Here is a 111,261-nt window from a genome sequence, read left to right as displayed (position 1 = left end):
GGCCACGAGGCAGTGAACTGAAACCTCACGCAGGACCGCAGAGCGATCCATTCCCATCGTGGGAATGAGCAGAAGGCAGGCCGCCGGCGAGCCCATCAACCTGAGCACGAAATCGTGAAAGGGCGCTTAACCATCGCATTCCCACGGTGGGGATAAGCGGTGCGCCGAGTCCGTCTAGCCCATGAGCCGCGCACCAGATCGACGAGACGACCACCTGGGCGGTCCATCCCCATCGAGGTACCGGCAGCCGTCCCACAACCGGTCAGGCCACGAGGCAGTGAACTGAAACCTCACGCAGGACCGCAGAGCGATCCATTCCCATCGTGGGAATGAGCAGAAGGCAGGCCGCCGGCGAGCCCATCAACCTGAGCACGAAATCGTGAAAGGGCGCTAAACCATCCCGTTCCCACGGTGGGAATAAGCGGTGCGCCGAGTCCGTCCAATCCATGAGCCGCGCACCAGATCGACGAGTCGAGCGCTTGGGCGGTCCATTCCCATCGAGGGGCCAGCCAGGCCACGAGGCAGCGAACTGAAACCACACGCAGGACGTCGGGCCGTATCGTCCCCGTCGTTGTAGTGAGCGAATACCGGGTCGGCCTGACTCCTACCCTGCAACAGAAAAATGAAGGCGCGCTCAGCCATTGCATTCCCACGGTGGGAATTAAACGATGTGCAGACACCGGCTGATTCAGGAACCCGCACACAACATTCACGAACACTACACCTTGGCGATTCATTCCCACCATGAATAAGGCGGCCGCTACGAAACTGCCCAGCTAACGGTGCACGGATTAGGAACCAAACGTAGGATGCCGAGCCGTTTCATTCCCACCGTGGGAATCATCCGGAAGGGGGTGCGCCCTCTGCGCAAGAAGATATACAGCCGCGGCCTTCAGCTGCGCTATGCCATTCCCACCGTGGGAATGGCCGACGAAGGCACGCCAGCCCACGACCGGAACTCGTACTTAGTTTAGGCAAAAGCCGCGGGGGAGGAGGGTAGGAGAATCTCAGGCCGATTGGAAAAAGTGGTCTAAGATCAGTTAACCGCAGAGCACCTGTAAAAACGATACCTCATAAAAAAAACCGCTTTAACAAGAAAGTAGGCGTCGTAATGTTGCATAATGCCGATCACGATGTATGAACAGGTAGTAAACCTGAGATCTTTCATTAGGAGTAAAAAATGGCAGAGCGTGTCGTTAATACAAAGATCATTGCCATTGCTAACCACAAAGGCGGCGTAACCAAGACAACCACTTCGATTAACCTTGCTGACCACCTCGCCCAGCTCAATGATTCATATAACGTCGTTCTCATCGATATGGATCCGCAAGCCAACGCGTCGAAGCACATTGGTCCAGAGCACCCGGCAAAGGTCACACACAACCTCGCTGAACTGCTGTTAAATCCTTCTGCCAGTCTTAACGCGTTTATTTTTGAAAACACCCAAATTGATGGCGTGAGTCTAATTTATGGCTCTCTGAGCCTCGAAACTGTTCCTGACTTTATTAAACAGGAAGACCCAAGACCAAACGAAGTTCTGAAAGCTCGAATTGCCCCATTAATGGGTGTGGTCGATTACATTATTTTGGATTGCCCACCTAATCTTGGGCTTCTAACAATGAATGCACTCGCTGCCGCAACACACTACATAATTCCTGTTGAATCGGGCGCTGCTTATGGTCTGTATGGACTCGCAGACCTACAGGAAAGAATCAATAGAATTAAGAAAATCAATCCTGAACTAAGCTTTCTCGGTGCACTGCTGGTTAAGCATGATTCACGACTGACTTTATGCCAGGAAAATGAACGGGATGCGATTGAGATGTTCGGAACCGTTGTTCCAGTAAAGATCTCTCAAACAAGCAAAGTGAATCAGTCGATTGCGATAAACAGAAGTTTGCGCATGCTAGATCGCAATAACAAAGTTACGAAGCAATATGGGGAACTTGCTACCTACGTTGCAGAAACAACAGGGGGCTCTAGATAATGAGCGCAGCAACCGAAACCACAAAAAAACCCAACCAGAAGACTGGAAAGGCGGTTGACGACAAAGCCGTCAAACCGCGACGCCAAGGGATTTCCGCGCTACTTGCAGGCTCCCTGACTGAAAGCTTCGTAAACCACAAACAGATTATTGAAGATACGGGTATTTCTGAAACAGAACACTGGTCTGCGCGCTCAATTGATATCTCAATTATTGACCCAAACCCTTACCAGCCACGTAAAGACTTTGAGGGAATGGACGAGCTGGTCAGGCTGATCGATGAGCAAGGCCTATTGGTTCCAATTGAAGTTAGAGCGAAGGGAAACCGATATGAGCTCGTCTCAGGTGAACGCAGGGTAAGAGCTCACAAGGTTTTGGGAAAGACCAGGATCTTGGCGCACGTGGTCAATATCACGGACCAAGAAAGTTCGACTAGGGGTCTCGTAGAAAACTTAGGTCGCAAGGATTTGAGTGATTATGAAAAATCACGTGCGATTATCCGGCATAAGAATGAATTTGGAAGCATCAGTACCACTCACCAAGAATTTGGGCTGACACAATCGACGTACTATCGGATGATGGCATTCGAAAGTCTTCCAGTTGCGGTGAATACACTTCTGGATAAGAAGCCCGCACTGATCACAGCAGCAAGTGCCGAGAAAACTGTAAAGTTGATTAAGGAGAAAGTGGAGTCAGGAACTTCACAGGAGGCTTTGGAAAAGGCCCTAATCTCCATTATCCAGACAGCACTTAGCAGCGGTACGCCTATAAAAAATCTGGCACGCTCCTTGGAGAAAAAATTTCCGCAAGCCGCGCAAACCACGGCGGGGTTCGAGATCAAGAGCGGTGAGGTTAAGCTCGGCCATGCGAAAAAAAGCAAAAATTACTATGAGTTGAAACTGGTTCGCTCGCAATTCTCAGACGAGCAGCTTGAAAAACTTGAAGAATTTCTGAAAAGCCTTAAATCGGCATAGGGGTCCGAGTGTGAACGACACCAAATCGGAACGGCCCAGAAATGGTGATCTCTTCGCCTCCCAGGGCGGCGCAGAGGGGGAGGGGAGTGCACCTCCATCTAAGCCAGGTCATGGCATCAAAGCGGCAAGACAGCGGGCCGAAGCAGCACAGAGCGCTGCACTCCTCAGGGAGGATCAGCTCAGTTCACAAGAACAGGCAACGGGGGATACGACTAGCGAAGCGGGTAACACCGAACCGACGCCGGCCGAAACCAAAAAGTCAGAAGCTGCCCCTACCAAGCGTCGAGGCGATGGCCTAAAGGCCGCGCAACAACGGGCCAAGGAAGTTCAGGAGAACGCGGAAAAACGACTGGGCAAATGGGCTGACGAACTTCGAGAAGCTCCGAATGAAGCGCTTCGATGTGCATTGTTCACCGCTCGGAATCGCAACGTTCAACGTGATCAATTGAAGTCAGTTGAAGTCTCCAGTTACGGCAACTCCCGTGTGATCTATACGGGGGAGGAGTTACGCCAAGACGACTTGGACGTTTGGCTGCAAGTACTTCATCTTGCCCGGCTCCAGGAACTAGGGTCCCCGATTCGCTTCAGCCCAGCGCAGATGAAAAAGGACCTCCAGTGGCCATATGGTGTAAAGCACACAGTCCGGCTCATGACGATCCTGACCCGCTTGAAAACCACTGGTGTTCAGTTTCACTCGGAACGGCTCGGCCGCGGCGTGGTTCTCTCGCTTGTCAGAAAGTTTGAATACAGCGATGACTTTGACGTCGCCGGCAAACGCGTCGATGACGAATGGATCGTAGAGCTAGAGCCTGAAATTGCGACCTTGTTTGGGGGAGGCTTTTACAGCACCAGAATCGAATGGGAGCAGCGAATGGCATTGCCCGGAAACCTAGCCAAATGGCTTCATGGTTTCTACGCCTCGCACAGTGAGCCCTACGCACTGAACGTTGAGACCCTGATAAAGCACGCCGGCTCGCGCGTATCGACACCAGGCAAAGCAAGACAAATGATCAAAGAAGCCTTGAACGAACTCGTTACCGTGGGCTTCTTCAAAGAGGCTAGTTGTGACAGGGCAGGAAAGGTGACTGTCGTGAGAAACAAGGCAAATACCAAAACCCCCGCTTAGGGGGTTTTTTGTACCTGCAGATCGAGCAGCAGACCTCCTCCGGGCGCAGAGGTGAGAGGGGAGGGAAACGTATGAATTCCGCCACAGGCCCGGTGCTAACCATAACCAACAGGGCTGCCCAACGACATGCCAGCCAAGCAAGCAGGGTCGACAACGAGTGCCCTCGACACGCTTGAAACTGGATCACTCCGCCTGCCCAGGCAGATCTCCCCTGAAGAAATCAACGAAAACCTTAAATCCCGCCGTGCCAGCTAAAACTGATTTAGGGGTAAAGCGAGGGCCAGGAGCACCTGATTAAGAGGTAGAAAAAGTAAAAGAGCGCGGAACGCTAACTCACCAAGGAGTAAAAAAAGCAAAAACCGGCCAAAAACTCGCCCAGAACGTCTTTACGAAAAAAACGCGAAATACTCCGCAAGCCCTTGAAATAGGCGCTGGTAGCGCTTTGGAAACCCTTGAAACGGGGCGGATTGACCACTTTGGACAGGAAGGAAGGATTAGCATGGTGACCTTTTTTACCCCTAAATCAGGTCCTGACATGGCCCCGCTTGTAGCCGCAAGCAATGAGCCACTAAAAATGGAAATATCGTTATATTTCAATGACTTAGCGAATACACGATGGCCACAGGAAAAAGATACCCCATAGTCAGGTGGAATTACCCCAAAGTCAGATAAAGGTTAAAAATACATAAATCCTTATGTATCAATAGCTTGGGCCGCACATTTAAAGCTAAATAAAGGGTAAAAAGCCGACTTACCTCATAGTGAGGTATGTTTACCTCATGGTGAGGTATCGTTACCTCATAGTCAGGTAAAAAAACCTCATGGTGAGGTATTTGAAATTAGGTGAAAACCCTTATAGAACAAGGCCTTCAGGCACGTTTCTCAGTCCCTTAACCGCTTTTAACAGGTTTCTAACCGCTCTTAACCAGGATCAAGAATTTTTGCTTTGTGATGATAGAAGCGAGCAGCAGTAGCGCGAAGCATTGAGAGACAGGTACCAGGGTCAAGACCGACCTGAGAGGAGAGTACCTGCATTGCCAAACAGCCCAACTCGAAGACTTTGTCAGGAGTGATTGGCACCAGTACAGATCGACGGGGCGCCTGCATCTTCAAAAGGAGCACCCCTTTGTCCACCTGGTTCTGCAAAGTCAGAGACTTGGATCTGCTTTTACCATGATTAGACGCTTCGAACGTAGGTACCAGACCCATTACCGCGCAGAGGAACAAGGTTGTTTCTCTGGGTGTAACCTGAAAAATCAACTTGTTGCCCCAATCAAATTCGGCACCGGCTTTGTTGGCCCCGTCGATACACAGGACGGTCTCACCCCCCGCATTTGTGGCCATCTCAAATTTGAGCGCACAGGAAGTCGCGTAGACGTTGAAGCCTTGGTAGGTAACCTCATTCATGGGAACCACCAGGGCCTACTGAGGAGAGCAGGCCACCAACGCGATCATTGAGTTGAGCCAGCTGCCCCTTATACGCATTGGCCTCAGCTTCACTTTGGCTAACCCTGGTAGCCGCGGTACCGACCTCAAGCCTTAACCTGGTTATCAGCTCTACATCCACATCACGATCGCGTTGAAGTTGCAGCATCTGTCCATTAACCATGGCTTCGCGCTCCCTCGACGCCTGCGCATCTCGACGCGCATCGAGCAACGCAGTGTCTTGTTGCTTGGATGTCTCCACTAACCCAGCTACACGCTCCTCCAACCTCAGAACTTCATTCTCAGTACGACCCAACGCCGTTTTCTCGTCTTCAAGCAAGCCGCGAAGAGAGGAGACCTGCTCTTGGGCCTCAAGCAGCTGACTGTTCAACTCAGAAAGCGCAGAAGAATCTTTCCGAGCTTGATCCTCCAAGCTCTCCAGGGCAGATCGCACCTGGGCAGAGTTGTCCTGTTCTAAAACAAGCTGAGTTTCCAGATCCTGGTTCGTCTGCTCGAGACGATCAATCAACAAATCTGCATCAAGCAACGCATTGCGCTGTTGTTCTACCGACGCTTTCAGCGACTCGATTTCCTCAAGGGCATCGGACCGCGCCGCTTCGCTCAGGACTACTGCCAATTCCTGCAGCAGAAGATTGACTGAGGCTTCTTGGCGTTTCACGTAGGTGGAAATCAAGGTTTGTGCGCGGGCAGGAATACTCATGGAGCCGGCAACGGCGGTGCCGTTCAGCTCTGCGTGTTCAGTCCAAATTCGGATCAGCCTATCGGCCCGGCCACTACCAATTGCGTTGCGCAGCGAATATCCATTCACCGCGCGACCAGACGCGAGAATGGAATTGCCAGCGTCGACGATGTCTTGAGTTGTGATCGGGGATTCACGCACAGCGAGACTCCTTGCAAAGAATGTTCAGTTGATTGTAACTATTAACAAACAAACAAACAAACAAACAAACAAACAAACAAACAAACAAACAAACAAACAAACAAACAAACAAACAAACAAACAAACATTGCGGCCTCACCATTTCGCACGGCACACCCGTCGTTTCTGATTTGGTCGATCGAAGAAGCGCCGCAGCACCACTTTTCGCCAGCGCCCAAGTCAGAGCACTGAACGCTTGAACTTCGACGGTGGCCACCATTCACCAGGACCGATCAGCGCCATTCAGCGCCATCAACGAACAGTGGCCGTGAATTCGGACCAACCAGGTTGTCGCCTCAGCCGATCGATCTCGATTGACTGGTTGGGAAGAGGTAGGGGAAGGAACGGGGATAGCCGAAGGGATGCCACTGGACCCGCCTCAATCCGGCGGTGGCAACGGCCGGCGGCGATGTCACCAGGAATACTGGGGTACACAGCCCGCGGCCCGGCCAAGAGTGGCTGCCAAAACCGGAATCGGCGTGACAGGGCACGAAAACAATGGGTCGACAATCAGGCGACAATCAAACGACTTTATACCACCCCTGCACATGATTACCGGCCCGGGCCGCATTCCTCCTGACCCTCCACCTAACTTCGAAGCCCGCTGTGCACCTTCCAGGAGCCCCGCTGAGCCTTGAAACCCTAAATGCAGGGCCGAGGCGCGCCCCCTATCCTGATCGACCCGCGCGTAGCGCGATGGAAGGTAAGAGTAAGGAAAAGGGAAGGGAGATGAAGGTGAGGGTAAATGGGCGGTGGGGTGGGGGAGGTAGAGTGCGGTCGAGGGGAGGGCTTGCAAATAGAGGAAACCGTGCAGGGGTGGTATAATCAGGTTTCCAATATAGGGGGTCCTATGTACGAACGAATCCAGTCCGCCTACCAAACGCTGACCGCTGCCATCGCTGCATTCAACATGACGTGGCCACCACTGGTGGTTGACGGTATGGTGTATGTCCTGCCGTTGCTCAACGAGCAAAAAACTCCCGACATCTTGCTGGTGGAAAAGGTGACTGGCGCAGACGCCGTCAAGTTGGCCATCGAGGCGATCGGGACTTTCGAACGTGACATAGGTCAGGCCCCGGGCACAGTCATGCGCCTGCCAGGTTATTTCACGGTGGCCACCTCAGTCCTCGAGCAGGTACTGGCGATCAACGCTTGCAAACAGAAACTGGTCGACGCCATCGAGCTCGCACGCGTCGAACAGAACCTCACGCCGGAGATGCGGCCGAAGATAATGCGACGGGCCCTGGGCGCGAGCTTCAATACCAACCAGCTGAAGCGATCCATCCACGCGTTCGACGGAGCTCCACGGCAAATCACGTTCACATGGGCAGGGCACTCACCGGGCAACGAACGGGTGGCCGTGAGCAAGATTCGCACACAACTTGAGGCCAAGGCAGAAATCCGCGCCGGCGCCGAAGACATTCCCGTGGAGCAAACGCCGGAGTACTTCGACCTCAATTCGATTGTCCATCTCTCGGATGCCGACATCCTTATCAAGCACAAGATGGTCGCCCCCCACCCGCGCTGCATGCTGTGGTTTTCCGAAAGCAGTCGCTGGGACGCGATGATCAAAGCCAACCTTCCGGTGTTTGTGCTGGCCAGCGAGCGGGCGCCAACGATAAAGCCGTTGAAGTCCTTCGATCGCAACGCAAGGCGTGCCAAGCGACTAGACGAGAAATCGCGTCAGGAGGTGCTGCAGGGGCGCGACATGTACTTGCCGACAGCGAAGAGCAAGCCTGTCCAGGAGAAGCTGGATGATCAGCAGAGTCCGGAGGAGGAGGTCGCTTCCACGTATCGGCTTGCCGGCCAGACATACACAAGCCAGTGAGAGGGATTGCATATTCAGCAGGTGCGGTAGGATGTAGTCAGTCGAAAGGAGAATTCGCAATGAAGATGATCATTGAATCAGAAGTCAAGCGGGCTGAAGCACTGGTGGAGCGCTACATGGGCTTGCCTCCCGAAACGATCGACCTGTTCAGCTTCAACGCCGATGCATTGCGCAAGGCTCCCGCGGACTTTGGACGCGCAATCACCGCATTGCGCCATGTCGCCGGCAAAAACAATCCTTCGCAAGCCGATGCAGCCTATGCCGTGAACGTGGTTGACCTGATTGCTGAACTGGCGCAGCGGCCGCAACTGCCTGCTCCCATCCAGAAACTGTGGGCCGTGGAGGAGGGCATTCGTAATGCTGGCGGACTGTGGACGCTGAAGCACCTGGTGACGATCGCACTGGCCTTCGCTGGCGTGCTTGTAGGGAGCACCAAAACCTTGACCCTTGGCTACGAGATGTTTGCTTATCTCGCCTTGGCCTCGATTGTTGCCTCGGGCGCATTGCACCTGACACACAGCAAGAATGCTGGCACAAAGGTTCCTGTCTACACGATTGGTGCGCTGGTCGCCTTTTGTGTGCTCAACACCCTGTTCGCACCGAATATCGGGTTCCTTGTTCTTCTTGTGTGTGCCTTTGGCTTCATGGTCGGGTCGTTTCTAAGTCTGTTCGACGGCAAAAACGGCAACAACGATGCCGAGTTGTACTCCGAGGAATACCACCCTGTCGAAGCCTTACGCACCGAAGAATTTAACTACTACAAGGTGACAACTGGCAACGATATGAGCGAACCAATCGACAGATTGTCCTGACATAAAAAAACCGGCCCATAACAGGCTGTGTGAAAACACGCTGATGACGGTTCCAACAAACGCCCCGACTTGTTCGGGGCGTTTGCTTTTGTGCTCACAGCAGACGAAAAAAGGCCTTTCAGCCCATCAACGCCATCATCTGGCGCACGCCTAACACGTTAATCGCTCTTTTCAGGTTGTAGGCGTTCACTGCCAAGGCCATTTCAGCTCTCGCGCCTTCAAGCTGTCGCAGCAAGAAGCGAGCGTTACCAAATAACCACTGTTTAAGGTTGCCGAAGGGATGTTCGACGATGGATCTGCGGTTGACCATCATTTCGGGATGCGCCTGCATTCGCTGCTCCATTCGCTCGAATGCCTTTTCGTGCAGATGGCGTGAGATGTATCGGCGCCGGGCTTCGGTGCATTGCGCTTTTAACGGGCAGCTTGCACAGTCGCTGAGCGCCGACTGGTAGATCCGGCCTTTGTTGCTGATCTGTTTAAAGATCAGCCATTTTCCGGCAGGGCATTGATATCGATCTTGCGACGCATCGTAGGCAAATGCTGTTCGATCGAAAAATGCCTGTTCCTTGCCGCAGGAGTTGAGTGATCGCGCCACAGGCACATAAGCGGTGATGTTCTCATCCTCACATGCCTGGAACTGCTTGCCATTGGAGTAGCCCGCATCCGCGGTGACCGTCAGTTCATCTTGCGAAAGTTGTTCCTTGGCGGCCTTGGCCATCGGTTCAAGTTGCTTGCGATCATCGCTGTCCTGAGTCACTTCATGGTGCACGATCATGCAGTTCTCAGCGTCCACGGCTGTCTGTACGTTGTACCCGACCCGAGGCCCTTTGTGCGTTCGCAGCATTCGCGCATCGCTTTCGTGGGTATTGAATTGCTCAAGCTCCATCGATTTCATCAGCGCCTGGCACGTCAAGTTATTGGAATGCCTGACTTCAAGTTGCGTCAAAGTCGTTCTGATCGCACTACGGTTAATCTTTTCGCCGGCTTCGGTTTTATCTGCCTCGTCCAGCTCTGCCAAATATTGGGCGATGCGCTTCTCCAGCTTCTGCTCTTGATGTTGGAGCCGCTTCAAATTCGTATGACGCCGTGAAGAGGCGACCGCCTGAAACTTGCTGCCATCAATGGCCACCAACTCGCCGGTTATCAAACCCGCCGTGCGGCAAAACTGGACGAAGGCCCGGCACGTCGCGATGAAAGCGGGTTTGTTGTCTTTACGAAAGTCGGCGATGGTCTTGAAATCGGGCTTGAGTCGATTGATCAGCCACATCACTTCGATATTGCGCTGACACTCGGCTTCGAGGCGCCGTGATGAACGGATCCGCTGGAAATAACCGTAGAGGTAGAGTTTTAGCTGATCGGCTGGATCGTAAGAGGGCCGGCCGGTACTTTTAGGAAGTGCTTTATCAAAGCCCAGTCGCGCCAGATCCAGCTTGGCGACGTAAAGGTCGATAACGCGAACGAGGTGATCCTCGGGGATCAACTCTTCCAGCGAGACCGGAAATAGGCTGGTCTGGCTGCGGGACTGTCCTTGGATGTAGGCCATAACGAAAAATGCTCCGTATCTTTCGATACGAAGCATTTTCTTTGAGTGCCGCGCAGATTGCTAGGTTTTCACACAGCCTGCATAAGGCCGGTTTTTTTTCAGGGACACTCCGCGTACGCTAAAAGGGCTCATGCCGAGATAAGGCAAAAATTAGGACATTTTCTTCGCAAGCGGTTGTTCTATAAAGGCTTGCGTGAAATCCACCTCAAGTCCTCCTGAATGGCTGGCCACCTCGGACAATCCGCGCAAGCCTATTGCGTTGTCTCAGGAATTCTCAATCCCGACAAGTAGTTGCAGACCAAATGAGTGAATTTTCCCTTATCTCGGCATGACCCCATCTTCGGCCGCCAACTCCTGTCGCGCATTCTTGATCGGCCGCTCTCAGCGCGGAGAGTAAAGCCAGCGCCGGTTAATGTGGAATATCGGTATAACCTTAGTAAACCCGACTAAATCGGCTAAGATCGTCAGATATTTTTTACTGTGAATCAATTCCATGACCGACCGTTGGCTCAGCGTTGATGAAATTGCCGAACACCTCGGCGTCAGCAAGGACACCGTTTATGCATGGATTGCCAAACGCAGCATGCCAGCTCACAAGGTCGGTCGGTTGTGGAAGTTCCAGAAGGTTGAGGTGGATACCTGGGTCAAAGCTGGCGGAGCCAGTGACGAATCGCAGCAGGCGCGAAGTGATGGCTGAGCGTTATCGTCTTTCTTTCACCACAGGTGGCCTGTTTTTGCAGGAAGCACCGCTGGTTGTGGAGCGCTATCTAACGCTGCGTGATTGGAAGCAAACACGGGAGCAGGTGCGTGATGAGAACCTATTGCAAGTTCGTACAGCAGCTGCTGCGACACGTATCAGTAAGGAGTTGATCGCGCGTCTGGAGCTGTTGGATCCAGAGGAGCTGGAGTTCTTGATGGATGGCAGCCTGCGCGAGCAAGGCTACCTCCTGTGGGCAGCAACTTGCCGGCGCTATGCTTTCATCCGCGACTTCGCACGCGAAGTTCTGCGCGAGCATTACCTGCTTATGCGCCGCCAACTCACGACAAGCGATTACGATGCCTTCTGCAATGCCAAAGCTTTGTGGCATGCCGAGCTGGATGAACTGGCTGCGTCCACGCATAGCAAGCTCCGGCAAAATCTGTTTCGCATGTTGCGCGATGCCGACTTAGTCAGTGCACAGCATCTGATCCAGCCCGTGTTGATGACCCCCGCGCTGGCCCACTTACTGGCCCGCCACGGTAACGAGCAATTGCTGATATTTCCGGCAACTGACCATGAAATTAAAAGGTGGCTGCAATGAGTCAGAAAATCAGTCAGCAGCCGCTGGCAGCTCGCTTTGAGCACCTAGTGAGCGTCATGAGTGGTCGGCGCTTTCTGGAAATGAAGGGGCTGAATAACGATCTGCCGTTCTATATCTGCGAATTCAAGGCGGCTGAAGCCTTTGAGATACAACGCATGCAGCGGCAACTGGTCAATACGTTGGCTGGTTTGCGTGTCGATTGTCTGCAGGGGCGCGGTGTGAAGGTGTTGGAAGTCAGCCTCTATGACCTGACCATCGATCTATTAAAGGCTCGTGAAGGTGGTGACGAGGATGTCAGCTTGTGGGAGCAGATCCGCGCTGTTGAGTCTGATTTGGAAAAAGACAGCCTGCTGGAGCTTCTGCAGGGTGTATTGGACGTTAAGGAGCACCTGGTCCCGGCCATTGGCGAACGGATTGCGCAGGCGGATTATGACGTTTTGTTTCTCTCCGGCATCGGCGAGGTGTTCCCCTATATCCGCTCGCACAACGTACTCAACAACCTGCAAAGCACGGCCAAGGACAAGCCCACTGTGATGTTCTTCCCTGGTGAGTATCGGCATTCGCTGGAACAGGGAGCGTCACTGGAACTGTTCGGTCTGCTACACGACGACAAGTATTACCGTGCATTCAATATTTTCGAGTCTCAGGTGTAAGGAAGCAGTCAATGGAACTCAACGGCATTTTCAAAAACTCCGTCGGCCGCCCAATTGAAGGCGTGATCAAAGCTGACGACGAAACCAGCCTGTACAACGAGCTGAGCGAATACGTTCTCACTGATGAAGTTGCCAAGCGTCTTGAAAGCTTCCTCGATGCCTACACCGACTACCACCATGCCAATGGCGTCTGGGTGTCCGGCTTCTTCGGTTCGGGTAAGTCGCACCTGTTGAAAATACTCGCCTTGTTGCTGGAAAACCGTCAGGTCGATGGCAGCACCGCACTGGACATTTTCTTGCCCAAGATCAAGGCCGACGACGAGCTGCTGCGCGCTCAGCTCAAGAAAGCCGCCGCCATCTCCTCGAAAAGCATCCTGTTCAACATCGACCAAAAGGCCGACATCATCAGTAAGACCCAGATCGACGCCTTGCTCTCGGTGTTCGTCAAAGTCTTTAACGAAATGTGCGGTTACTACGGAAAACAGGGTTATATCGCCCAGTTTGAGCGCGATCTTGACAGCCGCGAACTGTTCCGCCCGTTCAGGGAAGCCTACCAGAGCGTCGCCAACAAGACCTGGGAGCGTGGTCGCGAACAGGCGCTGCTTGAGTCCGGCAACATCGCCAAGGTCTACGCCCAGATCACTGGTGAAGACCTGGCACAGGCCAAAGGCATCCTCGACAAATACCGCGCTCAACACAGCGTTTCCATTGAAGACTTCGGCAATCAGGTCAAGGAATGGCTGGACAAACAGCCGTCCAACTTCCGCCTGAATTTCTTTGTCGATGAGGTCGGCCAGTACATTGCCGACAACACCAAACTCATGACCAACCTGCAAACCGTGGCTGAGAGCCTGGCCACCAAGTGCCAGGGTCGGGCATGGGTCATTGTCACCGCACAGGAGGATATGGACTCCGTGATGGGCGACATGAGCAAGCAGCAAAGCAACGACTTCACCAAGATCCAGGCCCGCTTTGCCAACCGTCTCAAGCTCACCAGTGCCGACGTGGCCGAGGTAATCCAGAAGCGCCTGCTGACCAAAAACGATATAGGTGCCGACCTGCTAAAAACTGTCTACGACCAGCAGTTCAACAACTTTAAAACCCTGTTCGAGTTTTCTGATGGCGGCCAGCACTACCAGAACTTCCGCGATCTGGAGCACTTTACCTACTGCTACCCCTTCGTGCCCTACCAGTTCCCGCTTTTCCAGTCGGCCATTCGTGGCATATCCATGCACAACGGCTTTGAGGGCAAGGCCAACTCGGTGGGCGAACGCTCCATGCTCGGCGTATTCCGCGAAGTGGCAATGGCTATCGACAACGAGCCAGTGGGCCAGCTGGCCACCTTCGATAGGATGTTCGAAGGCATTCGCGGCGCGCTGAAAAGCGCTATTCAAAGCGCCATCAACAATGCCGAGCGGCACCTTGGCGACCCATACGCAGTGCGCGTGCTCAAAGCATTGTTCTTGGTCAAATACGTCAAGGAGTTCAAGGCCACTCTGCGCAATCTCAATGTGCTGATGCAGGAGCGTTTTGGCGAAGACATTCCAGCCCAACGCAAGAAGCTGGAAGCGGCACTCAACTTGCTTGAGCAGCAAACCTACATCCAACGCAATGGCGAGCTCTACGAGTACCTGACCGACGAAGAAAAGGACATCGAAGAAGAGATCAAAAACACGGAGATCGAAACTGCTGATGTCATCAAGGATCTGGAAACCCTGCTGTTTGATGGTGTGATCAAGCAGCGCAAGGTCCGCTATGAAAACGGCCAGGACTACGCCTATACGCGCAAAATGGACGACCGTTCGCTCAGTCGCGAGTTTGAGTTGGCCATCCACATCGTCACTCCGCTTAGTGACAACTTCGATAACCTCACGGTGCAGCGCATGCAGAGCATGGGCCGTGATGAGCTGCGCGTGGTGCTACCGGCTGATGCCCGCTTCATGCAGGATCTCACTCTGCACAAGCGCACCGAGAAATACATCCGCCAGAACAGCAGCACCCAGCAAGAAGCGGTTAAACGCATCATCGATGCCAAGGGTTTCCAGAATACTGAGCGCCTGGCCGAGCTGCAGGATCGAGCCAAAGAGCTGCTCGGCAAAGCGCACCTGATCATCAATGCGGCCGATGTTGGGGCCAGCAGTAACGACGGCCAGGCCCGCATTCTCAAAGGCTTCTACCAACTGATCGAAACTGCTTACCCTAACCTGCGTATGTTGCGTGATGTGCCGTTCAGTGAGAACGACATCGGTAAATACCTGCGCCAGGCTCAGGACGGTCTGCTCGGCAACGACGCTACTAGCCTGACCGAGCCGGAGCAGGAACTACTGGCTTATATCCAGAGCAACGCCCGCAGCGGTGTGCGCACAACGGTCAAAACCCTGCTGGAGCGCTTCGAGCGCAAGAACTACGGTTGGTACTACGCCGCAATTCTCTGCAACCTTGCGCTGGTCTGTGCGCGTGGCAAGGTGGAGGTTCGGCAAGACAGCAACCCTCTGGAAGGAGACAACCTGGAGCGCAGCTTGCGCAACACCAACGCTCACACCACTCTGGTGCTTGAGCCGCAAATCGAGTTCAGCGCCTCCCAGATTCGCCATCTCAAAGAGTTCTGTACTGACTTTTTCGACCGGCCTGCCAGCAGCAACGAAGCCCGTGCCCTAGCGCGTGAAACCATCGACGCTATCAAGGAACTGGAGATTGAGCTGGCCGACCTACACGGGCAAAAAGTCCAGTATGGGTTCCTCGGTGTGCTGGATAGCGTGATGGCCACCCTCAAGGAAATCGCTGGCAAAAACGCCAGCTGGTTCCTTACTGACCTCTCCCGCGCGTCGGATGCCTTGCTCGACGCCAAGGAGCAGATCATTGAGCCACTGCGCCGTTTTATGGGCAGCCCGCAAAAGGTTATTTACGATCAGGCTCGCCAACTGGTTCAGGAGCAAGAAGACAACTTCTCCTATGTTGGAGCCGCCGAGGTCGAGGCCATCAAGGTGCTGCTCGCAGACGGCAAACCTTGGCAGGGCAATCGCTTACAACAGGCCAAACCGCAACTGGACAGCCTACAGCAAGCTGTTGCCTATCAACTGGCAAGCGAGAAAGACGTGGCGGCGCAGCGATTGACTGAACTGGAGCAGCGCTTAAAGGGTACCGACGAATACGCAAAGCTCACCACGGCACAGCAAACGACGCTGGTTCAGCCCTTTGCCGACACTCGCCACGCACTGCAAGGGCAAAAGCGTATCGCCATGATCCGCGACCAATTGCGCCATTTCGAAGACACGGGCTACCCGCAACTGCTGCTGCAACTGGAGCAGCTTGCCCGCCCCCAACCTGCCGAGCAATCCAAGCCGCAGCCAACCGCGATTACGTCAGCTGAGAAACCCATGCCCGGCAGTGCCGGCGACAGTACACCTCCAGCCATTGAGCCGCTCGAAGTGGCCGTACCCCGTCTGGTGCCCGCGCGCACCATCAAGGTGGGTTACAGCAAACCCTGGCTGGCCAGCGAAGCGGAACTGGATGACTACCTGCGCGAGCAACGCGAGGCCTGGCTAAAAGAAATTCAGGCCGGTAACCGCGTACAGATCTGAAACGGACACATGCCCTGATCATTTGCGTGGAATCACGCAAATGGTCGAGTTGGCCTATAACGAGAAAATGATGGAAACCAGCAAACTCAAAAAATTCGCCCAGCAAGCACGTCGCCTGATGCTGGAGCAAGTCGGCGCAAAGCTCGCCCTGGTACTCGATGCCAGCAGCGCCGCCCGCCGCGAGAACCCGCAAGCTGTCAGTCAGTTGGAAAGGCAGATTGCCAATAGTGGTCGTGAAATGCTGATCGACAAGGTCGCGTACACGTGGTTCAACCGTATCTGCGCCCTGCGTTTTATGGACGTCAACGGCTACACCCGCATCCGCGTAGTTTCCCCTGCCGCCGAGGGTCAGTTTCAACCGGAAATCCTCTCTGAAGCCAAAGCCGGGCATATCGATGAAGAGCGCGTGCCGGAGAAAATCCGCCAGCAGATTCAGTCTCTGCTCAGCGGCACCGCACCCAGCCGTGATCCGCAGCAGGAAGCCTATCGCCTGCTAGTGGTTGCTGAGTGCAACGCCTTCCACAGTGCCATGCCGTATCTGTTCGAGCGGATCGCCGACTATACCGAGCTGCTCATGCCTGACGACTTGCTGTCGGGTAACTCCATTCTGGCCTATACCCGCGAAGCGATGACGCCTGATGTTTGTAAGGAAAAAAATGGCGATGGCGGGGAGGAGCCTATCGTTGAAGTAATTGGCTGGCTTTACCAGTTTTACATCTCAGAGAGGAAGGATCAGGTCTTTGAGGACTTAAAGAAGAACAGGAAAATCACCTCGGAGAATATTCCCGCCGCCACCCAGCTATTTACTCCGCACTATATCGTGCGCTACCTAGTGGAAAACTCGTTGGGCCGTCTATGGATGCTCAACCATCCCAGCTCGTCCCTCGCTGGGCAGATGGACTACTACATCAAGCCAGAGCCAGCGGAAACCAATTTCCTCAAGATCAGCAAACCCGAAGACATCAAGGTGTGCGACCCCGCATGCGGCTCCGGTCATATGCTCACATATGCCTTTGATCTGCTATATGCCATCTACGAAGAAGTGGGCACCGATCCCACAGAAATCCCGGAAAAGATCCTCACCCACAACCTTTATGGGATCGAGCTGGACGAGCGGGCAGGAGAGCTGGCCGCTTTTGCTCTGACCATGAAAGCCCGAGCTAAACAGCGTCGCTTTTTCAATAAGGCCATCAAACCAAACATCTGCGTGCTGGAAAAGGTGGGGTTCAGCCACGAAGAACTGGATGAATACATAGCGGTAGTCGGGCGCGATCTGTTCACCCTCGATCTGCGCGAAACCCTCAATCAGTTTGAAGAGGCCGACAACTTCGGCTCGCTGATCCGCCCCAGACTCAGCAGCGTGCAAAATGTGTTGCCCGTACTGGAGGCCAAGGACATGGCCGGCAACCTGTTCCTCGCCAGCACCCACGCCAAGGTTCTGCAGGTGCTGCGTATGGCCGATTACCTGAGCCCACGCCACGCGGTGGTTATCGCTAACCCACCATATATGGGCGGCAAGGGCATGAATGCTCGGTTGGGGGCATGGGCCAAGGAAAACTATCCCAGCAGCAAGTCCGATTTGTTTGCCATGTTTATCGAGCGCAATCTTGATTTGGCGGTACCTGCAGGTGCCGTGGCAATGATCACCATGCAAAGCTGGATGTTTCTGTCATCGTTTGAGTCGTTACGTGACCGTATTTTGAGTCAAGTGACATTGGCTTCAATGGCTCATCTCGGTGCTAGAGCATTTGATAGTATTGGTGGTGAGATTGTTTCGACGACAGCATTCGTTTTGAACAAAAGCAATAATCCTGAGCAGAAAGGTGAATACCTGCGTTTGGTTGGTGGGAACTCTGAGACTGAAAAAGACGTTGCTATACGAGAGGCTGTCAAGAATCGCGACTGCGGCTGGTTATATCGCTGTTCCTCGGTAGAATTTCGAAAGATACCCGGCAGTCCAATTGCGTATTGGCTGTCAACTTCGATGAGAGAATCATTCGGTGCTCATAGTAGTCTTGCAGAGGTGGCCAGACCAAAAGAAGGACTAAATACAACCGACAATGATAGATTCCTTAGGCGTTGGTGGGAGTGTTCCTTGGAGTCAGAGAAATTCGATTCTCGCTCAGCAGAGGAGGCTGCCTCTAGCGGCGTCAAATGGTTTCCATGCCAAAAGGGTGGTGGCTATCGAAAATGGTACGGAAATAATGAATATGTTGTTAACTGGTTAAAAAATGGAAGCGAGATCAAGGGGAATGTTGTTGCGCGTTACGGAAGTGTGACAAAAAGGGTCGTAAATGAGCATCTTTATTTCAAGGAAGGCATTACGTGGTCAGCTGTTTCGAGCTCGTCATTTGCAATGAGGTATGTGCCTCAAGGACATATATTCGAAACAGCAGGCAGCATGTGTTTCTTCAAGAATGATAGAGATCAGCTCTTGGGGATTGGTGTTTGCAACTCCTGTATTGTCAAGCCGCTTTTGGAGTGTGTGAGTCCGACTTTATCATTTAAGCCTGGGCCTGTCGGTACTCTTCCTATTGCATCAAATGTGCAGGGAGTGTGTTTTGCTAACTCCAAGTCGGCAATAGAAATTGCGGTGGTGGACTGGAACTCCTATGAGTTCTCATGGGAATTTTCCTGTCTACCGCTGTTGCACCCAAACTACCGTCAGTCAACCCTTAAGCTCTCCTATCAGAAGCTCTTTTCCAACTGGCGAGTAATGACGCTGGAAATGCAGCGCCTCGAAGAGGAGAACAACCGCATCTTCATCGAAGCCTATGGCCTGCAAGGCGAACTGTCCCCTGATGTACCAATTAAGGAAATCACTCTTACCTGTAACCCGTATTACCGCTATGGCGGCGACAAGACTAAGGCCGAGCTGGAAGCACAGCTGCAAGCCGACACCATGGCCGAGTTTCTCAGCTATGCCGTGGGCTGCATGTTTGGCCGGTATAGCCTGGATAAGGCTGGTCTAGTGTTGGCCAATCAGGGCGACACGCTGGCTGAGTATGTCCGTAAGATTCCCGAGCCGCGCTTTATGCCCGACGAGGACAATGTGATACCGCTGTTGGATGGAGAGTGGTTTGCTGACGATGTGACCGAGCGCTTTCGCACCTTTCTGCGAGTGACCTTTGGCGAGGAGCATTACGAGGAGAACCTGTCTTTTATCGAAGCATCGCTGGGCAAAGACGTACGCAAGTACTTTATCAAGGACTTCTACACAAACCATGTGAAGCGCTACAAAAAACGCCCGATCTACTGGCTGTTCGCCAGTCCCAAGGGCACCTTCAGTGCGCTGATCTACCTGCATCGTTACCGAACCGACACAGTGAGTGTGGTGCTGCAATATCTACGCGACTTCCGCAAGAAATTGGCTGCCCGACTGGACTACCAGCAGCAAGTCGGCATCAGCACCAGCACCAGCCAGGGCGAAAAGACCCGCGCCCTCAAGGAAATTGAAACGCTTAAGAAGCAACTGCTGGAGCTGGACGACTACGAGCGCGATACCCTCTACCCTCTGGCCACCGAGCAGATCAACCTGGACTTGGACGATGGCGTTAAGACCAACTACCTCAAGCTCGGCCGGGCGCTGAAGAAGATCGTCGGGCTAGATGCCAAGGGGGATGAATGAAGCCGAACAAGGAGCAGATACAGTGCTGATTCAGTGCGTCCAACTGAACAATCTTTTGAGCTTCGGCGCGTCATCTGTCGTTATCCCGCTGGGGCCGTTGAGTATCATCATCGGGCCAATTGGTTTGTCGAAGCACTGCAGGCTCGGATGGGGAATACATAAACATGAGTAACCCTAAAATCACCCAGGCCCTGATCAACCTGTTCGACAAGCAGCGCATAGTGTTCTGGTATGACACGCGCCTGGAGTTTCGCGCTGATTTCGAGACCCTGGAGCTGCCGGATGTGGAGAAAATCGAGCTGGCTAACAATGAGTTTGGCGTGAAATACCGCCTGCTGCGCGAGCAGCCGGAGCAGAAGTTTTTGCTTTACCGTGAAGGCGCCGAGCCTCCGCATTTGCAGAATTGGCTGTTGGATGTGCAACTCGCCAGTGGCAATTGCTTCCGTACCGATCAGGCTGCCTTGTGGCTGGCTGAACTGGAGTTGGGACCGGACTGCTATCCGCTGATGGAGGCTCATGTGGCGTTTTTCGAATCCGCCAAACGCCGCGAGTCCCTGAGCAAGTTACTTGAGCCGGGTGATTCGCAGAACCTGCTGCAACGCAAGATGCTCGCTGTGTGTGCCGGTAACGAGCCGCGCCTGGATGTGATTCTGGAAAGCCTGCTGGGTGATCTGGCCGCTGGCAAAGATGTGCGAGTCAAATTGATCGAAAGCAGCGGCTTGAATGCCTATCTGTGGGAACAGGTGAAGCGCGCCTATGGCTATAGCTCCGAGCAACCAGGGTTGCACGATTTCGTTATCGAGCTGTTTAAGGCTTGTTTCATGCTTGGGATCGACCCGGCTTATAAGGCGCGACTGTCCGCTGAGGCGCTGGTGTTCCTCAAACGCTGGAAGGACAGTCGTTCGCATGAGCAGAGTTTCGAAACGCTGTCTGAGCAGTGCGCGGCGGTACTGCAGATCGACGACAAGCTTCAAACCCTGGACTGGCGTAGCCTGCTGGAGCTGGATTATTTTGAGCTGATTGACCGCAAGATCCTAAGTGAACTGGTACGTGCCGTAGTGGCCCGTACAGTGACCGCTCAGGAGGTGGAACAGTGGATTCGCCAGCGCCGTCAAAGCCACTGGTTTGAGCGCTTCAAGGATGTGTACCTAGCGTTGGAGCATGCGGCGCAGTTCATCCAGGTGCTGGACATAACTCAGCTGGGAATGGAGTCGCTGACTGATGGCGTGCAAAAGTACGCCAGCCAATGGTTCAGGCTGGATCAGCGTTACCGCAAGTTCGTCTATCACCTGCGTGAATCCGGTCAAGCTTCGCTGCTGGAGGAGTTGGCTATGCAGGTCGAAAATCTGTACGGCAACAACTACCTGAGCCGCCTTAACGACCGATGGCAGCAGCACGTGGATGCGGCGCAGCAGTGGGAAGCCGCGCCCGTAGTGCTGCAGCGCAATTTTTTTAGCCGCTATGTGCAGCCCTTTGTGGAGCGCAAAACTAAGGTGTGTGTGCTGATTTCCGATGCGTTCCGCTATGAGGTAGGCGAGGAGCTGCAAAGCCTGATTCGCCAGGAAGATCGTTTCGAGGCTGATCTGGAGCCGATGCTGTCGATGCTGCCGAGTTATACCCAGCTGGGCATGGCGGCGCTGCTACCCAACAGCAGCTTGCAACTGGCCGACAACGACAGTGGCGATGCCATAGTGGATGGTCAGAGCGCTCAAGGTTCGGTCAACCGAGGCAAGATTCTGGCGACCACGGTATTGGCATCCCAGGTGGTACGGGCCAAGGATCTACTGGCGATGAACCAGGCCGATTCTCGTGCCTTGCTGCGCGACAACGAGGTGGTTTACGTCTATCACAACTTGATCGATAAGACCGGCGACACTCGTGACACCGAGGAACGGGTATTTGCGGCGGCCGAGGAAACGCTCAATGAGTTGATCCGTCTGGTGAAGAAGCTGACCAACGCCAATGCTAGTAACCTGCTAATCACTGCCGATCATGGCTTCATCTACCAGAACCATCCGCTGCAGGAGAGCGATTTCCTCAGCGGTGAGCCGGAGGGCGATGAGGTCCTCTACCGCGACCGGCGTTTTGTACTGGGCCGTGGCTTACGTGAAGGAGCCAGCTTTAAAACCTTCAACCCGGCGCAGCTAGGCCTGACGGGTACGCTTATGGTGCAAATTCCCAAGTCCATCAGCCGTCTGCGGCTGAAGGGCTCTGGAAGCCGCTTTGTGCATGGTGGTGCCACCCTGCAAGAGGTGGTGATCCCGGTCATCCGCATTAACAAGAAGCGCCAGAGCGATGTGGGCCGGGTGGATGTGGAGTTCATCGGTGGCGGTGGCAAGACCATCACCACCGGGCAGTTGGCCGTGGTGCTCTATCAAACTGAGGCAGTTACCGAGAAACTGCAGTCGCGTAGGTTGCGTGCAGGTCTGTTCACGCTGGACGGTGAGCTGGTATCCGATCAGCATGAGCTGTTGTTCGACTTCAGCTCTGCTAACCCGCGTGAACGGGAGTTGCCGGTGCGCTTCATTCTCAGCCGCAAGGCCGATGAGGCGAACAATCAGCAGGTGGAGTTGCTCCTTGAAGAGACCGTGGAAGGCACTTCACACTTCACACGGTACAAAGCCGCGCGTTACTCCATTCGCCGCTCGTTCAGCAGCGAATTCGATTTTTAAGCAGGAGCTCCAATGAGTCAGCTCGACGACAAGATCAACCAGCACTTTGCCGGCCTGGTGGTGCGCAAGGACCTGGTCAAAGCGGTGAAGGGTAACGCCATTGTGCCGTCGTATGTGCTGGAGTACTTGCTGGGCCAATACTGCGCGACCAATGACGAGGCGACGATCCAGACCGGTATCGAGACAGTCAAGGAGATCCTGCGCAAGCACTATGTCCACCGAAACGAAGCAGGGCTGGTGCGCTCGACCATCAAGGAGAAGGGCCGGCACAAGATTATTGACCGTATTAGCGTCTCATTAAACGACAAGGATGACGTGTACGAGGCTGAGTTCGCCAACCTGGGCATCAAGAAGGTGCTGATCGACTCCAACACCGTCAAGGCCCACCAGAAGCTGCTGGTAGGTGGTGTGTGGTGCATTGCGGATGTGGAGTATGAATACACCGAGGACAAGTCTGCCTCACCTTGGATTCTGGCCTCGCTAAAGCCAATTCAGATTTCCCGCTTTGATTTCGACGGCTATCTGGAGGCACGTAAGCAGTTCACCACTGATGAGTGGATTGACCTGCTGATCCAGAGCGTAGGTTTCAATCCGCAGATGTTCGGCAAGCGCAATAAGCTCGCTCAGCTTATCCGCCTTATCCCGTTCTGCGAGCGCAATTACAACCTGATAGAGCTGGGGCCGAAGGGCACCGGCAAGTCGCACGTTTATTCTGAGTTCTCGCCCCACGGCATTCTTATTTCCGGTGGCGAAGTTACGGTTCCCAAGCTGTTCGTCCATAACGGCACGGGTAAGCTCGGTCTGGTGGGTTACTGGGATGTAGTGGCTTTCGATGAGTTCGCCGGTAAGCAAAAGCGAGTGGACAAGGCTCTGGTGGACATCATGAAGAACTACATGGCCAACAAGTCGTTCTCGCGGGGAGTGGAAACCTTGGGGGCAGAGGCCAGCATGGTGTTTGTGGGTAATACCGATCACACCGTGCCGTACATGCTTAAGCACACGGACCTGTTCGACCCGCTGCCGGAAAAGTTCCACGATTCAGCCTTTCTCGATCGCATTCACAGCTACATCCCCGGTTGGGAAGTGGATGTCATCCGTGGCGAGATGTTCTCCAGTGGTTACGGCTTCGTGGTGGACTACCTGGCCGAGATCCTGCGCTCGCTTCGTAGTCATGACTACTCAGATCGCTACAAGGGACAGTTCACGCTATCCGACGATATTTCGACGCGCGACCGCGATGGCATCAACAAAACCTTTTCTGGTTTGATGAAGATCCTGTACCCGCATGGCGAGACGACAGACGCCGAAGTAGAAGACGTATTGCGCACTGCAATTGAAGGGCGCAAGCGGGTGAAGGATCAGTTGCTACGCATTGACGCGACCTATCCGGCAGTTCGTTTTGCCTATCAGGGTGCTGATGCTCAGGAGCGTTTGGTGTGCACTCTGGAAGAGGATGAGTATCCTAATCAATACCATCGTCGGGGAGCGACTGAAGTTTCTACTGCAGACTTACCCCAAGTCGGCACTGACCCTTTGGCGCTTATCGAGGCAACGCCAGCCACGCAAGGACCAACTTCACGCCCTAGCAATCCTGTGCCTGTGGAGCCAGTGCTGAAAGAGCAGCATTTGGTCTTCCACGAAAATCAGCGAGGACTGAGTTTTGACAAATTGTTCAGTCCCTATCTGGTAGGTGCCAAGCGCATCATCATCACAGACCCCTATCTTCGTATGTTCCACCAGTTGCGCAACTTGATGGAACTGATGGAGACCATTAGCAAGCTGCAAGGTCCGGAAGATGAGGTGGTTGTTCATGTGGTGACCGTTGAGGATGATTCCAATGGTGATCGTCAGACCGAAAGCCTGCAGAAGATCGCTGATGCTTGTACCGGCGTTGGCATCCAGTTCAGTTGGGCCTACGACATCAGCGGCACCAAGCATGATCGAGACATCACAACCGACACGGGTTGGAAGATAGTGCTTGGCCGTGGCTTGGATGTTTTTCAGCGCTTTGAGCTGAATGATGCCTTCAGCTTTTCGAACCGGCTCCAGCAGCACCGGCAGTGCAAAGAATTCAGTGTGACCTTTGTGCGGGTTGACCCGGCAGCCTGCTCGTAAGTTACGGCGATTAGGCATAGGCACTCTGACGGAGGTTCGCTGCACGTCAAAAGAAAAGCTAGGCGACTGCGAACGCCTTAGGCGTGGAGAAATCAAGATTTCGGCCGTAGCAGGAGCTGAGCGCAAAAGCTGAGTCATCGCAAAAAATAAGTGAGAGCTCACCGTGCCGATAATCACCCCGGCATCGGCCGAGGGTGGTTTATCGTACGGACTGATTCAAAAAGCTCTCCAGCTAAAGGTAACCTCGTTCATCAGACCGCCACTAACGAAATGAACAGAAGGAACCCCCACGACATGACCCATACCGAGAAAACCCCCGAGCTGCTTCAAACGCGCATTGCCGAGCTGGAAGCGCAGTATCAGCAGCTGCAGGACAATTACGACGATGAAGTCACCTTGTGCGTGGGCCTGCTGCGTGCCCTGGTCAACGCTGACTATGCCTACTGCGAGGCGCTGGTGAGGCACGCCGACTGCTCGGCTGAGCGCAAGGCCGACACGTTGCAGTTCATCGCCGATGCGCGCGATGGGCATAGTTAAGCGGACTGCGCATAACGCTGTTTAAGGTAATCCCTGGCACCCAGAGACGGACATGGGGTCATGCCAAGATAAGGGAAAATTCACTCATTTGGTCTGCAACTACTTGTCGGGATTGAGAATTCCTGAGACAACGCGATAGGCTTGCGCGGATTGTCCGAGGTGGCCAGCCATTCAGGAGGAATTGATGTGGATTTCACGAAAGCCTTTATAGAACAACCGCTTGCGAAGCAAATGTCCTAATTTTTGCCTTATCTCGGCATGACCCCGTTCACTGGCACCGCGTCAGACTAGGGCCGCTTTCGCATTTTCTGACGCCTCGGGGTCAATCTCTATGGCCTCAACCTGACAGGTCGGATGCTTAGCGTACGATTTTGTCCGTTTTCTCTTTCGTCCCCAACCCCAAGTCCTATCGGTAATGCCCCTTGTCAGCCCCTTGCCCTTTGGCTTGTGACGGGGTGGAATTTCCCTCGAGTCCCGACGAATCGCGATGGTTGAGGCTGAGAATGTCGGCCTGATTCGCACCAAATCCGTTGCCTGGATACTCCGCCATGTTGGTCATTCCATCACCACCAGAATTTGAGAAATTCATCGGCCGAGGCTCCTGCCTTGGAAGTGGGAAGTGCGTTGGAGTCTCCCCATGCTGTACTCCTGCCTCATTGGCAGGATGCTCGGACACATTGCTAAATCCATCACCGCCAAGGGTGGAAGCGTGCCCCTGTCCTTGGACTGGATAGTAGGTTGGCCCCTCAGGCTGATAGGCACCGGCATCATGTGCAGGATACTCAGGTGCGTGGATTACCCCATGATCTCTAAGGCCTGAAAACTGCTCTTGGCCAAAGCTACCAGTTACATCGTGAGTGCTGCTTTGCACTCGATCAAGATCCGGTCTTTGGACTGAGTTGTGTGGCCCCACACCGGCAGCATTTCCTCCAAATCCAATGCCAGGGTTCCCTTGCTCATTGTTCAGCCCATGGGGCGGTGAAGCGTGAACCGGTTCCTGCCGTGGAATTGAAGAGTTGGATGCCATATCAGCACCAACGTTATCACGCTGATTCAGCGTAAGAATGTCTGCTAGGTGGCCTCCAGACCCATTGTCATTGAGGCCCGCCTCAACAAGTTGCTTATACATGCCTTCGGACAAGTCCTTGTCCATATGGTTGGACGCAGCGTAATTATCCCAACGCTCCTTCGAGTTATCCGTAATGCCACCCACTCTTGCAGTTGCAAAGACGTCAGCTTGGGCATCATTCAGACCAAGTTGTTGCCCTTCTTGTACGTACTCTTCACGAGACGCACGTGTGCCCAAAGCTGCACCGATGCCATTCGACGCAGCGGTAAGGATGCCAAATGAGGACTCACCTCGATCGTTAAGCTCGGATGCCGAGCCCCGGATTCGACCAGCTGCTCTTTCGGCTGCAGGATCCAAGGCCTTCTTCCCATAAACCTCAGCGTCGTTTTGGACAATGGCATCATTCCGGTCATGTCGCTCGCCGATATTTTGATGAGCATCCGAAATGGCGGCTGTCTTCTCCTGATTAAACCGAGAATCAAATGCACCGGTGTCCACCGTGTGACCAGCCTTGTTCGTCGCCGCTTCCAGATTACCAATCGAGGGCGAACGCAAATTCGCGTTTTTGTCATAGTCGACAGTAGCCCCAGTCAAAGCCTCGAAATCATGGTGTTTGGCCAAGGTGTACAACGCTGCAGCTGTATTGGCTCGGTTGGGATCCAGCATCGTTTGACTGAACATCTGCTGGTTTTGCTGAAACTCTTGTCCGTACTTATTCATGGCGTCGCCGACAACGGCGCGGTCTCGGCCCTCGTTTATGACCTTGCCCGTCAACGAGTCCAGCTTCATATCCTCAGAGTACCCATAGGTATTCGCGAGGCCGCTAACCTTCTGATAGGCCATCTGATCGTTGATGGTTTTCTGGGCCGATTGTGAAAGGCTTTCCTGGTCCGCTTTAGACATGCTCGAGCGGTCCGCACTTTGAAAGTTTTTGGCCAAGGTAGTGCCATCTGTTTTTTGAAGCGCGCTTTTCACTGTTTCGCCAAGGCCCGATGACTTAACCGCCGACAACGTATCCGCATAAGCTTGGCCATCTGAACGCGTTGTCTGATCAGTGCTCGATCCTGTTGCACCAGCACTGAGTCCTACTCCTCCGCTGACCCCTGCTTTAACGCCTGCCGGGCCTCCATCAACGCCGGCACCCGCGGTGGCTCCCAGTTTTCCATCGACGCCACTGCTCAGCGCAACACTCGCAATAGCCGCATCGATGTTGTTTGCGCTGTACCCTTGAGATCGAAGCGAATCGTATCTGGCCTGAAACCCGGAGCTTTTATCCAGGCCAAGCGAGGTTTGAAGCGAATGACCTACATCAGCGGCTTCGCCGATCGACTTCGAATTATCGAGCGATCTGCCCATCGTGCTCGTGAACTGCTTAGAAAAGGCCTGAGAGGACCCCTCTGAAGTCGCCTTTGAACTTTGAATCGTTTCACTCAACATGGACCCAACAGAGATGTTGCCACGCTGATTTTCCGACCCATTGATTCGAACGCCTTTGTCGAAGTCGCTTGTGGCGTAGGGCGTTGTCTGCAGTCCTGCCGACGGGGTAATGACATCCGGACTGGCAATCTTCTCGTTTATTTGGTCAGAGCCATTCATACGGCCTGCGATTCCAGATGCAGCAATCGCTGTACCGGATACCAGGAACAAGCATATCGCCGGGATGGAGGAGGCCATTAACCCAGCGACACCGATAGCCTGTTCCAGAGCTGGCCCCATCTGCTTGAGCATCTCGAACGACACCCCAGTACCGCCAACATCAAAAGACGAGGTCTGGAGAATGGCCTCCATGGCACTCGCGGTGGACGAAACCGTGTATAGGTTCACAATCGCCAGGGCCGGCATCCAGAGCATCATCCACGCCAGCAACATCAGGTACTTGCTGATCAACCCAATGCCAAATCCGCCCATCGTAATGAGGAATGCCATCAGCGGCGTAATGGCGTAGATGAGGCCTTCAAAGAAGGTCATGAATGGCCGCACATACTTCGTAAACTGCGTACCTTCGGCAGCCCACTGCGTATTCTGCTGAGCCATGGCCTGTCCCATCATGACACCATACGACCCCTGCAGATCCTCAACCGCTTTCTGACCAGGCGCTTGGAGAAATATGGGATAGAGAACGGACGACATCGTGTAAGCCCGGGCATCGGTCGCTGACATATTCAACGCGTACAGCGAATCACCAATGCGAGAGGTCACGGCATCTGGATCGACAGTCTTTCCTGGGCGCTTAAATCCGGCGGTAGCTATCTCAGACATGACGTTATCAGTAGCTGAGTCCGTCAAGTTAACGAGCGCTGTGTGCGCGTCAGAGCAATTGAGCATTCTGCCCCCAGCTGGACCATCGAATATCTGCGTGTAGTAAACGGTGCTGTTAAACCTTGCTGCCCCCATTGGGTCGTTCGCCCGGTACAGGTCAGCATAATCTTGGAGATCCGTTCCAAGCATCGGCAGCGTACATTCGCGAAAATAATTAGACCATGAGTTAACCAGGTTTTTATTGGCGCCCAGCCCATTGGTAAACGACGGAATTGACATCAAGTTCCCAGTCACGGACCGAACTTTCATCAGGGTTTCAATTGGGTCAGCAAACCCATACCTCGTCATAGCAGGTGTCGAAAATGCCTGTTCAAAGAGGTTTGTAAGATTGTACCCAATGTTAGAAATTATCGAACCGACAACCAATGGGCCAAGCGGCACGTTATCAACCACCGCCACTTCACCGTCATACACGTCCTCAATAACCGCCCGACCAGATGGACCGTACATGGCCATGTACAGTACCAGGCAAATCAAGAGTTTTTGGAATGGGATCGCGGTGTTATTGAAAACTGCTTGAAAACCCAAAATAAGGGCACCGATTAGGAATCCAATACGTGCCAAGGACTCGATATCACCGGTGCCGCAGATCATAGCAACTGAGTTCAAAACCTCTTCGAGGTAAACTGCAGAGCCTACAGAATAGATAGTGAACTCCATCAGTTTGGCCTCACCGCATTAGCGCCCATCGTGGCAATAAAATTAGGTGGCGGCATGATCTGCATGCGAACCTGGTAGTCCCTGACCAAATCATTGTCATTGCCATATTTGGCCAGTAGTGATTGGTGCTCTGCTGTGAGCCGCTCGCGTGATTCAGACAGGAAGTCCTTGCTGGTTTCACCTAACTGGTCAACCATTTTGCCTTTTTTCAGTACATCTGAGGCTACATTGATATACGACTCAGCAAGGGAATAAGCCCCATCAAGAGCAAGCTGCTTAGAGTGCGCGCTAACGAAGCCCTTAGCCATGTACTCGCTGTGCTGGGCAAGACGCTGAATCATGGCTGAGAAGCCGGTTTTTTGAAGTGCCCCGATAATGGCCACCTCTTCAGAGTTAAATGGGCCTGCATTGTTTGCCCACTTATAAACGATACCAGGCGAGCTTGCGTTACCATTGAACTGTTTCAGGATTTTCTCAGCCAAACCATCAAATGATATTTGCTGAGTTCGAATATCCATGCAGGTAGCCTCGTCACTAGAGCAATCGTAAATTGGCACAGTGTCTGCTCTTTTCCCCTCAACTATGTCCTGCAATGTAATTGAAGTAGGCCCAAAGTACTTGGTAGTAGGGACCTTGCCTTTTCCATCATCAGCGGTCTCAAGGGCGGTAATAAGCACGGTTCCTGTAAAGGACATGATCATTTCATCCGTTTGGCGTGACCCATACTGGAAGAATCCTCTTGAGTTATTTTGTGTCATCGCACACCAGACCACGTTGCCAATGTCCTCGCAGGCTCTGGATAATCCGGCGTCACTTTGCTGCTCTTTTGGAGACTTCGAAGTTAGGTTTCCCGACATAATCGAGGAAAAGGCATCACCAACACCGCCTGTCACGTTTATATTTGCCGCTCTCATTGTCTCTTTTGACGTGAAGGAACTGAAAGCATCCGTGACCAGTCCCTGAGCAAGTTGGCATGAGTTAGACATCAAGCTATTAATGTCCTGCATAACCTCCTGTAGGTTTTGAATGACGTTATGGACTGTCGGCCCCATAGCATTCAGCGCCAGTTTAAAGGCATATCCAGAAGCCACGCCGACAGCGTTTGACGCTACCGAACGCAACGATTGAACAAACTGTTGGGCGTTAATGAATGAAAATGAGCCCGCGAACATGTCTATGCCGCCACAGCCAGCCTGGAAGGAGGGCGGTCTGAAGTTAACGACCGGCGAATTGGATATCCTGTTTCTCACTCGCAATGAGCCGCCGGTGATAACACCCCGCGTCGCGGTTTCATATGCCCCTGGTTCTGTACTGTTCGACATCGATTCAAACATGGAATCCAGTTGCGACTGAATTTGAGCATATGCTCCTGACGGAGCTATACCGATAGCCAAAGCCAGGATCATTGATTTACTGTTCAATCGCATCAGGGGTCTCCACGTCAATAGCCTTTCTCGCCAGCTTGGCTTTCATGCTTTGCACGAATCTTTGAGGATCATTGAGAAGCTCCTCATCAATCCCTTCCGAGTCGTCGATCGACAGAAGTCCGTTGTCGAAGAACGGCTGGGTGCTCGCAAATGTTTTATGGTCGATGATCCCAGCGTCCCGGGTGGCCATCAGAATTCGATTGAACAAAACGTCGAGAGTAATGGCGCCGTACCCAACGATTGAGGTGCCTTGTGGCGGCATGGCCAAAGCGAGGGCAGGGGTCTGAAAGATTTCCAGTTTCTTGGCCTGGCCATTGTCTACCCGGTAGTCCGGAAACGCGTTGTTATCCAGAGGCCCGCCATCAAGCGAGACTGGAATGATGTTTATCCCGGTCGAAGTTGTAAGCGATTGCAAGACGTTGGCCTGCTCAGCACACAGCATGCAGTTCGATTTGAAGAAAAAGAAAACCCCAACCTTGTCAGCCAGGCTCCGCAGTACCTTGTCTTTGTTGGCTGTCACTTCGCGGTTCATCGCGTTTGCTGCATACGTCGCGACTGGCCGCCGGCTATCTTCGTCCAGGAAAGGATCTTTCATGATCGCGCGTGACGATGCCTCGGAGAACCGCGATGCCTTGTCCATCATCACGCGCTGCAGGTAGTAATAAGCCTGAACGTTCGCGTCCGTCGGGTTGTCGATGGCTCGATCACGGTACTTCGGCAGGTTCTTCTTGATCCAGGCAACACTGAACACCTCTGGACCTTTTGGGGCTGGAGGGTCAACTTTTTCTTCCGGAGGCGCCGGCTGGGGAGGAGGGGGCGGGGGAGGTGGAGGAGGCAGCTCCTTCTTGGGCTCCTCTTCTTCCTTAGGTGGGTCCTTGTACCAGAACCAGCCTTCGGCCTTGCCCTTGTAATAATTACTGCCGCCGGCGGCAGGCAGGGAAGATTCTTCTGGTCTTTCGTTTGCGCTTACACCGTGTGCAAGTGCAGCAATCACCGCAGCGCCAAAGAGTAGGGTGGGTCGCACGTCAGACCCCCTTATCGAGGAAGCTTGCGACCGACTCAGAACGGTATACCCAAAAACGACCACACTTTTTACGGGCAGGGTATATCGCCTTCACCCAGTCCAGGTGCTGATAGTCGGCTGCACCGATTTTTTTCCGAAAGTAGGTCACTGAATAGTTCAGCTCAGCGGCTACTTGGACAACGGACATGTGATCGCCGTACATACGCATAAGGCGCTGCAGGGTGGACTCGTTCTTTTTTTTGGTGCCAGCTGCAGCAGATGACCGCTGGCCATGTCCTTGCGAGATCTGAAGCATCTCCACTCCATACATTGAAATCTGATATTCCAATGCTAGGGAGTGACACCATCGAAAGGCGGCCAATTGGGCCCAATCTGGGGGGCAGTAATTGCAGCGGGCAAACCGGGCAGCCGGTATTGGATTGCTGTAGGTTCTACGACCATTGTAAAGTCCTAGGACGCAGAGCTCGACAAAGTAAGGAGGTCAGACAAAAGCTTAAGGCTCTGTCCGGCGGTGACGTCAGCGTCGAAGCTAAGGGCCTGGTGGGGCTGAAGGATAAACTGTTGAACAGCCCGCCCCCCTCAAGCTAGTCCAGTTGTGAGGTGTGAGGCTGGGCACAAGGAGCGGATTATCCCGGGCGCTAACTTTCGTCAGAGTGAATGCTGGGCCGAAGCCGAGACCGAGTTCGGATCAAAACCGTTTGGTGAGCCGTACGCCATTGGCGTTTGAGCAAGTAACTCATAGTGTTTTCTTTGGTTACAGTGCCGTGGCGCTTTATCGATCCTCGATGCTGAGATTTTTGTTAGAGCGATGTCGCTCCTCATCCCGACTGTTGTAGTACGTGTCGACCGTGGTAGCCAAGCTTTGGTGGCGCAGGTCAGCCTGGAGATCCTTGTGATCCCGCACCTTGGCGTCAGCTGTTGCCGAGGTATGGCGGAGCCAGTGGAGTGATGCTGAACGGAGGTTCTTGATGTCGTCATCAGGAAAACCTTCCGCACGCATGCGTTCCAGGGAGTAATCGAATACCTCCTGCACCAGGCTACGGATATGGCCCTCTGACAAACCTGCTCGGCCCTTGAGAGATTGCAGGAGCGGCGCGGAATCGCCAGGGTAAGGCGCTGGCGTCAGGTTGAGGAAACGCCTGTAGCGGGCCATCCAGACGTTCATGTACTCGTCTTTGACGCTGATCTTGGCCGACTTGTTGCCTTTACCAATAACATGGAACCACCAGTTTCCGTGATCATCCTTGCGGAAGTCACTCATCATGGGCTTCCAGTTATCGCGCCCAACCATGTCGGACACGCGAAGGTACATTGAATAGATGGTGGCAATGATGAAAAGGGTGCGCTCGCAAACATTTAGTTTGTTCTCAAGACGAGTCAGTTTGGCCTTAAGGGCTTTTTTGCCCGCTTCGTCTAGTTCTTCTATGTTCGCTTTGACTTCTGCTCGGACTGCTTGCAATTCGACTGGTGCGTCATCAGCCATTAATTTGGCTGTCTCTAGTACGAAACTCCACTGAAGCGCTGTCAACGACTTTGCTTTCTCATGTGCCACAACCCGCTGCTTGTACTGTGATTTTTGCTTGATTGCCCGGATTGGATTGGCGTTGTTGGAGAGGCCTTCGTCAGCTGCCCATTGAAAGAAGCTACCGCACACGGCAAAGATCTGTGCGATTGAGTCCTGTTTCATATTATAAGGTTTAACCTCAGGCTCTTTGTTCTGCTCCTGGGCGAGTTTGAGATCAGGTTTTTTGACTGTCAGGAAGAAAGGTCGCCACTGAGTGTTGATTGTGTAGGTGTCAGTGGGTTTGGGAGTGCGTCCGCCAACACGCAGATAGCGAGCCTTAACGACCGGGCCGATCCAATCTATAGGTGGCTTTATGCAAAACTCCATGAAGCGTTCGCCATCCTGACGGGTCATTTCCAATAGTGGCTTCTTGCAAACCAGAAGCGTCCAGAGCAGCAAACGCTCGACGTGTGTTCGATAGGAATTGAAGGTAGCCGAAATGCCTTCATAAGAGCGCAGGAAGCTCCTGACAGCTCGATAGCCATCGATGGCACAGAGATCGCCGGGGAAGGATTCCAGGTAGCTGATGACCACCGGTTGTTCTTGAGAAAGGTTGTTGTGGTTAAGCTCAAGGAATCGGTCATGCGATTCGAACAACGGGATCAGGTTTGCCATGAAGTTGCCATTCGCGGATTTGTGGACACGTCGCTAATCTAGCCGTGTTTAGCGGCAAATGCAAAATACGGTTCTACCCATTATCGAATATTGCACGCGTCTCAGTACGCACTTCCCCATGCGCTGCGCGTAAGATTTTAAGGCTCAATGGGTTTCCGGTAGCGGCTCCACCGGCGGCATTCCATAACACACGATGAAAATGTCTTGGCAACCGAGTTCGCGATACCAGTGCACAACGTCGTCAATCAGTTCGTCCAAGACTCCGATCAGAATATCGTCGTATCCTTTCGCAGCACCGTTCTCGTATCGATAACGCTCATTCGTGAAAACCTCGCGATCTTTATCGATCCAATGCTCATGACGATCAAGCCGAATACGTCGCCTAATCGGCTCAGGTATCGCATAAAACAACGTCAGTAGATCGTGCTTATTAGGCGGTTTGTCCTTTCGATAAGCCGGAATTCTGTCTGCCGTTTTCAAATGCTCATGCGCAACCTTTATTAAGGCGTAGTCCAGTTCATAGGTTTCATCCACCTGGCCAAGTTTGCCATTGGGCTTGGATACGAAGCTTTTTAGGAGGATTTCCATACCGATTGCAGCATTAATCTGCGCAACGTCCAGCATGTCATGGCCACGTCTAAGATACTTTGCAGCCTTCAAATAACGGTAAGCGCTCTCGACCATCCATGGCGTTAGGTGCTGCTGCATTCGGCTTGCTCCAGAGTGATTTTTTCAACCAGAGCTTAACTCGAACAGACCCAGAGCGTTTAGCGGTGAGATGAACAATCCCCTTTCAGCAATATTTTTATGGCCAAAAAGGATAACTTAATAGTCTAGTGGAGTTATTTTTAGAGTTCTAACAGGTCAAGAATTTCCGACCCCAGAATTTGAAGTCCAGTTTCCATACTCGTGAACTCATCAATCCTGCCAATTACGCTGGCGTGACTATTATCGAGCCCATTTTTGACGCCAATCAGTCCAACCGTCAGTGGCAGGCCACGTTCGTCGAAGGACACCTGGCAGCGAATCAGCCGGTAAACCTGACCATCGCGCGAGCACTGAAGATAGGCACCCTCACCGAACCCAGCCTCCCCCAAGATCTGGTACGAGATTCCTTGCATAATATGGGGCCTTGAGACAAGAAAGCTCACGACGTCTTCCCGAGAAAGATTCTTTGCTTGCTCCCATCCCTCTGGATCTACAGACCTCAACAGCGCCAGAAGCTCAGACCTCACCCGCCCCACATACGCCATCACCCTCTCCATCGCGAACTCATTATTCGACTCGCTGATAAACCGTCATGGCAATAAGGCTCTTCCCGTCTGCAGTCGGCCGGGTAGTGATTTGCCAGCCCGACGCAGTCCCAAGATTTCTCACGCCTTTTTGCATTTCACCGTAGCGGCGAATTTTGTCTTTCTCCTGCTTCGCTGTCAGCGGTTTTACCCTGTCCGCCTCCCGAACGATCCGGGCAAGCCTCGAAAAAACGTTGTCGAGCTTGCACTCGCCCTTCGTTTCATCGAGGTACTCCATGACAGCATGGTACGTGAGGTAGATGCGGCCAAATGTCGGGTTTTCAACGGATGGCTGAGGCGGTGGCTCGCCGTCCCACTTCACGCTGATGCCTGGGTGCTCCTCAAGCGCCCACGCCTCCCCTTTCTCGACTGAAATGTTGTCCAGGCCAAGGAGTTGTGTCCGGAGGGCGTATGCGTATTGGTAGAGCTCTTCTTTGGAGCTGGTCACCAGCAGCAGACGCTTTACCGCGCCCCGGGAAACCACCAGCTTCAAGTTGCGCGAGGTTCGATTTGACCCAGCGAGCTCCAGCCAGATCAGGCAGCACCAGGCGCCATACAGCTCGACGAAGTCCAGGGCATTGGGACCGAAGTCTTTTGAGACATGGATATCCACAGTGCGGAAAAAACGATCGTCGCCGTTGAACTTAACCTGGTACAGGCCTGGCGTATCGGTTGCGGAGGTGCTGAGCTTGACCACTTTGAATGTCATTGTTCGGATCTCGATTGCGATGCTTGAAGGCTCGCACGTCTTACTGGAATGCAAGAGGACGATTCTACCCGACTCGTGATCGATCTCATGGCCATAAAAAAAGGGCCAGCTAAATTAGCCGGCCCTTTTAGTTTCTTGCATGCGGTCGCTAGCGACAATCTTTTCGAGAATGTCGGCAGCCTCCATGATGTACGGCCCTTCAAAGATGACGTTGTGTCCATCTTGAAGGGCCTTTGCATGGGTCATGATGTACCGACGCGACGCCGGCACCCGATACCGGCTTACCAACAGCAATCGGTAATCCCCTGCGCTCCCACTAAAACCGCTGGGCGGTGAGAATGGGTCAAGGGCATTGGCACCTGGTGAGGTGACAACACGCACAGGGTCATACAGATAAGATGTGACGTTCATCAAGCCGCCCTCCTCATCTGTGGGAACCCCATGCACCCTAACTGCAGGAGCACATCGTTCCAGTCGACAGACTTTTCACCGTCAAGCAGCGGCAATGAAGGAGTCAGTATCTGAGCTTGGATACCCTTCTCCCATAGACGCTTTTTCAGGTTCATGCCTGCCTCTTCACCGCGGCCGGAACGGTCCTTGTCGATCCAGATCCTGACGCGTTTTGTGCGAGGGCCAGGCTCGAAACCCTCCAACAACGTTGCATTCACCAGTGAGTGAACCTGCACAGCGAAGTTGGTACCGGTTTCAATTGCCCAAGCTGTTTCCAGCCCCTCACAAACATCAATTTCCTCCTTGTCCCAGGCCCCAACGAAAATGCCACCGCCAGTAACCAGCTTGTCGGTAGGGTACATGCACATTTTCTTGGCACTCTCGACAGGCGCTTTCTGCCCCTTGTGGGTTAGAAAGTACCGGTGGAGCGTGATGGGAAGTCCTGCTTTTGTAACTTTCGCGACAATGCCGGGAAAATCACCTTCGAACTCACCATCCTCGTTGTAGCTCGAGAGGTTCGGGTGAAACCGAACCACCCTTTCAACCCCCTCGCGATCCCAACAGAGAATCTTGCGGCTGGCCAAATACAGACGGGCCGGCTCAGCATCTGGGTGCGTGAGCGGAAGACTGCCCTTCCAAAGCTCGTTGAGTCTCTTGCTGTGATAGAGGTTTGAAGCTGCCTCTTTCTCCTCAAGTTCTTTACGACGAGCTGCGAGAGCCTGCTCGTTGGCCCGGTTTACCTTCTCCTGCAGATTCTCATCTTCAGTCGAGCGGATCCCCAGGTAGTCACCAACGTCGGCCACAGCATCGGCAAATCCGTAGTTCTTCACCCACATCAGCAAGCTGAAACCATCGGGGTACGTTCCACAGGTGTTGCACATACCGCCGCCTGAGTCTTGAAAGTCCTTACGGAAGAACTTAAAGCCATCGCCGCCACGACCAGCCACCCCATGAACAGGGCACTTGGTGTGTCGACCAGGCTTATCAAACGCTCTGGAATCGATCTCTGGGCACAAGGCCTTCAAGATCAAATCCCAGCCTGTAAGCTTCGCCGCCTTACGTACAACGTCGGCTTTCAAATTTCTCATAGTGCACCTCCAGGTAAGCCCAACTCGGGACTTCCCCAAGCCACCGAAACGGGAGCTTGGGGAAGCCCCGAGCCGGGGGAATAGGACACCTGAAGGAACTCCGCCCCTTGGGGGGACGAAGCCCCCCAAGGGATGATTAAGCTGCTAACCGCAACCGCGGTTTCATCAGCTTTAGGTAGGTATCGCGCGCTTCAGCAATTGCTTCGCGCACAACGTCACGTGTGTCTATACAGAGACCCTTGATCGAGGAATCACGACTGAACCCGTCGCTATCAACCTCAGCCAGTTCGGCGATATCGTCGCCGGCATCATCAAGCATGGTGACCTTGACTTTGAGGCTGAAACATTCGATCTCCCCATCCATGATTTGCTGGATGGTTTGGTCGAGGTACACGAGCTCTTCTTCGGTTTCAAAGACATCGAAGTCATCCGGGCACTTGAAAACATCAACCCGGAAGTTGGCAGTTTTGAAGGTGCGCAGCTTTTTCTGTTCGAAGACGTACGCATCGAGGAGCTTGTACCCTCGGTGCGCAAGCTCCGCACCGGTGGTGACAACATCATCGGCAAGCGCAGTCACCAGTCGATGAAGTGCAACTTTTTGAGCTGGTCCACCTAGCTCATCAGCTGGAGTGAGCTCTACGTAAACTGGATCGATGCTCAGGGAGGTCGACCGCTCATGTACGTAGCCCATTCCAGAGTCCCGGGTAATCTCCAGCTTTTCGGGTAGCACCAGGCCATCCCAAACAGCCAAAGAAACATCCGGCACAAGTCGCGAAGCAAGCCGCTTCACATCCAGCTCACCAGTGAAACTGGCACCATCTCCCTGACAAGAGCTCAGCGAAAAACGGACCTCATCGGCGGGGTAGCCGTTTAACACTAGGTGGCGCTGCATCAGGGTTGTGATTGCGTCGTTAGTAGACATAAATGGACTCCGGTAATTGGAGCCCACCACCCCTATTGGGGCATGTAGGCCCCGATAGGGTTAGGTGAATCAGTGGGTTTGCTTCGTTCGAATTCGAGTGAGGAAGACATCCCAAGCCAGATGGCCATGGGAAACCACCTTCCCATCATCCACCAGCACGCGGCGCTTGCCGGTGAAGCCGGTATCGATGGCGAAAGCAGTCTTGTCCCGAGCATTCGGATAACGATCGAGCAGACCACGCAGCGCTGAATAGTGCCGAAGTGCAAAGGCACGGCGAACAACGTTCGCAATACCTCCACAGCGAGACACGGCCTCAGCCTCGACGCCTCGCGTCAACGCTTCAGCCTCACCGGTGGTGAGGGTCATCGTTTCACGGAGTAGCGCAACCAGACGGGGGTAGTACTTCATTTCTTGGTCCCATCCTTCTGCTTGACCGACAAACCGCAAATGTTGCTCATCATGCTGACAAAGCTTTCATCGCTGAGAGCCTCTTGAAAGTGAGCAACCCGATTTTGAACATAGGGCTTTACTGGCGTTGGGGTGGGCTTCTGTGCATCACTCATACACGTGGCTCCGTCTTCACAACCAGGTCAACCACCGCCAAAAACGACGGACAACCGCCGAAAAATGTTGACGCACCAATCGGCTTTGCAGGCGGATAAATCATAGATGTACCTCCAGAATGGAGGTGAGGTAACCGCCCCGACTGGGGAAGGACCCCACCAGGATGGTTGGAAACAATGGTGTTGCGACAGACTTAGACCCAAAGGCCGGCAGACGCCAGTCACAGGGCCGCGTGAATCAAATAACGTCGAAAACGAAGTCGACGATAATGATCACAAGGTTCAGTAAGTCAGACATGTTGCACCTCAATTTTAGGTATTAGTGCAAGGTCTCCCCTACAGGGAGAAACCCCTGCAGGGTGGAAGAGCCAGAATGGCCAAAGTTGATGCTGCTTTAGGGACGCGCAGCTAACGCCATCTCCGATCGCAACAGTGCGATGGGAAGAATCTTTGCTTGGGAAAACTGGAGCTTTCCGAAACAACCCTAGAGGTCGGTCGGTGGCCTGGTGGCCGAGAGGATGCTGGTAACAGCTGGTTGAAATATAGCACCCGGCATTTTGAGATGGAAGCAGGGAGGAATCCCCCCTGCTCCAATCACCTACGCACGTTTCTGAACCATCTCGTCTTTCATCGCCCGAAGCAAGTCCAGGTGATACGAGCGAAGCTCTGAAGCAGCAATCGTCGAGCATTCCGCCGAAATTTCGTGAACCAACTGAATGAACTCACGAAGATGCGCCGTGGTGGTAATCCCGCGCTCACAGTAGCTGGCATCAAGCTCTTGCTGAGTAACGTCAACAAGAGATGCCAGGTAGAGAGGACGGTCCTTCCTATCCAGTAGTAGAACTTCCGTAACCCCGTCATGACCCCCTTCAGGAAAGAGAGCCGCTTTTCGGCGTTCGATGATCTCGTTGAAATGCGAGAGAACGAGCGCTGGGTTATTGGATATCTGAGTGACCGGAAAATTGTTCATGAAGCCTCCAACAAGAAAGTCGAGGCCTCTCCCCTATCGGGAATCGGACCCGACGGGGTTTGCTGCTTACGCAGCGTTACGCCACATCTGTGGCAAGTAGGATCACCAGGATGCTTCGACTGAGTCCATCATAATTTGCAGTCGCAACAACGGTAGCTTCATAAGCCACGCCCTGGATTCAGTAGTGAAATTTGCCAGCAAATTCACCAGTCGACCGTGCTCCTCGAGCTCAGCGTACGTGGCGACCTTTGCCAGGCGCATCCTGCATTTAATTGAACGGAACTCGTCGCGCTCAATCGTCGTCAATAACGTCGCCTCGTCACATTCAATGCCGTTCGAGCGCATGCGCTCCATACGGAAAGGAAGAGACTGAGCGACCTTATCGAACCCAGCTGCGACGAGCTGTTGTGAAATTTTCATGTTGCCTCCGGTGATTAGAGACAACATTCCCGTCGGGAGCGATTGTCCCAATGGGTTGAATGGCGAGTGCCAAGGTGATGCTGCATAGAGTTGCAGCTGACTATCGTCCTGGAAACGCATTGTTCGCAGGTGGATTCGGTTGAGAGACGCGCCTCGCTAGAGGAGGTTCTCCAAACCGAACACCCTCCCTTGACCGGGAGAGTTTCGGAAGTGCCCCTCTTTCGAGGGGCGAGGACAGCCGTTAAAGACCTTTATTCGCTTGGTTCCTGACTTCCTTAATCGCCCCAACGAGAGGGGCGAAGTAGATCGCCGGCGCAGCTTTCGCTGCGAGAACGAACTCAGCTTTGAAACCTTTGATGAAACCTACAAGGTGTTTGCGAATCATGGTCAGCTCCTCGCGTTACATGAATTCAGCATATACCTTGATCGATCTCCATTCAAAGCGATTTAGGCCGCTTTTGGTGTCCCACCATCGGCATCACGAGACTGCAGCTTTCGCCACTGACTGATGACACCAGAAATCGCCCCACGAACGGGAGCAAAATAGATGGCGGGGGCCTGCTGAGCTGCCTTCACAAACTCAGATAAGCAGTGCTCAACCAGGGTACTTTTATTACCGCTATTAATGGCCATTTTGTCTCATCTCCTTGACTGCAGCCCAGGACGTAAAGCCCAGGAACGACAGAAAGGTAAGCGCATCGACCACCAGGATCGCGTGCTCAAGGAACGTCAGAACGCTAAGCGTGAACTCAGCGACGTGGTACTCACGAAGCTTGTGGACAAGCCATCCGAGAAATACGGAAGGCGTGGCAATTATTATGAAAATGCCGGAACCCACAACCGTGTGAGCCAGGAAATGCACCAACGGCGCATACCAGGGTTTTTGATGCGGAGAGCTTTTTTGGTTCTCCATGAGGGACACTCCTTTTGTGTGCGGGAGGCCCTACCCCGCAGGGATAGAGGCTCCCCGCGGTTGGTGGATTGCTGAAATTAAGGGATCAGCTGCACCTTTACTGCTGAGTCCAAAGAACTCAGCCGAAGCCATTCAACGCAGGTATGGAATCAGCCACCCAGGGCAAAGCCCCGAGTGGTGATTTGGCCCTCACCGCAAAGTGAGGGGCCGTGTCCACCAACTGATGCTGGATGGACCTACATGGAACAGGAAGGCTACCGATCTTGCTTCGTTACATCGCCGGTTATTTTATCCGTAGTGGTACTTAGCAAATCCCATAACGCTACAGCGGGTGCCCAAAAGCCTTGAAGGGTTTCTTGTACACCGCGCTTGAAGCCACGAATGAAGGCATTCATAGCCTATCTCCAATAGTTTTTCCTGTTTGCATAAGGGCATGCCCCAGGCCGCCCCGTTAGTAACGGTTCAGGCCAGAAGAGCCTTGCAGGCGTGGTAGGTCGAATAGATCGTCCACCATCCCAGGAACACGCAGTCGCTGTACAAGATCACATGCTCCAAGAGTTTCAGAACAGGGACCAGGTCCTTACCGACTTCGAAGCCCCCCACCCAACTGGTAAGCGTCGAGATCAAAAGGCTCGCGATCACGAGCAGGGAAAAGAAAATGACTCCCATGACCAAATGGCCAAGGAACTCACCAATGATGCCAAGATTTTTTTTCATAGGTTTAACTCCGGGTTGAGACGGAGCTAACCCCCGACAGGGAGCTAAACCCCGCCGGTTTGGTTTTATTGCTGCAGAAGCGCAGCTACTTTCAAATCGAACCAACATTGGTTCGAATGAAACCGCTTGAGCAATGCTCTTGCCGAAGCGGTCTCTACACCGCCCCGGGAACTCCCCAGGGCGGTGCGAGACGAATTAGGCAGCCAGCCGGTAGGTACCAGGGGCAACGCGTTCAAAAAAGCGCGCGTCCTGAACCACCTGACGAACTTTTGCCTCCCAGTGCTGATTTGAACGTGTACCTGCGTACGGCTCGATCAACTGGTTAATCTCTTTGAGGTGCAGGACCTTGCCACCTTGAAGGATGCGACGAATCGCGGCCCGCCAAGTAGTCCCAACCCATGACGCAGCACGTTTGTCGACCTGTGTTAGAAAGTACAGAGAGTCCTTGTTCTTCTTGAAGACCAAAAGCTTCTCGTGGGCGATCCTGACGATGTTGCCTCGGTACTCCCGACGATCAGAAACGCAGTTGTGCTGAATCTTGATAATTTCATCAACAAGCCGACCCGGTGCGACGCGTTCGACGAGCGATGACAAATTAAGGTACTGACCTTGGCGACGGAGATTGCCCATGAGAATCCCGTAGTGCCCGTTTTTCTCGACGGCGTCATGAATGTTCATGATGGAGAGCTCAAGAGCCTCCGTGAACTCGGCCAGGGCCATTCGACTCATGTCCCACTTGTTTGGCTCACCCCAGACCTCTCCGCTGTAAACCAGCATCGACGCATAGGGTGCGTGCCACCAACAGGAGTGGGCCTCCTCTCCAAGAAAGGTCCGCATGTCGTCCAGCAACAGGTTGGTGCCCTGGTGCAGATCGGTTCCCTTGAACCGGAGACCGAGCTCGTTGGCGACATCAACAGACGTCCCGCCGCCGATACTAGGGTCAAACGCAAGACCATCCTTTCGGGTGTGATACGTCCCGAAGAAGTCCCTTACGATCGCGCCTGTACAGTTACCACGGTAGCGACTATCCCCCCAATGACCACGGTCCGGATAGCTAACAACTGAGGATTTAAATTTCATGGCGCATCTCCGTAGTGGGACACACCACAACCCAACCGGGATGTGATGCGCCCGATGGGAAGGATTTAGATCTGACCGTTGTCGCACATGCTGTAGCAGTGCTTACCAACGATAATGTGATCAATGAGCTCCACCTCCACAAGCATCAAAGCCTGCTTCAGCGATGCCGTCATTGAGATGTCATCAGGCGATGGGTTGCAATCACCACTTGGGTGGTTGTGCGCCAAAATGACTTTGGGTGCATTGTGCAGGAGCGCCCGCTTGGCAACCACGCCAGGATGGACACCAACCTTCTGATGGCCGCCGGCGAAGAGTTCTTCAAATGCGATGAGTCGATGCTGGGCGTCCAGATAGGCGACGCCGAACACTTCCCGGTCCTTCTCACCCAACTTGAACTTGAAGAAATGCCGTGCGCGGTCCGGACTGTCAAAACGAACCCCTTTAGCAAAGCGCTTGTCGATGATCCCCTTCGCAGCTTCGATGATTTCATCGGCCGTGACGGTGTCTCCGAGCAACTGAAAAACATTAGGGTTGTCGACCGATTCGATAAACATTGTCGAGCCTCCAGCAACGAAAAGAGGCTCCCCCCATCAGGGGATCGCCCCCAATGGGTTAATAGTTTGTTAGAGGTCCGCAAAAGCCAAAAGGCTCAGGCGGTAATCCCAATTTTAAGATCAGCCAGTACAGGCCCCAGATCCGTGGGTGAAACATCGAAGCGCGTTAGCCACATTTCAGTATTTGCCAGCGTCACACAGTTGCTTTCATCAGGATCCCAATCCCCAGATTTGTCATCCTCGAGATAGAGCACCCGGACTACCTGGTTACTCTCAACGAGGACTTCGTCATTGGTTGTGCGGCGCACAACAACCGTGGGAACAGGCGTCAAATCAGTAGGCGATACAAACAGCGCCCATCCCTGCTCCTGAAGCGTGACAACGCTCGAGTGAGTGCCCGGGATCGAGTCCAAATCACCAGTGCCAATGCTGTACTTCTGCGACAGGAAGAGGCCTACGCTTGATTTGAGGAACTGCGAAAAAGCTTCCTTCAGATCAGCCGCATCAACCTTCAAAGTCACATTGATTTCGTCGGCCATAAAAGCGCAGTCGTAAGAGATATTTTGCATAGCGAACTCCAGTTAAGAGCGAGGCCATGCCCCGGCAGGGGCATGAAGCCCCGTTAGGGATTTTAATTGCTGGTAAACCACCAACTGGGCATCTCACCACCTGACATCAGGGGGCGAAGAATCAATTGCTTTCGCAAAACTAGCTTGGGAAAGCAGTCGAGAAGCGGGAGGGAATCAAAAAGAGGTGCTGAAGAGTCAGCTGAATCGCGGAACATCTGGTTTAAATGCACCGTGAATATACGACAAATTTTCCCTACCTGGTAGAGCGATAGCTTTGACCGCCCCAGGTTCGGGACGGTCAAAGCGCCGCAGGTTTATGCAGCCAGATAGCGGTCGGGGCTGAAGACTTTGGCATGCCGCTCGTAGTACTCGAGCAGGTCATTAAACCTCTCCGTCCTCTCCCTGACACTGACAAAGTGCGCGGTCATCATGGGCGCCTCATTCCGCAGAAGCTCCAGTGTATTTCCGTCATCGAGCTCCCACAGAAATATCGTACTTTCAGAGGTCTTTGCAGTCCCCTTTCGCACGATTTTACGACTCCCTATCATCCTCGCAGCCTGGCAAATTACACTCATCACATGGCACCTCCGATCGAGGCGAACATGTGCCCCAGACGGGGTACCTGCCCGCCAGGGTTGATAATAATTACATCGTTGTCAGTCCCAGCGAGGCCTTAGCGCCCCCTTAGTACCGAACACCCCCAGGAGGCATGTCGCCGACCTGAGGAATGTTTTGACAATTGGCGTCCTACAACATCGCCAACTGGGTCTGCTGCCCACTGATGTACTTCGGTGGAAGATGGGTAGAGGAGTCGATTCCCATATGGCAAACAGGACCGACACCGCACACTCCGCCTCCACAGACTTGCATGCAGTAGCTGTCGATCCCCTCTTCCTGAAGAGCAACGTAATCAGGATTGATTACCTGGTTAGTCAAGGCCATACCCAGCGCCCAACCAACCGCCTGAAAGACGGGATACACAACCGACTGCCCGAGGACCTCATGGGCGATCGTTTCTGATAGCCCATCCACCATACTTGGCGGGATCCCTTTCAAACGGGCGTGCTCGGTAGCGGTGAACAACCTACTGAGCTCTGACTTTGTAGGGTCAGGGTGCAGCAGAAAGGGCTCCGTGCTTCGTCCTTTGAAATAGCCACGACCGAGAGTCCCAACCGACGTACTGTCTGCTGTGACCAACTGACGTTTGAAACCCTTGCCAGCCGCAATATCGCGCTCCTCCTTAGCCACGAGATACTCGTAGCTTTTCCAGCGTGAGCTGTCGAGAGGGATTTCGTCGAGAATATCCCCGACTCTAACCGGCTTAACGTCAGTGGGCGTCGGAAAGGTGAAACCCTCTCCCAAGCCCTTTGTGATCGCAACCACCACCATCCGCTTCCGGTCCTCTAGCACACCGAAAGCCGCCCCATTGACCACCGTCTCATGCAAAACGTAGCCCAACGACGTCATCACACTGCGAATCACCGTCATCGATACCGAGTCCAAATATTCAGGAACGTTTTCGATGACACAGATCGCAGGGTTAGAGGCTTTCACGAAGTCCAGGAAGTCGATGAACAAGGTACCTGCCGAGGAGTGTTCCTCCGCATTCTGTATCTTGTTCTTCACCCGGCCTGAACGGCTCGCGCCTGTGCATGGGATCCCGGCTGTCAGGACGTCTAATTGCGGAATATCGCCCGCCAACGTGAGGTCACGAATGTCGGTGTTGATCGCGATTGACTCTTCGGTCCAAAGCTCTGGATTGTTGCGCAGTGAAGCATCCAGATAGTTTGAATCGAGCTCGACGCCGACTTGAATGAAGGACGCAACACCCGCAACCAAAAGGCCCGAATGCAGCGCTTTATCGATGATACCGCTCCCGTGATAGAGCGAACCCTTTGCCAGCGCCACCTTTTCGGTGAGCTTGCGTTTTATCCGTTCAACACGCTCCTTGATCTTGAGATCCACCTGCAGAGCAGTGACGACAATGCGACCACTGCGAATTGCAACACGAACCTTTTCGCAGCCTTCAAAGAACGTCTTGAGTAAGTCGGTGCGCACCTCCAACAGAGGAGTAACCACACCGTTGCGTTCACGCTTAGAAACAGTGAAGGAACCCGCTTCCAGCGTCTCGCCAGAGACAGGTACCAACTCGAGCCGTTTGGATGTTTCATTGCTTCGCAGCAGGTACTTAGCTCCAACCTTTACGCCGGCATGAACGAGCTTCTGGCCCTCGAGCCACAGTCGCGCAACGCCGCCCTTTGCTTCGCCAATTGTTGTGTTGATTACTGTAGTCATGGTGGAACTCCAAGTGATTGGAAGCACCACCCCCACTGGGAATGAATGCCCCCAGGTGGGTTTTTGGTTTATGTGCTGGTGACCACCAGCTGGGTATCTTGGCTCCTCACATGAGGAGGCCAGAGAATGCTTGTGACTGAGTCTTGCGCAGAGTCACTCAGAAGCATTCTGAGGATGGCCGGCCCATAAGGGCCGGCTACCTCACAATCAGACGATAGCCTTGATGTCTTCCAAGAAATCCTTGGGGTTCATCTCGACGTTCAGTCTCATGACCAGGTCATCGAGGTCGTCCTCACAGTACGACTCAAGCTCATCGTTGTTTGTGCACAACGAATGCATTTCATCCGACCGTTTGAAGGGATCGCACATCCCCATTTGTTGCCAGTACCGCAGGGCAGCAATGATGGTGTGCAGGTCTTCATCCTGTTGGATGAACAGAAGGCCGTCGCCGGAAGCCGAGGCCGGGGGCGACTCAGGAGCACAGATCTCCTGCTTCAGTATTTTCAATTGCCCGTTGGAATCTCTCACGATTTCGAGCGTGTGCTCTTCATCGTCACCGACCCATTCGGTATGCGAGCCGTATTGAGATCCGTTTCCGGTGTCAATGACATAGTCACTGATGTCAACCGAATCAAACCTCTTCTCCGTGATGGCGTGCATTTCTCCCTGGGTGAGATCGGCCGGAACCAATGCCACTTCAGAGTGACTTCCAATGAACATGCAATCAAGGTTGATGAGAAGCTTGGATTTTGTAGTCATGTCGTACTCCAGGATGAGGTACGGGACACGCCCCATCGGGACATGGCCCCGAATGGGTTAGATCAATTTGGCAAGTTGCGAAAAGGTGTTCAGGTGCTGCACCGCTGGGGTGACATTCCGAACATTACTTTTGACGTCCCCGTGTTCATAGACAAGATCACCGAGGTATTCGTCTTTGAAGCAATGAGCGTCATCTGGGTGGATCACATCCAGAACAGAGACCACTGTTGAAGCTGGGAGCCCAAAAAGCTGAACCCCAATCGGGTTTCCATCCTCCATGACCACCAATACCTGAGGTCGAAGATTTTCAATCGGCGAGTAGTTCGTGACCACGGCGCCGATGTGTTCATCGCTGACCGTGCTGAGGACACAAGTTGCGGTCCCCAGGTAGGACTGCAGAGTGGACTCAAGGTCACTCAATTTCGCAAGCATCCCCTTTTTGTTGGCCAGCCAATAGTGCTCATCGGCTGACACCAGGAACATGCGATGTTGACCAATGGCAACATCGCCATCGACCACCTCACCTAACTGCGAGACGTGGACGCTGTCCAGGTTTACAAACTCCCGTTGGCCCGCCTCGAACTTATCCAAAGCCTGCCTGAAACCTTCGAAAAGGTTTTTGGTGTTTGGCGAAACGGCAGTCAGCCAACACTCATGGGTGTGAGCCTGATTCGTTACGAAAACTTTGTAGAGTTCATTTTCAACGCCTTGTACGTATGCAAAAACTTTCATCATGGATCTCCGGTAAATGCGAAGCCATGACCCCGATGCGGGGTCATGAAGCCCCGCAGTGGGTTGAGTTGTGCTGGCGTGGCCAGCTTGTTATCACGAAGCCCTCAAGGACTTCGATGAAAGGAAAGATTCTTTTCTGAAGGCCTGAGCCTTCGCAAAAAAACCTGTTGTTAAGCGACTGTCACCTTTTCCCGGGTGACGCCTGGAAGTCGAGGATTCAAGCAGCGCTCCACCGGCAGGCCGGCAAGCTTCACTAGGTCATCGAACTTCTGAAGGGCGCACCAACCAGTTTCCGCGTCGTACCGCCCGCCTACGAAGACTGGGCAGAGGCTCGGAACATCAGCGCCGTAAACCTCAGGGCTGGCGAGGATCGAGTTAACGTCTCGCTTCCACTCATCAAATAACCATCGATTGAAGGTGGCCACGAGTTCGTCAGTCAGGGTTTCAGCTGGGTAGGTGCTCACCATCCCAACCTTTCCGTTGACCTGTTTCTCCCACTCCTCACGAGAAAGCGTGCAAGGCTGCTCGTACGGATCTGCTGCTATTCGGCATGCGAACCGTAACGCCTGGCCAACAACGCCATTCTCGATCGACTTGGCTTCGTAGGAGTGCGTCCCACGATAGCTGCTGATAAAGGCAAACATGTACTTCTGGGTAGTTTTGCAATTCATGGTCTTCTCCAGGTTGAGCGGGACCATGCTCCCGCAGGGAACACACCCCCGCAGGTTGAGTTTTTTAAGTCGAACAGGTGCTGGTGATCACGCGCGATGAAGTGTCCTTCACCACGAAAGCGATGGTCAGCAGGCTGTGAATCGTAGATTGCGCCCCATTGGAAGCGAGCTTGACCCCTAGCGAAGGAGAACCGCCGGGGCTGAGAGAAATGCTGGGATACCAGCTTCTTTTACCAAGTAGCACATGCTACCGGGTAACTGTTCAGGATTTTGCCTGGGCAAAGCGCCGCATGCAACCGGGGCATTTGCGCGCCCCGATTCCATGACTTCACAGGTTGTTCCAAAGCGCTCCTTCCGAAGAAGGATCGCGCCTCACGCGGCCATAAATTGGCCGGCAAGCAGTACCTTCGATGTATCGTTCGACATCAGTTGGCCACAGTAATCACCGCGGCCAAGCCGCACTGCGACGCCGAACTCCTTAATCAGCCTTTCGTACTGCTCGACTTGGACAGGGACAATTTCCCCATCCATGCATCGCTGCACGACTTCAGCCTGGCACGTAGACGGCAACTCAATTCGCCGCTCGTCACGTTCATACTCAAGATCACGAAGGACCAGGGTCTCTCGATCCGGAGCGCTGGCGATGATCGCCTTGCACGCGGAGGAGAGACCGGCGTCCCCTACGCTCTTGCCATACCACTCGGTCAAGTATTGCTTCGAGTGGTAAACAACGGTACGCCCTAGATCCCCGTAGTGAGCAATCTGCCGGCAACCGGTTCCGGCCTGGCCATTGAAAAGCCAATGAGAGTTGCGGCCCGTCTGGTCCAGGATCCCCAGAATTCTGAAGCCGTCGGTGACCTGGATGAAGGGCACGATGACCTTCTTGCCCAATCGGCCGCGGCCAACAACAGAAAAGCTCCAGTAATCCGCTCCTACATGTGAAACCAATCGCAGCTTCAACCGAGATCCTGCATTAATGAGCAGGCGTTGAACAACGATCAGTGCTTGGTTTGCATTCATGGTGTTTCTCCAGTTTGGCGCCGGACCATGCCCCACCGCGGGGACAGGGGCCCGGCGGTGGGTTTTAGTGACGAACAGTTGGGTCGATAGCAATGTGTTCGGGAATCCCGGCAAGAGCCCGAATTTCCTCGAATTCATGCATCCGAACCCAACCTATGGATTTGTCGTAGGACGCACCGACGTACACAGAGAAGTGCTTGGGCGTGTAGTCAGCGTACTTCTCGGGTTGACTCAGCATGATTTGTACCTGCTGTTGCCATTCCTCGAAGCGCAATCGATTGAACGTGGCCACGAACTCAGCCGTGAGCTTTGAAGGATCACCGTGGGTCACATAGCCGAATTGACCATTTTCCCACCGCTCAAACTCGGCCTCACTCAGGTTGCAGAAAGCCGGATAGCTCTCTCTGGTAACACGGACTGTGACGCGAAAATCACTGCCCAGGAATGAGCAGTCGTATTCATGTCTGCCCAGGTAGGACAGACGCCAGGAGACGCGTGCCCGGGGAGGCTGCATCACAAGGTTATTGATTGAAGTCATGGGTCATCTCCGAGAGTACGGACCCATCCCCAAGCGGGGACGGTGCCCGCAGGGGTTAAAAAGGCCGAAGCCTGTGCTGCGAATGCAGCTGTTTTCCTCTCCAGCACATGCCGGATAGGGAAATCACATTCGACAGGCAGTCCTGTTGGATGTGATCTGGAAAAACCCATCCTTGGCATGACCAAGGATGGTTGACACGTAAAAGTAGGCGCTAGGGTTTCGTAGCTCTGTGAAGAGCTATTGCCTCCAGCGCAACTGGATCTTCTGGCAGTAGAGCCACCCAAACCAGACGGCTATAGCGGTTGTACTCTGCCCGATCGACGAGCAGTGCATTGCCTGAATGAGGGCTCTCGAAGACCGATAGCTGCCCCTCAAACTGAATCGGGTGAGTCGAGTTGGTTCCAGATTTCATAGGCTCTCCTATGCCTTGAGGTGCATCACATGCGTGACGCACTTGAAGGTTGTTAGATTGATTGAGTCCTGGAATCAGGCCGCACACTGCGCCACTTCGGTTGTTTTCACCCAACCTTGGCCAAGCTCGTAACGAGCCGCTACAACATCCGGGTACGGTTGAATGAGCGGATCATCATCACTTATATCGCCATAGCGCTCTGGCTGGCTGCGTAGGCGATTCACACGCTCAGCGTGAAACTCCGTGCGCCATTGATTGAACGAAGCCACCAATGCCTCTGGAGGAGCCGTACGATCCATCATTGTCACGGTGTTGGTACGACCAACAACATCCCGCTCAAACTCCACATCGGACATACCGCTGAAGAACTCTCGCCGGCCCTTGAATGAATCGTCGCCAACCTCAATCTGAAAATACTGACCATCAACCCAGACGTCGTGTACCCACACCCCGTTGAATCGAAGGCGCTGGGCAAACTTAATCTGAGAGTTATTGGTGATTTTCAATTTCATTTTCTGACTCCTGGAATAGGCAGGGCCAGCCCCAAGCGGGACTGAACCCCGCAAGGGTTTATTAAAACTACGTGTAACTCTGCGAACACCTGGTTAGCGGTTAGCACCCACAGTGCGAACCATACGATCCACCAGCTCACTCTGCTCTGCTGGGTGTAGGGATCGGAATCGCAGATCCCAATGCTCAGCGGCGTATTTCACTACATCGCTGATTTCCCCGATCAGAACAGCGCTCCCGGGCAAACTAACCGTCAGACGGACATCGGCGACACAGTCGGTACCCAGTTCCTGTGTTTCCACGACCAGGTTCAACGGGACCAACCCCAGCTCACGAATCAAGCGTTCAGCGCCATCTTGGGTCGCTTCCGGCGGGATGCCGAGCTTGCCACCACCCGGGTAGGCAACACTTATGTGGTGAACAGGAGCACCTCGAAGCATGCTTCGGTCCACCAATGCATTTTTGCCACTAGAGGCAGTTGCTCCACCATAGACAGGCCCTGTCTCGATATCGATCGACTCAAGGCCGATCGACACGTTGGCAGTGCAGCCGGAAAGGGGCCAATCGCCTTCTTCCGGAATCACGTCGTAGACGACCAAGGCCGACTCGAGTTCATCCATGACAGAGCCCATGTTCTTGCCTGCACGGTGCAACAGCACCGCCTGAGCAGCATGGTCAACAACATCTGAAACGCCTGCAGCAGCCAGATTCACCACACGACTAGCATAGGGCTCTCCATGGCAATCAAAGATCGAAAGGGAAACCCCAATCGACGGCAGGTTTGGCGTGGAGATGTCATCGCGCAGCGAACTTACCACCTGTGAAAGCTCAGTCACCTTCGCAGCGTCAACAACCGTCAACTCATCACAGCAACCTGTGCCGTCTGCGGAGGTGATGAGACCGTCGGCAATAGAGATGAACTCATCGAGGAGGCCAGGCAACTTTTTCAGCTCATCAGGAATCAGAATTCCCAAGGCAGCAGCCTGTGTAAAAACCGACTGCAGCATTATGAAGTTGGGCATGGAGATCTCCGTTTCGAAGTGAAGCCATACCCCGGAGTGGGATATGAAACCCCACTGGGTGTTGAGTGCTGAATAATCAGCTTCAGTGCACCAGGTCATTCCGGCGCAGAGAATCTTCAAACGAGAGGGCACGATCCCTTTCGTTTGAAGACTCAGCCAGGGCCGCCATAACGGCGACCCTGATCGAGCATTCTTACTATTTCGCTTGTGCAGGCCCACGAGCAATAACGCGTGCTACCCAGGTGTTTCGTTGCACGATCCGTGTTTCGATCTTGTACGTTTCATCGGGTTGTTTGACACGCGCCTCTACCTCGACGGGTTGCTTACCAATGCATTTCAGCTGGACATGATCGCCCTTCCGAATGCTCTGCAGGTTCACCACACGCTCCAGGTCAATGCCCCAGACGTACTCATTGCGGCCAAGACGAACCAGATACGACATGGATTCGTTCTTGTCGAACTTGTAGTGGTAGTGACCGTATTGGGATACGACGCCCTCCTTAGCGCCTGACCAATCAACCTGGTTGTCGTCGGCCAGAACATCGGCCGGCAGAACATGATCAGCAATAGCGCCCATAGGCGTATCACTGTAGTCACCAGGTGGAACCTCCTCTAAAGGTGATTCCAAATGACCAGGCTCTGACAGGTACTCAGGGATGCCCCCAGAGTGTTCGCCGTAGCCCGCGTAATCATCGATGGATACCAACGGAGCATCGTCAACCACTTGATGGCTGGCGTGCGTCTCATACGCCCCAGGCGAGTGCACCAGAACGCGTGGCGCCGGCGGCATCTCGTAGTTGCAGATTGGCTCAACCATCGCTGCAGGAAAAGATCGTATCGACTCCTCTCCTACCGCCTTGAACTGTTTCAGCCGGTCGAGAAACTCGCCCCGGCGCCCCTGCTCGAATTGCTGCAGGTTTGCCGCCAGATGCCGGTACTCCTCGCGTGTACGAAGATGACCTGACGCCCGGTAAGGGAACAGTTCCACCGATGGAAAATCAAGTTTCGGTTGTGTGTTATAGCGCATGGTGCCTCCAAAATTTCAGGGGAAGCACCACCCGTTGGGGAGGTACCGCCCCAGCGGTTTAAGTTGACGTTGGTCATCAGGTACCACAAGCCAAGTGGCAAGGGCATCTACTACCAAATACCCTCCCCCATTATCTGAAGGAGGTATTCGTTATGCTGCGATTTGCAGCTGATCAATCACCCCTTCCCGGCGGCAAAGATCGACCAGGCTTTCACGGAACTTGTCGCAGTCGACACCAGCTGCGCTGATGCAGACCTTGAACGAGAATGGTGAAAGCTCATCACTCATGATCCATGCCCAACGATCTTTCCGAGTGCTGAGTGCTGCGCGCTTGTCCAAAAAGACACTGCACGCCTCAAACAGCAGTTTCTCCCTGAGCACATCGATATCGTCATCCGTCCAGTCAACAGGCCCCAACTCCTCCTCTGGCAGCGCCAGGAGGTCGAAGATAGAGACCTGCTGAACTTCGACTGCACTGATCGCTTGGTGGCGACGCGCGCGACGAACTTTTTTCACGAGGCTGTCAGGGAGCTCGGACTGAGACTGCTCTCCGAACAACATGGCTAATTGCATTGGTATACCTCCGGTTAGGAGGAGGTACGCCACCCCAAAGGGGGTGAGATACCCCCTTTGGGTTGAATCCGCTTTACGCGGCTTGTGTCAGAACCTGTTGAACCAGGCTGTTTAACGCAGTGCGCAATTCGCCGAGATCACTCAGGAATTGCCACCTGTCTTTACCAAAGACGTCATGGAGTTTCATTGTGTTTGCAGTCCCAAAAGCAACCGCGAACACATCGATTCCAGAATCCCTGCAACGACCAACCATGGCTTTAGCCTGATCAGCGTTGTCGGGATCGCCATCGGTAATAACGAACATCACTTTCCGCTCGCCCTTGGCCCTCAGCAGATCTCCAGCAGCTGGCCATATGGCATTTGCCAAAGGTGTACCACCGGTTGCTTTCAAACCAAAGCGCCCTTCCTGAATAGCGCCAACAAGCCGCTGATCATGCCGCTTCAAAACGCCAACCGCTGTGCCGTGGCCACCATTGCGAGGAAAAACCATCGCGCCGGTAGTCACACCAGCAATCCCCTCCAATGCGGAGAGAATTGCCACGGTTGCTTCCTCGGCAATCTGCAGTGCAGTTTTGCTTTGGCCCCTGACGGGGGAATCCATCGACCCAGATCCATCGAGCAGAATTTCGATTGCCGCATTGGTACGCTGCACGGGTTCTTGCTGCCGGAATATCCGGTTTTCCCCAACCCGAACCCGCGCTAAGCGCGAGGAATCGATTTTGCTACCCGTACGACGCAGACTTACGCGTGCATCGCGCGAACCCTGAATCAGTCCGTTGAGAACCTGGCGCAGTCCCATAGAGGCAAGCTGTCCATTCTGAACGACGATTCCCCCTTGAATGCTAGAGCCCACCGCATCCTTCACTACCGAGGCAGGTGTAGGAGTTGAATGGTCAACTGCTTGGCCTATCAGTTTTGCAGCTTCCCCGCCGACATCAGACTTAGCATCATCGAGGTCTGCATCCGTTGCAGAAAGTATCTTCTGCTTCAGTTTCCCAGCTGCTCCTCGACCGGCAGTAGCGCCGGCTGTTTGAGCATCATCGGGTCCAGCGGCATCGCTGCCAGGATCACCAGCACCTGCGGACGAACCACCAGCTTGTGCATCCGGATCATCTGCACCGCCTGATTGATCATTGGCAGATCCATCGTCTGCCCCATCACCAGGCTGGTTCTGGGGTTGTCCGCTTTGATCCGGCGGGTTCGACCCCTGACCAGAATTCGGCGATTGTTGGTTCTGTTGCTGACTCTGGTCGTCTTCCGGCTCTTCCTCATCAAGTACATCCAAGATGCGGTGGGTCAGTTGATAAACAGCTTCAGTGTCCGGAAGTCCAGCTACCTGGTTAAGCAATCCAAAAATCTTGGTACTGCGACCAGGTCCGAAAACCTCTCTCATTTTGAAGATAAGGTTGTCCGCTTCACGCTGGAGTGGTTGGTTGAGCAATTTAGCGCGCCCAACGATCAAGCAGCCATCGTGAAGCAGTACCGCCTCAGTCTTGCCTGACAGATCACTTTCGCCTCCCAGCACCTCTTTGGCCGTTACGGCTAAGGGGTGAATGGTGGAGTAGTGGTCGGTCATCATTCGCTTCTCGATTCGAATATCCTCGAGCAGGTTCAAAAACCTCCCAATGAACGGTGGTTCGAGTGCTGCTTTGTCGTACACCGTCGAATCTGTGTATTTGATGTGTGCCGACTCATGCGCCGTGTAGCCAAGGGCCACATTCAACATGGTGGGCGACGCCTCAATCATTGGAAGGTAGATGACGTTGTTCCTGGTACAAGCTTGGCTTCCGCCCCAGACAACGCTCACACCCAGGTCATCGCAGTAGTAGCGAGCGATAATCGGAAGTGCTGTTTGAAGTGAATTATTCATGGTGTTGCCTCCAGGTAGTGGAGACACACCTACCCCAAAGGGGGCAGATGTGCCCCCGAGGGGTTGGAATTACATGCAGAACTCGATGGCGCCACTTTGCAGCTCAACCAACGGCGCCACAATGTGGGCCGCGGGCAAAGTGCTTGTGTCGACAACGGGTGCTGCTTGAACTGCACTGGACTGGATTTGCTGCGCCAGTGCCGACAGCTCGCCAATGCTCATATCACCCTCAAGGGAGCTATCAGCCATCAGTTCATCAAGCGTGACGGTAGCTGCAGTGTGGCCAACATCCATTGAGACATTGGTTGCCAGGAGGTTTTCACCCGCCAGGTCAAACGCCGTCTCTTCATCATCGATCAGGAGTAGTTCCGGAGATTCGACTACGGCCGGAAGGGCAGTAGTAGCATCTACAACGAGCGGAGCCTGCACTTGAATCGAGGACTGGACATCGGTTGAGGTTTTCGAGAAGACCTCAGCCATTTTGAGAATTTTGGTTTCATCAGAAAGGTTCATGATCAGGCCTAACAGATCCTGAAATTGCGCCCCCTCGTATGGACCACTTTTAGGCAGCTTCCCGATCACGGTCATCATGTATTCGGCAACGTCCTGCACCTTCGGATTCAAGAAAGCCAGCGAGCTGAGTTTCTTGTGCATCTTGAGCATGGCGCTGACAGCCTTACGGCTGACAGAGCCCTTTCCAACGAAGCTGTTATCGAGAAGATCCTCAGCTGCATCGGCAATTTCCCGAAACAGCTGACCCGACAACCCCTGAACCTCCTGCTCCAAGCCCTTTGACAGCGAGGGATCCGAAGCATCGGGCACCACGCGGCAAAGAGTGAAGCGAAAGCCAAGCCGCTGTTGTACGACAGCCTTTGGAGTGATGGCGTTTTCAATAGCCTTTCGCCATTTAGGCTCACCGTTCCATTTGTTCATCCAGTCGAGGCAGATTTGATCGTACTTGCCGATGAAAATCTGAATCTGTTGGGTGAACAACCGCTGGATATCCTGCAGTTCGGTTGCAACCGCCGGTGCCACATCGTTTGGAAGACCGTAGCCCCCCATGAAGCGAACTCCGTTGGTTTCAAGCAGGCGAATTGCGCGCCGCTTCAGCCGATCGAACTCCTTGATCTCATCTGGGTCGGTGATTCGCTTACTACCCAATGAGGCCAGTTCCGAAGGGGGCAGATTGAGACCTACACCCAGGTCCTCAGCGCGCAATTTCTTGCGGCCAGACCAGATACTGACGTTCAAATCCACCAGCAAGAGCTTGCTGAGAATTTGAGTTTCTTGAACGAGATTAGAATTTTGCATGACGCACCTCCGGGAAAAGGAGGCGGTCTGCCCCATATGGGGAAGGTCGCCCCCAATGGGTTTAAGTAGGAATGCTGCGGATTTGAGTGAGTAGCTGTCACTTATCGCAGGTTGCTCACATGAGCAACGCTGAGAACCTGTTTTGCTATAGCCGAACTATAGCAAAGCAGGCTCGAAGGCGGGAGCCAATGGCCCCCGCTATCTTACCAATCGAACATTGGCAAATCTTCAATCTGCTCAGCATCAGCATCGAAAGCCAGATAGAGGATTCCCTGTGCGGGTTCAAGGCACCATTCAAGCAATGACTTGAACTCAGATGATGCACCCCGCTCAACAATAGCGTTTACCGTGAGCTCACCGATCGCAATCAAAAACCCATAACGGGTTTCGAAGACGACTGGGAGGAACTCAGCGGATTCACTGAAGCTCAGTCGATGATCAGCCGCGATTGTTTGAAGAAGCTGTACATCCTCCTTGCGAAGGTGGTTAGTGCACAGTTCAACGGCCTTACAGAGCGCTGGTGTCAAATTCATAGTTCAAACTCCGAATTACTTTCGGAGCTCCCCCCTTACGGGAAGAGCCCCGTAAGGGTTAAAGACAGAACACAGACTCGCCTTCAAAAGCATTGGCGAAGGAAGTGAGGTCCAAGGGTTTAGGCAGCACGCCCAGGGCAATCAAAATTTGAATACCCTGATTGTACTGATCAACGTTCAACAACCGCGTCAGAAAAGCATCGCATTCCTTAGCAGTAGTCAACTCAATGGAGTCTCCGCCGGCTGTGGCCAGGCTGAGTAGCTGACCACCATTGTTTTCCGGCCCCAGATTGACAGCGACTGCCGACAGCAGAAGTATCTTTTCTAGGTCTTCATCAGGCTTGAGCTCGCCAGAAGCGAGAGAGCCTTCAAGCAGAGCACCGAGTGATTCCAGCGACGATGACAGCCCCAGGCTGGCAGCTACAGGATCAAGATCCTGTAGTGCCAGTCGGATAGGCTCCCGCTGTGCTGATTCAACTGCACACGAGAAAAAAACACTCATGATTTACGCCGCCTGCAGCACAGGGTCAGCACCCCAAGCAGCACCGAATCCGTCCTTGGCAAAGGTGTGAACAACCACACGCATCGCTTTATCGGCACGGTTGGTAAGCGCTTCACGAAGAGCCTGGCCCATTGGTGATGGGAAGACTGCTTTTGCAGATGCGTTACCACTGTAGGTCGAAGCAATCCGAGCCCAACGCAGCAGCGAGCGCGTCGAGAACGTGATCGTCAGCCCAGCTTGGCCTGGCTTCAACTCCATTTCAGGGTTGCCAACAAATTGCTTACGCACATCGTTGGCGATATCGATCATCGTCTCGAGAATGGCAACGTCAACTTTTGGCATTGTCGAAGTGAGGATCTGAAGCTCCTCCGTTTTGCTCATATAAGATACTTCGAGCATCCGGCAACGGTCCCAGGTCGCAAGGTTCTGCGCCATGGTGCCGCCGTGGAGACCAGTGTCATCTCCCTGACCACGAGTGTTGCTCGTGATGACCAGACGGAAGTTCGGATGTGGGTAAATGATCTCTCCACCGTTTTCTGCAAGTACCAACGCGCCGCCTTCCAGCACCGCATTGAGACCAGCGAACACCGATGGATCAAGTACATCCGCCTCGTCAAGAACAAAAATTGCCCCCTCCTTCATTGCCAAGGCCAATGGGCCGTAGCGGAAAGAGGTACGTTGATCACCTGTAGCTTGATCACATTCGAGCGAGGTCGAACCAACCAGCTCAGGCATTTCCATCCTTGAGTGAGCGTTAACCTTGCGGAATGGCCAATTTAGACGCGCCGCAATTTGCTCGAGAATAGAGGTCTTACCGGCGCCAGTTGGCCCCACAAGGGACAGAAAGTCGCCACCATGTGAGTAGAGAAAGTTCATCACCGGCAACCGCAAAATAGTGCGGAAGTGGTAATGGGGATTGATCGATGGAACGAGGTTCATCAGTTCATGATCAGCCGGGAAGCCAGGAGCCAAAATTTGCGCTTCATTGCCGACACAGCCGAACGAGCTCATTGGGATAATGTTTTGAAATTTCATGGTGCAACTCCAGAAAAGAGAGACACCACTCCCCGACTGGGGAATGGATGCCCCAGGGGGTTTTAAGATTTGCTGTTAGAACGAACAGCTGCGTTATCGCTCCCATGCCACATGGCGAAGGAACAAATTCAGAAAGCTCTGGTAAGGGCGTGCTTACCACAGGTTTCTTGAGGAAAAAATGAGGGCCGTAAGGCCCTCAATTCCTAATAGCAAAATGCCTGAACACCCCCTTCCAGGTCAACAGTTTCGGCCTCGAAAAGATGCGCCAGCGCCGCGTCTGAAAGCGGTGTATCTGGATCAATCGTCAATCGGGATCGCTCCGTTACCGGCGCGCGATAGGACTGCAATTTATCCTCTGGATAGTCCGGGTGAAGGCTGGTAAACAACTCCTTCCACCGCACATTGCCGGCCTGTTGGTACCGACAAATCCGAACACCTTCGGCTTCAGCCAGCATGTGGTGTCCCATAAGGGAAACCAATCCTTGCTGAAGCCCTTCCTTCTGCGACTTCAACAACTTCAGCTCTGCTTCGAGCTCACTGACACGGCGGTCAATGCTCCTGGCCTCGGCCGCATGCTTTACCCACTCCGCCAACTTCTCACCCTCAGGGATGAAGTAGTCGCGCAGAGGATCCTTCTCCGGCTCTGTATCGGTGACAACCAGCGCCCAGAATTCAAGCGCCGCTTTGGTTATCAATTTTACAGCCAGATTGCTTCGAAGAATCTCGAAGACAATCGGGACCTGCCGGGTGTGATAGAACAGCAGAAAGCCCTTCTCTGCACCCGACACAGCCATCTGGTGCTGAACCTGCCACCAGTAGAGTTTGTAATGCGAGGAAAGCTCCCCCAGATTTTTCACTTCCTCGAAGTTCGTGTCCGAAAGAACCTTCACTTCGACGGGGCGATTGTCCGGGTCCACTCCGTCAAAACTGGCCCTAAGCACAGGGTGTGTTGACGACTGACCGCAAAGCGGAAGCAGGACCGTGTCGTACCGATCCTGGTACCAGGCGATCGCATGGGGCTCCAGCATGATTGCCAAGCGAACTTGGGGAATCATCGAAATGTCGATCGAGGCAACCCTACCGGTCATTTCAGCCCACAACCGCCACCGTGTTTTCTCGGGATGATGTCCCAGTATCACGGCGGTAGAAGTGGCAGAGATCCCTTCGTTTCGCCAGGTGTGCCACTGAGGGCTCCTTTGGCGCAAGTTAATGACGTTCATTGTGCCTCCATGGATGGAGGAACCCAGCCCCCAAAAGGGGCAAGGCCCCCTTTAGGGTTGAGTACTGACATCAAGCAGGTACCTTCTGCTTTGCGAGGTACTCAGATTGTCCCTTGCGGAACTTCTGGTTTGCTCGCTCAAGCAGATTGCCTTTCAGCTGGGCGCTGGCCCAGTCGAAAGCGCTCTGCCAGGCTCCGGTACGCATCGAGCGGTCATGCACTTGATCGATACGCCGGATCAGCGTCTCGTTAGCATCACGAGGTGCTGATCCAGCGCCAGCCTCACCTTCAGTACGAATTGGCCCCGGGTTACGCGACCGTTCCGTCTGGGCAAAATGCGAATCACCAACTGGCGTAGCATCTGCCTGAGGCTGCACAACTGGATTAGGATCAACGTCGTAAACAACCCCACCGTGGAGGTTTACAACATTGGCCTGAGTTGCCGACGAGGGACCATGCATCTCCCGCGAGGCAGTTTCGAGCGTGACAGCACCACCAACGAAGCCCTCACCACCTTCCTCGTTGAGGTAGGAGATGACGTTATCCAGGGCGGGACTTGTCATTGGCCAGTACTTCCGGGCAATTTTGATACCCGTCTTGATAGCCATTGAGTCGAAGTGAGTATCCCAGGGACCCTTTTTCTTCGTAGGGTCCGAGTTTGCCCAGGCGGAAGACAACTGCCGGGCGGCATAGACATCTTCAGCACTGACCGGATGGACCAGAAGCTTGCCGATCGACAGATACGCCTTGACGTATACGCCGCGGAATTGCCCCCGATCTTGTTTCGCCAGGAATGGATCGTAGACGTGAACTGGCTCGTCATTGGCACCGTTGAAGCTAAAGGTGTCATGACTGTAGACCGAGCAGGCCACCACAAGATCGACCGCACGGCTATCAGTGGCGATTTTCATCAGTCCCCGGTAGGAGATATCAGCGATCACCTTCCCCTCGCGGGGCACCAGATATGCCAATCCCATCGCGGGGTTCAGCGTAAGCCCTGACGAAGCAATTTGCTGCATCGCCAAGGCAAAGCTTGCCTTGTTATTCATTGCCACCGAAGCCAGGTAGGAATTACCGAGCATTGCTTGGTAGGCGTAAAGCGCTTCTTGGGCAAAGTTCATGCGACTGTTCATCGCACTCACTATGTTCGAGAAGTCCTGCTCCGTGCTTCTGACCAGATCATTGATCTGCTCAGGTTTCACGGAAGGTCGCTGTTGAGAAATTTGTTTGCCAGCCATGTGTACCTCCAGGTTAAGAGGCGGAGGCAAACCCCAAACGGGATTTGCGCCCCGCGCGGGATGAATTGCTTGAATTGGATCTGCAGTGCTTAGCTAGAAGCGAGGCCTCAAGCCAAGTTGTCGAGGACCGGAACTGATCCAGGCTCCGACTGTTTTTGCGTTGAAAACGAAGAGCTCGCTGTTAAGAACGAGACGCCTGCTGACGTGAGGCCGAATTGCCACCTCCGGAAGCCTGCGAGCCATCTTGGTTTTGAGGGCGACCACCGAGCAACTGCATGGTGCCCTGTGAGTCAACGACGATCTCAGTCGTGTACCGCTTGATACCGTCCTTTTCCCACTCACGAGTTTGCAGCTTGCCTTCGATGTAAACCTGCGAACCCTTGCGTAGGTATTCGCCTGCAATTTCAGCAATCTTGCCGAACATCGAGACGCGGTGCCATTCAGTACGTTCTACCTTCTGGCCCGACTGCTTGTCTGTCCACTGCTCGCTGGTAGCGAGACTGAGATTGGTGACCGCGTTACCGTTAGGCAAATAGCGGACCTCGGGATCTTGGCCACAAGTGCCAACGAGGATTACTTTGTTTACGCCACGAGCCATGTTGTCACTCCACATAGAGTCGGGGCGCACGCCCCCGGCGGGGTATGAGTGGCCCTTAGGGGATTGATGGTAATGCTGGGAAAAGCAGTCCAGCTTCTGCATCCGAAGGTCAACAATGACCAACAGGAATCCAGGTAGCAGGTTCAGAAGAATCTTTTCGGTGGGCTTGAGACAAGGCCACAGAAAAGAAGCTTCAAGGGGGAGCGAACTCCCCCCCGCTATCGAAGGGATTTACATCGTGATCCCGATTTCCGCGGTCTCGGGAAGAATGTGGTTGTAAACGGCCCATCGCTTTACATAGCGAATGTCCATCACCTCAGGAGTTACTGTACTCGCGATGTTGTCCGGTACACGTACCGTCGCACCGCTAAGCAGCAACTCTTGTAGTTCCATTAGATAGAACGCTTGAACTGGATGTTGCATGGAGGGCTCCTCGCCAGGTGGTCCACCAAAGCACTCAAGGTGAGAACTTTGGAGGACCACCTGGGAAGGGGGCCCTTGCAGCACTACTCACTCAGAGAGTGAGTAGTCCATCAACTCAGAAGCTGAGCTGGATTTTGCGACGCTGGAAGGTCGGCTCGTCATAGGTCGAATAATCGATCAATTTCGGAAGCTGGTTAGTGCGGGTGGCGCCACGCAGAGCGAGGCAATCCTTGGCGCTAAGACCGAGCGAAGCATTTGCTGCTTTCGCATGAGCGGCCTGGGTAGGCGACACATGCAGATCATCAACCTTCTCGTTTCCAAGTTTCGGATCCTGGCGAGGAACAACCTTCTTGGAACGAGTGAGGTAGAGGTACCCGACAACCACAGCGAGAATGAGCAACACAATAGGAAGGTTGTTCATTTGCCCACCTCCACGTCAGCCATTACATAGCCGGCGTAGGAGTTGTAAGCATGTGCAGTGTCAGCAGAAAGAACCATCGCAAGCCGCGCGAAAGCGGACAGGACAGTAGAGAGGATTGCAGATTTCATGGAGGCCTCCAGCAAAAAATGAGGAGCCTCCACCCCAAAGGGACAGAAAGCCCCTCTGGGTAAAATCACGACCGCGAATCGTGATCGATTGAGTGCTAGGTTTGGTGCCCAGCTTCACACAACCCCAACAGGTAAAACCTGCTGGGACAACACTCAAGCAACATGCTTGGGTGGAGATTATGTTTGAGCATAACTGCCCTTCCGGAAGGTGTAAAGCGGGTGGGGTAGCTTCTGACCCTAACATCGGGTCAGATTCAACCTTCTCAAAAGGACCATAAGAATATCGTTAAGGCTCCCCAACCCATAGGAGCCATACAATGGCCAACGGACACGATTTCAAGCCGCAAGGCAGGTACTCCAGTGCGACCCTAGAGTCCACCTACACACTCCATACCGAGCAAGCACAACGCGTACACCGTCGCTGTTTTGAAGGTGCGGCACGTGCACTCTTCACCGTTGACGTTGTGGCACGCGCCATGGCGCAGTCGAACAAGTCGTTCGACTACAACGAGGTGATCAAGGCCGTGGAAACGATGTTGATCAACCTGGAAACCGAGATCAACAAAGAGCGCGATCGCTACTCGCACATGATCAAAGTAGCCGGCCAAGAAGGCATTACCGCACGCTACGACAACGCGCAGTCCTACACCTTCACCGTCTCCACGCCGGCGATCATGCGCTTTGCGCAGATCATTCAGGCCTTCGACCAAATGTTGATTCAGGCCCAAACCGCATGGCTGCTCTGCCTCCTGCCGTCGGACAAGAACAGCCTGGTGGCCAACGAGCGCATGCGCCAGGTCATGAAAGTAATTCGCAAGCTGCAGAACATGGCCAGCGAAGCGCGGAACAAGGGAAAGAAAGAACCCTATGCTGAGTCGATCGCACAGTCCCTGGGCGAAGCTGCAGAAGAAAGCGACGTCGATAAAAAGACGAAAGCCGCCATCGAGGAAGAGGAAGAGCAGGCCGCTTAAGGACATCTCAATGAACAAAGGGCGCCAATGGGCGCCCTTTTTCTTTGGTTAATGGTTGAACGTACCCCGAACGTTATCCTCGGCTGCCTTGCGGGTCCCCGAGAAATTCTTGTCTTGAAGCCGGTTCTCGTTCCGTGTGAGGGTGTCCTCCCGGTCGCCTGTGATGTTGAGTGCTGTACCCCTGCCGGTCAGGTTATCCAAGGTCGACTTGTCGATAGTGGGGTAGAAGTTGGTTACCTGGAGCAAACCAATCCACTCTGAGATGTCGATCCTGCTCCAGTCCAGACGACTGAGATCCTGAACAGCCAAACCTTCACATGACGGGTTTTCAGGCTCCCCCCAACTCATGCCGAGCTGCGGTCGGGCCTGCTCCTGGATGATCCGCCCCAGAGGGGAGTTAAAGCAGCAATACGCCTCGCGCTTTTCTATGCAGCCCAGTACTGAGTTCGAAGCGCAATAACTGCCAACAAAATGGCAAACTTTGGTTTCCTTTTTCGCTCCAAGCTCAAACTCTTGCTGCTCACACTCCCAAATGATCTGAACCAGAATGTTGGCGATCTGGTAGACCATGTAGGCAATCATCACCACGGATACCACGGATGCCAGCCCAGACGCCCAGGTCGCATTTGCCGCTGGCGTAACCGCACCTGTGGCAGCATCAGTCGAGGCGTATGCCACATCGCTCGCGCCATTGGCGGCGAAGCCACTCGCAAAAACCATATTCGCTGCAGCCGACCCAAATGTTTGAGCGGTCCAGTTGGCGACGTAGTTCATCATTTGCTGCTTAAAAGCACTGATCACGCCAAGCTGAGCAACTTCAGTGACGGCCGCGTTAGTAGCACCTGCAGCACTCCATGCTGCATCCCAGCCACTAGTGATCAGGGTTTCGCTGAAAGCCCACGCACTTTCCAGTGTTGGGGCCGCATCGATAATTCCTGCCTTCTCACTCAACTGGATAGACGAGTACACCAGAGTGACGTAGTCCATAAGGGAGACGCCATCCGGGGCTTCGCAACAATCGACCCACCCACCCACAGCCTTTTTGCACTCCATGGCCTCCCCTTTCCAGACCTTGCAGGTGTGATCCGAAGTCGTATCCGTCGGATTTTCGCCACAATCGAGGTCATGCTCAGCAAACTGAGCGATCTGCAGAGCCACCGCGGCGTAAGCAAAATCGGTGGACTTCTCATCTACCGGGTTAAAGCATTCCGTTCCCAAGCATCGCACCGGCCCATCACACTGGTAGGAGCTGCTTGTTTCAGTCGATGGTACTTCGACCTCATAACCACAATCCCATACCTCCTCTGTCACATAGCACTGCCCGGATGCGCCGGTGGCACCTGATACACATTTTTGAGAGATAAACCCACACGACCTGTCGTTTTCGTATTTCTGACAGGAGTTGAGATTAAGCCCGCCCTCCACGCACCCCTCGACCTTGAGAGATAGTGCAAGCTTATCGACGCCCACAACAGGGGCAGGCAGCATCGCGTTGTACATCTCATCGCCCGGACACACCTGAATACCGTTGAGCGGCAGACAGCCCGAAGTCACGCCCTTGGTAACAGATACTGTTCCCCCCACCGAACACTGCCCATTCTGAATCTTGTTTGCCGAGTCGATGCAAAACTGCGGACCGTAGGATTCCGCATTGATGCGGACCACTTTGAGACGAAATTCATGCGCGTAAAACCAGCCAGGATTACCACTGCCCGTATCATTAATATCAGCGATCATTTGCAAGCCGTTTTGACAACTGGGCATTTGAACGATATTAGCCGAGTCCACGGTTAGGGTATTTGGAGCGTATTTATGCCCCGTCCAAATCCCAATAGACGACACTGCGATTTTTTGAGGGAGCGGCCTGCCGTCCGGACCAACTTTACAAATTTGATCAAAATTCACCTTGTCCAGGGAGCTATCAGACCGCAATGAACTCGACGTGTTGGTGAAGGTGCCGGCAACAAAATCGACCTTAATTCGGTTGGTTTCATTTGCACCGGCTTTGTCCTCGACTGCTACCTTGGCAGCAAAAGGCACCTCGATGACTTTTAGGTTGTGGTTGACCGCGCATATTTTGTCCGTGTTGACCGGGCACTGTTGTTGGCCTTGTGCATCGGTATAGCACTCCATTGGACCTTTGTAGAAATTACACTGGGTATCGATTGACACTTCTTGGCACAGAGGTGAAATACCCGGCACCGGGGAGGCAGCAAAGTTGCTCTCGCACACAGTGACACCGTTGATCACAGCGCAACCGTCTGCCGATACAGAAGGCATCTTGGTGCAAACGTAATTGCCCTCGCAGGCACCGTCGCTCACATTGGTAAGCGCACTCAAAGCCTCTGGTGGGTACCATTTATCGTCGCTGACCACTTTGGTCGGATCAAAGTGAACCCGCAACTTCGCGTATGCCTCACCCTGGCCTGTAACAGATGCACGAATTTTAAACGGAATGACTCCTTTTGTTTTTAAGAGCGATGTCATATCGACATTTGGCGACGCAGCCCATGAGGTACCGAGCTCACACTTACCTCCCGTTTCTGGTGGGAAGTTTCCATTGGGACCAGACCAGATTTTGGTGCCCCCAACCAAGACCTGCATATAGTCGTCCCATTTCGCATAGGTCAATTTGGCATCAGTAATTGCTTCTGGCTTAATTACCTCGAACTGCATTTCATTTTCGTAAATGGTGCAGTAGCCATTCCAGTAGTCATCACCAACTTGCCCAAGCCAAATATCAACACAGCCTTCGCCACACGTCTGAATGTTGGTAGGACCCGATGTGTACTTGATCACGCCGGCGAGATAATCATGCTTCAGCAAGAAGGAGCCCGACTTGTCAGCAACTCGCTCGCAGGTTTTCAATTCTGAAACATGTTTTGTAGTTGTCGTTTTTCTAGTGTCGGTTATTTGCTTGCAGTCAGAAAACTCTTTGTTGAAGACCTCCTGATTGTCGATAACATTATCGCTATTGGTCCAGAGTGGATCATTCTTCAGATCAGGTCGGGTTTGACCAGCAGTATTCTTCAACAAACGGTACGCATCACCACTCACGGAGTTTTCACTATTGAGTGTTGTATTCGCGCTTGCACCAGCACTCAACGTTCCATTGTCATCCCCGTACAAGTTAGAAAGATCGGAAGCCCCGCCACCGCTCCCAGCACCCGGGAACAACTCTGAAATATTGATACTCTGCTTATCAGCGCCGGACCCATAGCTTATTGAGCTACCAGAAACCGAGGGGGGCGACCACGCCGACATTGCTTCTTGGGCAGATGCATTACCTGCAGACGCCGAGGCAGCAATATTATCCGCCCAGGCAGGCAAAAAACAGGAATAGGTATAAAACAACAGGGTTGCTGCTGCTGTGACTCTTCCGGCAGTCGTCATATACGTCCTCACAATGTATTGCAGCAGTCATTCCAGCGAAACAGCATATAAAGTGCATCCTCACCGACTTGTGGGATAACGCGGCCCTCGCCCCCCTGCCATGTAAGTGGGTGGGCCCCAATGTAGTGCGCCCGCTTTGATTCAGCTCTCGGAAAAAACATGCTCATTTTGTATTGGGATTTTGGAATGGTCGGGAATATTGATCCCCTGCAAATTGTTTGATCTCCAATTGTTAAGTGCGCGAGTCCCCGCCGATGCTGGGTTGCAATCGTCCGAGCTGCGAGGAGTGACGTTGTGCGACCAAAGTCGTTTGGTAGGGCGGTACCGGCCATAGGGTAAATTTCCCCCCATGTACCTGCGCACCACCACAGTGACGTCAATGGCTCTTGCCCAACTACACCTAACGCCGCATCGGCTGTGCATGCGGCTTGCGCCAAAGGGTTAGCAACAGCCGCTGCTTCCGGGTTAACAAAAAATGCAAGCTCGTCATTAGTCCACGTCGGGTCAATTTCGGACAACTGAATAATATCGAAGTCCGCATAGCCATCAGGAGAACAGCGCTTTGGCATATACATTTCAAGAATTGAGAGCAAAGGAAACGCGTAGTAATGAACGTTGTAAAATGACATGCGTTCCTTTGTTATACCGTTGCCCGCAGTCGCGTCTGACAAGGTGCCCCACAGACGTTTATCGCCTAAGGGCAGCGTCACACCTCCGAGCGCCAGCGAGCAACCAGGTTTTCGTACCACCTCAATCAGTCGTGCAGGTTCCCACATGGAGTTAACAATGCCGGGCATGAACAACCCCAGTTTGTCCTCACACATACAGAGGCTTTTATTAGAAGCGCCAAATGGGGCGTCACCGGGTGTGATACTCACACCAGCAATTCGTATGGGAAACAGGCATGCCCAACACACGTCGGTAAATAGCTTGCCACTAAACAGTTGCGCATTTGGGCATGAAAGAGAGTCGGTAACAGACGTCTCAGAGGAGGCTGTTCCCGAATAAAGCACCGCCGAAAACAAGAGAGCCAAAATAACTTTGATCTTCATCACTGTGATTACTGCGCCTTGAGTTGTGTGGCCGAACGTTCAGCGAAAGAATTGAATTGAAGAATGAACGGTTTTGACAAGGCAAAGCCTTGCACCGAAGCAGAGTTCAAAGGCTTAAGCAATCCGCCTAACAGGTTTAGGCACTCGAGCTTTTCCAAAATCAGGCCAATACCATTGGCACTACAGTAATCCCTCACCTCGATTAGCCAATCAAGATTGTCGCTATTCCACACTGCGTTTAAATCAACCTTGCAGAAATCCCATGGGTAGGAACTCAAGCGACTAAAGTTGGAGCACTCCATTCCGAAGTCATCAATCGCCAACAACAGACCTTGGTCTTTGATTAACCCCATCGCCTGAAAAAAGGAACTGCCAATGGCGTCGAAGGCCTCAGAAACCTCGACGCATACCTCAACCCCCATGGGAGCCAGTTTGGCCAGGGACTTACAAACTGCGCGAAGCGCAACCGGATCGGAGAGTGTGTGGGAGCTGACATTCACAAAGGACAGGCCGCGGCCTCTAAGATCGGCCGCATGCTTGATCAGCAGTTCCGCAACCGTATGGTCCATTCTTACCCAGGCCTGAGAATCAGAACCGGCCATAAACGCTCCAGGCCCCACCCAAGTGCCACCAACGGACTGACGCACAAGGACCTCGTGTCCCAAAATGCCCCCGTTGGGCTGATGGATTGCCTGAAGCGCAATAGCTTTCATTTGAGCCCCCCTGCTGGGAATTCTTCGATATAAAAGTTGGATGAATCCGCTGTAACTACAGATGGAACAAAGTCAATTGAGAAACGGGTGCGAACATCGTCTTTTAGAAGGTAAACAGCCCGGTCGACTTGGTCCTGGACACTCGTAAATCCATCCCAACCAGAGCTTCGGTCAACCCTTGAAAGAATCACGACGACGTTCTGATCGTTGCCGTGTTTCGCGATTTCTGCTTTAGCTAGAGCGATCTGAATTGGGTCAACTGGATCAATGATCACCAGACGTTGAGTAAATGGACGAATTGAAAGCGGGTTGATCCGGTCGCCAGCCTTATGAATCAATGAACCGTCAGCCGCGGTCATGTCCTCAGGGACCATGACTGTGGGGTCCAGCTTCCTGACCCGATGGGTTGTCGCCGTGGGGAGGTCGACAAAGGTTTGCTTGTCCCAGAAACGCTTAGTTGCCTTTTCCTTGAGCTCGGCAAAATCAACTTTCGCCAGTCGCTCTTTCAGCACCTCGATTAGGTCGCGCTCTTCAATATCGAGCGTTGGCCCGACGGAACCCAGACCTGACTTTTTCCGGGTGCCATATTCCGTATCGGCCGCCTCGATAGAAGTGGTACCGGCAACAATGTATTGGGGAGTACCTTCTACAAGTTTTCGAATTTGAGGAACTGTCGACACACCCGCATCAGTAAACACAACGGGGTTAATTAAAACTGGAGTGTCCGACTTTGTCTCAAACGCCAACTTCTGTAGCTTGGCTAGGGCCTGCGGGAACGGCATGCCTTCCGGGATCCCACGAAATACGAGTTCTACAGTCTTGTTGCCATTATATAGAACAAGGAGCTCCTTAATCTCTTGTTCACCAAGAGACCAAGACACGAATATCTGATAGATAACTTTTCTATCGTCAATAGCAGGTTGCGCACTTCCTTCAGGGGCTTGTGGGGTGGGCGCTTTAGCAAACGCAAAGTCTTCATTCTTTAAGGTGAAATCGACTTGCCTGTCAGTTTGATGTTTGATTTGGTCTAGCTCTGCGGAAAACTGTTCTAACGCCGCCTTTTCTTGGGCGGCAAAGTTCATATCAGCTAAACAGTTGGTCACAGGAGCCATCAGCAGGAGAGCCAAGACAAACGTCCGACTTACCATATCGGGTACGCCTTTCCAATAATGTCGCTCTGCCCAACATACCCCCAATATCTGGAATCAAAACTGTCCGAGGACGTTCCCATAAACCAGAATTTATCCGCCTGGACAATTTCGTCACGAACATATCGGGTTGGTGGCATACCCAATTTATCGGACAGCAAAAGCCCCTCCCCCTGTGCCTTTCCATTGATCGACACCTGGGTGGGATTTACCGTGACGCGATCACCTGTAACGCCACGGGCATACTTAATGATGACCGTGCCATTGCGGAAGTACGGCTCCATCTGTGTCGATTTGAATGCATAGATGCCGTCGCGCTCCACTGACGTATTGTGCTTATCAATGATAAAGACGCGCCAATCAAGGCAGGTGTTCTTTTGCGGATCAATGCCTATGCCATACCGTGTGGTCGCATACAGGCTTGCCGCCACCATTAATGCGGTCAAAGGCAAAGCACGAATTATGAAACGTGCGTGTTTATTCATCCTTCGCCCCCGAGGTTTTATCTTCTTGCTGAACGGGGGACGGCACCTCGAGATCAGGTGGGTATGCAGTCAACGCACGCGAATCAATAACCACAAACCCTGCCGCAGCGAGCTTAGTTGCCGACGCCCGCAGTTGTTCATATCCAACTTCGGCCTTTTCCGGAGAGTCGAGCTTGGCGCTCCCGGCAACAACATCATAATTAACAACCGCAATCGGTGTTCCGTACTCCTGTACTTTAATGAAGTCATGACCCATAACAACTGCTACAGCAACCACCAATGAAACCAGCGCGTTTAATATCACATCCTTCATGCTGCTACCCCACGATCACGCATCACGGCATTAATTGCCTCAGCTGTGTTCAGCCCTTGACCAATGTAAATATTGATATCGCTGACATCTTTGGGCGTTGTCGAGTAAAGCAACTTCGAGAAGTTATCGACTGTGAGACGCCCAACCCCGGTACCCTGCTCGGTCTGAAAGAAGATCTCCGAGTACTGCCCACGAATGGTATGAACCGACTTAAGGATGCTGAAGCCGCCTTCACTGAGAGCCAAACGCCCCTCCCGTTTGATCATGTTGATCGCGTCTGGCTTTTGGCCGAGCAGGAAACTGTTCGCTGAGTTTTCCGCAATGGCACGGCCAGTAGGACTTGCGTAGAGGTCGTTTACCGACTGTGTGATGGTGATTGCTGCTCCGTTGTATTTACGGAACCGTCGGTAGCCGTGCTCGATGAACTTGGCCACGTCGCCCTCGGTCAGAAGCGACCATGCCTCGTCGATAACCACGATTTTCTTTCTGTCGCGATCGCCCAGGAACATGGCCTGCTGGATCTGATAGATCAACTGCAGGAGAACCACCTGTTGAAGATGCTTTCGCCCCTTCAACTCCTCCAGTTCTAGGACAGTAAAGGGGTTTTTGAAGTCGACGTTGTTTCGGCCGTTGAAGTACTTGCCGTACATACCCTTCGAGGTAAACGGGAACAGTTGCTTGCCGATATCCTTGATCCGGGAGTCCGAGTCTCCCAGAAGTGATTGCTCGACATCATCGACAATCATTTCACGGCCTTTGGCATCCCAGACCTTTGCGCAGTGCTCACGCAGGCCGGCAATTTGCAGGTCGATCAGAGGTTGGGTCGGCGCCGCCATTGCGCAGAGCAACCCAATCAGAACGTCCTCTTCATCCTGGTATTCTTGAACCAGCTCGAACGGGTTCAGGCAGATGTGCGACTCTGGCGTAAACTCGATAAAGTCCCCACCAAAAGCCTTTGAAAGCTTTTCGTACGACCGCCCTACGTCGATGACCCAAACTTGAGCGCCGGCTGATTGATAGGCGGTGATCAGGTAGTTGGTCAGGAACGACTTACCACTCCCGGATTGGGCGGCGACGGTTGCGTTGTAGTTTGTTTCCGAGTCGAACAGGCAATAGGACATCAGCTGCCCATTCCGTGAAACGAACTGCATGATCGGTGAGCCAGTCCCCTTCCAATCGCCATAGATAGGGAGCAACGGCAACGCATGAGTGATTGCCATCGTCTTATAGCGGTAGCTTTCGTCGATCACTTTGCGGTCGGCGCCAAAGGGTAGAGCATTCAGGAACAACGGAAGAACGAAGTATTTGTCCTCCAGCAACGTGAACTGCCGAATACCCAGGTAGTTACGAGCTTCCGAAGTCGCACGTACCAGACGGTCACGATCACCAGAAAAAATCACCACAGTCATGTTGCACCGAACAACCGCCTCTCCCTCTTCAATTTCTTTGAAGAGGTCATCCATGCCTTGTTTTTTCGCACCGAGTTTTGGCACAAATTTTAGAAGCGGACCGTAGGCCTGGTTGTTCGCCCATTGGCGTTTGGTGTTGAGCTTGTCTTTCGCCGCTTGTTGCTCGGGAAAGTACACCGTAAAACTGATCAAGCAGTTTTCGCGGATTCCGTTGGTGCCGGTCAGCAAATCGCCGAGGTACCATGCCGCATACCCCTGAAGCGTCTGCCGCGGAAACTTCTTAACACTCAGCGTTTTTACTAGCGTGTCGCCGATCTTCAGGTGATCACTGAATACCTCGACGGTCCGGTCGTAATCGAGGATTTGGCATTTCAAAGGCTTGTCATCTTCTGCTTCGGCATGCATTCGATCGCGCCAGGAGGCTTGTTGCCCCTGGTTCAAAATCGAAGACATGATCTCCAGGTAGAGATGATTGGTTAGCGCCTGCGGGGCAAAACCGATGCTTTTGAAGGTGGAGTCAAACTGTGCACGCAGCTCTGACAGGGTCTGAATTTCCTTTTCGGTCGGCAACACATCGTCTATTGGCATTACCACGGTGATCAGAACGTGAATTTCACGGACCTTGATTCCGGAGTAATCATCAATTGGCTTTAACGTGCCATTAACCAGATAGCTTGCCCGGCTTTTAATCGCCTGGTGTGCGATGTTGTCCTCGCAACCAAGCCGCATCCTGAGCATGCTATTTACTTGGGAGTTGATATTTTGCGACGGGAACAAGTTGAAGTTGATTGTCGTTCCCGATGGCCAGGCCTGCTTCATCACAGACTTGAGCTGATCGCCCTCCTTACCGTCACTTCCAGGTAATGGCCGGCACAAGAACGAAAATCCAACGGAGTTATCATCCATGACGAAGTATTTTTTTTCGTCGTCATAGGCGATAACACTCAGAAGGTCAGCTAACGGGTAGTTTGCCTTGGCATACGCAGTCACTTAATTTGCTCCCGTCAGCCAGTTAGAAAGGGTCCCTTTCTCGTAACCATGTTTAATTAACCCGTCATTCCGGATCATGAAAGGAACGCCTTTCACACCGAACATTTGGGCTGAAATAATTCGTTTGCCGATAGGCGAGGTATCACAATCATTTCCGCGTTGGTCGAGGACCTTCGGCTTATCCTTGCCGGTTGCAATATCAAAGGCGGCATTCTTGTCTTTTGCGCAGAGCAGGCTTCGAACAATCTTTGCGCTTTCATCACCTAGAGCTGGAACTTCAACGATCTTGAAACTGTAACCCTCAACTTTTTTCAGATCGGAAATAAGGTGTGCACAAGAGGGGCAAAGTGGATCTGTAAAAACGACGACAGTCTTTGAACCTGTTCCGACAGTGAAGGGAACCAGGTCTTCGATATTGAATTTGATCTTCTGGAGGTCAATGTACTTAGAGGCTTGCTCGGCCTCTTCGAGTGTCGTTATTTCTTTCTGCGCCCAGGTGTCATACATGGACCCGCGGAACACGAATCGTCCGTTATCGCTAACGAAGGCCATTTTCCCGTTCTTAACCGCTGCAATCATGCCGTTTATTGGCATAGGTGCGGTTTGATTGTGCTGACCATCAGCCGGCTCGACAGCCAAAGCGCATGCAGACGTGGCCAACAGGAGGGGGAAAAAGATTCTTCTGAGCATGAGGACACCTCGATTTCGATGTCATCAGGCTAGAGAACTTGCCTCGCCATTAGGTTCGAATCTGACCCTGCTACAGGGTCAAAAATGAAGGGCGCCCACTGGCGCCCTTCATTTCGAATCACCAGATTACTGGCGCTGAATCCTCTCCTGAATCGTCAGTTGCGAAGAGGACGATTTTCGGCGCGTCTGGGTAGGTCCGCTTCGAGATCGTGATCGCCGATCCGCCCAGCCCTTGCACTTTGTCGTTCACGTACCAGTTATGCCTCGCGATTCGCCCATCGGGATCCGTGCACTTGGCAAGCGCCGACCAAGCGGAACCGCCCTCCTTTACCTGCAGCTCACAAGTAGGTGGTTGGTTCTTCTTTACATCGATATCAACTTTACCGTCTGAGCCTTTGTTCATTAGGGTCTCAATTTCGAGGTCGACCTGGTACTGGCCTTCTGTCGGCAAAGTAGCCCTGGCATAGCGAGAGCCGCCCGTATCAATCTCCTCGCCGTTCAACTTGTACTTCAGGCTGGTGATCCGGTCCTTCGGGTGACCACCTGAAATCTGAGGTCGGACCATGATGCCCAAAGGCGCCCGGGAAGCATTGTTGTCACCATTCCACAACAGATTGATGGTCCAAGGTGGTGGCTCTTTGAAGGTCATCAGGCGTTCTACCAGGCTGTAGTTGCCTCGTGCATCGTAGACGTGGACCTTGAAGGGGTACACGGCAGGTTCGAGGATGTTGAGCATCCTGAGAACCATGGTGTCGTCCTTCACGACTTCGTACCCGGGCATCGCCGGCATTTCCCAATCGTAGTACACGCCCTCAACCGCTTTGAACTCGCCAATGTTCCGCACGCGGAGTGAAAGTTCCGCCGGCGCGTACTCTGCGCTGAAGGTTGGCTGAATAGCCCATTCAGGCCAGTCATAGATCCAGAAAGTGATGCGCTGCTGAGTTATGCCCTCTCCTCCACGATCGCGGTAGCCCTCGATCCAAGCCCTATAGCTCAAGTAGGTCTTGGAATCTGTGATGTCGGCATCCACTGGCGTGTATTTGGCCTCTTGGCCAGGCACGATCGTTGTGCCATCGGGCATGATGAATTCCCCCCCCATGGTCAGGTCCATGTTTGGGTATGGCATCAGCATGTTCGCAATCCACGTTGTCTCCTTCCCGACCTCAGGCCGACGGGGACCAATCAGTTGCACTCGTGGCGGCCTGATTTTCCGGAAAGCGACACCAGATCGAAGGACCTTCCATACGTGCACATCGTCAACAGGCGCCTCCTTGAAGCGCATGCGCGCATAGACACTCACTCGTGCCTCAGTACTCCGTGTTTGGATGTTCGTATCATTCCCTGGTGCCCACGTCTTACCGCGATCCAAGCTCCATTCGACATCGATATTTGAGAGATCAATTGGTTGGCCATCCAGCTGCAGAACTCTGAACCGAGCAGAGGCATCGATGAAAGTGTTCCCTGGTCCCTTCAACACACCTTTCGGGATGTTGTACACGATGACTTCAATCTCATCGGTCATCGACTTAGCCCCAGAGTGTTTATTCGTCAGCTCTGCGCGGACCTTGTAGTTACCCTTCAACAAGGTCATGGCGATCCTTTGCGGCGTTCGACTCTTGTTCGGCAGTTCGACCCATGGACCGCCCTCCGTCGACAACTCCCAGCGAACAGCACCCAGGTCCTTGGCCCACGCTCGATTGGTCACATCAGCAAACAGCGTGATGCGCAGTGGGGCTTCACCCGTCAGACGAAGTGCCCTAATTGAACCATCGAGAGCAGCACCATTCAGGATTGCTAGGCTTAGAGGTCGGGGCGATGTGCGAGTTACCTTGTACTCTGGCACAGGCGAAATAACTCGGGCCTCTGCGTAAATGCGCAGATTCTTACCGGCCAGTTCATCAACAGGTATTGCAAACGCAGCATGGCCAACACCGTCGGTCTTTTGCCATGGTGCAAGCTCTGTCACCGTGTTCCAGGTTGGCTTAAGAATCAGGCGAATTTCCCATTCACCCATCGTGTCCGGCGAGTAAACCTTTTGATCGTTGAACGCATCCCCCATCGTCACCCCTACTTCAAGGCTTTCCGTAGAAAGAACCTTTCCGTTCTCGTTGTCGATGATTGGCACAACACTCTCATCAGGAACGGCCAGGACATCAACCTCTGTATGCGTCGATATGTCAGGCAGTACCTTGTAGGCGGCGTCTACGTGGAGTTTCTTCATTTGCCACAGTGCATCAAAAGGTGCCGTGTAAATCCGACGGTAGATCTTGCTGATCGCGCCGTAGGCTGGAGCTGCATCCTCGGTTTGCTCCACACCCAAGTTGAGGTTGTGCTGGAGCATCAGCCTTGCGCTAACCGACTGGATCACTGCGTCACCAATGTATGCGCCATCGAGTGGTGAGGTCAGGAGTGTGTCGCTGACCTTCGTACTGGACACGTAGGTAACCGTCGCCGTGCTCGGCTCAATTGCGGTAAAGGTAAAGGTGTCCGGCCCAAGGTCAATTTTCTTACCGGATGGCGTGAAAACAGACAGCCTCCAGCTCGACGTATTGAGGCCGAGCATAGTTGCCGTCCCCTGGAGGTACGGCCGCTCCCAGTTTGGACGAGCGACCATTCCCACAGGGATTTCATCCCACTCAAGCAGACACAAGGGTCTTGTATTGAACGAAGCGGCTGCTGAAATTGCCCGCCGCTCGATGATCGTGAGATCGCATGGAGGCCCTGCCTGCTGGACGTACTCAATATCCAGATCCTCGACCTTGTAATAAGCCGTCGTGAATGGGTACTTCGGTCCAACCTTCACCGCACCAACTGGCGAAACAAATTCGGCAGACTTGGTATAAGTCGCCAGCAGATTTTTCTCGCCATTCGCGCCGACGATGTAGGAGGTCACCTCGATCGGGTACGTACCGACATCGGTCGCGGTCCCAGTCATTACCAATGTCGAGTCACTGGATAGGTCCTTGAACTCAGGCAGCTTCTGTGTGAATTCCAGAAGGCAAACTGGATTATCGTACGGGTTGCCGTTAACCGCAGAGGCCTGGCGAACGGTGTTCAAACACACTGTGTTCGACGGCTCAAACTGTGCACGTACTGCTTGTAGACCCAGAGGAGCTGTGTCGGCTGATGTCTTCACCGCACCTTCGAGCTTCCATACCTCGAAAGGTATCGCGTACGCGGTGCCCGTCAGGTCCCCTCTTACGAGCAGCACCCGGCCGTGGCCACTGGCACTCGTTTCGATGCCTGCCAACGCAGAGCCGAGCGCGTCCGCAGTGAAATACTCCACTGCCAACCTGGTGCCTTGGCTCGGCGCCAAAGGCCTCCTACCGACACGCAACCCAACAGTTGAGGTCTTTTCAATGACCGCGACGATGTCGCTCCCCAGTGCTGCAATCGCGTCCTTATCGGTCAGCAATAGACCTGGTCGGCCATCCACACGCAGAAACTCTTTGGTGATTGCTGGGGTGGCCACTTTATCGCCGGCTAACTCTTGAACTGGCAATTGATCGATTACGCTGTCAATGCTCTTGGGCACCAAGCGGACAGGAACAACCACGGACAACCCGTCCTGGTCCGTCACTTTGACGGTCATCGTCGTCTCTGTACGACCATCGGTCTTGAAGTTCAACTCATCGTTGTCGAACCAAGTGAAGCCATGCCCAGGCTGGGACTGCACTTCGATGGTATGCGATCCCCAGAGGTTATCGTCGATTGCTGCCAGGCGCTGTTTGCCCCCGATTCCTTCGTAGAAATACAAGGTGTTCGGAGTCACCCCAGTCGGCGCTGTGTTTTTCCGCAGAACCGATACCTTGGCCACGCTCTCGACGTATTTCCCGCCCACGTCAACGACACGGAAGGCAAAGCTGTCGTTGCCTGTGTACTTCGATTGCGGCGTGTATACGTATCCCTTGGCCCCAGCCACCACCGAACCATGCTCGGGCTGAGCAATGACCTCGTAAGTGAATTGATCCCATGCATTTGGGTCAACCACCGTCGGGGCGGTCTCTGCTGACGGTGTGTTCTCGTACGTCACGATCTTGAGCATTGCTGTCTCGGGCTGTAGGTTGTTCATCGTGACGTGTAGCGCCACGATTCCTTGCACGGTTAGCCCGCCCAGGTCGGTTGCTTCGACTGCAACAGTGTCGTCACCAATGAAGTCTTTTTTCGGCGTGTAGACCAGTCGATTGCCTACAACCGATACCAAACCGTTTGCCGGTTGAACTTTGACTACCAACTGATGCTTGCCCATGTCATAGAGGTTTTTATCGACGATGACAGGGTAGTACGGTGCACTCGTGGTGTTCTCTGGGACCGTTATGCTGCCAGTTAGCGACAGTGGCGCAACGTTCGACGGACGCACAGTCACAAAGGCAAGCCCAGTGACCCTAACGCCAGCGGCATCGTATGCCGATATGGCGAAGCGATCAGACCCTACCCAGTTCGCGGTCGGCGTATAGACAACCTTGCCACTTACAACGGCAGCGGTACCGCCAATAGGACTCGAATCGATTGTGTAGGTGAACGTATCGTTAGGATTTGGATCGACGACGACGGGTACGCCGCTTACCGGGGTGGACTCTAGGGTATCAAGACTCAAGTCCACCGAGCTTGGAGGGAAATTCTTGGCCACCACATTCACAGTCGCCAAGCCAACGACTTCTGCGCCGGCAACATCTCGGGCGATGAACTTGAAGGTCTTAGTGCCGCTGGCGCCATACGGGGCGTGATAGATAATGCGATTGTTCACTACCTCCGCGACCCCAGTCATGCTCTGGATAGGGATGGTGAAGGTGTGCAACCCAGCATCGTAGAGGTTCTCATCTACTACCGTCGGCAGTGCGGGACTCGATGCCTCCCCCTCGTTAACGCTGATGGCCACGTTAGCAGACGTAGGGGCGTAGTTGGTTTTGGCTACATCGATTGTCCCTTGCTTGGTATCCGACTCAAGCCCGGCCAAGTCCCGCAACTTGTACGTGAATGTAGCCGTCCCGAAATAGCCCTGGACGGGCGTAAAGGTCAACGACATGCCATTGACTGTTATCACGCCTGCAGCCGCGTTGGGTTGCTGAACGATTATAATCGTATGGCTGTCGGGGTTATCGGGGTCAAATGCGACGGTTTGATCATCCTGAACAATAAATGATACGGCTTGTGGCGCCGAGACCAAACCACCTGGGTCAGTAGCTACGACGTTAGCGGTCGCGGTACCGACGAATCCTGCCGCCGGCGTGAAGGTTAATCGATTGCCATTTAAGCTCAACGACCCAGATGTAACCGGAACAGTCTGAGAAATGGCGAAGGCAAGTGGCGCATCATGGTTTGGATCGGTTGCCATGAGCTCCAACGTCACAGGCGTATCAATACCGGTGGAGGCCTGACCCGAAGCGACAACAGGCTTCTTGCCAACCGGCAGCACCTTGATCGTCAGCTCACCAGGTGCCGACACAAGACCGGAAGAGTCTTTCGCCGTGTACGAGATCGATCTAGTCCCAACGAAAGCTGGGTTAAGTGCAACCGTAATGGTTGAGCCAGTAAAACTAAACGATCCGAAAGCAGCATCCTGAGAAGACGAACTACTGAGCGAGAAACTGTCGCCGACATCAGGGTCCGTCACCACCAGGCTGAACGTCGATGTATCACCCTGATTTAGGGTCAGTGTCTTGGTTTCCACCACAGGCTTATCGGCTACCGCAGACACAGTGATTGACACTTTGCTTGGAAGCGATGCGCCGCTGTCAGCGTCAACAACGACGACTGAGCAATCCGTTGTTCCGTTCCAGTTCTTGGCCGGAGTGAAGACCACTTCGTCCACGTCAATGCCACAACCGCCAGCGCTTGGTGGCGGTTGTTTATCAATTAGAAATCGGTATGGGGCCTTTCCGTCGGGATCCGAAAATACAATTTTGGCCCTGCCCTCGCTGTCCTCATTCGCCGTGATGGCTACCGGCGTGAGAATGGGGGCATCGCTTTCAGGCTGGATGACGACACGAACGGTCATCACATCACTCTTCGCGTTGGCGCTGTCTACAGCACTAATTTTGAGGGTGTCGGTCCCATTCCAGTCTTTTTCCGGAACAATTTTCAGGGAGTGAAGGTCCGGCTCGACTGAAGCTGTTACGTGAGCACCCTGCGCCTCCACGACCAACTGATAAATGTCGACCTGGTCAGGATCTTGAACGACCGGCACATACACAAACGGCTTGTCCTCAACTCCGATCGCTGGGTGGGGGATTAAGTTCGGTGCATCATTTACCAGACTGGTAACAACGCGGACTGTCGCCGGATTGGAGAAGTTACCGGTTGTGTCCTTGCCGCGATAGGTGAAGGACGTAATCCCATACCATTGCGGGATAGGCTTGAAGGTTACGGTGGATCCGCTTAGCAGGAACTGTCCGATCTCCTCAGAAGGCATGTCCAGAATCTCGAAAGACTCGGCCTGGACTCCCGCACCAGTGAGGGTGAGAGGGATAAGTAACGTTTCGTCCTCGTTGTTGAGTACCTCCATGTCATCGACATGAGGTTGGGTTTTTTTCCTCTCGACAATGGTCTCAGCCAGCGCTTTACCTACACTGATAACCAAAGGTCCCGTGAATCCTTGGGGCAATGTTGCCACGCCCCTACAGGAGAAGGACTCCTTGCTCCGAACCCCCTCGCATTTTCCAATATTCGCGCCCTTCGGCGAGCCAATATTGATCGGAAGACTGTAAGACCCTATTGACGAACACCCAACACGGTCCAGCGTATAGGTCACATTAAGTGTCTCGCCCACGACCGCTACAACTGGATTTAATGACAGAGCCTCTCCGCTCTCAACGCACTGCGTCGCAGCAAGGAGTTGTGCCGAAAAGACCACCGACATCAACGTCACCGCAAGAAGGCCTGTCGATTTAATCCAGTTCACAATTAGCTTCCCGATCCTGGTTTGAAAACCCAAAAGCCGGCGAAGGCCGGCTTTGGTAGTACTCGTTGCTTAGCTGAGAGAGTGCGCAACCGGGAGGGTGGCGGTCATGATCGATTCGATAATGGTCGGCGTGTTGTACAGGCCAACCCCACCGCCCACGCCTGTCGCAAACGACATGATCGACTGGCGCACGATGCCGGAAACGATCCCGACCAGGACCATCGAGCCAGCTACAACCCGGCCCAGGGTGCCCTGCATCCAGTCCGTCAGGGTTACCCAGATCGAGTCGAAGCTGTCACCACCGGTGCCAGCGAGTGCGTTGCTTGCTGCGACGGTGAGCATCAGTGCTACACCGAACTTCATTACGTCCTTGGTACGCCGGACTTGGCTTGGGGTCATGCTCATTTGCATGGGTGTATCTCCTAGGTCTTGCTGGTTGGGGAATGTTTAAGTTGCAGGTGAAGCAGTGTTCTTCCTCGACTCCAGTGGTCGGATTGAAGGAGTGGGCTTAGGCGCTGGGGTACCGATCTCCCAACGACGCGGTTCAATTTCCGTGTAAATGAATCCAGGCACGTTCAGGTCGCCCGAATCGGACTCCCATGGAGCAACCCAGACACGCATGACGGTGGCCTGCGAACGAATCGGAATCGGGTTACGAGCTGGCTTTGGAACGACATAGCGTTCGCCCGCCGCGATATGGGGCTGCACCGAAGGCAGAACCTCATCCATCGGCTTACCTTCCTTGATCGCCTGATCCTTGGCAGCCTGGCGCAGCTCTACTTCTTGTCGAAAATTCTCGTTTTCGGTCAGCTGATATACATCGCGGGCAGACATACAGGTCACACCGTCTGGCATGCCCTTACAGGAGTACTCAGACTCGCCCACCTGCAAAAACGAGCAACCGGCCATAGCCGTGGTCACTGCTGCCAGGGCCAAAAATCGGAAAGCATTCACCGCTGAAATCGAATTCATGATTGAAGTATCCAAATATGTTGTTGGGTGCAGGAGCGAATCCGCCCCTGTTTCGGGTCAGCGCCGTGGGGCTTTAGTCATGAGCTTCAGCTGGACACCCTTCTTGACGACGAAGTCGACTTCACGGGCGGCATCAACCTCAATAACCGGATACAGGTTCTCAGCCATTTCCAGGTAGAAGTCAGCAATGCGCTCCAACGCCGAGCCAACACCACCGATGGCAGCGCCCTGAAGGGCCTGCGAGTTGAATGCCTGTTGGTAAACCGGATCAACAACACCTTTATTGCCGCTACTGCTCCCTGTACCCGTCACGTTAATACTCGGCACTTGGCGAACGCTGAACGCTTCACTGACGCCTTGCATGAATCCTGCTGCGAGGGAGCGTGCGAGGATCGCGCCCTGCTTCGAGATCAGGCGACCGCGCACACCTGCCTTACCGTCCTCACCCGCCGCGTACGCATCCATACCGGTCTCGATAACGCCACCGTCATCACGAACACAGGAGATGGTTTCGGCGCGCATGTAAGCTCGTTCTGAGGACATGTCGCCAAAGGCGCTGGCAATCAAGAAGCACTCGCGAACGTCTGCACGGAATCTGTTTGGTAGAACAGCCTCTTTCTTGATTCGCAGAAGAACTGGGAACGGATCCTGGCGAGCCTTGGTGCCGGTCGGTGCATCCAAACCTGTAATCAACGCACCGGACATGATGGAGCCGGCCGGCAAGAAGACCTCCTGCTCTTTTTCGTCCTTGCCGTCGTCCTCCTTCGGCTGCTCACTGCCAATGGATCTGATCGTCAGCTTCTCGTCCTTCTTCGGGGTCTGACCCGGTTTGACGGGGTCTTGAGCCGGAGCCGGCGCATTTGCAAAGAAGGCCGATTGGTTTTTATTCGGATCATTGCCCACAGAGTTGAAACGCTCTTGGGAAGCCTTTTCACGCTTAATTCGCTCTTCCTTTTCCTTGAGCTCGGCTTCCTGCTCGGGCGGTGGCGCCTTCGACTGATTGGTGCGCACTTCATCCGCAAGCTTCTGATTCTCAGCCACAACCTTGTCGGCCTGCTCCTTAGCGAGAGAGACCTGACCTTTAAGGTCGTCAACAGTTTGTTGGACGGTCTTCAGGCTGTCCTTGAGTTCCTTCTGGTTGTTGCTCTGCTCCATCAGGGTCTTGAGGTTGCGCTGAACTTCGGTGATGGTTTTCTCTTGGTCGCGCTGTTTAGAGTTGATGGAATCGATGCCCACGGAGCGGGGATCACCGTCATACAGAACACGGCCAATCGTTTGCTTGCCACCCTGCTTTCGCTGTTCATTTCCCCCAATCGAGCTCATCGCAAAGACAGCAACAAGAACCACGCCGATGGCGCCTACAATCGCCACAATTTTCTTTTTACTCGGGCTCAGACCCGACCACATTGACTTGATCATAACCCCCCCTTTAGTTCAGCAGGCTCGGCCTGGAAGACTCTTCTGCAGGCGCGTCACCAACTCGAGTCACGATGTATATTTCTGTCGCTTGACCTGGCTCCAGCATGTTCCGCGGCCATGCGGCAGCCGCGGCCAATGACGGATGCGTACAGGAGGTTTCGTCGAACATGACCGGGACATTCGAAGAATTGCGCGCTACACCCACTAGGGCTTTGAAGTTATGACCCAGAACAATTTGGGAGCGCGAGAAATCGAAAGCTATGCCCTCCTGATAGCAGGCAGGGAGCGTATCGGTGCGACTCAATTTGCCCATGGAGAACCCCTTAGGAATGCCGCCCAAAGCCAGGGATCGCATGATCCCTTTGATGGACTCCATATAGGGTTGCCCCTCCTCCCACTTCTTGGCTTGACCCGAGTAGCGGAATCCGCCCATGCCGCCCGGCGTAGCACGACCACCAGACCCTGGCACCTGTCCAAGGATCAGGTTGGCCTGAATTGGCGGCACCTTCCGCGGCGCGAGTGTCAGGCTGATCGCCACCGACTCGTCGTCCTTCGGCGTGATGTACATAGCGATCGGCGCTTGATCCTGCGTCGATACGTAAACAACGTTCCCTTTGATTTCAACTGAGCTCGATGAGACGGTTTGAACAATCGGTTTTTCGAAGGGCGTAACGATTCGGTTGAGGTGACCAATAGCTACGGGAACGATGGTGTTCACGCCTGGCTGGACAATGACATCCTCCAGGGAAGAAACCATCGCAACCGACTCCTCCCCCCCAGCGGTGGTTTTGGCCACAGAGGCAGGTACGGCCTGAAGGTCACCCTCACGGCCGCCACCGGACACTTTCATCATGTCGGTGTCTTTCTTCGCTGGCGGGATGGGCGCACTTTTTTCGACTGCGGGCGGAGCCGATTTCGCGGCAGGTTCAGGAGCCGGCTTCGGGGCTGGCTCAGGAGCCTTTTGAGCTGTCTCTTGATCCAGAGCAGCATGCGCAGCCGCCTCGCTCTCCTCGAGTCCGTAGTCAGAGGGATCAACCGGTTTCGGCATCGCATCGACCACGAGAGTCTCTGTCGAGGCCGTCGGCATTTTTGGAATATTCAACTCACGCGCATGAACCGTTTGAACAGCCGCAAACGCAGTGAGAATCAACGCTAGTTTCACCTGTTTACTTTTCATTATTGATCTGGTCCATACGCTTACGAGCTTGGGTGGTTTTCTCTTGGCGGCGAATAACATCTTCAGTTCGAGGTGGCCCTTCGTACGTGTCGATGAAGGTCAGTACTGGCTTGTAGTTTTTAATTCGCAAGTCAAGTTCATAGGTGACATTTTTTGGCTCAGGCTTTCCATTGGGACCGGTCATGTAGGATCGGCCGGTCACATAAAATTTCCTTGTATTGGACCGATCACGCAAAACATCTTTAGCGTTAAATTTCAGAGTCACCCTGTCTTGGCGAATCTGAAGCACTTGCGCCTCAATTTTATTAACAACATCCTGGTAAATCTCAGTATCGAGCAATGGCTCAATGGACTTACGAATCACTTTTGACGACGACGGTGTCACGTTGCCGAGTCGGTCAGCGATGTAAAGAGCCCAGCCTTCAACAAACTCATCGGATGCCGAGTTTTCGTCGACCCAAGCACGCTCCGTCAAGGTCGGTGGCTGCATATCGATAACAGTGCTTTTATTAAGCCAACCGACGATTGCAAACAGATCAATTGCAATCAACGCGACTACCAACCCCCGGAGAAATTTATTCTCCGAAACCGTTCCTCGGAACGTTTGCTTGAAGTTCTTAAACAGCATAATTGCCTCAATGGAATTCACGGATAAATGGATTCGGAATTGTTCTGGACTTCGCCCCAGTCAACCCGGTAAACCAATAAATCATGTGCACCATAAATCCATCAGGATGATCATCACGGTACTTTCTGTACCATCGGGTCAACAAAAAACCTCCGATAGTACAAATGGCCGCATAGCCGGTGAACATACCAAAAACAAGTCCAATGCCAATTGGCGCAACTTCATCAGCCTGCCAAAAGAGAAGATGGGGTGGATCATCTACATATTGAGGAATGCGGACAGGCTGCATTTAGTTCTTAGCTCCAGGACTTTGCACGATCTTAGACATACTTTTCATAATGGCTTCAGGTGTAACAGCGCCGTCTAACCTGACCTGCTGACCTGTTACGTTGTGGCGAACGATCGTTGTCGGGGTTTGGTTAATCCCAAGATCAATCGCTTCCTGAAAATCAGATTTGATTTTGGCGTAGAAGTCTTCGTTATCCATGCACTTGGAAAGCTCAACGCCGTCAAGACCAATACTTTCGGCGATAACACTGAGTGGCTTTTCCGTACCGGTGCCATTACCAGGTGTTGAACTAAATATGGCGCCGGCCATCCGGTAGAATGCGTCATTCCCACCCTGCGCTGCAGCGCACTCAGCTGCGTACGCTTCTCGACGTGATGCATCGCCATGGATAGGAACGTGTTTGAAAATGACGGAGATGTTCCCCCTAGATCCGTCGGCGAGCGCTTTAGGCACCGCAAAGTACTGATTGCAGAATGTGCACTCAAAATCAGAGTACTCGATAAGCGTAAATTGGGCCTTTGGATCCCCATAACGCCGATCAATCTGAGCCGGTTGCGCCTCTCGCACACGAGGCTTATCCGGTGCAGAAGAATCTTTTCCTCGAATCACCGCAGTGATCCTGTTCTCATCAATTACTGAATCAAGGACGTCACGCTTGAACGCCCAAGGCTTAACCTTGGAAAACTGCTCATTGACTTGGTTTGACAGGTCAACGGCCTGGCTAACTTTATGGTCAGCCAGGAAAAACGAACCCACGGCAACCAAAAGGGACAACGATGAAATTGCGAGAGGAACAACAAATTCTTTTTTCATGAGACACCTCAACCATTGAGCACATGGTGAGGTCTAGGTCGAGCGTTTTGGACTGAATCCGACCCGCTGAAAGGGTCAAAAGAGGAAGCCCCAGAAATCGGGGCTTTCTTTCAGTTGGTGCGTCAGAGACGCTTTGGCAGATTGCCAATCAACAAGCTGCAGGCGATGGGAAGCAGCGTGATGATCACCACCGGAATGACCATCGGTGGGATTGGCACCGGGGCGATGAAGCTAACGCAGAGGCTAGCAATGATGAAGGCGATGATTTTCGAACTGTACGTATTGAGGAAGGGCGAGGTATGGCGGAACGTGTATCTTTTGATGTTCCAACTCATATAGCCCCCCAGCACTGACGGCACGAGAATTAAGGCCATATAGGGCAGCCACATCAACAAAAGCAACAAGCGGTAGTAAATGTGGTACATCACTTTTGTCAGGGCTTCACCGCGATTTCCAATGAATGAAAACCATACCCGGCCAAGGCCTTCCCATGCTTTTGACTTCTCTCGCTCCTCCGCAGTCGGAACAAAAAAACTTTGAACTGTTTGATTGAGACCGGTTTCAAGATTTACCTTGCTATAAAGCTGATTCGTTTTATTGATCAGCGCGTCATGCTGATTTTTACCCATCAGCACTTCGCCCCAGTCTTGCTCTTTGAGAATCGCCATATCGATAAATTCATTCGGAACAATGCACACGATCAGAAGAATTTCGATACAGATAAACACCAAGGTCGCCCACAGCCCTTGGGGCATCTTTTCTTCGACGTCGGCCATGTTAGTCTTCCTTAATGTCCCGCCACACACGTCCGATAGAAGAACCTTCTGGCATTAGGATCTCTTCGATTTTGTTCCGCGCCCCCGCACTGCCATGATTTTTTACCACGCCATCGAGCAAGCCTTTAATTTCCAACACCGAGTCTTCAGGCGTGGGATCCTGAAGTAACAGTGAAGTAACGCCTGAAAGAAAAGGTTCAAGAAACGATACCAGACGAGCTCTATCACTTTTCCCCAGGTAGGACTGATAAGAGGATAAGCAATTTTTTAGCAGATCCACACACTGGGGAGTTGTCGACTCTAGTCCAGCCAACTCCAGAGCAGCAGGGACAATCTCCACTGCAGTTGGCCAGTCAGCCTCAAGAATGTTCAAAACCATTCTGGCCTTATCATCTTTTGGCAACATACGCGTAACTGTTTCAAAACGGGATCGCACGATTATGCAGCCTCTTTAACTAGCAATTTTGCACGCTCAACTGCCATGTCATAATTTTTAGGACGGGTCAGAACTGGAATTTTTCCTTTCTCAACTCTACCGCCAGCCAGAATTGCCAGGAACTCAAGATTAGGCAATTGCCCTAACAGCTGCGCAGGGAACAACTCGCCCTCTTCATCCATAAGGCGCTCACCTACGTTGAGCGAGTGCATATGTGGATCATCTTTAGTGGTGTTGCCCTGAGTCCGCATGACATATTTGTAATAGGTCGGCGGAATCATCTCAGCAATATACTTCTGAGTTTCTTGGTCTGTGATACGCAAGGCAATCACATGGTTAGTGTTACCCAATACTTGACGTGCCTTTGCAGGGGAACCCATTCGAGCTTCAAAGTCCGCAATAGTTTGCGTAGCAACATACAAACGCATACCAGCACCACGACCTTTGTTTAACAGTTGAACAAGCTGGTCGTTTACTGTTTCAGCGGCTTCATCAACAAAGATATTTACTGGCCTGCGCTTTAGTTCTTCCGGATCTTCGAAGTTATAGCGTTGGCCCGCTACTGCTGCCAAGTCGGCCAAGAAGATCGAACCAATAGACGATCCAACCATGCTATCGGATAGCGAATCCAGGCCCATGTAGAGCACATCGGCCCCTTGGATAATCTTGCCGGAGTCAGTGATCTCCCGCTCATCATCTGGATCATCCATGTTTGGCGATAGGATCGGGCCCATGTGCCCAGCTGTAAGCATGTTTAGAACTGGCAGCAGCGACGCAATCATTTTGCCGAAGTGAGCCTTGTCATGCTCAAACATCGAAAGCAGGCCCTCCAGGTCGGAGCTTGGCGCCAACGGCACGATCTCCGTTCGATAAAGCCCCAGCAGGGCCTTCGCCTTCATTTCATCAGTTTGGGCTTTGTTTAGAGCAACACGAGCTAGCGCTTCAAAATGCGGGTGGACTTTTTCCCCGTAGGCTTTGATCGCTCGTATAACCAAAGGCGCCAAACCACCCTCTAGCGTACGCCGCAATTCAACAAGGGTCGGCAGCATGCCGCACAGCAGCAACGCCTGGATAACGTTGTTCAAAGCCATCTGGGCGAAGGCCTGGAACGGATCGCCACCCTCGGATTTCATCAGTGCCGCAATGCGCGAGGCAACTTCGGTTGCACGACCAAAGTTTTTGGTCGGCGAAATCCGGACGCTCTTCTCTGGGAAGGCAGGGTGGAAATATTTGAACCGCTCTGGACGCCCAGAAAGCTCGCAGGCACGCTTGGCATTCTCAGCAAGCTCTTTGTCGCCCTTGGGGTCGAGTATGATTACAGCCTCGCCACGGAGGACGGCCTGGCTGATCAAAATGTCAAATTCCCGGGTCTTCCCAGAGCCCGTCGTCCCAACGATCAGGGTATGGAGCGACGTCAGGTCTTCCTGCATCTCGATTGGCCGATCTGGCTGCATGGAGATGCCATGAATCCACGGAGAACCCATGAACCCATCTGGAATCTTTGGCATCAGCTTGGTGATGTCGCGCTTGAGCAACTCAAATACCTGCTGGCCCTCGCTCTGCGTCCATTTGAACCCAGTTCCGAGGAACAGCTTTCCCCTGTTTTTGAGCATCTGCTCAATCAGTTCATCCTGCCCCATCAGTACAGCCGGTTTTGCCTTTAGCCCCTGCTTCACTCGGTAGAGGTGCACGGCAGCAGGGATGCGACGCAGAGCGAAGCCCCCCATCACAATCAGTGACAAATAGAATGGTTGCGGCGGCAAGTCGGTGAGCAAGTGCACAGCACTCGTAGCCGCCATGCCCAGCACCCAACCACTCGCCTCGAAGGCCTCAAAGTTGGGCCTCCATGGCATCTCATACGCCCATTCACTCATCGCTATCAGTCCACAATTTCGATGACGTGATTGTTCCTGACTAAGAGGTATTGGTGCGTAGCAATTAGCGCCCTCTTCAGGGTCGGTTCGTCAACTTGAAGGGCATTGGAAATATCACTTAGTTTTCTTGGTTGAATGGTCACAACACGCTTCCCATTCATCTCTGACTCCTTGCAAAGGGCCAGTGCAGCCGCAGAGATACGCCGAAAGTTTTCAGCCTCAACTTGATCCTTGGCGACGGCTAACGAGTGTCGGTATTTCCCCTTCGTGAGGTATTCAAAAATTGCCCCCAGGTAACAGTTCAGCATGACGCTCTTGGGCGCCCTGCGCGTCATGGTTCCGGTGAAATCGTCCCAAAGCCACATTGCCTTCTGCAGCTTCGGTAGATCATCGAAAACAAAACCCTCGCCGGCGAACTCGAAATTTGGCTTGTAGCTCACCATGGAAACGGTCTTGTCGATGTTGGATGCGTACCACCTCAAGGACTTCGACAGGTCCGGTGTCAGGGCAAGAAACTCTTCGTACTCGGCCGCGTCATCCAACGAACACTCATATCCGTTGAAACTCACATCAATCGCGGAAGATTCTTCTGGCAGCGGGAGACATACGACAGGGGAGCTTGGCAAAGGCTCTCGCGGCTTCCTTGGCTGCCCAACCTTGATCTCTGGGTATGGCGCACTACTACTCTTCGAAACACTGATGCCCGGCGCAACGCCCTGGTGAGTCGGCCTTCCAAGATTAGCCTTCGGCGCTTCCTTCCTAGCAGGAGCAGGAGCAGGAGCATCAAGCCAAACCTGAGCTTCCAGGTGTACATCCTGAAAAGGCTCCTCGCCCCAATCAGGCATCATCTGTGCCGGCGGGAAGAGGTCGGTAGGCGGCTCTAAGTCGTGATCGAAATCTACACTCGGCAGCATCACACTCGAACTCATCACCGGGAGGTCAAACTCGTACATCGGCTCCGGGTCGTCGAGATGTGTTAACGATAGATCCCCTACCATTGAATACGATTCTTGCTCAGTAGAGACCGGTGCTGACCTGAGGTCCGCCACATCGAGATCTGGAGAGTGAAGAACGCGCTCCATGCCTTTTGGAAGGCTCACCGAAATCGGGGAGCCTGCCGGCAGATCACCAATGAACTCCAGCGATATATCGGTTGGTAAGTCGTTGAAGCCAAACTCGTCCATCCCCGCCAGTTCCGGTGGAATGATCATTTTGACCTCGCCACCCTGCCGACTTGGCTTTACTTGGGGCGTGGCCATGGCTGGTTGCGGGTTTACGCGAGGGCGATATGGTTCAGCCTGAACATCCTCTTCGCTCTCCACAGGACCAGGTCGAACGGACGCTTCTGGCCTTTTGTCCTGCTCGGCATCTGCGGCTCGCAACGACCGATTAGGAATCGCCATGCCTGCAAGTTCAAGGACATCATCGTCAATGTCCGAATAGTTGTGGGCATATTCAGCATCACGATCCGTTTGATCACCAGACTGCCCCCCATTTCCATTGTTAATGCCCCCTGCCGCCGGTCGAGCTGGTGCTGGGTTAACCGGTCCTTTTGACGACGGAAATTCATCTGCAGCCGGTCCTGGGAACAGTCGCACATCATCAGCGAGCTCTGGCAGTGAAAATGCAGGATCGCCAGTTTGGGTCAGCCGCCCCTCTTTTGTATCACTTCGCTGCTGCTTGTCCGCACCACCTGAGTGAGGGCCTCCACCCTTATTCGGTTTTCCAACAGCCGTTGTCTTCGTAGATGGTGCGTCACGCCCACCGATTTTAATTCCCTCGACCGCGGCTTGCTGCTTACCACTTACGACAATTCCCTGCTCTGTAGTCGCGGTTTGGGAAGGTGCGCCGACGATCTTGATTTGAGGGGCGGATATCGAACCCGGTGCCACCTTCTCAAGAGTGGCCTTTGGCGCTTTTGTCCGCTGCGATGGCTGTTGAGGTGATTGAGCGCCAGGAGTAGCCGACGGTGCGCTGACCGATTGCGGTGCCCTTTCCGAGGGAACACGCGAGACGGGCTGCGTCGGTGCGATATTTCCAAAGGGGTCCGTCCCACCAGCGGGAGCCGAGAAATCTGGCACGCTTAAAGTGGGCGTGTTGAAAATTTCCGCAGCAGGTTTTGGAGCAAAGGCATCGACGGTACCGCCTCCGAGGGAAAACATCGGTTCCATGGTCGCCGGAGTGCTCGCTCCTGGAGCAGGGAAAGCCGCCAGTGGATCAGTGGTTTGCGGCGCCACCCCCCCTCCGGGCAACGTAACCGCTCCAGTGTTGGAGTTCGCTTCAAATCTGGTTTCGTGCTCGCCCTCACCCACCACACCAGCAATGGATTGTGGAACCGGCTCAAAGGGAAAAAGCAGGTTGGATGCAGCCAACCTGACACACTTCAATTTAATTGGCTTTGGACGCCCCTCACTGAGCAGATCAGGGAAAACCGACCAGTAAATTGATCCATCCGGCGATCGTTCGAGAATATGGTGGTCAAGAAGCACTTCACCCAGTGCATCCGCACTGCGTGGTACCGCCTTGACGCCCTTCTCGTTCAACTCCTCGGTAATGTCCTTAACGCCCTGCACCCAGGCAATATAGACCCCATCACCGATGATCCAAACTCGGTGCCCCACCTCATTAACCTGCCAAACGCCGATACTTTTGAGATGCCGCATCGTATCAACCACGAGCGACGAAACGGGCACGCCAATTCCCAGAGCTGATTGTCCGGAAGCGTCTCCGCCCCACTTCCTGAGGTCAGCCTCTACCGAAGTCGAGTCTGCCTTGATGACCAGGCCCGTTAAAATGCTCTTCTCGTCATCACAGGCTATCGCATTAACCATCGCAAAATAGAGGTCCTGTCCTGCCTCCATGAGCCACAACCGCAGCTCTTTTGGCAGAAGCCTATCGATCATCGTTGTCGACAGATGCTTATGGACATCGTGCCGATTTGGATTCCAATGAAAGAAATAGCGCTCCACACCATTCTCTTGCGCCCATTCTGGGATCGAGTTGGCGACCGGCTGCCAGACCTTTTCAGCCGATGCATCGGTCACCCTCAAGTCGTAAAGTGGCTTGCCTACGTCATGCATAAGCGCTGCGAGCACTGCCGCTGCATTCCATCGATCTCGTCTTTTGATGCGATCGGCCGGAAACCGGTCATGGTCAAAGCTGGTCACCTGACACGCATTCAGTGCGTGGACCGCGACCTCAAGGGAGTGCGCGAGGAGGCCACCAGCCCCCCGGTGGTGGTGCGCCTGTGACGCCGGCAGCATGTGCGCAAAGCTGGCGAAGGAATCGAGAACCGGCAAGATCAAACGATTGAACTCCCTGGGAGGGAGTCCAATACCGCTGGCTATAGAGCGCACCTTGGCTGCGTGCGCATTCAGAAGGAATTTGCCCGGGACCCTTGCTGGTAGGCCTACCAGAAAAGGTGGGTACTTGAGCGAGGCCTCGTCACCTCGCATCAAATACTTCTGCAGCTCGGGGTCTTCGAGTTCCAGCTCTTGGATTTGGTTGATGGTAAGACTGCGCTTGCCTTCACGCCCAGCATCTATGGGGGTGCGCGTAACGAGCCCCTTTAATATTCTAAGTAATTGCATGCAGTCCTCCTGATGCACGCATTCTGTCTAGATGTCGGAATGCCGGTGCCTGAATCGATACCACTTCGCGGGTCGGACTCACCACACCATCACTTTGCACCTCCCTATGATCCCTCTCACACACTACGGGAGGGCAATATGGTCCGGACAAAGGCAATCACTATCGCGGCTGCTGTATTTCTTACGGCATGCACAAGCACCCACAAACACCCCTATGACCAGATCACTGAAGACGCCACGGCGTACGTGCCGGTAAGGGTTGCGCACGAGTTTTACAGCAGCTGGGGGCACGATGGCCGCGGCGGCGCTGCGCTTCGCAAGCCAGCGTACGAACACGTGATGGGCAGCGAAGATGAAGTAATGACCACTCAAGGTAATTACGCGCAGTTGCGTTCGGGACAGGGCACTGGAAACAGCGTAGTGGTGACCGCACTCAATCACGGAATGAACAAAGCTATCGACCAGGCCCTTACCTTCACACCGCCCACTCAACAACCGGCACCCCGCTCCAATGCGCTCAATGCCAGCAAAGAAGAATACGAACGGGCATATCGAAAGCTGTGTCGTGGTGCTGGCATGGAAATGACCGAGCGCGAGTGGGAAATTGTTGCTCTGGGCGGCCCTCAGGGAGTCCCCGCGACTCTTCGTGGGAAGTGCCTTTCCTACAAATAGAACGTATGACAGCCATCCCGAGCACTCTGGTGCTCAGCACGAGAGGTATTAGCTCGTAATGGGATACCGCTTCCGAAATGGACGCGAGAACTCGTAGGAGCAGCACGCTATCGACGGCCTATAATTCTCAAACTACTTTCGACTCGTTGTCGAAATAGCTGCAACTGGCACCAAAAGAACACCATATGCGCTGCAAATCGCCCCGCCCAGCCGGGGCTTAACCTACGATGCAGCACCTGGGCAGGAAATCCAATGATCGCCGCCAACCTTAAACTTCTGGATATCTACTCATTGGTCACAACCTGCAAGCGGGGGTGTGACGGGATCGAGAACAAACCAGCGGAAGGCATCATCGGGCGCAGCTTCTATTGCCCCAGCGATGTGGCGAATATAACCATGCTGCTGGTCAGCAAGAACCCTGGGATATCCGACCCTCGAGAAAATGCCCTGTATGCACCTCTCGATGGTGCTGGCCGTGTCGCAGCGCACACCCAATTCGTAAGCGATTGCTTTGCCGGGAACAACCAGCTGGTTACTTCCCATTATCACGCTCGGATCATCAGATGGGTGTCCAAGATCCTCGATGTCGAAGAGACACCTGACGCAGTCTTTGCGCATGCGGCTTTAACCGCACTAGTGAAATGCCATTCTGGTGGAGCCAAGACAGACCGCTTACCTGATGGAACGGTGAGGACCTGTGCGGACACACACCTGTTCCAAGAAATCGAGGCGATCCGACCTCAGTTCCTGCTTGCCTTGGGTGGTGAGGCATACAGCTACCTTATGTTGCCTGGTGTAAGGGCTCGCCATGGCCTGCCCGTGGGCAAGCTTTATCATCCGAGCTGGTCGAACATGAGAGGCGGCGAAGCACGCTATATCAATGAAGAACTCCCAAAGCTACGCAAACAGTATCTAGACGCTCTCTCAAGGGGTCTTGCTGATGCCCATGAGCTATCCATGTGAGTGTGAACTTCAGGAGCCGGTAGACCTGCCCAATGCGGTTTCTAGCCTAGAAGCAGATGAACCATCCACCAATATGCGCGGGTGTCATAGGTGGCCATCCCCAGAATCATACCAATCATCGCCCCAAAGACGATCTCAACGATTAGCAGGTATTGAACCCGGACTCCCCAAAGATACTTCCCCTCCGATTGCTCCTTCAGTACATCAGGAAGGGCATGCAAGCGGTTCGATCTGAGCTGCAGATCCAACCCAATATTGGTCATGCTTCTTGAAGCGTCTGCCTTGTCCATTTCTTCGCTCTGCCCGTGGTTTGCATTGCTACCGGTGATTGCCTCATGAGCAGAGATCAACGAACTCAGGGAGGCCCGTTTGCGAAGTCGTTTTGTAATATGCGCGGCTGGCTCTGCACTGCCCATGAACGTCCCCTCACCAGTTGTGATTCAGGGACCGTACCAAAAATCAAGTCCGCCACAGGCCCTATTCGCGACCTTTGGTGGGTCGGATGCCCCCCATGCATAGCTACTGCCAGCGGTAAGGTGGTCAGCAAGAACCGAAGAAGCACTTCGATGAACACCCGCCGCAATAGAACGCATGACCGGGACTCGTTGAACATCGCTCTCGTGTTCGGGCCGGAGGTATCGCCTAAGTGCCCTGCCGCCGCTTCACACTTGCACAAGCGAATTACGACGATGACGGATCAAAATCAGTACGACGAAAACAATGAGGGCTCTGCCCACAGCCAGGCCCTAGCCAATAACCTGAGTACGTTCTGCGAGGTAGCTGTCGCGTCAGGAAATACCGGCAACGTCGGGGAGACCAATCTCACATGGTTGGCCCTTGACCTCATCGAGGAACAGGAGGGTTTCAACCTTCGTGACTATGAGCGTCCGGATACCGTGAAGCATATCGAACGTTTGGCGCTCGCCTGGGCACGAAGCGAACAGTTTCAACCGATCGAAGTCCAAGTCGTGGACGGGCATTGCTATGTACGTGATGGACATTGCCGGCTCCGGGCAGCTCGACTGGCCGCCTCGCGTGGCGCCCCCATCAAACGATTGCCTGTCATTGAACTCAAGGGGAACGATCAGCTCGCCTGCGTGCGGATTCTGACCTCAAATGAGCAGCTCAAGCTCAGCATCATCCAGCGAGCGCATGGCTATCAGCGGTTGCGCGACTTTAATTGGTCGGATGAGCAGATCGCTACCCATATCGGCATGACAGACACTCACGTGCGTGAAACGTTACGCCTTCTCCTTTTGCCTGGGTCAATCCAGGTACTGCTTGAAAAAGGTGTCATCAAGCCATTCCTCGCACTTGATCTATGGCGAAAATATGGTCCTGGGAGCGAACAAATCATTCTCGATGCGTATGAGGCGCGCAAGAAGGAGCACGCTGAACTGGTGGCCAAGGCAGCCATTGCCGGGGATGAGCCACTGGCCACACCTGACCAGGTGGTTGATCAGGCGACTCCCGGCCCGAACCCCGAGCCAGAAATTCGCCTTACCAGTCGGCACATTTCAGCTCCGACAAAACGTATCGGTAAAAAGCTGATTACAAACATGACGTCGACAATGACCGGGATCTCGAAGCTCATGCGCGAGTCCGCGGTTATTGATGCAACCAAAGGAACCATTTCCGTCCAGATCCCGATCGAGGAGTACGAGCGTTTCATGTCGATCTCAAGCGAGGTTTCGAAGCATCGTCAGGACGATAACGCTGACACACCTGACAGTGATAAGGACCAGCAGGTACTCGGCTTGGCTAGTTAAAGCGCAGATGAGGAGAAACCATGCAAATCATCACAGCTACTCAAGAGTTCACCGCCGCTGACTGGGAGAAAGTTGGCCAGCTCTCAGCGAAGCGGAAGCAAACCGCTGCTTTCGATGAATGGCGCAAACGGCTTCGCCCAAATGATCGACTCCCACGCGGCCCATTTTTTAAAGGGAAGAATGCCGGTTCTGACCTGTTCATCATTGACGAATTTTGCCAGGCGTATGCCAAGAAGCCATTCGACTTGAGCCACATGAACCCGTTCGAAACATTCTCTTTTGGCATAACGCCCCGATCCCGAGTGACAGCCGAATCGCTGGCCCGTTTCATGATCATGGAAGGAATCAACACACCGCCACCGAGCGCGCTTGAATTCATGGCCTCGGTCGAGTCCCAGCCTACTCCGCAAAGTTGAGGAAAAGGCCCAGGTAATGCCGGAAAACTACATCTGGTGTGCCATTGCAGCCGATCGACCATTACATCTAGTGCCACAAAGGAAAAAGACCGTGCGTAACACATTTACTTTTCCGCATAACCCGATGGCCTCGGGTAAAGGCAAGACCCCAATTGCTGACGCTTATGAACAGGTCCAAACCGCTCTTAGCGCGTATCAAGGCCTGCTGGTAGCTGCATTGGGTGACGACGCAGAAACCTACGAGCTGGCCTGTGCTTCAGTAGCCATGGGCCGGGAGAACGTAGGCATTGCTTTCAGCGTGAAAGACCATCGTGTCTACGTTCTGGTTACCGACGATGGCCGACCAGATATGCACTATCTGCCGACTTGGTTGCTGGACTTGGCCAAGTACCTGACGGAAGCCTTGCGGACTTTCGTGGTACCAGATCAGGGGAGTGAATTCACCTACTGGAGTGACAGCGAGCGTGGGCGATTCATCGCATACAAATTCAAAATGGCCGACTCCCCGACGAGCATCGTGCCAGCGGGCACAGCGCCAAAGGAATCAGGAAAAACCATGCAAAAATATGACCTGCACGCAAAACGTCGACAGCTAAGCGCGATCGAGAACGCGGTTGTTAGTCTCAATTATGGGCGTATGTCCCCATGTGCCGCGGCGGCCATCGTTTCCGGTGGGGCCGCTGCCCTTGTAGCGGGACCGGTTTTTCAACTTGGCCTGACAGTCGCCTTTGGAACCGGTGCCGCTACAGTAGTCCTCGCATATGTGTTTTCTAAATTTCCGAAGTCGTGGGCCGAAGTCGTAGACAAGCGATTGGAAAACTATGAGCCTGTAGATCATGAGGCTTACGCCAAGTTGCACGAAAGAACAAAAGCGTATGGCGGGCTCGAATTGCGGGCTATGTTTGAGTGGCTGGATAGTGAAAACGCAGCCGTTCAGATGTGTAAGCCGGTGCGACTAGACGGCTCCGGGAAGCGCTTTATGAGCAAGGATGTTTCAGGTAACCGCGAGCCACACGAGTAGGAAGGAGAATCCCGTCCATCCGTGTTTGCTGCCTCAGCTTTCATGAAGGGGGAGCCAGAAGATACTTCTGTCGCCCCCATATTTATTTTCCTTCCTCATCGAATACGCCGACCAACCGGACAGTTCGCTCTTTTCGGACAAGATACACAGGCCCGTTCGTGCGGGTGCCTAGGTGCAGCGCGCAACCCCTCCCCTCGCAACATCCAATACCTGTTCCAGAGCGAAATCACTTGAGCACTGGAAAGCAGCGTCACAGGTTTGTATACGGTGCGCGTTGAGTTCGAAATTCGAATGAACCCGGTTCCAGACACTGGCAGATTTCGCCCAAACAGCGATTGCGACTGGCGTGCCAGGATGAAGGCGTAGACGCTCAACTGAATCACGTCCTTGATGTAGACCGACTCGCTTTTTCTGCGCTTGGTGTCTACGGGCACAAGCCAGCCATTAGCCAAAAAAACCTGATCACCCCGACCATGCAGAGGCACAGGGATTTCAGTCGCCAAGTCGCGCTCAGAAAGGACTACGCGCCCCCCTCTCAGTGCATCCGGGAGGTTCTCACTCCAGGCTCCAATTGCACGATTCATCTACTCACCTTTTCTTTTTTCACACCACTACAGTACCCCCGTCTCGGAAAGTGCAACCCCCCCTGAGGGCCTGGATTTGGGCTTGCATATCCCATGGTTGTGGGAGAATTCACGCGGTACTCGAGGCGTCACGTATCGTGGTTTATGACGCCGACTATGCCCCAACCATCCAGAAAGACTGATATCGGAAAATCAACCATGACCACCAAAGAACAGGCCGCCGAGTCGTTGATTCGCTCCACTGCCGCCTTGGGCAGCCTTGCAGGTCACATCCTCAAAGAGCGACCAACAAACAGCCGTGGTGGTGTCTCGAAAACCAAGGCGTCGCGCAAGGCTGCACGCCGCGCTCGACGCACACCCCGGCGCGGATAGGAATAGCTTTTCACCTGGTGCACATACCAACCAATCGCATGGAGCCACACCCAAAATGCCACAAGATGAAGCCACTCAGGCCAGCTTTGATGCCCTACACACGCAGATCAATGATGCAATCATGGCTGACCATGAGGCACGGTGGATGCAGACAGTCGGCGGGTTTTCGGGACGCCGCATGCCCAAGCAAGGCATGTTCGTAAAGACCGGCCCGCATGGCGGCTCGATGCGTGGCTCAATCGGTTGGGTTGTCCAGGTCCGTCTAAAGCAGGGGCAGTTCGGTTCGGACAACTATATCTTGTGTCATGCGGGCAACGGAGGATGGTTGATGCAGCACGCGAATAACGTTTTCTATCCGCTCACCCCTACCGAGGTTGAGCTGGTGCGACCGTTCTTCGCTGATCGTCTGCCAGAGAACGAGGATTTCAGTCGCGGCTATACCATTGGCAATGAGGAAACACGCGCTTTTGGCTTCTTGATCGATCCACCAGAAGGGTTCGAGCCGCGTGGCGGTGAAGGCGCTCGTATGCGCACTACCGTCACGGGGGCTGACGGTAAATCCACCGTAACCGATACCGTGTTTCTGTAGGTGACTTGTTCGAGGAATGAATAATGGATCAACAGAAAAAGCTCCTTCAGTTGAGCGAGTCCCTACAAAGAATTTGGGACGATCTAAAGCTCACTCCGTCATACTCAGAACGAGCGGAACCCATTGACCCGCGAGACGACGAGGTACACTTCACATTCACGTATGAAGAGGAGGAGTTGGCCGATCAGTTCATTCGTGCCGCACGCCGCACGTTGGCGAGCTTCGGCCCTGAGTACTGGTTGCCCGACAGCCACCCGCTGGCCGCACAGTTCCGTCAAGACGGGCACATCCAGTTCAAGGTTAGAAAGAGCCTCATCGTGAGTCACTTAAACTGGGGTGTGTCATTCATCCTTTGCGACGCAGAGGAAGGTTACTCGCTGGTCGAAGACACGCAGCCCTGAGTCAGAGGTAATTCACACTAATGATGCCAATCGACCCCATTGCCGTGCTGAATAGGCTTCAAGAGCTTTACGCAGGTTATCCCGGTGCATTTCAAGGCACAGGAATAGCCTTATCAATCCTATGCCTGTACTTCGCCGTGATTGAAATCGCAACCCGCGTAGCCAAGTAGGAAACGCCGCTCCACCCACAAGCCCGCCGTGCGGGCTTTCTTTTGTCGCAGCTATTAGCAAAAAATTCTATTTCTATCGAAAGCCAATAAAAGTTGCAGTTGGGTAGAACGTGAGAGGCTAGTGGCGTGAAAATGATAATCCATGAGGTGATGTATGAGCGGTAAACGTAACGGCCGCCATCCAAGGTCTGTATCGGCAACCGAACTATCCAAGCTCGGCCAGTGTGAATTGATGGTTGCACTCAACCTGCCCGACGCGGCATCGCAAGAGATGAAAGCATTGGCCCGCCAGGGTGAGGCTGAGCACGAACGGTTTCATCTGCGGGCTGTCCTCAATGCCGGCACCGCAGAGGAAGTTGCACGCCTACGTAAGTAACGCAAATAGGGGGCAAATTGCCCCCCTCCTTCCCAAGTTAGAAGGCAATGTTGCTCTAGGTTTCCCCAGGGCTAAGCATTGTGTTTGATCTCGTAATAGTTGAATCACCAAACAAAATTAAAAAAATCCAGAAATTTCTAGGGGACTCCTACAAGGTTGCCGCTAGCGTGGGGCACTTTCGTGACCTTCCACTCAGGAGGATGGGGGTAGACGCTCCAAACTTCGTACCTGACTATGAGGTAAGTGAGGACAAAAAGAAGGTCGTCTCCAACCTGAAGAAGTTAATTCAGCAGGCAAATATGGTTTACCTCGCCACCGACCTTGATCGGGAAGGTGAAGCCATCGCCTGGCACTTGAGGGAGGTCCTCAAGCCAAAGAAATACCGAAGAATTAAATTCAACGAAATCACCCAGAAAGCCCTGACTGATGCGATCTCCAAGGCCGGCGACATCGACATGATGGTAGTGGCCGCCCAGGAGGCACGCAGAGTTCTTGATCGCATCGTTGGATACACTGTCTCGCCGCTGTTGACCGAGCTTTCAGGGGCCGGTGTCAACCTATCCGCCGGCCGCGTTCAGTCTGCTGCCCTCTTGCTCCTGGTAGAACGAGAACAGGCTATCGTCAGCTTCGTCTCGGTTGATCACTACAAACTGAAAGTGAGCTTTCCCTGGCCAGGTAGACAAGCGGTCTGGACTGCAGAATGGCAACACAAGGCACTCCAAGCCGCTATGGGTGTTGAGCAAACCGACCTTTTTACACACGCCCCCTATCTACAAAGCCTCGCCGACGCCATTAAAGGCCAGCCAGCATTCATGGTTTACAAGCTTGATAGTCGTGAGGAAGACAGAAAGGCGCCGGCGCCATTCACTACCTCCACCCTGCAGCAGGCTGCAAGTGTGAAGCTGGGGATGGACGTGGATCAGACCGTGAAGAAGGCCCAGGCACTCTTCGAAGCAGGGCTGATCACGTACCACCGAACTGACAGTCCCAACCTTGCCGAAGAGTCCGCTCAAGAAATTCGTGCATGGCTCACTGGGCAGGGACATGCGGTCCCAGCAACCCGCAACACTTGGGCGTCCAAAGCTGACGCTCAGGAAGCCCACGAAGCCATTCGACCGACTGCCATCGGCATCACACCGTCCGATTTTGCACCTGACAGCGACGAGATGAAGCTCTACAAGCTCATCTGGCTCCGCGCCGTGGCCAGTCAGATGGTTCCGGCCAGGTTTCATGCGACCAAGGCTCTGCTCCTCTCGGCGGTTAAAGTGAAGGATCATAACCTGCAGTTCTTGGCAAAAGGTCGAGTCCTATTGAGCCCGGGATGGATGGCGCTGACCCCCGACGACGCAGTTGAGGACAAAGAGGAGCCAAACGATGATGAGTCCGACAAGTCGCTCCCTGAGCTTCAGGAACAAGCCCGGCTCCAATGCAATGAAGTACATGCCGTCACAACCGCTACGAAGCCTCCGCCGCGGCTGACGGACGCGTCACTCACAAAACTGCTCGAGGCCATGGGGATTGGCAGGCCCTCTACCTTCGCGTCGATTGTGGCCACGCTGTACAAGCGCGAGTACATCCGCAAGGAAGGTCGAAAGCTCTTCGCTACGCCACTCGGCATAGGCGTGATCACCATTTTGAAAGGCCGGTTCAGTTTCGTCAGCTACGATTTCACGAAGATGATGGAGGACGCCCTGGACCAAATTGCCACTGGAAAAGCATCGTACTTGGCCGTCGTTGGTTACCAACACCAGGTACTCACGGGCGAAGTGGAAAAGATCAAATCTGACCCGAGCGTCTCTGCAGCAGTGGCAGAACAGAAATCTGAAATGTTCGGCGACCAGGTCAGTTGCCCGATCTGCAGCTCAGGAGTTCTTCGCCGGCGGACGACCAGTTCGGGGGCCTTCTGGGGATGCACGAAGTACCCGGCCTGCACAGCGTCTTGCAATGACACTAAGGCGAGAGGAAAGCCTCCTGAACCTGATCTTTCAACCATTCGAACCAAGGATGCGTCTGCTGACAGCAGCACGCCCAAGCCGGAACGAGTCATTTCTGAGGTGAATTGTCCCAAGTGCAAGAAGAAAAAAATGTCATTGCGGCCCGGTTCGAAAGGTCCGTTCTGGGGATGCCTTGGCTACCCTTCCTGCAAGGGAACGGCGCCGGATGATGGTGGAAAGCCCTTAATTTCAGCGCCGCAGGCAACCTGAGTTCGTCCCTGCGAAGGGGGCTAATCGGAAGCTCCGTTCATTATGACATCCGGATAATGCGCCGATTGGACGGAAGCTTTTTGGGTGATTTATGTGCATCGACGGCGCTATCGCAGTAACCAGCTACTCCTCAGCAAACTCAAAGCTACCGGTTGAGATCGGGATTGCCACCGGCACCAACACCCTTAATGTCGTAATCGGTGTCGTACCCGGGGTCATCGAGCTTTACTCTGGTGATGAGGCCAAGGCTGGACTCAGCGCCCTTGAAATGGAAGCCGTGGGCCTCCAACCCACAAGAGCCTGCGAGCTGATCAACGATTTCCTAGTCGGTGGCGTTGTAGGCTGTCGGGAAGAGCGTGTCAAAGTAGCTTTGCAGCAGCTCTATAAAATCGCTGGCAGTGACATGGAGTTTTTTTTGGAGGAACTGGGTGACCTCGACATTGCGCCTCCGACCTTTGACCAGGGTGCATGCGCTGAAATGGAGGCTCGTAGGCTAGTGTTCCTCGCCAGGCAAAGTAAGACCGGGGGCGAATCACATGTTCAACACTGACGTCCTACCTCACGAAGTTAAGGAAAAACTGCAACGCCTACTGGACTTGACCGCGTCACTTGAGCGGGTCAATTCGAAGGTGTTGCACGGCCTACAGCCGACGACTGAGGATTTCCTATTACTGGGAGAAGGTCGCCGAGAATTTGGGGATCTAATCGCACTCTTCGGCTTGCGCCCGCCGGGCAATTCAAGCTCGTAGTTTCGTCCTGACAGTACAAGCCATTAAATAGGAGCACCAAAGTGAATAAATATCAGCTCGTGGAAAAAGTTTCAGCAAGTGCGGATGTTTCGAAAGTCGCTGCTGGAAAAGCTGTTGATGCACTGGTCGATGCCATCACCACCACCCTGAAAGACGGTGGCACCGTTACCTTGGTCGGCTTCGGCACTTTCAGCGTTGTGGACCGCCCTGAACGTGTTGGTCGAAATCCCCAGTCAGGGAAGCCGATGACCCTCCAGGCCCGACGTGCCGCCACTTTCCGCGCGGGTAAGTCTCTCAAAGAATCGGTCAATTGAGGGAAGGCTGACCTATGGACGAATTTGAACTCGCGCCCTTGGTGCTGGAAAAAAGCATCATCGGTGTTGTGATCCTCGTGACCGCGGTTATCGGACTGGGCCGTGGTATCAGCGTGCTGCAACGGCGGTGGAACCTGAGTAACGCGCGGTCCCTGGGCATGTTCTTCGCTACGCTCGCCATCGTCGTTGTGCTGTCGGGCTATTTCCAGCTCGCGGAGCGATTCTCGCCCGGCCTGACGCCGTTCATGGACTTGATCGGCGTGATTGGCATATTAGCCATGACGGCATTCTGGTCGGTGGGCTTTTACGTCCTACTGGGTGGCAAGCTTCCACGGAATCATCGTTAACGAAAAAACGGAGAAAGCAATTTTGATTACAGGGTTTTTTGTTTTCATCGGCTTGTCGGGTCTTACCATTGGGATGCTGTTTGCGGCTAAAGAAGTCATTGAGCAAATGACACGCCGCAATGATTTGCTTGAAGCAGATCTGCGTTCAAAAGGTGTGAATCTGGATAAGGCCATCGCTGATTCAGCCACAAGAGCAGCGGCTGACAAGTAACTGAACCGTTCTAGGAGCTGCACACATGAGATCACCAGTGACGATTGAACAGATGATTCTTGAAGGCTCTTGCACTACCGCATGGGCAGCGAACGCGGGTTACAAGTGGGATGCCCTGGTGATCGGCGGTGATGCGCTGGCAAAGCGCAAGTGGTGGCTTGCGGCGCAGGCTTTCAATCACACTCCAGACGCATAGGAATGGATCGCTGCACACCACCGACCCATGATTGGCGGATCAGCAATGCTGAAACACTGCAGATTCTTTCAGGGAATAAAAATGAGTAGTGAAGCGAATGTGGTTAGATCGGTCAAAGGTGTCCGTGTGCTCGCCTTCATTGGCCCCGTCGTTATCTGGTTCGCTCTGATAGCTTTTAGCGAGGGGTCCAAATACATCAGCGTGTTTCTGTATCTCATCCTGGCCGCTTACTTAGCGCGAAGCGCCGTTGGGATCGGCGCCACAAGCGCGGTGTGTGACACCGACGAAGAAATCAGGGTCAAGTTGGGGGCAAGCGAAACGAAGTAGCTGTGGTCAGCCAACCCGCGCCGGCTCGGCACAATCGTTCTCTGGACGCCCGGGCTAGCTTCATGGCAGTCGGCATGTGTTATCCTCAAAAAGATTCTTTCGCGTCCAGGATGGACTGGCGTGAAGTCCAGCTGATGGCAATTATCAGCACCAATTACCAGCCTAGTGGGGTCCATATCCCATTGGGGGACATGGCCTCCACACTTTCGGAGAACGCCATGTCAAATCAAGCCCCGCAATCAAAACTCTCCCAGACGATCGGCCTGATGGCCGCACGGATTGCAGAGAAACTGTTGGTGAGCCACACGATCACTCCTCCAGCAGACCATGAAGCCACGCGGACCTATGAGGTTCTCGTAACGCAAACCATGAAACGCACCATCGCAGTGACAGTTGAAGATTCAAATGTGCTGGCTGCAATGGAACAAGCCGCTGCTCTGGCCGCCACAATTCAAGACGCCGATTGGGATCTACAAGATGATCCCATTCACGTCGAGTGCAAGGTGATCAAGTAATCGAAAGGGCGGTAGGCATGGCCTGGTTCATACCTTGGCTATGCGTCCATCCATAATCGCCTTGTCTCCCGGAGGCAGGGCGTTTGGGGGTTGCCTTGGCAGTAGCTTCAGTTGCTGCCAAGGTCTGTCCTTTTCATCTGGGGGGTGTACGCCGTGATCACCTAGATGGACTTACCAAACTGGTAAACCGGTGAAGCACCTGTGGCACACCGCACTTGGAAATTCGAACGTATCCGAAAGGCCCCCCGCGCAATCCCTCATCCCCTGCTTGACCCAAACTAATGCCTAGCATCGAACCAACACCGACCCAGCCGGTCAACGGACCACATATTGCTTGGATGGTGAACACCGAACCATCCACGGTGCATGTTGCTCGACAGTAAGAATCGATGTGCCATTTCCCACGCACCCCTGCTACCACCGCGAGGTGCAGCATTGAGCCATTGACCAGCAAGTAACCTACCGCCTCATACCCGGGGTAACCTGAGGTATCGATCCCAAATGCCCAGCACTGCCCGCTGAAATCGTCTGGCAACGGTTGGACCGTTAGGTCCTGCATTACACCGTCTTGCGCATGGTCATGCAGTTGCGGAGCCATGGACCACAAGTGATTGCACCTGGCCTTGAAGCCGGCTCGCTTGGTTCCGCCATCAATCCAGGAGCTTGCCCATCGACCGACGCCTTGGACAACCATGAGAAAGCCAAACAGCAGCGCTAATCCATAGACCAGGATCAGGGGCTTGAACGTCGGCAGCAAGATCTGACAAAGGGCGTTGAAAAGCAGCGCTGCAGCGATGATGCAGAATCCCGGTTTCACATACCTAGCCAGGCTGACAAGGAGATCCTTCAACGGTTACACCTCGAGTTCGGTAGAGTTGAATCCAGCGAGCACCTCGCTGAACCCCTTCGGTTAAATCAGTACCAGCTGCGGCCAAGTTGACCAGTTGAACAACCACATCTGAAGCACCCTCGCCGTCGACGTATCGTGCAACCTTCGCCCACTTTGCCGCCTCCTGCAGTTCCTCAGCAGCAGCAGTGTTTGTTGCGATCGCGATCGCCAGGTCAGCAGCTGCGTGTGGGGCTCCACTCTCAGCCCCAAACCGCAAAAAGGGTTTCGCCTTTTCAAGGTCCCGTCCAAGCAGCCCGTTGCCGAAGAGGTAGAGTCGGCCGATCTTCGCCGCGGCCTCAGGATTACCGCTACAAGCCATTTCCTTGAGCTCGACCAATGCCACACCTGCAGCGTCCATGTCGTCTCGAGAGATGGCATCTGCAATGCTCCCCTCTAGTGACACTGGGTCACTTGCGGTCGCGGGTAAGGCCAGGAGCAGGGTCAGCAGTACGACAACTCGCATTAATGGCACTCGCTAATAACGTGAGAAGACTATATGCGAGCCTTGCCGGCGCACGGCCCCCAAACAGGCCCTACGGCCGGGGCAAACCCGCTTGGTCTGCAGGCACGCCGATTCCATTTGGTTCGCCGGGTGGGCCATCCACACGCTTAACAGGTCCTGGCGACGATAATTCCAATGTCCTATTTTCGACGGCAACAACGTTTACCGGCCTGCCAAGAGCATCAAGCCCAACGACCGTGCTGCTGCCGCCGGCGAGGTCCAGCCCTCCAGCAAGGTGATTTGCCTCTACCCTGCCGTTTCGCAAGCGCTTAATAACGATCGCGACAAGCGAGGGCACCACCAGCAGGAACGCTACCCCGGCAACAGCCACAGTCGTAACCATGGTCACCGCGTAAATAACCCACTCAAGCGCCCTCATGCCCATCGCGTCCGCCACGCTCTGGGCGTGAGCAAGGCCATTACGCACCACACTGGGAAGGTGACTCGCGATATCCATCTTGAGGAGGAATGACGCAGCAAGCGCGATAACCAGCAGCACGCCCCCTCCCCTTAAGGCCAAACGGATATCCGCCCAAGAAGGTATGCAGTGCATCGCGATGATCAGGGCGGCCAAACTCCACACGATGCCTGTCACGCCGGTGCTGAGGTTCCCGTAAACCAGAGACCATGCACCTGCCACACCGTCCAGAAAGACAGATGGATGGAATTCACCATCCAACCAGGGAGCCACGGCAGGGTTAACTGGAAAGAGGTACTCAAACAGCAGGAAGGCCATAAAGATTGGAGCCACGCCTTGCACCACCAGCCCGACAGCGTGAAGTGTTGAGGACGGACGATAGCTGAATGCGACATAGCCCAGTCGGCCCGTGGCTGCGTCGGGTGAGTAGAGTCGGATTTTGGTAATTTTCAAACCGAACATCAAACACGCCAACACATGCCCCATTTCATGAATGGGTGTACCGAGAACGCCTGTGACTGCGTAGAACGGGAAAACGCTCCGGACAAACGTCTGAACCAGCCTGTCCATAATCAGGATGACCAAGGGCGGCATCAGGAAGATGTAGGCCAGGTACTGTACGATCAGTTGCCAGTTTGAATCGTTGAACATTGGAGGCTCACGGAAGGTGGGGGGCCGCCCATTCTCACTTCCCTTTACCTCGCCGCGGGCGCCATTGATGCCCGCCCTAGGGCACCAACATCCTCCACACATCGAGCCCGCCTATTGGCTCAGTCTCGCCACCTGCGCCCCCCTCCCCTTGCTAGATTGGCCTGATCGAATCTAGGGGAACGGCCGTGGACATTAAATGGACATCGGAGCAGCTGGAATTTCTCAATTGCACGGCACCGCTCATAAGGCTCCGAGCATTTGCTGGTGCGTCCAAAACGACCTCCCTCGAAGGCTATTCGCGCAAGCACAACCGCCTCAGGTACCTGTACCTGGCTTACAACAAAGCCATCAAGGATGAGGCCAAAGAGCGCTTCCCTAAAAACGTCTATTGCGCGACCACACACCAGGTGGCGTACAAGGTCTATGGGGCAAAATACGAGCATAAGCTTGAGGGAGCGTTGCGCCTTGGGGACATGGCCAAGGTACTGAATACCAATGATTGGACCGTGGTAAGAGCCGTGGTCGAAACGCTAAATAACTTTTTGTGCAGCCCCCTTGAGACCTTTCATGAAAGCCATCTCCCGATGGTCAAAAGGATGCCTGGCTCGCAAATGCCACCGAGCTTCATCGACAATGTCTTCAAGTCTGCAGAGTATCTTTGGGAGCGGATGATCGACCCTGAGGACATGTCAGTACCCATTTTGCACGACGGTTACCTCAAGCTCTATTTGCTCAGTAATCCTGACCTCAGCAGAACCTACGATGTGATCTTGGCCGATGAAGCCCAAGACCTGAACGGCCTGACGTTGGCCCTGATCAAGAAACAAACATGCAGGAAAATTTTTGTCGGTGATAAACACCAGGAACTGTATCGCTTCAGAGGTTCTGACAACGCGCTGGATGATCCAGACCTCGACGACGCCGTTGACCTTCGTCTGACCAGGTCGTTTCGATTTGGGCCAGCCACAGCGGCCCTTGCCAACATCATTTTGAGCTTCAAAGGCGAGACGGTACCGGTGATAGGCGCCGGCGCCCGGACGAAAATTAGATCCACCCTAGACAGCAGCGCCAAACGTCCTGCACTGCTCCATCGAACGGTTATGGGCGTCATCCTTTCTGCGCTTGACTACACCGCCGCCGGCAAAAAAGTATTTTGGATCGGAAAAATTGACTCGTATCAGATCTCAAGCATCGAGGACCTGTATTGGTTCAGCGAAGGCCGCACTGACAAGGTCAAGAACAAGCGGCTGCTGAAGGAGTTCAGTGACTGGAACCAGTACCTGACCATCGCCGAGGAAACGAAGGATCGCGAGATGGTTCGGGCTATCAAGATCATCAACGCCTATGACGACCTTGAAGACAGGCTTGGGCAGATGAGGGCAATGACCGTAAAGGACGAGGACAAAGCCGACATCATCCTGGCCACCGCCCATCGTTCGAAAGGTCTTGAGTTTGACAATGTCGCCCTGATGGACGATTTCCCGGACCCACTGGACCCACAGATGGACCATGGGTCGCGTGAGGACGAGCTAAATTTGCTGTACGTCGCGGTCACCCGCGCGAAGTTGCAATTGGCGGTCAACCAAGTCGTGATCGGCCTCATGCGCGAACACGCATACCTAGCAAAAATGGCCGCCAAACAAGTGCAAGGCGCTTGAATTACCGGTGCCTCATATCGCCCGGAGCGGCACCAGGTGATCCGGTGACGCCCCGAATCGTTTGCAGAGAGACTCGTAGCTAGAGCCGAATCCCAAACTCGACATTGTGCATAGCACCTCGATGTTCGAGTCCAGCGTCGCGAGGCAAAGGTCTCGGCTATGGGGAACCATGCGAAATCCGCGGACCTTCAATTCGTGTTCGAGCTCCTCCCACCCTCTTGCCATCTTGGTGAGCGCCAGGAGTTCAACCTTTTTTGATTCACTTAACTCGCCCTTCAGCGGGGGAATAATTCGAAGGTCTTCCCGGGGGTCAACGCGAAAGCCTGCGAAAAGACCCTTCCCCTGCCAGTGGCATCCAGACCGAATCCATCTGACTCCTCCTACAAGCGTGTACACGGCGCAGGTCACTGAAATGGCCACACCAGCGCCAGATAGCACCGAAGCAGCCTCAAGTATGCCCAAGCGACGCATGACGGTGGGAAACAGGTCGCCCACGCCAAAATAGAAGAAGCACGCATAGGCAAGGGGTCTCATGATCGCCGCACCAAATGCAGGCCGGCGTGGATGGGAGTTGACCTTGTTCATCAAACGGTGGCTCCGGTTTCACCCTGGATCCCGCCAAGGCTGACCTGCCCCTTGGCGTCCATCAGATGGGCACGGTCAACCTCGCCCCCCTCTACCAGGGATTCCTGGATATGCTGGACCCAGTCGTCGATCGCCCCTTCAACCGTTTTCGGATATTCCTGGTTGCACTCTAAGGACTTCATCTGCAGCAGGATCTCGTCGATCACCAAGTCTGGCTCGACCTGAGCCCCGCACTCGCTGCAATGGCTCATTCCAATAGCCAGGTCAGGCATACGGTAGGGAGGTCGCCCTGTCTGCAGCTGAAACTCCGAAAATGCCCGAGCGTATAGGTCAATGGTTTTCGAGGGTAAGGCGCGGACCGGCAAAGTCCCCAGAATGGCTATGACGCATTGGTGTGGCATGATTTTCTCCAAACAAAATGGCTCCCCCAGAATTAACCGAGAGAGCCAATATGCAAGTCCTGCTACCGACAGAGCTGCTTAGAGCGCTGCCTTACTGCTCATCCGAGTCGGCGTTCTGTGCCTCGGACGGATTCGCCTCTGGGTCCGATTTCTCTACTACAGGCGCTGCATCGCCTCGAGCGCCGTAGCCCAGGATCTGTTCGCTCACAACGGCCCCACCATCAACCTGCTCACCCTTCTGCTTCTGCTCATCGGCTTGAGCGTCCGCTCGTTCGCTGACCATCATTTTCTTCATGATAGAAATGAAAGCGCTGGCCGGCTGAGCCCCTTTAACAAACTCCTTTTCCCCGGTGAGATTGTCGATGACCATCGTCGCAGGCGTGCCGGTGGCGCCAATCTTCTCGCCCATCAACATGTGCTCGTTGATACGGTCCTTGTGACGTTCACTCGCCATGCACTCGTTGAACTTCGCCTTGTCGCCACCCAGCCGTTTGGCCAGGGCCGGCAAATCCTTAACCCCGCCACCGTTGCCGGCGGAAAGCTCGAACACCTGGTCTAGGAAAACCCAAAAGCCCTTGTTCCCTTTTTGCTCTGCAAAGCACTCCGAGGCCTTTGCCTCATCGTGGGCGGCCGGGTTATGGAACTGCAACGGCAGATGTCGCCATTGCCAGTTAACGGCACCGTTGGAACGTTCAACAATTTCCTTCATCGTTGGGTGCAGGCGCTTGCAGTACGGACACTCCATATCAGAGAACTCGGCCAGGGTGAACCGCGCTTTCAGGTCACCGTACACGCGCGCGTCATTGGGCACTGCGTCTACTGCATTGGGGTACCGGGAGAACTGGGCATTGGCATACGCTTCAATTTCCTTAAGCTCGCGCTGGACAATAAGATCGTCGACTGCAGCGGCCACCTTGTCATCGAGGTATCGACCGCCCTGCAAGGCATTGAATGCCGCAAGTCCGCCAAAGGTTGCAAACTGGGAGAGGACGACTGAAATGGCAATAGCCGGGATGAGCGGTTTGAGCTTGAGCATGGCTG

104 protein-coding genes and 1 pseudogene are annotated in these 111,261 nt (G+C 53.7%); 31 read left to right on the top strand and 74 right to left on the bottom strand.

Features of this window, described 5'->3' with window-relative positions; translation table 11 throughout:
* Positions 1–1,180: 1,180 nt before the first annotated feature.
* From KW849_RS14875 to trfA, 3 genes are read left to right on the top strand one after another with little or no spacing between them, the layout of a single operon-like run.
* A complete protein-coding gene (locus tag KW849_RS14875) occupies positions 1,181–1,987 on the top strand; it encodes a ParA family protein (RefSeq protein ID WP_218430063.1) in 807 nt (268 codons plus the stop codon).
* Complete coding sequence (locus KW849_RS14870; protein WP_218430062.1) at positions 1,987–2,958, top strand: ParB/RepB/Spo0J family partition protein; 972 nt, start codon at positions 1,987–1,989, stop codon at positions 2,956–2,958. The genes KW849_RS14875 and KW849_RS14870 overlap by 1 nt, the downstream gene beginning before the upstream one ends.
* Before the next feature lie 10 nt (positions 2,959–2,968).
* A complete protein-coding gene (trfA, locus tag KW849_RS14865; protein ID WP_218430061.1) occupies positions 2,969–4,084 on the top strand; it encodes a plasmid replication initiator TrfA in 1,116 nt (371 codons plus the stop codon).
* Positions 4,085–5,005: 921 nt separating this feature from the next.
* Here the strand turns inward: trfA and KW849_RS14860 are convergent.
* Together KW849_RS14860 and KW849_RS14855 are read right to left on the bottom strand one after the other, a co-directional pair.
* Positions 5,006–5,491, bottom strand: a complete 486-nt coding sequence (locus tag KW849_RS14860; RefSeq protein ID WP_218430060.1) for a hypothetical protein — start codon at positions 5,489–5,491, stop codon at positions 5,006–5,008.
* Entirely contained in the window at positions 5,484–6,410 is a 927-nt protein-coding gene (locus tag KW849_RS14855) for a DNA-binding protein (RefSeq protein WP_218430059.1), read from the bottom strand. The genes KW849_RS14860 and KW849_RS14855 overlap by 8 nt, the downstream gene beginning before the upstream one ends.
* Before the next feature lie 889 nt (positions 6,411–7,299).
* Here KW849_RS14855 and KW849_RS14850 point away from each other — a divergent pair.
* The gene (locus KW849_RS14850) at positions 7,300–8,277 is read left to right on the top strand and encodes a DNA replication terminus site-binding protein (protein WP_218430058.1); all 978 of its coding nucleotides are present in this window, start codon (positions 7,300–7,302) and stop codon (positions 8,275–8,277) included.
* Between the two features lie 59 nt (positions 8,278–8,336).
* Entirely contained in the window at positions 8,337–9,089 is a 753-nt protein-coding gene (locus KW849_RS14845; RefSeq protein ID WP_218430057.1) for a hypothetical protein, read from the top strand.
* A 118-nt stretch (positions 9,090–9,207) separates the two neighbouring features.
* Here KW849_RS14845 and KW849_RS14840 read toward each other — a convergent pair whose 3' ends face one another.
* Positions 9,208–10,632 carry an IS1182 family transposase gene (locus KW849_RS14840; RefSeq protein ID WP_218430056.1) on the bottom strand — a complete coding sequence of 475 codons (1,425 nt, stop codon included), beginning with the start codon at positions 10,630–10,632 and terminating at the stop codon, positions 9,208–9,210.
* A gap of 493 nt (positions 10,633–11,125) precedes the next feature.
* Here KW849_RS14840 and KW849_RS14835 point away from each other — a divergent pair, with 493 nt between their 5' ends.
* The 8 genes from KW849_RS14835 (at position 11,126) to KW849_RS14800 (ending at position 25,119) form a co-directional block, all read left to right on the top strand.
* Entirely contained in the window at positions 11,126–11,329 is a 204-nt protein-coding gene (locus KW849_RS14835) for a helix-turn-helix domain-containing protein (protein WP_256357230.1), read from the top strand.
* Entirely contained in the window at positions 11,322–11,933 is a 612-nt protein-coding gene (locus tag KW849_RS14830) for a DUF1819 family protein (protein ID WP_218430055.1), read from the top strand. Before KW849_RS14835 ends, KW849_RS14830 begins: the two co-directional genes overlap by 8 nt.
* On the top strand, positions 11,930–12,586 hold the full coding sequence (locus tag KW849_RS14825; RefSeq protein ID WP_218430054.1) for a DUF1788 domain-containing protein: 657 nt from the start codon (positions 11,930–11,932) through the stop codon (positions 12,584–12,586). The genes KW849_RS14830 and KW849_RS14825 overlap by 4 nt, the downstream gene beginning before the upstream one ends.
* 11 nt (positions 12,587–12,597) lie before the next feature.
* Positions 12,598–16,167 (top strand): BREX system P-loop protein BrxC, encoded by a 3,570-nt coding sequence (gene brxC / locus KW849_RS14820; RefSeq protein WP_218430053.1) that lies wholly within the window; start codon positions 12,598–12,600, stop codon positions 16,165–16,167.
* A gap of 70 nt (positions 16,168–16,237) precedes the next feature.
* Positions 16,238–19,795 (top strand): BREX-1 system adenine-specific DNA-methyltransferase PglX, encoded by a 3,558-nt coding sequence (gene pglX, locus KW849_RS14815; protein WP_218430085.1) that lies wholly within the window; start codon positions 16,238–16,240, stop codon positions 19,793–19,795.
* A gap of 164 nt (positions 19,796–19,959) precedes the next feature.
* Complete coding sequence (pglZ, locus tag KW849_RS14810; RefSeq protein ID WP_218430052.1) at positions 19,960–22,467, top strand: BREX-1 system phosphatase PglZ type A; 2,508 nt, start codon at positions 19,960–19,962, stop codon at positions 22,465–22,467.
* Between the two features lie 12 nt (positions 22,468–22,479).
* Complete coding sequence (gene brxL, locus KW849_RS14805) at positions 22,480–24,582, top strand: BREX system Lon protease-like protein BrxL (protein WP_218430051.1); 2,103 nt, start codon at positions 22,480–22,482, stop codon at positions 24,580–24,582.
* A 294-nt stretch (positions 24,583–24,876) separates the two neighbouring features.
* On the top strand, positions 24,877–25,119 hold the full coding sequence (locus tag KW849_RS14800) for a hypothetical protein (protein WP_218430050.1): 243 nt from the start codon (positions 24,877–24,879) through the stop codon (positions 25,117–25,119).
* Between the two features lie 406 nt (positions 25,120–25,525).
* Here the strand turns inward: KW849_RS14800 and KW849_RS14795 are convergent, their stop codons facing one another.
* The 43 genes and pseudogenes from KW849_RS14795 to KW849_RS31355 all read right to left on the bottom strand — a co-directional run bounded on the left by KW849_RS14795 (position 25,526) and on the right by KW849_RS31355 (position 62,881).
* Complete coding sequence (locus tag KW849_RS14795) at positions 25,526–29,167, bottom strand: conjugal transfer protein TraG N-terminal domain-containing protein (RefSeq protein WP_218430049.1); 3,642 nt, start codon at positions 29,165–29,167, stop codon at positions 25,526–25,528.
* Positions 29,167–30,594 (bottom strand): conjugal transfer protein TraH, encoded by a 1,428-nt coding sequence (locus KW849_RS14790; RefSeq protein WP_218430048.1) that lies wholly within the window; start codon positions 30,592–30,594, stop codon positions 29,167–29,169. Before KW849_RS14790 ends, KW849_RS14795 begins: the two co-directional genes overlap by 1 nt.
* The gene (gene traF, locus KW849_RS14785; RefSeq protein WP_371319142.1) at positions 30,578–31,618 is read right to left on the bottom strand and encodes a conjugal transfer protein TraF; all 1,041 of its coding nucleotides are present in this window, start codon (positions 31,616–31,618) and stop codon (positions 30,578–30,580) included. The genes KW849_RS14790 and traF overlap by 17 nt, the downstream gene beginning before the upstream one ends.
* A gap of 1 nt (position 31,619) precedes the next feature.
* Positions 31,620–31,913, bottom strand: a complete 294-nt coding sequence (locus KW849_RS14780; RefSeq protein WP_218430047.1) for a hypothetical protein — start codon at positions 31,911–31,913, stop codon at positions 31,620–31,622.
* Between the two features lie 477 nt (positions 31,914–32,390).
* Positions 32,391–33,797, bottom strand: a complete 1,407-nt coding sequence (locus tag KW849_RS14775) for a site-specific integrase (RefSeq protein ID WP_218430046.1) — start codon at positions 33,795–33,797, stop codon at positions 32,391–32,393.
* Positions 33,798–33,941: 144 nt separating this feature from the next.
* Positions 33,942–34,505: a hypothetical protein gene (locus tag KW849_RS14770; protein WP_218430045.1), complete on the bottom strand. Its 564-nt coding sequence runs from the start codon at positions 34,503–34,505 to the stop codon at positions 33,942–33,944.
* A gap of 140 nt (positions 34,506–34,645) precedes the next feature.
* The gene (locus KW849_RS14765; RefSeq protein WP_218430044.1) at positions 34,646–34,948 is read right to left on the bottom strand and encodes a hypothetical protein; all 303 of its coding nucleotides are present in this window, start codon (positions 34,946–34,948) and stop codon (positions 34,646–34,648) included.
* Positions 34,949–35,072: 124 nt separating this feature from the next.
* Entirely contained in the window at positions 35,073–35,798 is a 726-nt protein-coding gene (locus KW849_RS14760) for a hypothetical protein (protein WP_218430043.1), read from the bottom strand.
* Positions 35,799–35,912: 114 nt separating this feature from the next.
* The gene (locus KW849_RS14755; protein ID WP_218430042.1) at positions 35,913–36,209 is read right to left on the bottom strand and encodes a hypothetical protein; all 297 of its coding nucleotides are present in this window, start codon (positions 36,207–36,209) and stop codon (positions 35,913–35,915) included.
* Positions 36,209–37,336 (bottom strand): toprim domain-containing protein, encoded by a 1,128-nt coding sequence (locus KW849_RS14750; RefSeq protein WP_218430041.1) that lies wholly within the window; start codon positions 37,334–37,336, stop codon positions 36,209–36,211. The genes KW849_RS14755 and KW849_RS14750 overlap by 1 nt, the downstream gene beginning before the upstream one ends.
* A gap of 136 nt (positions 37,337–37,472) precedes the next feature.
* Positions 37,473–38,258: a hypothetical protein gene (locus KW849_RS14745; protein WP_218430040.1), complete on the bottom strand. Its 786-nt coding sequence runs from the start codon at positions 38,256–38,258 to the stop codon at positions 37,473–37,475.
* Positions 38,259–38,327: 69 nt separating this feature from the next.
* The gene (locus KW849_RS14740; protein WP_256357229.1) at positions 38,328–38,666 is read right to left on the bottom strand and encodes a hypothetical protein; all 339 of its coding nucleotides are present in this window, start codon (positions 38,664–38,666) and stop codon (positions 38,328–38,330) included.
* Positions 38,663–38,821, bottom strand: a complete 159-nt coding sequence (locus tag KW849_RS14735) for a hypothetical protein (protein WP_218430039.1) — start codon at positions 38,819–38,821, stop codon at positions 38,663–38,665. Before KW849_RS14735 ends, KW849_RS14740 begins: the two co-directional genes overlap by 4 nt.
* Before the next feature lie 598 nt (positions 38,822–39,419).
* The gene (locus KW849_RS14730; protein WP_218430038.1) at positions 39,420–39,791 is read right to left on the bottom strand and encodes a hypothetical protein; all 372 of its coding nucleotides are present in this window, start codon (positions 39,789–39,791) and stop codon (positions 39,420–39,422) included.
* A gap of 102 nt (positions 39,792–39,893) precedes the next feature.
* Positions 39,894–40,211, bottom strand: a complete 318-nt coding sequence (locus KW849_RS14725) for a hypothetical protein (RefSeq protein WP_218430037.1) — start codon at positions 40,209–40,211, stop codon at positions 39,894–39,896.
* Positions 40,212–40,452: 241 nt separating this feature from the next.
* Complete coding sequence (locus KW849_RS14720) at positions 40,453–40,596, bottom strand: hypothetical protein (RefSeq protein ID WP_218430036.1); 144 nt, start codon at positions 40,594–40,596, stop codon at positions 40,453–40,455.
* Between the two features lie 62 nt (positions 40,597–40,658).
* The gene (locus KW849_RS14715; RefSeq protein WP_218430035.1) at positions 40,659–40,844 is read right to left on the bottom strand and encodes a hypothetical protein; all 186 of its coding nucleotides are present in this window, start codon (positions 40,842–40,844) and stop codon (positions 40,659–40,661) included.
* Positions 40,834–41,124: a hypothetical protein gene (locus KW849_RS14710; RefSeq protein WP_050682300.1), complete on the bottom strand. Its 291-nt coding sequence runs from the start codon at positions 41,122–41,124 to the stop codon at positions 40,834–40,836. The genes KW849_RS14715 and KW849_RS14710 overlap by 11 nt, the downstream gene beginning before the upstream one ends.
* Before the next feature lie 462 nt (positions 41,125–41,586).
* Complete coding sequence (locus tag KW849_RS14705) at positions 41,587–41,841, bottom strand: hypothetical protein (protein ID WP_218430034.1); 255 nt, start codon at positions 41,839–41,841, stop codon at positions 41,587–41,589.
* A 195-nt stretch (positions 41,842–42,036) separates the two neighbouring features.
* Positions 42,037–42,921: a DNA adenine modification methylase gene (locus KW849_RS14700; protein ID WP_218430033.1), complete on the bottom strand. Its 885-nt coding sequence runs from the start codon at positions 42,919–42,921 to the stop codon at positions 42,037–42,039.
* A 65-nt stretch (positions 42,922–42,986) separates the two neighbouring features.
* Positions 42,987–43,475, bottom strand: coding sequence for a RadC family protein (locus tag KW849_RS14695; protein WP_218430032.1), 489 nt, complete (start codon positions 43,473–43,475; stop codon positions 42,987–42,989).
* 95 nt (positions 43,476–43,570) lie between these two features.
* On the bottom strand, positions 43,571–44,044 hold the full coding sequence (locus KW849_RS14690; RefSeq protein WP_218430031.1) for a hypothetical protein: 474 nt from the start codon (positions 44,042–44,044) through the stop codon (positions 43,571–43,573).
* A gap of 747 nt (positions 44,045–44,791) precedes the next feature.
* A complete protein-coding gene (locus KW849_RS14685; RefSeq protein WP_218430030.1) occupies positions 44,792–46,339 on the bottom strand; it encodes a DNA cytosine methyltransferase in 1,548 nt (515 codons plus the stop codon).
* A 207-nt stretch (positions 46,340–46,546) separates the two neighbouring features.
* On the bottom strand, positions 46,547–47,098 hold the full coding sequence (locus KW849_RS14680) for a hypothetical protein (protein ID WP_218430029.1): 552 nt from the start codon (positions 47,096–47,098) through the stop codon (positions 46,547–46,549).
* Between the two features lie 57 nt (positions 47,099–47,155).
* A complete protein-coding gene (locus tag KW849_RS14675; RefSeq protein ID WP_218430028.1) occupies positions 47,156–47,833 on the bottom strand; it encodes a hypothetical protein in 678 nt (225 codons plus the stop codon).
* A 167-nt stretch (positions 47,834–48,000) separates the two neighbouring features.
* Positions 48,001–48,501 (bottom strand): hypothetical protein, encoded by a 501-nt coding sequence (locus tag KW849_RS14670; protein WP_218430027.1) that lies wholly within the window; start codon positions 48,499–48,501, stop codon positions 48,001–48,003.
* Positions 48,502–48,873: 372 nt separating this feature from the next.
* Complete coding sequence (locus KW849_RS14665; protein WP_218430026.1) at positions 48,874–49,521, bottom strand: hypothetical protein; 648 nt, start codon at positions 49,519–49,521, stop codon at positions 48,874–48,876.
* A 64-nt stretch (positions 49,522–49,585) separates the two neighbouring features.
* Entirely contained in the window at positions 49,586–50,059 is a 474-nt protein-coding gene (locus KW849_RS14660) for a hypothetical protein (RefSeq protein ID WP_218430025.1), read from the bottom strand.
* Between the two features lie 486 nt (positions 50,060–50,545).
* Positions 50,546–50,983 (bottom strand): hypothetical protein, encoded by a 438-nt coding sequence (locus tag KW849_RS14655; protein WP_218430024.1) that lies wholly within the window; start codon positions 50,981–50,983, stop codon positions 50,546–50,548.
* Positions 50,984–51,076: 93 nt separating this feature from the next.
* Entirely contained in the window at positions 51,077–52,003 is a 927-nt protein-coding gene (locus KW849_RS14650) for a hypothetical protein (protein ID WP_218430023.1), read from the bottom strand.
* Positions 52,004–52,199: 196 nt separating this feature from the next.
* On the bottom strand, positions 52,200–53,030 hold the full coding sequence (locus tag KW849_RS14645) for a hypothetical protein (protein ID WP_218430022.1): 831 nt from the start codon (positions 53,028–53,030) through the stop codon (positions 52,200–52,202).
* A 150-nt stretch (positions 53,031–53,180) separates the two neighbouring features.
* Positions 53,181–53,603, bottom strand: a complete 423-nt coding sequence (locus KW849_RS14640; RefSeq protein WP_218430021.1) for a plasmid-related protein — start codon at positions 53,601–53,603, stop codon at positions 53,181–53,183.
* Between the two features lie 73 nt (positions 53,604–53,676).
* The gene (locus tag KW849_RS14635; protein WP_218430020.1) at positions 53,677–55,473 is read right to left on the bottom strand and encodes a VWA domain-containing protein; all 1,797 of its coding nucleotides are present in this window, start codon (positions 55,471–55,473) and stop codon (positions 53,677–53,679) included.
* A gap of 69 nt (positions 55,474–55,542) precedes the next feature.
* The gene (locus KW849_RS14630) at positions 55,543–56,784 is read right to left on the bottom strand and encodes a DUF3150 domain-containing protein (RefSeq protein ID WP_256357228.1); all 1,242 of its coding nucleotides are present in this window, start codon (positions 56,782–56,784) and stop codon (positions 55,543–55,545) included.
* Positions 56,785–56,987: 203 nt separating this feature from the next.
* Positions 56,988–57,317, bottom strand: coding sequence for a hypothetical protein (locus tag KW849_RS14625; protein ID WP_218430019.1), 330 nt, complete (start codon positions 57,315–57,317; stop codon positions 56,988–56,990).
* Positions 57,318–57,375: 58 nt separating this feature from the next.
* On the bottom strand, positions 57,376–57,819 hold the full coding sequence (locus KW849_RS14620) for a hypothetical protein (protein WP_218430018.1): 444 nt from the start codon (positions 57,817–57,819) through the stop codon (positions 57,376–57,378).
* Between the two features lie 3 nt (positions 57,820–57,822).
* Positions 57,823–58,854, bottom strand: coding sequence for an AAA family ATPase (locus KW849_RS14615; RefSeq protein ID WP_218430017.1), 1,032 nt, complete (start codon positions 58,852–58,854; stop codon positions 57,823–57,825).
* 203 nt (positions 58,855–59,057) lie between these two features.
* A complete protein-coding gene (locus KW849_RS14610) occupies positions 59,058–60,074 on the bottom strand; it encodes a lambda-exonuclease family protein (RefSeq protein WP_218430016.1) in 1,017 nt (338 codons plus the stop codon).
* A 70-nt stretch (positions 60,075–60,144) separates the two neighbouring features.
* On the bottom strand, positions 60,145–61,311 hold the full coding sequence (locus KW849_RS14605) for a RecT family recombinase (protein WP_218430015.1): 1,167 nt from the start codon (positions 61,309–61,311) through the stop codon (positions 60,145–60,147).
* Between the two features lie 187 nt (positions 61,312–61,498).
* Positions 61,499–61,909 (bottom strand): annotated as a pseudogene (locus KW849_RS14600) (single-stranded DNA-binding protein); the annotation flags it as partial.
* A gap of 231 nt (positions 61,910–62,140) precedes the next feature.
* On the bottom strand, positions 62,141–62,332 hold the full coding sequence (locus KW849_RS14595; protein WP_218430089.1) for a hypothetical protein: 192 nt from the start codon (positions 62,330–62,332) through the stop codon (positions 62,141–62,143).
* Between the two features lie 115 nt (positions 62,333–62,447).
* Positions 62,448–62,753: a hypothetical protein gene (locus KW849_RS14590; protein ID WP_218430013.1), complete on the bottom strand. Its 306-nt coding sequence runs from the start codon at positions 62,751–62,753 to the stop codon at positions 62,448–62,450.
* Positions 62,750–62,881, bottom strand: coding sequence for a hypothetical protein (locus tag KW849_RS31355; RefSeq protein ID WP_256357227.1), 132 nt, complete (start codon positions 62,879–62,881; stop codon positions 62,750–62,752). The genes KW849_RS14590 and KW849_RS31355 overlap by 4 nt, the downstream gene beginning before the upstream one ends.
* Positions 62,882–63,198: 317 nt before the next feature.
* Here KW849_RS31355 and KW849_RS14585 point away from each other — a divergent pair, with 317 nt between their 5' ends.
* Positions 63,199–63,852: a hypothetical protein gene (locus KW849_RS14585; protein ID WP_218430012.1), complete on the top strand. Its 654-nt coding sequence runs from the start codon at positions 63,199–63,201 to the stop codon at positions 63,850–63,852.
* A gap of 48 nt (positions 63,853–63,900) precedes the next feature.
* On the opposite strand, the gene traN is transcribed toward KW849_RS14585, so the two are convergent.
* From traN to mobH, 20 genes are all read right to left on the bottom strand, one after another.
* Complete coding sequence (gene traN / locus KW849_RS14580) at positions 63,901–67,245, bottom strand: conjugal transfer protein TraN (RefSeq protein ID WP_218430011.1); 3,345 nt, start codon at positions 67,243–67,245, stop codon at positions 63,901–63,903.
* A gap of 8 nt (positions 67,246–67,253) precedes the next feature.
* Entirely contained in the window at positions 67,254–68,300 is a 1,047-nt protein-coding gene (locus tag KW849_RS14575; RefSeq protein WP_371319141.1) for a TraU family protein, read from the bottom strand.
* A 5-nt stretch (positions 68,301–68,305) separates the two neighbouring features.
* Positions 68,306–69,010, bottom strand: a complete 705-nt coding sequence (locus KW849_RS14570; protein WP_218430009.1) for an EAL domain-containing protein — start codon at positions 69,008–69,010, stop codon at positions 68,306–68,308.
* A complete protein-coding gene (locus KW849_RS14565) occupies positions 69,007–70,137 on the bottom strand; it encodes a TrbC family F-type conjugative pilus assembly protein (RefSeq protein WP_256357226.1) in 1,131 nt (376 codons plus the stop codon). The genes KW849_RS14570 and KW849_RS14565 overlap by 4 nt, the downstream gene beginning before the upstream one ends.
* 14 nt (positions 70,138–70,151) lie before the next feature.
* Positions 70,152–70,643: a S26 family signal peptidase gene (locus KW849_RS14560; protein ID WP_218430007.1), complete on the bottom strand. Its 492-nt coding sequence runs from the start codon at positions 70,641–70,643 to the stop codon at positions 70,152–70,154.
* The gene (locus tag KW849_RS14555) at positions 70,636–70,956 is read right to left on the bottom strand and encodes a hypothetical protein (RefSeq protein WP_218430006.1); all 321 of its coding nucleotides are present in this window, start codon (positions 70,954–70,956) and stop codon (positions 70,636–70,638) included. Before KW849_RS14555 ends, KW849_RS14560 begins: the two co-directional genes overlap by 8 nt.
* Positions 70,953–73,355, bottom strand: a complete 2,403-nt coding sequence (gene traC, locus KW849_RS14550) for a type IV secretion system protein TraC (protein ID WP_218430005.1) — start codon at positions 73,353–73,355, stop codon at positions 70,953–70,955. Before traC ends, KW849_RS14555 begins: the two co-directional genes overlap by 4 nt.
* Positions 73,356–74,045, bottom strand: a complete 690-nt coding sequence (locus tag KW849_RS14545) for a DsbC family protein (protein WP_218430004.1) — start codon at positions 74,043–74,045, stop codon at positions 73,356–73,358.
* 118 nt (positions 74,046–74,163) lie between these two features.
* Entirely contained in the window at positions 74,164–80,946 is a 6,783-nt protein-coding gene (locus tag KW849_RS14540) for an Ig-like domain-containing protein (RefSeq protein ID WP_371319140.1), read from the bottom strand.
* 69 nt (positions 80,947–81,015) lie between these two features.
* Entirely contained in the window at positions 81,016–81,309 is a 294-nt protein-coding gene (traA, locus tag KW849_RS14535) for a TraA family conjugative transfer protein (RefSeq protein WP_218430080.1), read from the bottom strand.
* An 84-nt stretch (positions 81,310–81,393) separates the two neighbouring features.
* The gene (traV, locus tag KW849_RS14530) at positions 81,394–81,918 is read right to left on the bottom strand and encodes a type IV conjugative transfer system lipoprotein TraV (RefSeq protein WP_218430003.1); all 525 of its coding nucleotides are present in this window, start codon (positions 81,916–81,918) and stop codon (positions 81,394–81,396) included.
* Between the two features lie 57 nt (positions 81,919–81,975).
* Positions 81,976–83,337 carry a TraB/VirB10 family protein gene (locus tag KW849_RS14525; protein ID WP_218430002.1) on the bottom strand — a complete coding sequence of 454 codons (1,362 nt, stop codon included), beginning with the start codon at positions 83,335–83,337 and terminating at the stop codon, positions 81,976–81,978.
* A 10-nt stretch (positions 83,338–83,347) separates the two neighbouring features.
* Positions 83,348–84,514, bottom strand: a complete 1,167-nt coding sequence (locus tag KW849_RS14520) for a type-F conjugative transfer system secretin TraK (RefSeq protein ID WP_218430001.1) — start codon at positions 84,512–84,514, stop codon at positions 83,348–83,350.
* Entirely contained in the window at positions 84,504–85,142 is a 639-nt protein-coding gene (locus KW849_RS14515) for a type IV conjugative transfer system protein TraE (protein ID WP_218430000.1), read from the bottom strand. Before KW849_RS14515 ends, KW849_RS14520 begins: the two co-directional genes overlap by 11 nt.
* 7 nt (positions 85,143–85,149) lie before the next feature.
* The gene (gene traL / locus KW849_RS14510; RefSeq protein WP_050682337.1) at positions 85,150–85,431 is read right to left on the bottom strand and encodes a type IV conjugative transfer system protein TraL; all 282 of its coding nucleotides are present in this window, start codon (positions 85,429–85,431) and stop codon (positions 85,150–85,152) included.
* Positions 85,432–86,244, bottom strand: a complete 813-nt coding sequence (locus KW849_RS14505; protein ID WP_218429999.1) for a thioredoxin domain-containing protein — start codon at positions 86,242–86,244, stop codon at positions 85,432–85,434. It lies immediately after the preceding gene.
* Between the two features lie 122 nt (positions 86,245–86,366).
* Positions 86,367–87,020 carry a DUF4400 domain-containing protein gene (locus KW849_RS14500; RefSeq protein ID WP_218429998.1) on the bottom strand — a complete coding sequence of 218 codons (654 nt, stop codon included), beginning with the start codon at positions 87,018–87,020 and terminating at the stop codon, positions 86,367–86,369.
* A gap of 1 nt (position 87,021) precedes the next feature.
* Entirely contained in the window at positions 87,022–87,426 is a 405-nt protein-coding gene (locus KW849_RS14495) for a hypothetical protein (protein WP_218429997.1), read from the bottom strand.
* Positions 87,427–87,458: 32 nt separating this feature from the next.
* Positions 87,459–89,330 (bottom strand): conjugative transfer system coupling protein TraD, encoded by a 1,872-nt coding sequence (traD, locus tag KW849_RS14490; RefSeq protein ID WP_218429996.1) that lies wholly within the window; start codon positions 89,328–89,330, stop codon positions 87,459–87,461.
* A 5-nt stretch (positions 89,331–89,335) separates the two neighbouring features.
* Entirely contained in the window at positions 89,336–92,920 is a 3,585-nt protein-coding gene (mobH, locus tag KW849_RS14485) for a MobH family relaxase (protein ID WP_218429995.1), read from the bottom strand.
* 138 nt (positions 92,921–93,058) lie between these two features.
* Here mobH and KW849_RS14480 point away from each other — a divergent pair, with 138 nt between their 5' ends.
* Together KW849_RS14480 and KW849_RS14475 are read left to right on the top strand one after the other, a co-directional pair.
* A complete protein-coding gene (locus tag KW849_RS14480; protein ID WP_218429994.1) occupies positions 93,059–93,592 on the top strand; it encodes a hypothetical protein in 534 nt (177 codons plus the stop codon).
* 252 nt (positions 93,593–93,844) lie between these two features.
* Positions 93,845–94,555 (top strand): uracil-DNA glycosylase family protein, encoded by a 711-nt coding sequence (locus KW849_RS14475; RefSeq protein ID WP_218429993.1) that lies wholly within the window; start codon positions 93,845–93,847, stop codon positions 94,553–94,555.
* Between the two features lie 41 nt (positions 94,556–94,596).
* On the opposite strand, the gene KW849_RS14470 is transcribed toward KW849_RS14475, so the two are convergent.
* The gene (locus KW849_RS14470; RefSeq protein ID WP_218429992.1) at positions 94,597–94,971 is read right to left on the bottom strand and encodes a hypothetical protein; all 375 of its coding nucleotides are present in this window, start codon (positions 94,969–94,971) and stop codon (positions 94,597–94,599) included.
* A gap of 150 nt (positions 94,972–95,121) precedes the next feature.
* Here KW849_RS14470 and KW849_RS14465 point away from each other — a divergent pair, with 150 nt between their 5' ends.
* The 3 genes from KW849_RS14465 (at position 95,122) to KW849_RS14455 (ending at position 97,761) form a co-directional block, all read left to right on the top strand.
* On the top strand, positions 95,122–96,324 hold the full coding sequence (locus tag KW849_RS14465) for a hypothetical protein (RefSeq protein WP_256357225.1): 1,203 nt from the start codon (positions 95,122–95,124) through the stop codon (positions 96,322–96,324).
* Between the two features lie 20 nt (positions 96,325–96,344).
* Positions 96,345–96,740 carry a hypothetical protein gene (locus tag KW849_RS14460; RefSeq protein WP_218430088.1) on the top strand — a complete coding sequence of 132 codons (396 nt, stop codon included), beginning with the start codon at positions 96,345–96,347 and terminating at the stop codon, positions 96,738–96,740.
* A gap of 91 nt (positions 96,741–96,831) precedes the next feature.
* Positions 96,832–97,761, top strand: a complete 930-nt coding sequence (locus tag KW849_RS14455) for a hypothetical protein (protein WP_218429991.1) — start codon at positions 96,832–96,834, stop codon at positions 97,759–97,761.
* A gap of 95 nt (positions 97,762–97,856) precedes the next feature.
* On the opposite strand, the gene KW849_RS31870 is transcribed toward KW849_RS14455, so the two are convergent.
* Positions 97,857–98,345 carry a PD-(D/E)XK nuclease family protein gene (locus KW849_RS31870; RefSeq protein ID WP_218429990.1) on the bottom strand — a complete coding sequence of 163 codons (489 nt, stop codon included), beginning with the start codon at positions 98,343–98,345 and terminating at the stop codon, positions 97,857–97,859.
* A 198-nt stretch (positions 98,346–98,543) separates the two neighbouring features.
* Between KW849_RS31870 and KW849_RS14445 the strand changes: the two genes are divergently transcribed.
* The 11 genes from KW849_RS14445 to KW849_RS14395 all read left to right on the top strand — a co-directional run bounded on the left by KW849_RS14445 (position 98,544) and on the right by KW849_RS14395 (position 105,116).
* The gene (locus tag KW849_RS14445; protein WP_218429989.1) at positions 98,544–98,717 is read left to right on the top strand and encodes a hypothetical protein; all 174 of its coding nucleotides are present in this window, start codon (positions 98,544–98,546) and stop codon (positions 98,715–98,717) included.
* Between the two features lie 55 nt (positions 98,718–98,772).
* Positions 98,773–99,306: a hypothetical protein gene (locus KW849_RS14440; RefSeq protein ID WP_218429988.1), complete on the top strand. Its 534-nt coding sequence runs from the start codon at positions 98,773–98,775 to the stop codon at positions 99,304–99,306.
* Between the two features lie 23 nt (positions 99,307–99,329).
* Positions 99,330–99,707, top strand: a complete 378-nt coding sequence (locus KW849_RS14435) for a hypothetical protein (RefSeq protein WP_218429987.1) — start codon at positions 99,330–99,332, stop codon at positions 99,705–99,707.
* A gap of 324 nt (positions 99,708–100,031) precedes the next feature.
* Positions 100,032–100,253 carry a hypothetical protein gene (locus KW849_RS14430; RefSeq protein WP_218429986.1) on the top strand — a complete coding sequence of 74 codons (222 nt, stop codon included), beginning with the start codon at positions 100,032–100,034 and terminating at the stop codon, positions 100,251–100,253.
* Positions 100,254–100,333: 80 nt separating this feature from the next.
* A complete protein-coding gene (topA, locus tag KW849_RS14425; RefSeq protein WP_218429985.1) occupies positions 100,334–102,457 on the top strand; it encodes a type I DNA topoisomerase in 2,124 nt (707 codons plus the stop codon).
* A gap of 91 nt (positions 102,458–102,548) precedes the next feature.
* Positions 102,549–103,007, top strand: a complete 459-nt coding sequence (locus KW849_RS14420; protein ID WP_218429984.1) for a hypothetical protein — start codon at positions 102,549–102,551, stop codon at positions 103,005–103,007.
* Between the two features lie 240 nt (positions 103,008–103,247).
* The gene (locus KW849_RS14415) at positions 103,248–103,520 is read left to right on the top strand and encodes an HU family DNA-binding protein (RefSeq protein ID WP_218429983.1); all 273 of its coding nucleotides are present in this window, start codon (positions 103,248–103,250) and stop codon (positions 103,518–103,520) included.
* A 14-nt stretch (positions 103,521–103,534) separates the two neighbouring features.
* Positions 103,535–103,867 carry a hypothetical protein gene (locus KW849_RS14410; protein WP_218429982.1) on the top strand — a complete coding sequence of 111 codons (333 nt, stop codon included), beginning with the start codon at positions 103,535–103,537 and terminating at the stop codon, positions 103,865–103,867.
* Positions 103,839–104,078: a hypothetical protein gene (locus KW849_RS14405; protein ID WP_218429981.1), complete on the top strand. Its 240-nt coding sequence runs from the start codon at positions 103,839–103,841 to the stop codon at positions 104,076–104,078. Before KW849_RS14410 ends, KW849_RS14405 begins: the two co-directional genes overlap by 29 nt.
* 25 nt (positions 104,079–104,103) lie before the next feature.
* Positions 104,104–104,274 (top strand): hypothetical protein, encoded by a 171-nt coding sequence (locus tag KW849_RS14400; protein ID WP_218429980.1) that lies wholly within the window; start codon positions 104,104–104,106, stop codon positions 104,272–104,274.
* 389 nt (positions 104,275–104,663) lie between these two features.
* The gene (locus KW849_RS14395; RefSeq protein WP_218429979.1) at positions 104,664–105,116 is read left to right on the top strand and encodes a hypothetical protein; all 453 of its coding nucleotides are present in this window, start codon (positions 104,664–104,666) and stop codon (positions 105,114–105,116) included.
* A gap of 157 nt (positions 105,117–105,273) precedes the next feature.
* Here KW849_RS14395 and KW849_RS14390 read toward each other — a convergent pair whose 3' ends face one another.
* From KW849_RS14390 to KW849_RS14380, 3 genes are all read right to left on the bottom strand, one after another.
* Complete coding sequence (locus tag KW849_RS14390) at positions 105,274–105,966, bottom strand: hypothetical protein (protein ID WP_218429978.1); 693 nt, start codon at positions 105,964–105,966, stop codon at positions 105,274–105,276.
* Positions 105,938–106,363, bottom strand: coding sequence for a hypothetical protein (locus KW849_RS14385; protein ID WP_218429977.1), 426 nt, complete (start codon positions 106,361–106,363; stop codon positions 105,938–105,940). Before KW849_RS14385 ends, KW849_RS14390 begins: the two co-directional genes overlap by 29 nt.
* Positions 106,364–106,538: 175 nt before the next feature.
* A complete protein-coding gene (locus tag KW849_RS14380) occupies positions 106,539–107,576 on the bottom strand; it encodes a M50 family metallopeptidase (protein WP_218429976.1) in 1,038 nt (345 codons plus the stop codon).
* A 185-nt stretch (positions 107,577–107,761) separates the two neighbouring features.
* Between KW849_RS14380 and KW849_RS14375 the strand changes: the two genes are divergently transcribed.
* Positions 107,762–109,234: a 3'-5' exonuclease gene (locus KW849_RS14375; protein WP_218429975.1), complete on the top strand. Its 1,473-nt coding sequence runs from the start codon at positions 107,762–107,764 to the stop codon at positions 109,232–109,234.
* A 12-nt stretch (positions 109,235–109,246) separates the two neighbouring features.
* Here KW849_RS14375 and KW849_RS14370 read toward each other — a convergent pair whose 3' ends face one another.
* The 3 genes from KW849_RS14370 to KW849_RS14360 all read right to left on the bottom strand — a co-directional run bounded on the left by KW849_RS14370 (position 109,247) and on the right by KW849_RS14360 (position 111,256).
* Positions 109,247–109,819: a hypothetical protein gene (locus tag KW849_RS14370; protein WP_218429974.1), complete on the bottom strand. Its 573-nt coding sequence runs from the start codon at positions 109,817–109,819 to the stop codon at positions 109,247–109,249.
* Complete coding sequence (locus tag KW849_RS14365; RefSeq protein ID WP_218429973.1) at positions 109,819–110,070, bottom strand: hypothetical protein; 252 nt, start codon at positions 110,068–110,070, stop codon at positions 109,819–109,821. Before KW849_RS14365 ends, KW849_RS14370 begins: the two co-directional genes overlap by 1 nt.
* A 241-nt stretch (positions 110,071–110,311) precedes the next feature.
* Complete coding sequence (locus KW849_RS14360; RefSeq protein WP_218429972.1) at positions 110,312–111,256, bottom strand: DsbA family protein; 945 nt, start codon at positions 111,254–111,256, stop codon at positions 110,312–110,314.
* Positions 111,257–111,261 lie beyond the last annotated feature (5 nt).

Origin of the sequence: Pseudomonas sp. PDM26 (genome assembly GCF_019219185.1) — a bacterium.
In the GTDB taxonomy this organism is placed as follows: domain Bacteria; phylum Pseudomonadota; class Gammaproteobacteria; order Pseudomonadales; family Pseudomonadaceae; genus Aquipseudomonas.
Note: the sequence above shows the minus strand (reverse complement) of the source record. Positions and strands in the feature narration are given on the sequence as shown.

Excerpts from the sequence above, each read along its gene's own strand:
- KW849_RS31355 (WP_256357227.1), bottom strand. The coding sequence starts at position 62,881 with ATGAAATCTGCAATCCTCTCTACTGTCCTGTCCGCTTTCGCGCGGCTT.
- KW849_RS14380 (WP_218429976.1), bottom strand. The coding sequence starts at position 107,576 with ATGTTCAACGATTCAAACTGGCAACTGATCGTACAGTACCTGGCCTAC.
- KW849_RS14620 (WP_218430018.1), bottom strand. The coding sequence starts at position 57,819 with ATGAGTGTTTTTTTCTCGTGTGCAGTTGAATCAGCACAGCGGGAGCCT.
- KW849_RS14790 (WP_218430048.1), bottom strand. The coding sequence starts at position 30,594 with ATGCGATTGAACAGTAAATCAATGATCCTGGCTTTGGCTATCGGTATA.
- KW849_RS14845 (WP_218430057.1), top strand. The coding sequence starts at position 8,337 with ATGAAGATGATCATTGAATCAGAAGTCAAGCGGGCTGAAGCACTGGTG.
- KW849_RS14585 (WP_218430012.1), top strand. The coding sequence starts at position 63,199 with ATGGCCAACGGACACGATTTCAAGCCGCAAGGCAGGTACTCCAGTGCG.
- KW849_RS14440 (WP_218429988.1), top strand. The coding sequence starts at position 98,773 with ATGCCACAAGATGAAGCCACTCAGGCCAGCTTTGATGCCCTACACACG.
- KW849_RS14445 (WP_218429989.1), top strand. The coding sequence starts at position 98,544 with ATGACCACCAAAGAACAGGCCGCCGAGTCGTTGATTCGCTCCACTGCC.
- KW849_RS14640 (WP_218430021.1), bottom strand. The coding sequence starts at position 53,603 with ATGCAATTAGCCATGTTGTTCGGAGAGCAGTCTCAGTCCGAGCTCCCT.
- KW849_RS14670 (WP_218430027.1), bottom strand. The coding sequence starts at position 48,501 with ATGAATTGCAAAACTACCCAGAAGTACATGTTTGCCTTTATCAGCAGC.
- KW849_RS14515 (WP_218430000.1), bottom strand. The coding sequence starts at position 85,142 with ATGCTGTTTAAGAACTTCAAGCAAACGTTCCGAGGAACGGTTTCGGAG.
- KW849_RS14770 (WP_218430045.1), bottom strand. The coding sequence starts at position 34,505 with ATGCAGCAGCACCTAACGCCATGGATGGTCGAGAGCGCTTACCGTTAT.
- KW849_RS14725 (WP_218430037.1), bottom strand. The coding sequence starts at position 40,211 with ATGAAAATTTCACAACAGCTCGTCGCAGCTGGGTTCGATAAGGTCGCT.
- KW849_RS14360 (WP_218429972.1), bottom strand. The coding sequence starts at position 111,256 with ATGCTCAAGCTCAAACCGCTCATCCCGGCTATTGCCATTTCAGTCGTC.
- KW849_RS14655 (WP_218430024.1), bottom strand. The coding sequence starts at position 50,983 with ATGAAATTGAAAATCACCAATAACTCTCAGATTAAGTTTGCCCAGCGC.
- KW849_RS14595 (WP_218430089.1), bottom strand. The coding sequence starts at position 62,332 with ATGCAACATCCAGTTCAAGCGTTCTATCTAATGGAACTACAAGAGTTG.
- pglZ (WP_218430052.1), top strand. The coding sequence starts at position 19,960 with ATGAGTAACCCTAAAATCACCCAGGCCCTGATCAACCTGTTCGACAAG.
- mobH (WP_218429995.1), bottom strand. The coding sequence starts at position 92,920 with ATGCAATTACTTAGAATATTAAAGGGGCTCGTTACGCGCACCCCCATA.
- KW849_RS14825 (WP_218430054.1), top strand. The coding sequence starts at position 11,930 with ATGAGTCAGAAAATCAGTCAGCAGCCGCTGGCAGCTCGCTTTGAGCAC.
- KW849_RS14735 (WP_218430039.1), bottom strand. The coding sequence starts at position 38,821 with ATGAGTGATGCACAGAAGCCCACCCCAACGCCAGTAAAGCCCTATGTT.
- KW849_RS14760 (WP_218430043.1), bottom strand. The coding sequence starts at position 35,798 with ATGACATTCAAAGTGGTCAAGCTCAGCACCTCCGCAACCGATACGCCA.
- KW849_RS14590 (WP_218430013.1), bottom strand. The coding sequence starts at position 62,753 with ATGAACAACCTTCCTATTGTGTTGCTCATTCTCGCTGTGGTTGTCGGG.
- KW849_RS14875 (WP_218430063.1), top strand. The coding sequence starts at position 1,181 with ATGGCAGAGCGTGTCGTTAATACAAAGATCATTGCCATTGCTAACCAC.
- KW849_RS14545 (WP_218430004.1), bottom strand. The coding sequence starts at position 74,045 with ATGCTCAGAAGAATCTTTTTCCCCCTCCTGTTGGCCACGTCTGCATGC.
- KW849_RS14475 (WP_218429993.1), top strand. The coding sequence starts at position 93,845 with ATGATCGCCGCCAACCTTAAACTTCTGGATATCTACTCATTGGTCACA.
- KW849_RS14560 (WP_218430007.1), bottom strand. The coding sequence starts at position 70,643 with ATGAATAAACACGCACGTTTCATAATTCGTGCTTTGCCTTTGACCGCA.
- KW849_RS14635 (WP_218430020.1), bottom strand. The coding sequence starts at position 55,473 with ATGAATAATTCACTTCAAACAGCACTTCCGATTATCGCTCGCTACTAC.
- brxC (WP_218430053.1), top strand. The coding sequence starts at position 12,598 with ATGGAACTCAACGGCATTTTCAAAAACTCCGTCGGCCGCCCAATTGAA.
- traA (WP_218430080.1), bottom strand. The coding sequence starts at position 81,309 with ATGAAGTTCGGTGTAGCACTGATGCTCACCGTCGCAGCAAGCAACGCA.
- KW849_RS14835 (WP_256357230.1), top strand. The coding sequence starts at position 11,126 with ATGACCGACCGTTGGCTCAGCGTTGATGAAATTGCCGAACACCTCGGC.
- KW849_RS14840 (WP_218430056.1), bottom strand. The coding sequence starts at position 10,632 with ATGGCCTACATCCAAGGACAGTCCCGCAGCCAGACCAGCCTATTTCCG.
- KW849_RS14435 (WP_218429987.1), top strand. The coding sequence starts at position 99,330 with ATGGATCAACAGAAAAAGCTCCTTCAGTTGAGCGAGTCCCTACAAAGA.
- KW849_RS14615 (WP_218430017.1), bottom strand. The coding sequence starts at position 58,854 with ATGAAATTTCAAAACATTATCCCAATGAGCTCGTTCGGCTGTGTCGGC.
- KW849_RS14780 (WP_218430047.1), bottom strand. The coding sequence starts at position 31,913 with ATGCTTCAGATCTCGCAAGGACATGGCCAGCGGTCATCTGCTGCAGCT.
- KW849_RS14720 (WP_218430036.1), bottom strand. The coding sequence starts at position 40,596 with ATGATTCGCAAACACCTTGTAGGTTTCATCAAAGGTTTCAAAGCTGAG.
- pglX (WP_218430085.1), top strand. The coding sequence starts at position 16,238 with ATGGAAACCAGCAAACTCAAAAAATTCGCCCAGCAAGCACGTCGCCTG.
- KW849_RS14370 (WP_218429974.1), bottom strand. The coding sequence starts at position 109,819 with ATGAACAAGGTCAACTCCCATCCACGCCGGCCTGCATTTGGTGCGGCG.
- KW849_RS14850 (WP_218430058.1), top strand. The coding sequence starts at position 7,300 with ATGTACGAACGAATCCAGTCCGCCTACCAAACGCTGACCGCTGCCATC.
- KW849_RS14755 (WP_218430042.1), bottom strand. The coding sequence starts at position 36,209 with ATGAACGTCACATCTTATCTGTATGACCCTGTGCGTGTTGTCACCTCA.
- KW849_RS14660 (WP_218430025.1), bottom strand. The coding sequence starts at position 50,059 with ATGACTTCAATCAATAACCTTGTGATGCAGCCTCCCCGGGCACGCGTC.
- KW849_RS14480 (WP_218429994.1), top strand. The coding sequence starts at position 93,059 with ATGGTCCGGACAAAGGCAATCACTATCGCGGCTGCTGTATTTCTTACG.
- KW849_RS14420 (WP_218429984.1), top strand. The coding sequence starts at position 102,549 with ATGTGCATCGACGGCGCTATCGCAGTAACCAGCTACTCCTCAGCAAAC.
- KW849_RS14570 (WP_218430009.1), bottom strand. The coding sequence starts at position 69,010 with ATGAAAGCTATTGCGCTTCAGGCAATCCATCAGCCCAACGGGGGCATT.
- KW849_RS14465 (WP_256357225.1), top strand. The coding sequence starts at position 95,122 with ATGAACACCCGCCGCAATAGAACGCATGACCGGGACTCGTTGAACATC.
- KW849_RS14745 (WP_218430040.1), bottom strand. The coding sequence starts at position 38,258 with ATGTCTACTAACGACGCAATCACAACCCTGATGCAGCGCCACCTAGTG.
- KW849_RS14645 (WP_218430022.1), bottom strand. The coding sequence starts at position 53,030 with ATGCGCTATAACACACAACCGAAACTTGATTTTCCATCGGTGGAACTG.
- KW849_RS14410 (WP_218429982.1), top strand. The coding sequence starts at position 103,535 with ATGGACGAATTTGAACTCGCGCCCTTGGTGCTGGAAAAAAGCATCATC.
- traD (WP_218429996.1), bottom strand. The coding sequence starts at position 89,330 with ATGAGTGAATGGGCGTATGAGATGCCATGGAGGCCCAACTTTGAGGCC.
- KW849_RS14430 (WP_218429986.1), top strand. The coding sequence starts at position 100,032 with ATGAGCGGTAAACGTAACGGCCGCCATCCAAGGTCTGTATCGGCAACC.
- traL (WP_050682337.1), bottom strand. The coding sequence starts at position 85,431 with ATGCAGCCTGTCCGCATTCCTCAATATGTAGATGATCCACCCCATCTT.
- traN (WP_218430011.1), bottom strand. The coding sequence starts at position 67,245 with ATGACGACTGCCGGAAGAGTCACAGCAGCAGCAACCCTGTTGTTTTAT.
- brxL (WP_218430051.1), top strand. The coding sequence starts at position 22,480 with ATGAGTCAGCTCGACGACAAGATCAACCAGCACTTTGCCGGCCTGGTG.
- traV (WP_218430003.1), bottom strand. The coding sequence starts at position 81,918 with ATGAATTCGATTTCAGCGGTGAATGCTTTCCGATTTTTGGCCCTGGCA.
- KW849_RS14730 (WP_218430038.1), bottom strand. The coding sequence starts at position 39,791 with ATGAACAATTTTCCGGTCACTCAGATATCCAATAACCCAGCGCTCGTT.
- KW849_RS14800 (WP_218430050.1), top strand. The coding sequence starts at position 24,877 with ATGACCCATACCGAGAAAACCCCCGAGCTGCTTCAAACGCGCATTGCC.
- KW849_RS14675 (WP_218430028.1), bottom strand. The coding sequence starts at position 47,833 with ATGATGAAAGTTTTTGCATACGTACAAGGCGTTGAAAATGAACTCTAC.
- KW849_RS31870 (WP_218429990.1), bottom strand. The coding sequence starts at position 98,345 with ATGAATCGTGCAATTGGAGCCTGGAGTGAGAACCTCCCGGATGCACTG.
- KW849_RS14395 (WP_218429979.1), top strand. The coding sequence starts at position 104,664 with ATGGCAGTCGGCATGTGTTATCCTCAAAAAGATTCTTTCGCGTCCAGG.
- KW849_RS14705 (WP_218430034.1), bottom strand. The coding sequence starts at position 41,841 with ATGAAAAAAAATCTTGGCATCATTGGTGAGTTCCTTGGCCATTTGGTC.
- KW849_RS14680 (WP_218430029.1), bottom strand. The coding sequence starts at position 47,098 with ATGACTACAAAATCCAAGCTTCTCATCAACCTTGATTGCATGTTCATT.
- KW849_RS14715 (WP_218430035.1), bottom strand. The coding sequence starts at position 40,844 with ATGGCCATTAATAGCGGTAATAAAAGTACCCTGGTTGAGCACTGCTTA.
- KW849_RS14400 (WP_218429980.1), top strand. The coding sequence starts at position 104,104 with ATGAGATCACCAGTGACGATTGAACAGATGATTCTTGAAGGCTCTTGC.
- KW849_RS14650 (WP_218430023.1), bottom strand. The coding sequence starts at position 52,003 with ATGCCCAACTTCATAATGCTGCAGTCGGTTTTTACACAGGCTGCTGCC.
- KW849_RS14385 (WP_218429977.1), bottom strand. The coding sequence starts at position 106,363 with ATGGACGCTGCAGGTGTGGCATTGGTCGAGCTCAAGGAAATGGCTTGT.
- KW849_RS14740 (WP_256357229.1), bottom strand. The coding sequence starts at position 38,666 with ATGAAGTACTACCCCCGTCTGGTTGCGCTACTCCGTGAAACGATGACC.
- KW849_RS14860 (WP_218430060.1), bottom strand. The coding sequence starts at position 5,491 with ATGAATGAGGTTACCTACCAAGGCTTCAACGTCTACGCGACTTCCTGT.
- KW849_RS14830 (WP_218430055.1), top strand. The coding sequence starts at position 11,322 with ATGGCTGAGCGTTATCGTCTTTCTTTCACCACAGGTGGCCTGTTTTTG.
- KW849_RS14795 (WP_218430049.1), bottom strand. The coding sequence starts at position 29,167 with ATGGAGTTCACTATCTATTCTGTAGGCTCTGCAGTTTACCTCGAAGAG.
- KW849_RS14710 (WP_050682300.1), bottom strand. The coding sequence starts at position 41,124 with ATGGAGAACCAAAAAAGCTCTCCGCATCAAAAACCCTGGTATGCGCCG.
- KW849_RS14605 (WP_218430015.1), bottom strand. The coding sequence starts at position 61,311 with ATGGCTGGCAAACAAATTTCTCAACAGCGACCTTCCGTGAAACCTGAG.
- KW849_RS14685 (WP_218430030.1), bottom strand. The coding sequence starts at position 46,339 with ATGACTACAGTAATCAACACAACAATTGGCGAAGCAAAGGGCGGCGTT.
- KW849_RS14555 (WP_218430006.1), bottom strand. The coding sequence starts at position 70,956 with ATGAAGGATGTGATATTAAACGCGCTGGTTTCATTGGTGGTTGCTGTA.
- KW849_RS14610 (WP_218430016.1), bottom strand. The coding sequence starts at position 60,074 with ATGAACGTCATTAACTTGCGCCAAAGGAGCCCTCAGTGGCACACCTGG.
- KW849_RS14525 (WP_218430002.1), bottom strand. The coding sequence starts at position 83,337 with ATGATCAAGTCAATGTGGTCGGGTCTGAGCCCGAGTAAAAAGAAAATT.
- KW849_RS14690 (WP_218430031.1), bottom strand. The coding sequence starts at position 44,044 with ATGCAAAATATCTCTTACGACTGCGCTTTTATGGCCGACGAAATCAAT.
- KW849_RS14470 (WP_218429992.1), bottom strand. The coding sequence starts at position 94,971 with ATGGGCAGTGCAGAGCCAGCCGCGCATATTACAAAACGACTTCGCAAA.
- KW849_RS14665 (WP_218430026.1), bottom strand. The coding sequence starts at position 49,521 with ATGAATGCAAACCAAGCACTGATCGTTGTTCAACGCCTGCTCATTAAT.
- KW849_RS14365 (WP_218429973.1), bottom strand. The coding sequence starts at position 110,070 with ATGAGCCATTGCAGCGAGTGCGGGGCTCAGGTCGAGCCAGACTTGGTG.
- KW849_RS14495 (WP_218429997.1), bottom strand. The coding sequence starts at position 87,426 with ATGTTGCCAAAAGATGATAAGGCCAGAATGGTTTTGAACATTCTTGAG.
- KW849_RS14700 (WP_218430033.1), bottom strand. The coding sequence starts at position 42,921 with ATGAAATTTAAATCCTCAGTTGTTAGCTATCCGGACCGTGGTCATTGG.
- KW849_RS14520 (WP_218430001.1), bottom strand. The coding sequence starts at position 84,514 with ATGAAAAGTAAACAGGTGAAACTAGCGTTGATTCTCACTGCGTTTGCG.
- KW849_RS14630 (WP_256357228.1), bottom strand. The coding sequence starts at position 56,784 with ATGCAAAATTCTAATCTCGTTCAAGAAACTCAAATTCTCAGCAAGCTC.
- KW849_RS14625 (WP_218430019.1), bottom strand. The coding sequence starts at position 57,317 with ATGAATTTGACACCAGCGCTCTGTAAGGCCGTTGAACTGTGCACTAAC.
- KW849_RS14750 (WP_218430041.1), bottom strand. The coding sequence starts at position 37,336 with ATGAGAAATTTGAAAGCCGACGTTGTACGTAAGGCGGCGAAGCTTACA.
- KW849_RS14500 (WP_218429998.1), bottom strand. The coding sequence starts at position 87,020 with ATGGCCGACGTCGAAGAAAAGATGCCCCAAGGGCTGTGGGCGACCTTG.
- KW849_RS14695 (WP_218430032.1), bottom strand. The coding sequence starts at position 43,475 with ATGTTTATCGAATCGGTCGACAACCCTAATGTTTTTCAGTTGCTCGGA.
- KW849_RS14505 (WP_218429999.1), bottom strand. The coding sequence starts at position 86,244 with ATGAAAAAAGAATTTGTTGTTCCTCTCGCAATTTCATCGTTGTCCCTT.
- KW849_RS14870 (WP_218430062.1), top strand. The coding sequence starts at position 1,987 with ATGAGCGCAGCAACCGAAACCACAAAAAAACCCAACCAGAAGACTGGA.
- KW849_RS14460 (WP_218430088.1), top strand. The coding sequence starts at position 96,345 with ATGCAAATCATCACAGCTACTCAAGAGTTCACCGCCGCTGACTGGGAG.
- KW849_RS14775 (WP_218430046.1), bottom strand. The coding sequence starts at position 33,797 with ATGGCAAACCTGATCCCGTTGTTCGAATCGCATGACCGATTCCTTGAG.